The organism is Pseudomonas sp. S31, from assembly GCF_016648105.1.
In the GTDB taxonomy this organism is placed as follows: domain Bacteria; phylum Pseudomonadota; class Gammaproteobacteria; order Pseudomonadales; family Pseudomonadaceae; genus Aquipseudomonas.
Map to the genome: position 1 here is coordinate 1 of NZ_JACVVE010000005.1, position 115,343 is coordinate 115,343.

The 115,343-nt window shown below is 56.5% G+C and carries 91 protein-coding genes and 2 pseudogenes (1 of these 93 running past the window's edge); 59 read left to right on the top strand and 34 right to left on the bottom strand.

The window, feature by feature from the left end:
* The first annotated feature begins 318 nt into the window (after window positions 1–318).
* Window positions 319–1,095: a trans-aconitate 2-methyltransferase gene (gene tam / locus IAE37_RS05610; protein ID WP_201170701.1), complete on the top strand. Its 777-nt coding sequence runs from the start codon at window positions 319–321 to the stop codon at window positions 1,093–1,095.
* Here tam and IAE37_RS05615 read toward each other — a convergent pair.
* A complete protein-coding gene (locus IAE37_RS05615) occupies window positions 1,085–1,456 on the bottom strand; it encodes a DUF2784 domain-containing protein (RefSeq protein WP_201170702.1) in 372 nt (123 codons plus the stop codon). The two genes, tam and IAE37_RS05615, sit on opposite strands and share 11 nt — an antisense overlap.
* Before the next feature lie 171 nt (window positions 1,457–1,627).
* On the bottom strand, window positions 1,628–2,497 hold the full coding sequence (locus IAE37_RS05620) for a LysR substrate-binding domain-containing protein (RefSeq protein ID WP_201170703.1): 870 nt from the start codon (window positions 2,495–2,497) through the stop codon (window positions 1,628–1,630).
* Window positions 2,498–2,741: 244 nt separating this feature from the next.
* On the opposite strand from IAE37_RS05620, the gene IAE37_RS05625 reads away from it, so the two are divergent.
* The 5 genes from IAE37_RS05625 (at window position 2,742) to IAE37_RS05645 (ending at window position 8,976) form a co-directional block, all read left to right on the top strand.
* Window positions 2,742–4,052, top strand: a complete 1,311-nt coding sequence (locus IAE37_RS05625) for an MFS transporter (protein ID WP_201170704.1) — start codon at window positions 2,742–2,744, stop codon at window positions 4,050–4,052.
* A 15-nt stretch (window positions 4,053–4,067) separates the two neighbouring features.
* Window positions 4,068–5,459: an FAD-dependent oxidoreductase gene (locus tag IAE37_RS05630; protein WP_201170706.1), complete on the top strand. Its 1,392-nt coding sequence runs from the start codon at window positions 4,068–4,070 to the stop codon at window positions 5,457–5,459.
* A gap of 108 nt (window positions 5,460–5,567) precedes the next feature.
* Window positions 5,568–6,278 carry a YebC/PmpR family DNA-binding transcriptional regulator gene (locus IAE37_RS05635; protein WP_201170707.1) on the top strand — a complete coding sequence of 237 codons (711 nt, stop codon included), beginning with the start codon at window positions 5,568–5,570 and terminating at the stop codon, window positions 6,276–6,278.
* A gap of 139 nt (window positions 6,279–6,417) precedes the next feature.
* Complete coding sequence (locus IAE37_RS05640) at window positions 6,418–7,362, top strand: LysR family transcriptional regulator (RefSeq protein WP_201170709.1); 945 nt, start codon at window positions 6,418–6,420, stop codon at window positions 7,360–7,362.
* A gap of 201 nt (window positions 7,363–7,563) precedes the next feature.
* Window positions 7,564–8,976 (top strand): DOPA decarboxylase, encoded by a 1,413-nt coding sequence (locus IAE37_RS05645; protein WP_201170715.1) that lies wholly within the window; start codon window positions 7,564–7,566, stop codon window positions 8,974–8,976.
* 36 nt (window positions 8,977–9,012) lie between these two features.
* On the opposite strand, the gene IAE37_RS05650 is transcribed toward IAE37_RS05645, so the two are convergent.
* On the bottom strand, window positions 9,013–10,386 hold the full coding sequence (locus IAE37_RS05650; RefSeq protein WP_201170718.1) for an MFS transporter: 1,374 nt from the start codon (window positions 10,384–10,386) through the stop codon (window positions 9,013–9,015).
* A gap of 313 nt (window positions 10,387–10,699) precedes the next feature.
* Between IAE37_RS05650 and quiC the strand changes: the two genes are divergently transcribed.
* Window positions 10,700–12,604: a 3-dehydroshikimate dehydratase QuiC gene (gene quiC / locus IAE37_RS05655; protein ID WP_201170721.1), complete on the top strand. Its 1,905-nt coding sequence runs from the start codon at window positions 10,700–10,702 to the stop codon at window positions 12,602–12,604.
* A gap of 190 nt (window positions 12,605–12,794) precedes the next feature.
* Window positions 12,795–13,466 (top strand): TetR/AcrR family transcriptional regulator, encoded by a 672-nt coding sequence (locus IAE37_RS05660; protein WP_201170734.1) that lies wholly within the window; start codon window positions 12,795–12,797, stop codon window positions 13,464–13,466.
* Window positions 13,467–13,473: 7 nt separating this feature from the next.
* Here the strand turns inward: IAE37_RS05660 and IAE37_RS05665 are convergent, their stop codons facing one another.
* Complete coding sequence (locus IAE37_RS05665) at window positions 13,474–14,481, bottom strand: GlxA family transcriptional regulator (RefSeq protein ID WP_201170736.1); 1,008 nt, start codon at window positions 14,479–14,481, stop codon at window positions 13,474–13,476.
* Between the two features lie 121 nt (window positions 14,482–14,602).
* On the opposite strand from IAE37_RS05665, the gene IAE37_RS05670 reads away from it, so the two are divergent.
* A complete protein-coding gene (locus IAE37_RS05670; RefSeq protein WP_201170738.1) occupies window positions 14,603–14,815 on the top strand; it encodes a PLD nuclease N-terminal domain-containing protein in 213 nt (70 codons plus the stop codon).
* Between the two features lie 190 nt (window positions 14,816–15,005).
* On the top strand, window positions 15,006–17,060 hold the full coding sequence (locus tag IAE37_RS05675) for a sensor domain-containing protein (RefSeq protein ID WP_201170744.1): 2,055 nt from the start codon (window positions 15,006–15,008) through the stop codon (window positions 17,058–17,060).
* A gap of 63 nt (window positions 17,061–17,123) precedes the next feature.
* Here the strand turns inward: IAE37_RS05675 and IAE37_RS05680 are convergent, their stop codons facing one another.
* Window positions 17,124–17,948, bottom strand: coding sequence for an aldo/keto reductase (locus tag IAE37_RS05680; protein ID WP_201170747.1), 825 nt, complete (start codon window positions 17,946–17,948; stop codon window positions 17,124–17,126).
* Window positions 17,949–18,193: 245 nt separating this feature from the next.
* Here IAE37_RS05680 and IAE37_RS05685 point away from each other — a divergent pair, with 245 nt between their 5' ends.
* From IAE37_RS05685 to pssA, 3 genes are all read left to right on the top strand, one after another.
* Complete coding sequence (locus tag IAE37_RS05685; protein ID WP_201170750.1) at window positions 18,194–19,072, top strand: DMT family transporter; 879 nt, start codon at window positions 18,194–18,196, stop codon at window positions 19,070–19,072.
* A gap of 183 nt (window positions 19,073–19,255) precedes the next feature.
* A complete protein-coding gene (katG, locus tag IAE37_RS05690) occupies window positions 19,256–21,508 on the top strand; it encodes a catalase/peroxidase HPI (protein WP_201170761.1) in 2,253 nt (750 codons plus the stop codon).
* Between the two features lie 195 nt (window positions 21,509–21,703).
* Window positions 21,704–23,032 (top strand): CDP-diacylglycerol--serine O-phosphatidyltransferase, encoded by a 1,329-nt coding sequence (gene pssA / locus IAE37_RS05695; protein ID WP_201170774.1) that lies wholly within the window; start codon window positions 21,704–21,706, stop codon window positions 23,030–23,032.
* A 15-nt stretch (window positions 23,033–23,047) separates the two neighbouring features.
* On the opposite strand, the gene IAE37_RS05700 is transcribed toward pssA, so the two are convergent.
* Window positions 23,048–24,004, bottom strand: a complete 957-nt coding sequence (locus tag IAE37_RS05700; protein WP_201170776.1) for a DMT family transporter — start codon at window positions 24,002–24,004, stop codon at window positions 23,048–23,050.
* A gap of 140 nt (window positions 24,005–24,144) precedes the next feature.
* Here IAE37_RS05700 and IAE37_RS05705 point away from each other — a divergent pair, with 140 nt between their 5' ends.
* The gene (locus tag IAE37_RS05705) at window positions 24,145–25,311 is read left to right on the top strand and encodes a GGDEF domain-containing protein (protein ID WP_201170778.1); all 1,167 of its coding nucleotides are present in this window, start codon (window positions 24,145–24,147) and stop codon (window positions 25,309–25,311) included.
* A 43-nt stretch (window positions 25,312–25,354) separates the two neighbouring features.
* On the opposite strand, the gene ppnN is transcribed toward IAE37_RS05705, so the two are convergent.
* Window positions 25,355–26,728 carry a nucleotide 5'-monophosphate nucleosidase PpnN gene (ppnN, locus tag IAE37_RS05710; RefSeq protein ID WP_201170780.1) on the bottom strand — a complete coding sequence of 458 codons (1,374 nt, stop codon included), beginning with the start codon at window positions 26,726–26,728 and terminating at the stop codon, window positions 25,355–25,357.
* A gap of 183 nt (window positions 26,729–26,911) precedes the next feature.
* Window positions 26,912–27,973, bottom strand: a complete 1,062-nt coding sequence (locus tag IAE37_RS05715; protein WP_201170781.1) for a YeiH family protein — start codon at window positions 27,971–27,973, stop codon at window positions 26,912–26,914.
* Window positions 27,974–28,085: 112 nt separating this feature from the next.
* Between IAE37_RS05715 and IAE37_RS05720 the strand changes: the two genes are divergently transcribed.
* Window positions 28,086–28,976: a LysR family transcriptional regulator gene (locus IAE37_RS05720; RefSeq protein ID WP_201170782.1), complete on the top strand. Its 891-nt coding sequence runs from the start codon at window positions 28,086–28,088 to the stop codon at window positions 28,974–28,976.
* A 24-nt stretch (window positions 28,977–29,000) separates the two neighbouring features.
* Here IAE37_RS05720 and IAE37_RS05725 read toward each other — a convergent pair whose 3' ends face one another.
* Window positions 29,001–29,561: a LuxR C-terminal-related transcriptional regulator gene (locus IAE37_RS05725; RefSeq protein ID WP_201170783.1), complete on the bottom strand. Its 561-nt coding sequence runs from the start codon at window positions 29,559–29,561 to the stop codon at window positions 29,001–29,003.
* A gap of 350 nt (window positions 29,562–29,911) precedes the next feature.
* Between IAE37_RS05725 and IAE37_RS05730 the strand changes: the two genes are divergently transcribed.
* Complete coding sequence (locus IAE37_RS05730) at window positions 29,912–31,258, top strand: MFS transporter (protein WP_201170785.1); 1,347 nt, start codon at window positions 29,912–29,914, stop codon at window positions 31,256–31,258.
* Window positions 31,245–32,222: a dipeptidase gene (locus tag IAE37_RS05735; RefSeq protein WP_201170787.1), complete on the top strand. Its 978-nt coding sequence runs from the start codon at window positions 31,245–31,247 to the stop codon at window positions 32,220–32,222. The genes IAE37_RS05730 and IAE37_RS05735 overlap by 14 nt, the downstream gene beginning before the upstream one ends.
* Before the next feature lie 55 nt (window positions 32,223–32,277).
* Here the strand turns inward: IAE37_RS05735 and IAE37_RS05740 are convergent, their stop codons facing one another.
* Complete coding sequence (locus tag IAE37_RS05740; protein ID WP_201170789.1) at window positions 32,278–32,952, bottom strand: GntR family transcriptional regulator; 675 nt, start codon at window positions 32,950–32,952, stop codon at window positions 32,278–32,280.
* 285 nt (window positions 32,953–33,237) lie between these two features.
* Here IAE37_RS05740 and IAE37_RS05745 point away from each other — a divergent pair, with 285 nt between their 5' ends.
* The 3 genes from IAE37_RS05745 (at window position 33,238) to IAE37_RS05755 (ending at window position 35,658) form a co-directional block, all read left to right on the top strand.
* Window positions 33,238–34,560: an MFS transporter gene (locus tag IAE37_RS05745; protein ID WP_201170792.1), complete on the top strand. Its 1,323-nt coding sequence runs from the start codon at window positions 33,238–33,240 to the stop codon at window positions 34,558–34,560.
* Window positions 34,561–34,570: 10 nt separating this feature from the next.
* A complete protein-coding gene (locus tag IAE37_RS05750; protein ID WP_201170794.1) occupies window positions 34,571–35,308 on the top strand; it encodes an aldolase in 738 nt (245 codons plus the stop codon).
* A gap of 182 nt (window positions 35,309–35,490) precedes the next feature.
* Window positions 35,491–35,658 carry a DUF2986 domain-containing protein gene (locus IAE37_RS05755; RefSeq protein ID WP_201170798.1) on the top strand — a complete coding sequence of 56 codons (168 nt, stop codon included), beginning with the start codon at window positions 35,491–35,493 and terminating at the stop codon, window positions 35,656–35,658.
* A 9-nt stretch (window positions 35,659–35,667) separates the two neighbouring features.
* Here IAE37_RS05755 and IAE37_RS05760 read toward each other — a convergent pair whose 3' ends face one another.
* The 4 genes and pseudogenes from IAE37_RS05760 to IAE37_RS05780 all read right to left on the bottom strand — a co-directional run bounded on the left by IAE37_RS05760 (window position 35,668) and on the right by IAE37_RS05780 (window position 40,199).
* The gene (locus tag IAE37_RS05760) at window positions 35,668–35,922 is read right to left on the bottom strand and encodes a type B 50S ribosomal protein L31 (RefSeq protein WP_201170806.1); all 255 of its coding nucleotides are present in this window, start codon (window positions 35,920–35,922) and stop codon (window positions 35,668–35,670) included.
* Window positions 35,923–36,094: 172 nt separating this feature from the next.
* A complete protein-coding gene (gene pncB, locus IAE37_RS05765) occupies window positions 36,095–37,294 on the bottom strand; it encodes a nicotinate phosphoribosyltransferase (RefSeq protein ID WP_201170808.1) in 1,200 nt (399 codons plus the stop codon).
* Window positions 37,291–37,629 (bottom strand): annotated as a pseudogene (locus tag IAE37_RS05770) (isochorismatase family protein); the annotation flags it as partial. The gene pncB and the pseudogene IAE37_RS05770, both read right to left, overlap by 4 nt.
* A 335-nt stretch (window positions 37,630–37,964) precedes the next feature.
* Window positions 37,965–40,199 (bottom strand): restriction endonuclease, encoded by a 2,235-nt coding sequence (locus tag IAE37_RS05780; RefSeq protein ID WP_328822698.1) that lies wholly within the window; start codon window positions 40,197–40,199, stop codon window positions 37,965–37,967.
* Between the two features lie 363 nt (window positions 40,200–40,562).
* Between IAE37_RS05780 and IAE37_RS05785 the strand changes: the two genes are divergently transcribed.
* The 3 genes from IAE37_RS05785 to IAE37_RS05795 all read left to right on the top strand — a co-directional run bounded on the left by IAE37_RS05785 (window position 40,563) and on the right by IAE37_RS05795 (window position 44,096).
* Window positions 40,563–40,856 carry a DUF7693 family protein gene (locus IAE37_RS05785; protein WP_201170812.1) on the top strand — a complete coding sequence of 98 codons (294 nt, stop codon included), beginning with the start codon at window positions 40,563–40,565 and terminating at the stop codon, window positions 40,854–40,856.
* 208 nt (window positions 40,857–41,064) lie between these two features.
* Window positions 41,065–41,448, top strand: a complete 384-nt coding sequence (locus IAE37_RS05790; protein WP_201170815.1) for a hypothetical protein — start codon at window positions 41,065–41,067, stop codon at window positions 41,446–41,448.
* 890 nt (window positions 41,449–42,338) lie between these two features.
* Window positions 42,339–44,096, top strand: coding sequence for a terpene cyclase/mutase family protein (locus IAE37_RS05795; protein WP_201170817.1), 1,758 nt, complete (start codon window positions 42,339–42,341; stop codon window positions 44,094–44,096).
* A 211-nt stretch (window positions 44,097–44,307) separates the two neighbouring features.
* Here IAE37_RS05795 and IAE37_RS05800 read toward each other — a convergent pair whose 3' ends face one another.
* Window positions 44,308–44,994: a hypothetical protein gene (locus IAE37_RS05800; RefSeq protein WP_201170819.1), complete on the bottom strand. Its 687-nt coding sequence runs from the start codon at window positions 44,992–44,994 to the stop codon at window positions 44,308–44,310.
* 426 nt (window positions 44,995–45,420) lie between these two features.
* On the opposite strand from IAE37_RS05800, the gene IAE37_RS05805 reads away from it, so the two are divergent.
* The 5 genes from IAE37_RS05805 (at window position 45,421) to IAE37_RS05825 (ending at window position 54,589) form a co-directional block, all read left to right on the top strand.
* Entirely contained in the window at window positions 45,421–46,626 is a 1,206-nt protein-coding gene (locus tag IAE37_RS05805; RefSeq protein WP_201170821.1) for a hypothetical protein, read from the top strand.
* Window positions 46,627–46,895: 269 nt separating this feature from the next.
* Complete coding sequence (locus IAE37_RS05810) at window positions 46,896–51,362, top strand: AAA domain-containing protein (protein ID WP_201170824.1); 4,467 nt, start codon at window positions 46,896–46,898, stop codon at window positions 51,360–51,362.
* 59 nt (window positions 51,363–51,421) lie between these two features.
* Entirely contained in the window at window positions 51,422–52,303 is an 882-nt protein-coding gene (locus IAE37_RS05815; protein WP_201170826.1) for a hypothetical protein, read from the top strand.
* Window positions 52,294–53,076 (top strand): hypothetical protein, encoded by a 783-nt coding sequence (locus IAE37_RS05820; RefSeq protein WP_201170828.1) that lies wholly within the window; start codon window positions 52,294–52,296, stop codon window positions 53,074–53,076. Before IAE37_RS05815 ends, IAE37_RS05820 begins: the two co-directional genes overlap by 10 nt.
* Before the next feature lie 1,000 nt (window positions 53,077–54,076).
* Window positions 54,077–54,589: a hypothetical protein gene (locus IAE37_RS05825; RefSeq protein ID WP_201170830.1), complete on the top strand. Its 513-nt coding sequence runs from the start codon at window positions 54,077–54,079 to the stop codon at window positions 54,587–54,589.
* 1,005 nt (window positions 54,590–55,594) lie between these two features.
* On the opposite strand, the gene IAE37_RS05830 is transcribed toward IAE37_RS05825, so the two are convergent.
* Complete coding sequence (locus IAE37_RS05830) at window positions 55,595–55,786, bottom strand: MbcA/ParS/Xre antitoxin family protein (protein WP_201170832.1); 192 nt, start codon at window positions 55,784–55,786, stop codon at window positions 55,595–55,597.
* Between the two features lie 285 nt (window positions 55,787–56,071).
* Here IAE37_RS05830 and IAE37_RS05835 point away from each other — a divergent pair, with 285 nt between their 5' ends.
* Window positions 56,072–56,425 carry a hypothetical protein gene (locus IAE37_RS05835; protein ID WP_201170834.1) on the top strand — a complete coding sequence of 118 codons (354 nt, stop codon included), beginning with the start codon at window positions 56,072–56,074 and terminating at the stop codon, window positions 56,423–56,425.
* Between the two features lie 557 nt (window positions 56,426–56,982).
* On the opposite strand, the gene IAE37_RS05840 is transcribed toward IAE37_RS05835, so the two are convergent.
* The 9 genes from IAE37_RS05840 to IAE37_RS05880 form a co-directional block, all read right to left on the bottom strand.
* A complete protein-coding gene (locus tag IAE37_RS05840) occupies window positions 56,983–57,153 on the bottom strand; it encodes a hypothetical protein (protein ID WP_201170836.1) in 171 nt (56 codons plus the stop codon).
* A gap of 2 nt (window positions 57,154–57,155) precedes the next feature.
* Complete coding sequence (locus IAE37_RS05845; RefSeq protein ID WP_201170838.1) at window positions 57,156–58,541, bottom strand: GAF domain-containing protein; 1,386 nt, start codon at window positions 58,539–58,541, stop codon at window positions 57,156–57,158.
* A gap of 108 nt (window positions 58,542–58,649) precedes the next feature.
* Complete coding sequence (locus IAE37_RS05850; RefSeq protein ID WP_201170840.1) at window positions 58,650–58,934, bottom strand: hypothetical protein; 285 nt, start codon at window positions 58,932–58,934, stop codon at window positions 58,650–58,652.
* A 139-nt stretch (window positions 58,935–59,073) separates the two neighbouring features.
* On the bottom strand, window positions 59,074–60,099 hold the full coding sequence (locus IAE37_RS05855) for an AAA family ATPase (protein ID WP_201170842.1): 1,026 nt from the start codon (window positions 60,097–60,099) through the stop codon (window positions 59,074–59,076).
* Window positions 60,084–61,652, bottom strand: a complete 1,569-nt coding sequence (locus tag IAE37_RS05860) for an ATP-dependent nuclease (protein ID WP_201162868.1) — start codon at window positions 61,650–61,652, stop codon at window positions 60,084–60,086. Before IAE37_RS05860 ends, IAE37_RS05855 begins: the two co-directional genes overlap by 16 nt.
* 52 nt (window positions 61,653–61,704) lie before the next feature.
* The gene (locus IAE37_RS05865; RefSeq protein ID WP_201162869.1) at window positions 61,705–64,071 is read right to left on the bottom strand and encodes an RNaseH domain-containing protein; all 2,367 of its coding nucleotides are present in this window, start codon (window positions 64,069–64,071) and stop codon (window positions 61,705–61,707) included.
* Window positions 64,068–67,136, bottom strand: a complete 3,069-nt coding sequence (locus IAE37_RS05870) for a hypothetical protein (protein WP_201162870.1) — start codon at window positions 67,134–67,136, stop codon at window positions 64,068–64,070. Before IAE37_RS05870 ends, IAE37_RS05865 begins: the two co-directional genes overlap by 4 nt.
* Complete coding sequence (locus IAE37_RS05875; protein ID WP_236406192.1) at window positions 67,120–67,887, bottom strand: restriction endonuclease-related protein; 768 nt, start codon at window positions 67,885–67,887, stop codon at window positions 67,120–67,122. Before IAE37_RS05875 ends, IAE37_RS05870 begins: the two co-directional genes overlap by 17 nt.
* A gap of 682 nt (window positions 67,888–68,569) precedes the next feature.
* On the bottom strand, window positions 68,570–68,824 hold the full coding sequence (locus IAE37_RS05880; RefSeq protein ID WP_201162934.1) for a type B 50S ribosomal protein L31: 255 nt from the start codon (window positions 68,822–68,824) through the stop codon (window positions 68,570–68,572).
* 526 nt (window positions 68,825–69,350) lie between these two features.
* On the opposite strand from IAE37_RS05880, the gene IAE37_RS05885 reads away from it, so the two are divergent.
* From IAE37_RS05885 to IAE37_RS29140, 6 genes are all read left to right on the top strand, one after another.
* Window positions 69,351–70,091 carry a metal ABC transporter ATP-binding protein gene (locus tag IAE37_RS05885; RefSeq protein WP_201170845.1) on the top strand — a complete coding sequence of 247 codons (741 nt, stop codon included), beginning with the start codon at window positions 69,351–69,353 and terminating at the stop codon, window positions 70,089–70,091.
* Complete coding sequence (locus tag IAE37_RS05890; RefSeq protein ID WP_201170847.1) at window positions 70,088–70,960, top strand: metal ABC transporter permease; 873 nt, start codon at window positions 70,088–70,090, stop codon at window positions 70,958–70,960. The genes IAE37_RS05885 and IAE37_RS05890 overlap by 4 nt, the downstream gene beginning before the upstream one ends.
* 15 nt (window positions 70,961–70,975) lie before the next feature.
* The gene (locus IAE37_RS05895) at window positions 70,976–71,869 is read left to right on the top strand and encodes a metal ABC transporter solute-binding protein, Zn/Mn family (protein ID WP_201170851.1); all 894 of its coding nucleotides are present in this window, start codon (window positions 70,976–70,978) and stop codon (window positions 71,867–71,869) included.
* Window positions 71,870–72,786: 917 nt separating this feature from the next.
* Window positions 72,787–73,812: a LacI family DNA-binding transcriptional regulator gene (locus IAE37_RS05900; RefSeq protein ID WP_201162880.1), complete on the top strand. Its 1,026-nt coding sequence runs from the start codon at window positions 72,787–72,789 to the stop codon at window positions 73,810–73,812.
* A 407-nt stretch (window positions 73,813–74,219) separates the two neighbouring features.
* Window positions 74,220–76,622 carry a membrane-bound PQQ-dependent dehydrogenase, glucose/quinate/shikimate family gene (locus tag IAE37_RS05905; RefSeq protein ID WP_201170853.1) on the top strand — a complete coding sequence of 801 codons (2,403 nt, stop codon included), beginning with the start codon at window positions 74,220–74,222 and terminating at the stop codon, window positions 76,620–76,622.
* A gap of 89 nt (window positions 76,623–76,711) precedes the next feature.
* Complete coding sequence (locus tag IAE37_RS29140; protein WP_201170856.1) at window positions 76,712–77,056, top strand: winged helix-turn-helix domain-containing protein; 345 nt, start codon at window positions 76,712–76,714, stop codon at window positions 77,054–77,056.
* Window positions 77,057–77,126: 70 nt separating this feature from the next.
* Here IAE37_RS29140 and IAE37_RS05915 read toward each other — a convergent pair whose 3' ends face one another.
* Window positions 77,127–78,464 carry a carbohydrate porin gene (locus tag IAE37_RS05915; RefSeq protein WP_201170858.1) on the bottom strand — a complete coding sequence of 446 codons (1,338 nt, stop codon included), beginning with the start codon at window positions 78,462–78,464 and terminating at the stop codon, window positions 77,127–77,129.
* 329 nt (window positions 78,465–78,793) lie between these two features.
* Window positions 78,794–79,090, bottom strand: a complete 297-nt coding sequence (locus tag IAE37_RS05920; protein WP_201170861.1) for a hypothetical protein — start codon at window positions 79,088–79,090, stop codon at window positions 78,794–78,796.
* Between the two features lie 288 nt (window positions 79,091–79,378).
* On the opposite strand from IAE37_RS05920, the gene IAE37_RS05925 reads away from it, so the two are divergent.
* From IAE37_RS05925 to IAE37_RS05940, 4 genes are read left to right on the top strand one after another with little or no spacing between them, the layout of a single operon-like run.
* Window positions 79,379–81,535: a TonB-dependent receptor gene (locus IAE37_RS05925; RefSeq protein WP_442967771.1), complete on the top strand. Its 2,157-nt coding sequence runs from the start codon at window positions 79,379–79,381 to the stop codon at window positions 81,533–81,535.
* Between the two features lie 2 nt (window positions 81,536–81,537).
* Window positions 81,538–82,329, top strand: a complete 792-nt coding sequence (locus IAE37_RS05930) for an ABC transporter ATP-binding protein (protein ID WP_117139827.1) — start codon at window positions 81,538–81,540, stop codon at window positions 82,327–82,329.
* 26 nt (window positions 82,330–82,355) lie between these two features.
* On the top strand, window positions 82,356–83,279 hold the full coding sequence (locus IAE37_RS05935) for an ABC transporter substrate-binding protein (RefSeq protein WP_117139826.1): 924 nt from the start codon (window positions 82,356–82,358) through the stop codon (window positions 83,277–83,279).
* A 2-nt stretch (window positions 83,280–83,281) separates the two neighbouring features.
* Window positions 83,282–84,316 carry a FecCD family ABC transporter permease gene (locus IAE37_RS05940; RefSeq protein WP_117139873.1) on the top strand — a complete coding sequence of 345 codons (1,035 nt, stop codon included), beginning with the start codon at window positions 83,282–83,284 and terminating at the stop codon, window positions 84,314–84,316.
* Between the two features lie 148 nt (window positions 84,317–84,464).
* Here IAE37_RS05940 and IAE37_RS05945 read toward each other — a convergent pair whose 3' ends face one another.
* Window positions 84,465–85,202 (bottom strand): GntR family transcriptional regulator, encoded by a 738-nt coding sequence (locus IAE37_RS05945; RefSeq protein ID WP_117139825.1) that lies wholly within the window; start codon window positions 85,200–85,202, stop codon window positions 84,465–84,467.
* Between the two features lie 110 nt (window positions 85,203–85,312).
* Here IAE37_RS05945 and IAE37_RS05950 point away from each other — a divergent pair, with 110 nt between their 5' ends.
* Window positions 85,313–86,668: a class-II fumarase/aspartase family protein gene (locus IAE37_RS05950; RefSeq protein WP_117139824.1), complete on the top strand. Its 1,356-nt coding sequence runs from the start codon at window positions 85,313–85,315 to the stop codon at window positions 86,666–86,668.
* A 69-nt stretch (window positions 86,669–86,737) separates the two neighbouring features.
* The gene (locus tag IAE37_RS05955) at window positions 86,738–88,039 is read left to right on the top strand and encodes a cation:dicarboxylate symporter family transporter (protein WP_201170864.1); all 1,302 of its coding nucleotides are present in this window, start codon (window positions 86,738–86,740) and stop codon (window positions 88,037–88,039) included.
* 532 nt (window positions 88,040–88,571) lie between these two features.
* On the opposite strand, the gene IAE37_RS05960 is transcribed toward IAE37_RS05955, so the two are convergent.
* Window positions 88,572–89,573, bottom strand: coding sequence for a GlxA family transcriptional regulator (locus tag IAE37_RS05960; protein WP_117139822.1), 1,002 nt, complete (start codon window positions 89,571–89,573; stop codon window positions 88,572–88,574).
* Between the two features lie 129 nt (window positions 89,574–89,702).
* On the opposite strand from IAE37_RS05960, the gene IAE37_RS05965 reads away from it, so the two are divergent.
* Both IAE37_RS05965 and IAE37_RS05970 read left to right on the top strand, forming a co-directional pair.
* Window positions 89,703–90,908 (top strand): S-(hydroxymethyl)glutathione dehydrogenase/class III alcohol dehydrogenase, encoded by a 1,206-nt coding sequence (locus IAE37_RS05965; protein ID WP_201170867.1) that lies wholly within the window; start codon window positions 89,703–89,705, stop codon window positions 90,906–90,908.
* Window positions 90,909–91,773: 865 nt separating this feature from the next.
* Window positions 91,774–92,667, top strand: a complete 894-nt coding sequence (locus tag IAE37_RS05970) for a metal ABC transporter solute-binding protein, Zn/Mn family (protein ID WP_201170875.1) — start codon at window positions 91,774–91,776, stop codon at window positions 92,665–92,667.
* 86 nt (window positions 92,668–92,753) lie between these two features.
* On the opposite strand, the gene IAE37_RS05975 is transcribed toward IAE37_RS05970, so the two are convergent.
* Window positions 92,754–93,743, bottom strand: a complete 990-nt coding sequence (locus tag IAE37_RS05975) for a GlxA family transcriptional regulator (RefSeq protein WP_201170876.1) — start codon at window positions 93,741–93,743, stop codon at window positions 92,754–92,756.
* Between the two features lie 127 nt (window positions 93,744–93,870).
* Here IAE37_RS05975 and IAE37_RS05980 point away from each other — a divergent pair, with 127 nt between their 5' ends.
* Window positions 93,871–94,983, top strand: coding sequence for an S-(hydroxymethyl)glutathione dehydrogenase/class III alcohol dehydrogenase (locus IAE37_RS05980; RefSeq protein ID WP_201162890.1), 1,113 nt, complete (start codon window positions 93,871–93,873; stop codon window positions 94,981–94,983).
* Window positions 94,984–95,004: 21 nt separating this feature from the next.
* Complete coding sequence (locus IAE37_RS05985) at window positions 95,005–95,388, top strand: VOC family protein (RefSeq protein ID WP_201170880.1); 384 nt, start codon at window positions 95,005–95,007, stop codon at window positions 95,386–95,388.
* A gap of 93 nt (window positions 95,389–95,481) precedes the next feature.
* On the opposite strand, the gene IAE37_RS05990 is transcribed toward IAE37_RS05985, so the two are convergent.
* Complete coding sequence (locus IAE37_RS05990; RefSeq protein ID WP_201170882.1) at window positions 95,482–96,537, bottom strand: aromatic ring-hydroxylating oxygenase subunit alpha; 1,056 nt, start codon at window positions 96,535–96,537, stop codon at window positions 95,482–95,484.
* Between the two features lie 662 nt (window positions 96,538–97,199).
* On the opposite strand from IAE37_RS05990, the gene IAE37_RS05995 reads away from it, so the two are divergent.
* Entirely contained in the window at window positions 97,200–97,988 is a 789-nt protein-coding gene (locus IAE37_RS05995) for an outer membrane protein OmpK (protein ID WP_328822699.1), read from the top strand.
* 29 nt (window positions 97,989–98,017) lie between these two features.
* Here the strand turns inward: IAE37_RS05995 and IAE37_RS06000 are convergent, their stop codons facing one another.
* Complete coding sequence (locus tag IAE37_RS06000) at window positions 98,018–98,680, bottom strand: GntR family transcriptional regulator (protein ID WP_201162893.1); 663 nt, start codon at window positions 98,678–98,680, stop codon at window positions 98,018–98,020.
* 399 nt (window positions 98,681–99,079) lie between these two features.
* Between IAE37_RS06000 and IAE37_RS06005 the strand changes: the two genes are divergently transcribed.
* The 13 genes and pseudogenes from IAE37_RS06005 (at window position 99,080) to IAE37_RS06065 (ending at window position 112,475) form a co-directional block, all read left to right on the top strand.
* Window positions 99,080–100,147: a Rieske 2Fe-2S domain-containing protein gene (locus IAE37_RS06005; RefSeq protein WP_201162894.1), complete on the top strand. Its 1,068-nt coding sequence runs from the start codon at window positions 99,080–99,082 to the stop codon at window positions 100,145–100,147.
* Between the two features lie 100 nt (window positions 100,148–100,247).
* Window positions 100,248–101,591 (top strand): nucleobase:cation symporter-2 family protein, encoded by a 1,344-nt coding sequence (locus IAE37_RS06010; protein WP_201170884.1) that lies wholly within the window; start codon window positions 100,248–100,250, stop codon window positions 101,589–101,591.
* Window positions 101,592–101,620: 29 nt separating this feature from the next.
* A complete protein-coding gene (locus IAE37_RS06015; RefSeq protein ID WP_201170885.1) occupies window positions 101,621–102,706 on the top strand; it encodes a sugar phosphate isomerase/epimerase family protein in 1,086 nt (361 codons plus the stop codon).
* Between the two features lie 150 nt (window positions 102,707–102,856).
* Entirely contained in the window at window positions 102,857–103,711 is an 855-nt protein-coding gene (locus IAE37_RS06020) for an aromatic ring-hydroxylating oxygenase subunit alpha (RefSeq protein ID WP_117182413.1), read from the top strand.
* 30 nt (window positions 103,712–103,741) lie between these two features.
* Window positions 103,742–105,508, top strand: a complete 1,767-nt coding sequence (locus IAE37_RS06025; RefSeq protein WP_201170907.1) for a Rieske 2Fe-2S domain-containing protein — start codon at window positions 103,742–103,744, stop codon at window positions 105,506–105,508.
* Window positions 105,509–105,518: 10 nt separating this feature from the next.
* Window positions 105,519–106,187 (top strand): glutathione S-transferase family protein, encoded by a 669-nt coding sequence (locus tag IAE37_RS06030; protein WP_201170910.1) that lies wholly within the window; start codon window positions 105,519–105,521, stop codon window positions 106,185–106,187.
* Window positions 106,188–106,257: 70 nt separating this feature from the next.
* Complete coding sequence (fghA, locus tag IAE37_RS06035) at window positions 106,258–107,106, top strand: S-formylglutathione hydrolase (RefSeq protein ID WP_201170913.1); 849 nt, start codon at window positions 106,258–106,260, stop codon at window positions 107,104–107,106.
* 54 nt (window positions 107,107–107,160) lie between these two features.
* Window positions 107,161–107,877, top strand: coding sequence for a hypothetical protein (locus IAE37_RS06040; RefSeq protein ID WP_201170916.1), 717 nt, complete (start codon window positions 107,161–107,163; stop codon window positions 107,875–107,877).
* A 104-nt stretch (window positions 107,878–107,981) separates the two neighbouring features.
* Complete coding sequence (locus IAE37_RS06045) at window positions 107,982–109,103, top strand: Re/Si-specific NAD(P)(+) transhydrogenase subunit alpha (protein WP_201170920.1); 1,122 nt, start codon at window positions 107,982–107,984, stop codon at window positions 109,101–109,103.
* Between the two features lie 11 nt (window positions 109,104–109,114).
* Window positions 109,115–109,426 (top strand): NAD(P) transhydrogenase subunit alpha, encoded by a 312-nt coding sequence (locus IAE37_RS06050; RefSeq protein ID WP_117139633.1) that lies wholly within the window; start codon window positions 109,115–109,117, stop codon window positions 109,424–109,426.
* A gap of 5 nt (window positions 109,427–109,431) precedes the next feature.
* A complete protein-coding gene (locus IAE37_RS06055) occupies window positions 109,432–110,868 on the top strand; it encodes an NAD(P)(+) transhydrogenase (Re/Si-specific) subunit beta (protein ID WP_201170923.1) in 1,437 nt (478 codons plus the stop codon).
* A 166-nt stretch (window positions 110,869–111,034) separates the two neighbouring features.
* Window positions 111,035–112,003, top strand: a pseudogene (locus IAE37_RS06060) (GlxA family transcriptional regulator); the annotation flags it as partial.
* Between the two features lie 151 nt (window positions 112,004–112,154).
* Window positions 112,155–112,475, top strand: coding sequence for a methyltransferase domain-containing protein (locus IAE37_RS06065; protein ID WP_201170925.1), 321 nt, complete (start codon window positions 112,155–112,157; stop codon window positions 112,473–112,475).
* Window positions 112,476–112,771: 296 nt separating this feature from the next.
* Here IAE37_RS06065 and IAE37_RS06070 read toward each other — a convergent pair whose 3' ends face one another.
* The gene (locus tag IAE37_RS06070; RefSeq protein ID WP_201170928.1) at window positions 112,772–114,226 is read right to left on the bottom strand and encodes an efflux transporter outer membrane subunit; all 1,455 of its coding nucleotides are present in this window, start codon (window positions 114,224–114,226) and stop codon (window positions 112,772–112,774) included.
* Window positions 114,223–115,343, bottom strand: partial view of an efflux RND transporter permease subunit gene (locus IAE37_RS06075; protein WP_201170931.1) — the end only. It continues 2,008 nt past the right edge of the window; 1,121 of the gene's 3,129 nt are visible here — the last part of the coding sequence; its start codon lies beyond the right edge, outside the window; its stop codon occupies window positions 114,223–114,225. The genes IAE37_RS06070 and IAE37_RS06075 overlap by 4 nt, the downstream gene beginning before the upstream one ends.

The window sequence follows — 115,343 nt, forward strand, 5'->3', positions numbered from 1 at the left end:
GAAACAAGCGTAGGAGCGAGCGCAGCTCGCGATGCGCCGCGCGGGCGGCGCGCGATCTCATAGGCGCCCCATCACGACCGGCGAACCTTCCCAGGACAATCCGTGAAGCACCTTTTTTCCTAGGGCATGTGAAAACCCTGGTTCATCCAAGGCGAACCAAGCAGTGCGGCAGCGGCGATCAGGGCCACGATGGCGAGGGCGATGGAGGCTTTCATGGGCATGCGCATACAGTGACTGACTGAAAGCATAGGCGGTCGGTTCCGGCCCGATCGCCTTTTGGCTTATGCTCAGGCCACTGTCTGTCACAAGGAGTCGCCCATGAGCTGGTCCGCTACCCAGTATTCCCTGTTCGAAGACGAACGCACCCGCGCCGTGCGCGACCTGCTCGCCGCCGTGCCGCCACGGCCGGTGCGCCATGCTACCGACCTGGGTTGCGGCCCCGGCAACTCCACCGAGGTATTGCTGCAGCGCTGCCCGGATGCCCAGGTGACCGCCCTGGACAGCGACAAGGACATGATCGACAAGGCCCGCGAGCGCAAGCGCCTGCACATCCCGCGGGTGCGCTGTGAAATCGCCGATATCGCCACCTGGACCGCCCCTGAGGCGCAGGACCTGATCCTCGCCAATGCCTCGCTGCAATGGGTACCGGACCACGCCACGCTGTATCCGCACCTGGTGCGCCAGCTCAGCGAGGGGGCGAGCCTGGCGGTGCAGACCCCGGACAACCTCGAGGAACCAGCCCACCGCCAGCTGCGCGAGATCGCCAGCCGGGGGCCATGGGCCGAGCGCTTTGCCGGTTTCCAGCTGCCGCCGCGGCATGACGCGGCGTTCTACTACGACCTGCTCAGCCCGCTGTGCTCGCGGGTGGATGTGTGGCGCACTACCTACCATCACCCGTTGCCCGGTGGCGCCGAGGCGGTGGTGGAGTGGTTCAAGGGCTCGGCGCTGCGGCCGTACCTGGCGCAGCTGAACGAGCAGGAACAGGCCGGTTTCCTCGAGCAGTACCTGGAAGCGATGCGCGAGGCGTATCCGCCGGCCAGCGATGGCAAGGTGTTGCTGCCGTTCCCGCGATTGTTCCTGGTGGCTACCCGTTGAGGCGGCGCCAGCGCCAGACGACATAGGCGTAGACGGCAAGGTTGAGCAGTAGTGCGATGCTGCCCAGCAGCCACTGGGTCTGTGGCGTCAATTCGGCGGGATAGATCAGCGGCCATATGTAGTGCTCGATGAAGCCACCGGGGTAGCCGGCGTCGCCTGCGGCATGGCGTAGCTGGTTTTCCCAGTCGGTGAGCGGGCAGGGCAGGTGCAAGAACTCCACCGCCAGGCCCCAGGCCAGGGCTGGCAGGTGGATGAGCAGGGCTGTGCGCCACCTGAGCACCAGCAGGCCGCCGAACAGTACCAGCAGGATGAAGGCCAGGTGCAGCAGGACCAGGGTGTCGGCGGCTAGGCGCGGGAGCATGGCGGGAGGCCTGGGGTTGGGGTATAGCCAGCATAGTCGGGTTGTCTGTGCCGGCCTCTTCGCGGGGCAAGTCGCAGCGGCGAACCGCCGCTCCCACAGGATCACCGAAGGGCTTGAACTTGTGGAATACCTGTGGGAGCGGGCTTGCCCCGCGAAGAGGCCGGTACAGCCCTACATCTCTTCCTGAACCATCTGCAGGAAGGTCGCCACCACCCGTCGCGATCGCTGCTCGCTCAAACACACCAACGTCTCGGTCAGATGCCGCTGGCAATCGATGATCGGTAACGCGCATACCCGCGCATCGGCGCCGAACTCGGCCGCCGACACCACCCCCACGCCAATTCCCACCACCACCGCCTCGCGTGCGGCTTCGCGGCCTTCGACCTGGATCGCCGGGCGAATGCGCAGGCCAGCACGCTGCATTTCTTCCTCCAGCGTCTGCCGGGTCACCGAGCCTGGCTCGCGCAGCACCAGCGGCATGTCGTCCAGGTCGGCCAGGCTGATCGAGCCGCGGCTGGCCCACGGATGCTGGTGGGCGACGAACGCCACCATCGGGTCGCGCCGCAGCGGCACGCAGTGCAGGCGCTCGTCATCGACGTCGCGGCCCAGCAGCGCCAGGTCTGCCTGGTAACTGAACAGCCGGGCCAGGGACTCGTCGGTGTTGCCGGTCTCGACCTTGACCTGGATGCCCGGGTAACGCTGGCAGAAGCGAGCGATCTGCGGCAGTACGTGCACCGGCGCATCCACCGCCAGCACCAGGCTGCCGGTGTGCAGTGCTCGGGAGTCCTGCAACAGCTCGTGGGCCTCGGCTTCGCAGGCGAACAAGCGCTGGCTGATGCCCAGCAGGCGCTCGCCGAGATCGGTCAGGTGCACCGAGCGCTTGTTGCGGTGAAACAGCAGCACCCCGAAGCGTTCCTCGAGCTTGCGGACCTGGTCCGACACCGCCGGCTGGGTGAGGAACAGCTTCTGCGCGGCGCGGGTGAAGCTGCCGTGCACGGCCACCGCGTGAAAGGCCTTGAGTTGAGCGTGAGAGACCGACATGTGAACTCCAGTAAAAAGCTGGGCTTATGTGTGAAATACGATAAATCGATTTTATTTATCAGTCACCAGCTGTTTCCATACCGATCAACCCAGTGCGACCGCCTTGCGCGATCTCTGGGCCATGGCGCAGCTACCCGCGCCATCTGACCAGTGACGAGCCTTCGTCATGCAGTGCGCAACACAACAACAAAACAGGCGTTTCTTCACATTCTGCCGGCACACTCGAGCAAGAGGTCAGATTCACATGAACCAATCCCTAGCCACGATCAAGCGTTGGCGCATGCAGATTTTCGCCATTACCTGGTTGGCCTACGCGGCCTTCTACTTCACCCGCAAGGCCTTCTCGGTGGCCAAGCTGGGCATCGGTGAAGACCCGACATTCATGCTCGACAAGGCCGCCATGGCCAACCTCGACGCCATCTACCTGGCCGCCTACGCCGTGGGCCAGTTCACCTGGGGCATGCTCGCCGACCGGTTCGGCCCGCGCGTGGTGGTGCTCGGTGGCCTGCTGATCTCGGCTGTGGCGGCGGTGGTGATGGGTAGCTACGCGACCTTCCCGATCTTCGCCACCTGCATGCTGGTGCAGGGCCTGGCGCAGTCCACCGGCTGGGCCGGGCTGTGCAAGAACATCGGCAGTTTCTTCCCTGCCGCCCAACGTGGCCGTGTGCTGGGTCTGTGGAGTTCGTGCTATGCCTTCGGCGGCCTGGTGGCCTCGCCATTCGCCGGCTGGTGGGCCTACACCCTGGTCGGCACCTGGCATGCGGCGTTCTTTTCCAGCGCCGCGGTGGTGGCTGCGGTGGCCGTGCTGTTCTTCGTCCTGCAGCGCAACAAGCCCGAGGACGTCGGCCTGCCGGCGGTAGAGCCAGAGCCGCAGAGCATGGCCCCGGCCGGCAACCTGTGCAGCGTTTGGGCACCGTTGCGCGAGATCCTGCGCAACCGCACGGTACTGACCCTGGGCCTGGCGTACTTCCTGCTCAAGCCGGCGCGCTACGCCATCCTGCTGTGGGGGCCGGTGATCGTCTTCGAGCAGATGCCGTCGGTGGGCAAGGTCGGCGCGGCGATCATTCCCACTGCCTTCGAGCTGGCCGGGCTGCTCGGGCCGATCATCATCGGCCTGGCCTCGGACAAGCTGTTCGGCGCCCGGCGCATGCCGGCCTGCGTGATCAGCCTGATGCTGCTGACCCTGACTTTGGCGGCGTTCATGGCGGCCATGCACACCGGCAATGTGGTGCTGGTGGTGGGCCTGCTGTTCGTCATGGGTCTCACGCTGTATGGCCCGGACTCGATGATCAGCGGCGCCGCAGCCATCGATTTCGGCACTGCCAAGGCCGGTGCCACCGCGGCTGGCTTCGTCAACGGCTGCGGCTCGGTGGGGGCGGTGCTTGGTGGCCTGCTTCCGGGCTACTTCGACGGCGTGACGGTGTTCATCGTGTTCGCCGGCTGCGCATTGTTCTCGGCCCTGGTGTTGCTGCCGCACTGGAACAGCCGCCCGGCGACCGAGGCCAGCGATGTGGCGCCCAATACCGCGATGGCGATCAAGCCACTGCGCACCTGAGAGGAACTTGAAGCGATGAGACCCTTCTGGCTGCAACAGGCCCTGGACAGCGAGCAGCAGGCGGCTTGCCCGCCGCTGCAAGGCGATGTGCGTTGCGACGTGTGCATCGTCGGCGGTGGCTACACCGGCCTGTGGACGGCCTTGCTGCTCAAGGAGGCCCAGCCCTCGCTGGACGTGCTGCTGATCGAGGCCGACATCTGTGGCGCCGGCGCCAGCGGGCGCAACGGCGGCTGCGCGCTGTCGTGGTCGGCCAAGTACTTCACCCTGGAACGCCTGTTCGGGGTGGAGGAGGCGGTGCGCCTGGTGCGCGAGTCGGAAGCCAGTATCCATGCCATCGGCGCGTTCTGCGCCGCCAATGGCATCGACTGCGACTACCGCCTGGACGGCACATTGTACACCGCCACCAACCAGGCTCAGGTCGGCGCCACCGATGCGGTGATCGCGGCCTTGCAGCAGCGCGCCATCAACTCGTTCGAGCGCCTGCCGCTGGACCAGGTGCAGCGCCTGGCTGGCTCGGCCCGACACCTGGAAGGCTGGTTCTCGCCGGCCGCTGCCACGGTGCAGCCCGGGCGGCTGGTGCGCGGTCTGCGCCGGGTGGCCCTGGCGCGCGGCGTGCGCATCCACGAAGGCACGGCCATGACCGGGCTCGAACATGGGGCCCCGGTCACGCTACGCACGGCACAGGGCAGCATCCGCGCCGACCGCGTGGTGCTTGGCCTCAATGCCTGGATGGCGCGGGCCTTCCCGCAGTTCCAGCGCAGCGTGGCGATCGTGTCCAGCGACATGGTCATCACCGAGCCTTGCCCCGAGCTACTGGGTGAAACAGGCCTGGACACCGGCGTCAGCGTGCTCGACTCGCGGATCTTCGTGCACTACTACCACAACACCTCCGATGGCCGGCTGATGCTCGGCAAGGGCGGCAATACCTTTGCCTTCGGCGGGCGCATGTTGCCGGTGTTCGACCAGCCGTCGCCGTATCGGCCGCTGCTGGGCGAAACCCTTGGCGAATTCTTTCCGGCGCTGGCCAAGGTGCCTCTGGCGGCGAGCTGGAACGGGCCGTCGGATCGCTCGGTGACCGGCCTGCCGTTCTTTGGCCGGCTGGACGGGCAGGGCAACGTGTTCTACGGCTTCGGTTATTCCGGCAGCGGCGTCGGGCCGTGCCACATGGGCGGGCAGATCCTCGCCTCGCTGGCCCTCGGGCAGGACAACCCCTGGACCCGCTCGCCATTGGTCAACGGGCCGCTGGGGCTGTTTCCACCCGAGCCGATCCGCTACCTGGGGTCGTTGCTGGTACGCAATGCCATTCGCCGCAAGGAGCGCGCCGAGGACCGCGGTGCACGGCCACGGCGCCTGGACGTGCGCCTGGCGCGCTTCGCGGCGGCGGCGGGCAAGGCCGACAAGGCGTGAGCGGGGCGCACTATTTCTTGTCGATCCCATGGCCGAGGGCGTATAAACTGCTCCCACTTTTAAGGCCGGTCGCTTCCTGAACCGGCCGCTGAAACAAAGAGAGTCGACATGGGCGCACAGTGGAAAGCCAAACATAGAGAAACAGCTGCCAATGCCAAGGGCAAGATCATGGGCAAGCTGGCCAAGGAAATCCAGATCGCGGCCAAATCCGGCGCCGACCCGGACATGAACCCACGCCTGCGCCTGGCCATCGTCCAGGCCAAGAAAGCCTCGATGACCCGCGAAACCCTGGAGCGCGCGATCAAGAAAGGCGCTGGCCTGGATGGCGAGGCCGTGCAGTACCATGCCGTCAGCTACGAAGGCTTCGCACCGCACCAGGTGCCACTGATCGTCGAGTGCCTGACCGACAACGTCAACCGCACCGTGGCGCAGATCCGCGTGCTGTTCCGCAAGGGCCAGCTGGGTGCCAGCGGCTCGGTGACCTGGGACTTCAACCATGTCGGCCTGATCGAAGCCACCCCGGAAGGCGATGCCGACCCGGAAATGGCTGCCATCGAAGCCGGTGCCCAGGACTTCGAGGAAGGTGAAGAAGAGGGCTCGACCCTGTTCATCACCGACACTACCGACCTCGATGCCGTGCAAAAGGCCCTGCCGGAGCATGGCTTCACCGTGACCTCGGCGAAGATCGGCTACACCCCGAAGAACCCGGTGAGCGCCGCCAGCCTGAGCGCCGAGGCCCTGGCCGAGGTCGAAGCCTTCCTCGAGGCGATCGACGAGAACGATGACGTGCAGAACGTGTATGTCGGCCTGACTGAGTAAGTCTGTCCTTGGGGCCGCTTTGCGGCCCATCGCGGCGCAAGGCCGCTCCTACAGGCACCGTGCAATCCTCTCTGTAGGGGCGGCCTTGTGCCGCGAAACGAGGGCAAAGCCCTCGCCAGCGCGCTGGAGCCATGCCCCGATGAACCCCACCTTCGCCTCCCTCAGCATCGCCCACCTGCGCACCCTCGATCACCTGCTGCAGCTGAAGAACCTCAGCCATGCCGCCGAGCGCCTGGGTGTCAGCCAATCCGCCCTGAGCCGCCAACTCGCTCACCTGCGTGAAGCCTTCGATGACCCCTTGCTGGTGCGCCAGGGCCGTGGCTACGTGCTCAGCGAGCATGGCGAAGGCCTGGTCGAGCCCCTGCGCCAGGTGCTCGACGAACTCCAGGCCCTGCGCCAGCCGGCGGCCTTCGACCCGGCGCGCTGCGAGCGGCGCTTCTGTCTGGCCGCTTCCGACTACGTCGCCGAGCACATGCTGCCGTTGCTGGTGGCGGCGCTGGAGCGCGAGGCGCCGGGGGTAGGCATCGACTACCGCACCTGGCAGGCCGGCCAGTACGGTTTGCTCGCCAGCGGCGAGATCGACCTGGCGACCACCTTGTTCGATGAGTCCCCGCCGAACCTGCACGGTCGCCTGCTGGGCGAGGACCGTGCGGTGTGCCTGATGCGTGAGGATCACCCGCTGACTGCGGCGCAGGCGCTGACCCAGGATCACTACCTGGGCTACAAGCACGTGCGGATTTCCGGCGGGGGCGACAAGGACAGCTTCATCGACCGCCACCTGCGCGCCCAGGGCTTGCAACGACGGGTGAGCCTGGAGGTGCCGTTTTTCTCGGCCACCGTGCAGGTGATCGGCAACAGCCAGGCCCTGGCCACCGTGCCCGAGCACATCGCTCGCCAGTTGTGCCGGCTGCATCGGTTGGCCTGGCGGCCGCTGGGGTTCATCGAGCATACCCAACGCTACTGGGTGGTGTGGCACCAGCGCTTGCAGGCCTCGGCCGAACACCGCTGGTTGCGTAACCGGGTGTTCGAGTTGTGGCGCCAGTCGCAGTTCGGGGTTCAAGGGGGAGTGTCGGGTTCGCGATAGTAGGTATGCGGGAAGCGGGGTTCTTGGGGGGAGGCCGAGGGCCTAGACTGGGGGGCTTGTGTTCCCTGTGCCAGCCTATTCGCGGGTAAACCCGCTCCTACAGGTATGGCACAGCATCTGAATACTGTGGTGACCTGTAGGAGCGGGTTTACCCGCGAATAGGCCGGCACAGACACCGGATAACCCCCAGGAGCCCCCCACGTGACCCCAGAACAATTCCGCCAGTACGGCCACCAACTGATCGACCTGATCGCCGACTACCGCCGGGGCATCGCCGAGCGCCCGGTCATGGCCCAGGTCGAACCTGGTTACCTCAAGCAGGCCCTGCCAGGCGAGGCCCCTCAAAAAGGCGAGCCGTTCGAGGCGATCCTCGGCGATGTCGACAAACTGCTCATGCCCGGCCTGTCGCACTGGCAACACCCGGACTTCTACGGCTACTTCCCCTCCAACGGCACCCTGTCCTCGGTGCTGGGCGACTTCCTCAGCACCGGCCTCGGCGTGCTCGGCCTGTCGTGGCAGTCGAGCCCGGCGCTGAGCGAGCTGGAAGAAACCACCCTCGACTGGCTGCGCCAATTGCTCGGCCTCTCGAACCAGTGGAGCGGGGTGATCCAGGATACCGCCTCGACCAGCACCCTGGTGGCGCTGATCAGCGCCCGTGAGCGCGCCACCGATTACGCCCTGGTGCGCGGCGGCCTGCAGGCCGAGGCCAAGGCGCTGATCGTCTACGTCAGTGCCCATGCCCACAGCTCGGTGGACAAGGCCGCGCTGCTGGCCGGTTTCGGCCGTGACAACATTCGCCTGATCGCCACCGACGAGCGCTTCGCCATGGACCCACAAGCCCTGAGCGACGCCATCGAGCAGGACCTGGCAGCGGGCAACCAGCCCTGCGCGGTAGTGGCCACCACCGGCACTACCACCACCACAGCGCTCGACCCACTGCGAGCGATCGGCGAGGTGGCCCAGGCCCATGGCCTGTGGTTGCACGTGGATTCGGCCATGGCCGGTTCGGCGATGATTCTCCCAGAGTGCCGGTGGATGTGGGATGGCATCGAGCTGGCCGATTCGGTGGTGGTCAACGCGCACAAATGGCTGGGTGTGGCCTTCGACTGCTCGATCTACTACGTGCGTGACCCGCAGCACCTGATCCGGGTGATGAGTACCAACCCGAGCTACCTGCAATCGGCGGTCGATGGCGAGGTGAAGAACCTGCGCGATTGGGGGATTCCGCTGGGCCGTCGCTTCCGCGCCCTTAAGCTGTGGTTCATGCTGCGCAGCGAAGGGGTCGAGGCCCTGCAGCAACGCCTGCGCCGCGACCTCGACAACGCCCGTTGGCTGGCCGAGCAGGTCGAGGCGGCTGATGAATGGCAGGTGTTGGCCCCGGTGCAGTTGCAGACCTTGTGCATCCAGCATCGGCCGGCGGGGTTGGAAGGGGAGGCGCTGGATGCGCATACCAAGGCCTGGGCCGAGCGGCTCAATGCCTCGGGGGCGGCGTATGTGACGCCGGCGACCTTGAATGGGCGTTGGATGGTGCGGGTGTCGGTAGGCGCGCTGCCGACCGAGCGTGGGGATGTGCAGCGGTTGTGGGAGAACCTGCAGAAGGTGGTTCGGGCTTGAAATGGCAGGGGCTGCAAAGCAGCCCCTTTGAGCCGATCAGTGGCTCACCGCCTGAAAGCTGCCCTTGCGGCTAGCCTCGAACGCTTGCTTGTCCATCGGCTTGGCCTGCGGGTTGCCCAGGTCTTCCATCGCCAGACGATGGGTTTCCGGCGCGATATACGCCGCCAGTGCACACACACAGGTGATGAAGAACGCCAGGCCACCGACCACCATCGGGATATTGTCCGAACCGGGCGGCGCGACCAGGGCGAACAGTGCCGGCAGCATCGCGGTGAGCATGGTGCCGATGTTCTGCGCGATGGCCATGGCCGAGACGCGATAGCGGGTGTGGAACAGCTCCGGGTAGAAGCTCGGGAACACCGCGTTGTAGCCCTGGTACACCATGCCCCACATCACGATCGAGGCGGCGAAGGCCAGCGGCACGTTCTGGATGCTGATGGCGTACAGGTAGACGAACGCCAGCAGCCCCGAGCCGATGCAGCCGGTGATCATGGTCGGGCGCCGGCCAATCTTGTCGGACAGGTTGCCCACGAATGGAATCACCAATACCGCGACGATGTTGCCCACCACCGGGATCCACAGGTACACGCTCTTGTCGAAGCCGATGCCATAGGCCGGCTGTACCGCGTAGGCCGCGCCGAAGATGGTCGCCACTACCGGAATCACGTTCATCAGGGCCATGAACATCACCAGCACCATGTGCTTCCAGCTGTGGCGGAACGCCTCGCTGATCGGTGACTTGGCCACCTTGTCCTGCTTCTCCTCGTTGACGAAGGCCGGCGTTTCATGGACTTCCTTGCGGATGATGAAACCGGCGATCAGCACCATGGCGCTCATCAGGAACGGAATGCGCCAGCCCCATTCATTGAACGCGTCGCTGGGCATGAAGTATGCCAGTGGCAGGAACACCGCCGCCGCCAGCACCTGGCCAGCCTGCACGCCCTGCAGGGTGAAACTGGCGTAGTAGCCGCGTCGGCCGAACGGCGCGTGCTCCATGATCATCGAACTGGCGCCGGAAATCTCGCCGGCTACGGCGAAGCCCTGGATCAGGCGCAGCACCACCAGCAAGGCCGGGGCGAGGATACCGATGTCGTGGTAGGTCGGCAGCAGGCCGACGGCCATGGTCGACAGGCCCATGAGGAACATGCACAGCAGCAGCACGTTCTTGCGGCCACGGGTGTCACCCCAGTGGCCGAGCACGAAGGCACCCACCGGCCGCGCCAGGTAGCCGACGCCGTAGGTCGCCAAGGAAGCGATGATCGCCATCTTGGGATCAGTATTGGGGAAGAAGATCTGCGGGAAGATCAGCGCCGCAGCCTGGGCATAGATGAAAAAGTCGTAGTACTCGAGTGCCGAGCCGATCCAACCGCTGGCGGTCGCTTTCTTGGCTTGAGAGCTGGAGTGAGCCATCGTTGTCTCCGTAGTTCTTGTACTTATTATGTTCGTTTCTGGGTTAGTCAACGCAGCTTCCGCCGAACGACCCGCTAGGCAATGAGGCGTGCTCGGTTGGGCTGCATCTGGCAATCATGGTTGCCCACGGATTGGCATTGGAGCAATTCGCACAAGCCGGTTTTGTGCGGTAATCGAACAGAAAACTAACCGTTCCGTACAAAGTGATTGAAGGCCAGACTTTACCTGCGAATAATCGATCGTGCCAGAAACGGTTGCTTGCCGTTTTGTCCGTTCGGGCGCCGTCGTCCCCCCAATAACAAGGAACTCCACCATGCAGCGTTCGATAGCCACCGTGTCGTTGAGCGGCACCCTGCCAGAAAAGCTCGAAGCCATCGCCGCCGCCGGATTCGACGGCGTGGAAATCTTCGAGAACGACTTGCTGTACTACGCCGGCAGCCCGCGCGAGGTACGGCAGATGTGCGCCGACCTGGGGCTGGCGATCACCTTGTTCCAGCCGTTTCGCGATTTCGAAGGCTGCCGCCGCGACCGCCTGCAGAAGAACCTCGACCGCGCCGAGCGCAAGTTCGACCTGATGCAGGAGTTGGGCACCGACCTGGTGCTGGTGTGCAGCAACGTTCAGGCAGATGCCCTGGGCGATGAGCAGCTTCTGGTCGACGACCTGCGCCTGCTGGCCGAGCACGCCGGCCAGCGCGGCCTGCGCATCGGCTACGAGGCCTTGGCCTGGGGGCGCCACGTCAATACCTACCAGCAGGTGTGGAACCTGGTGCGCCAGGCCGACCACCCGGCTCTCGGGGTGATTCTCGACAGCTTCCACACCCTGTCGCTCAAGGGCGACCCCAGCGCGATTCGCGACATTCCAGGTGACAAGATCTTCTTCGTGCAGATGGCCGATGCGCCGATCCTGGCCATGGATGTGCTGGAGTGGAGCCGGCACTTCCGCTGCTTCCCCGGCCAAGGCGAGATGGACCTGGCAGGCTTCCTGGCGCCGATCCTGGCCACCGGCTACCGTGGGCCGCTGTCGCTGGAAATCTTCAACGACGGCTTCCGCGCCGCGCCGCCACGGCAGAATGCCGCCGACGGCCTGCGCTCGCTGCTGTACCTCGAAGAACAGACCGGCCTGCGCCTGCAGCAGCAGGGCATCGCCGTGGAGCCGGGCGTGCTGTTCACCCCGCCAGCGGCCAGTGCCTACGACGGTGTGGAGTTTCTCGAGTTCGCGGTCGACGAAGCGGTGGGCGCGCGCCTGGGCGGCTGGCTCAAGCGCCTGGGCTTTGCCGAGGCCGGCAAGCACCGCAGCAAGGATGTGCGCCTGCTGCGCCAGAACGATATCAACATCGTGCTCAATGCCGAGCCGTATTCGTTCGGCCACAACTTCTTCGAGGCCCACGGCCCGTCGCTGTGCGCGACCGCCCTGCGAGTGCGTGACGAGCACGCGGCGTTGCAGCGCGCCACCGACTTCCGTGGCCAGCCGTTCCGTGGCCTGGTCGGCCCCAACGAGTGCGAGGTGCCTGCGGTGCGTGCGCCGGATGGTAGCCTGATCTACCTGGTGGGGCAGGGCGGCGGCCCGAGCCTGTACGACACCGACTTCCGCCTCGACGCCACGGCGCAGGCCAGCGGCGGCCTGCGCCGCATCGACCACATGGCCCTGGCGCTGCCGGCCGAATCGCTCGACAGCTGGGTGTTGTTCTACAAGAGCCTGTTCGACTTCGCCGCCGACGACGAGGTGGTGCTGCCCGACCCTTATGGCCTGGTCAAGAGCCGTGCCTTGCGCAGCCAGTGCGGCAGCCTGCGCCTGCCGTTGAACATCTCGGAAAACCGCAACACCGCCATCGCCCACGCGCTGTCGAGCTATCGTGGCTCGGGGGTGCACCACATCGCCTTCGATTGCCAGGACATCTTCCAGGAAGTGGCGCGGGCCAAGGAGGCCGGCGTGCCGCTGCTGGAGATTCCGCTGAACTACTACGACGACCTGGCAGCGCGCTTCGACTTCGACGACGAGTTCCTCAGCGAGCTGGCGTACTACAACGTGCTGTATGACCGCGATGCCCAAGGTGGCGAGCTGTTCCACGTGTACACCGAGCCGTTCGAAGAGCGTTTCTTCTTCGAGATCATCCAGCGCAAGGGGGGGTATGCCGGCTACGGCGCGGCCAACGTGGCGGTGCGCCTGGCGGCCATGGCCAAGGCGCGCAGCGGGGTGCCGCGCAAGCCGGTGCTGTGATGTAGCCTGAGCCGGCCCTTTCGCGGGGCAAGCCCGCTCCTACACACCCCCTGTAGGAGCGGGTTTACCCGCGAAGAGGCCAGCACAGACCTCCGCCAATCCTGACCACCTGACCAACAGCGCCCTTCCCACTGCAGCCCGGCTCACGGATAATCCCCTACTTATTCCAATAAATAGCCTGTGAGTGGGTATGAGTGATTCGCTAGTCAGCCTCGGCCAGCCTGAGATCGGAGGGGGGCGCAAGTCGCGCAAGAACAACCCCGAGAAAACCCGTGAGGACATCCTCCAGGCCGCCATCAACGAGTTCGTCCAGCAAGGCCTGGCCGGCGCGCGTGTGGATGCCATCGCCGAGCGCACCGCCACCTCCAAGCGCATGATCTACTACTACTTCGGCAGCAAGGAGCAGCTGTACGTCGAGTGCCTGGTCAAGCTCTATGGTGACATCCGCAAGACCGAGCACAGCCTGGATCTGGAGTCGCTGCCGGCCGAGCAGGCGATTCGCCGCCTGGTCGAGTTCACCTTCGACCACCACGACCGCAACGTCGACTTCGTGCGCATCGTCTGCACCGAGAACATCCACTACGGCGAATTCGTCAAGCAGTCGCCGGTGATCCGCGAGATGAGCAGCCTGGTGCTCGAGGCCCTGGCCCGCACCCTGCGCCGTGGCGAGCAGGAGGGGGTGTTCCGCCCTGGCATCGAGGTCATCGACCTGCACATGCTGATGAGCTCGTTCTGCTTCTATCGGGTGTCCAACCGCCACACCTTCGGCGAGATCTTCCAGATCGATCTTTCCGATGAGGCGGTCAAGCAGCGCCACAAGGAGATGATCTGCGAGGCGGTGATGCGCTACATCCGCGCCTGACCCGCAGTCATTCGCCCAGCCGTTGCTCGCGTGACGGCGGGTAGCCGAAGTAGGCCGCGTAGCACTTGCTGAAGTGCGACACCGAGACGAAGCCGCAGGCCACCGCCACTTCCATCACCGACAGGTCGGAATACTGCAGCAGGCGCCGGCTCTTGGTGATGCGCAGCTCCATGTAGTAGCGCCGTGGCGAGGTGCCCAGCTGGGCCTGGAACAGTCGGTCGATCTGCCGTCGCGAGCGGCCGCTGTAGGCCGCCAGTTGGTCGAGGCTGAGGGTTTCCTCGAGGTTGTTCTCCATCAGCTCGACGATGGTGCGCAGGTGCAGACTCATGGATTTCTTCGCGCCCGGGCCGACCTGGCGATAGCGTGCGCCGGAGAACGAGAGGATTTCCTCCACGCCTTCGGCCAGGCCATCGCCATATAGCCGCCGCACCAGGCCCAGCATCAGCTCCATGGCGCCATTGGGGCTGGCGGCGGTGAGGCGGTCGCGGTCGAGGGTGAAACTGGCCGGGGTGATCCGGGTCTGCGGGCTGCGCTCGGACAGGCTGGCGCGCTGTTCGGGGTGGATGCTGCAGCCATAGTCATCGAGCACGCCGGCGCGGCCGAGGAACCAGGCGCCATTCCACAGTCCGCCCAGGGCCATGCCCTGGGCGGCGCAGTCGTCGAGCAGGCGGTCGAGCACCGGGTACTTGAGCGCGGTACGCAGGCCGCCGCAGACCACCAGCAGGTCCAGCTCGCGCAGCGCTTCGGGTGCCAGTTCGCTGGCTACCAGTTCCAGGCCCAGGTCACTGAGCACCCGGTCGCCGTCCAGCGACAGCGGGGTGAAGCGGAAACTGTCGGCGCGCAGCAGGTTGGCAGTGACCAGCACGTCCATCGCCACGGTGAAACTGGCCATGGAAAAGTGTTCGAGCAGCACGAAATCGACCCGGTAGGGGGCCGCCTCGCTGCCGGCGCCGGCCTTGAGCCGCAGCATGTTGCTGGTACTGGTCTTCTTGCTGAACTGACGTGGTGTAGGCACTCTGGACTCCGCTTCCTGGCTTGCCGGCAGAGTGTGGCGGGTGGCACGGGGAAAGACAATCCGAATGAACCCCTGGCGCATCATCTAACCTATAAGAGTACATGCCAATGGGAGAACATCTATGGAAGTCGGAACCCTGTGGATCATCGTCGCCGCCATCGTGATTTTGCTGGAGATCTGGGCGATCTGGCACATCATCGGTAGCGACCGACGGGCCGAGCGGAAAATGCTGTGGATCGTGTTCGTGGTCTATGCGCCGTTTCCTGGATTGCTTTTCTGGGCTTGGCGCGGGCCCAAGGCCGTCAAGGGTAGGGCGGTTTTGAACGAGAAATGAGGGTGCGGGTGTTCGGCTGGAGCGATGCAGCGGGGCACAAATCCCTCCAGCCCACCCTATCCAACAAATTTTGTGAACCACTTCACAAAAAATCAACCTGCGCGGCATAATGCCACTACCCATTCATCAGGCTCGCCCGCTCTAAGCCGGGGGTTCCTTTTCGTGCACACCGCAGGTTCAGGGAAAGCTCATGTCGTTAGTCGCAAGCCCCGACATCATGTACCGGCTGTTGTTCCAGAGCGTGGTGGACTATGCCATCTACATGCTCACCCCCGATGGAATCGTCGCCAATTGGAATCCGGGCGCCCAGCGGGCCAAGGGCTATTTCGCCGACGAGGTGGTCGGCCAGCACTATTCGCTGTTCTACAGCGAGGCCGAGCGGGCTGCCGGCCTGCCGGAGCAGAACCTTGAACAGGCGCGGACCACGGGCCGCTTCGAGGAAAAGGGCCTGCGGTTGCGCAAGGATGGCACGGCGTTCCATGCCCACGTGATCATCGATGCCGTACGTGACGAACGCGGCCAATTGCTGGGCTTCTCCAAGATCACCCGGGATATTTCCGAGCGCCGCCGCCAGGAGCAGGAAATGGCCACGGTGTCGCAGTTCCTCGATTCGGTGATTGCCAACATCCCAGCCAGCGTCATCGTCCAGGACCTGGCCAGCCAGCGTATCCTGCTGGCCAACCAGCAGGCCGAGGACCTGTTCGGTGGGCGTGACACGCCTATGATCGGCCGCTTGCCGTCGGAATGCCTGTCGCCAGCCGTGGCCGATTACCTGGAGCAGCAGTTGGCCCGTGGCGCGCGCAGCACCAAGGGCTATGCGGCGGAAACCCGCGTCGACACCGCCTGTGGCCCGCGTACGCTGCGCAGCCGTGTGCTGCTCAGCCAGAACCGCGAAGGCCAGGCCGACTATGTGCTGTTCGTGGCCGAGGATGCCACCGAGCAACTTGCCGCCCACGCGCAGATCCACCACATGGCGCACCACGACGCGCTCACCGGTCTGCCCAACCGCACCCTGTTCAACGAGCGCCTGAAGCAGGCCCTGGTGCGCGGCGAGGAGAGCGGCAAGTTGACCGCCGCGCTGTGCCTGGACCTGGACAACTTCAAGAACATCAATGATTCGCTCGGCCACGCGTTCGGCGACAAGTTGCTGCGCGCCCTGGGCAAGCGCCTGCGCCGCGAACTGCGCGAGCATGACACCCTGGCGCGTCTGGGCGGTGATGAATTCGCCGTGGTACTGACCCGCCTGGACAACCGCGAGGCTGCCTGCAACACCGCGCAGCGCCTGATCGACGCCATCTGCCCGCCGTTCCAGATCGAAGGCCACCAGTTCTCGGTGGGCGTGAGCATCGGGGTGGCCATCGCCCCGGACGACAACGACCAGGCCGAGCAACTGCTGGGCTACGCCGACATGGCCTTGTACGAGGCCAAGCGCAACGGCCGCAACCGCTACGAATGCTTCCACGTCGAACTGGATGTGGCCGCTCGCCAGCGCCGCCTGGTCGAGACCGACCTGCGCACCGCGCTGCACCTGGGCCAGCTGCATCTGCACTACCAGCCGGTGGTCGACCAACAGACCCGCAGCGTCACCGGTTACGAGGCACTGCTGCGCTGGGAGCATCCGACCCGGGGCATGGTCATGCCGATGGACTTCATCCCCATCGCCGAGGAAACCGGGCTGATCCACGAGCTGGGGGCGCGTGCGTTGAACCTGGCGTGCCAGGAGGCCGCCAGCTGGGGCACCGAGCAGACCGTGTCGGTGAACCTGTCGCCGGTGCAGTTCAAGAACGCCAACCTGGCGCATACCGTGGCCCTGGCCCTGGCCGACTCGGGCTTGGCGGCGCAACGCCTGGAGCTGGAAATCACCGAATCGGTGCTGCTGGGCAACAGCGACGAGAACGTGCGCATCCTGCGGGCGCTGAAAGACCTGGGCGTGTCCATCTCGCTGGATGACTTCGGCACCGGCTACTCGTCGCTGGGCTATCTGCGCTCGTTTCCCTTCGACCGGATCAAGATCGACAAGTCGTTCGTCCACGACATGTGCGAGAGCCGCGAGGCGATGTCGATCATCCGGGCCATCACCGAACTGTCCAACAGCCTGATGATCAAGACTACCGCCGAAGGGGTGGAGTCGCCGGAGCAGATGCGCCGCCTGGCGGCGGAAGGGTGTTCACATTTTCAGGGGTATTTGTATGGGCGGCCAGCGCCGGCCAGTGAGCGGTTGACGCAGGTAGCGGCGGTGGGATGAGGGCGTTTGGGGCTGCTTCGCCGCCCATCGCGCCGAACCGCCGCGATGAGGCCGTGTCAGGCCTCAGCTATTCCAATCGGGTGCGAAGGCTGGGCTGACTACGCGCTGGTCCTTTTTCAGGGTGGCGATCAGTGCGCGGTCTTCGTCGTCCAGGCGCAGGTCCTGGGCCGCCAGGTTGGCCAGCTGGTTTTCGCGGCTGCTGGCCTTGGGGATCACCGCCACGCCGTCCTGGCCGAGCAGCCAGCTCAGCGCCACCTGGCTGGGGAGCACGCCATGTTTGCGGGCGATGGCCTGGATCTCTGGTTGCGCGGCGGCCTGGCCACGTGCCAACGGGGTGTAGGCGGTCAGCAGCAGGTCGTGGCGACGGGCGTAGTCGAGCAGCGGTTGCTGGTCGAGCAGTACGTGGTATTCCACCTGGATCGCCGACAGCGGCGCACCGAGCTCCTCGACCACACGGCGCAGCAGGCCGAGCGGGAAGTTGGCCACGCCGATGTGGCGGGCCTTGCCTTCGTCGCGCAGGGCCACCAAGGTCTCGATGCTGCGGGCCAGGTCCATGTCCTTGGCCGGCCAATGGATGTGGAACAGTTCGACCTGTTCGGTACCCAGGGCGCGCAGGCTGTCTTCCAGCGATTGGCGCATGGCCTTGGGCTCAAGGCGGTCCCACCAGACTTTGGTGGTCAGGTGCACCTGTTCGCGGGGCACGTCGCTGTCGCGCAGGGCCTGGCCGACAGCGTCCTCGTTGCCGTAGGCGGTGGCGGTGTCGATATGCCGGTAGCCCAGTTCCAGGGCCTGGCGCACGGCCTGGGTACATTGTGCGCCGGTCATCGGCCAGGTGCCCATGCCAATGGCGGGCAGGTCCAGGCCGTTGCGGGTGGTGAGCCTATGCATGAAAACTCCTTGTCACGGGTAAGGTCAGCGCTCGATGGTGCCTGCTCGGGGAGGAGCGGGCCATGCGCCAGGACCGGAAAGTGGTCGATCAGCGAACAGAAAGCGCCAACGCTTGATGCAGCGTCTCAAGGAACTTCCTTAACTTGTCGTATCTCTTCTAGAATTCCTCCTGTTGCACCCGCCAGGCCTGCCCTGAGCGGCCTTCCCCGGGCCCGGCATCCAGCCGCGCCGCAGTCGAGAACGCCATGAGTTCCAGCACACCGTTGTCCGGAGTCAACCAACCGCTGCGTGGCATTGCCTTGGTGGTGGTGGCCACGTTCCTGTTCGCCAGCCACGACGCGCTGTCGAAGTTCCTTGGCGGCGTGTACCCGGTGGTGTTGGTGGTGTGGGCGCGCTATGTGGTGCACACCCTGCTGATGGCCGGCATCTTCCTGCCCAAGGCCGGCCTCAACGTGCTGCGTACCCGTCGCCCGGTGCTGCAGACCTTGCGAGCGCTGTGCCTGCTCAGCACCAGCCTGCTGTTCACCACCGGGCTGCAGTACCTGCCGCTGGCCGAGGCGACTTCGGTCAACTTCCTCGCCCCGGTGCTGGTCACCGCGCTGTCGGCACCGCTGCTGCGCGAGCGGGTCACGGTGGGGCAATGGGTGGCGGTGGTGTTGGGGTTCATCGGCGTGCTGGTGGTGGTGCACCCGGGGGGCGCGATGTTCACCCCGGCCATTCTCTATCCGTTCGGCTCGGCCATGGGCTTCTGCTTCTACCAGTTGCTCACCCGCCTGGTAGCTGCCCACGACAGCCCGACCACCAGCAACTTCTATGCAGGCCTGTGCAACACCTTGGTGATGAGCCTTCTGGTGCCGTTCTTCTGGGAGGTGCCGCGCTGGGACCATGCGCTGCTGATGCTGGCCCTGGGCGGCTTCGGCATGAGCGCGCATCTGCTGCTGACCCAGGCCTTCCGCCATGCAGCGCCAGCGCTGCTGGCGCCGTTCAGCTATTGCCAGATCGTCTTCGCCGGGCTGCTGGGCCTGCTGATCTATGGCCAGGTGCCGGACGATGCCAGCCTGTTGGGCATCGCCATCATCTGCCTGAGCGGCCTGGGCGCAGCGTGGATGCAGCGCAAGCGCTGAGAGAGCCAGGCTATTACCTTGCAACACTTGGTCTATTAGCTGTCTGCCTAGGGTCGGCTAATCTTTCCGGTGCTTCGTGTATTTGTTTGACCTGACGAGGGGCAGTTCGGGCGCACGCGCTCGGCTGAAGCACAAACTGGCATAGACCGGAAATCTGGATAATCGACCCAAAGGTAATAGCAGATGTCGAACGAATCGAAATGCCCGTTCCATCAAACCGCAGGTGGCGGCACCACCAACCGTGACTGGTGGCCTGACCAGCTCAACCTGAGGATTCTCCACCAACATTCCGCCAAGTCCGATCCGATGGACCCGGACTTCGACTACGCCAAGGCATTCAAGAGCCTCGACTTCCAGGCCTTGAAGCAAGACCTCACGGCCTTGATGACCGATTCGCAGGACTGGTGGCCGGCCGACTTCGGCCATTATGGCCCGCTGTTCATCCGCATGGCCTGGCACAGCGCCGGCACCTACCGCATCGGCGATGGCCGCGGTGGCGCGGGCTCCGGCCAACAGCGTTTCGCCCCGCTCAACAGCTGGCCCGACAACGTCAGCCTGGACAAGGCCCGGCGCCTGCTGTGGCCGATCAAGCAGAAGTACGGCAACAAGATCTCCTGGGCTGACCTGATCGTCCTCACCGGTAACGTCGCCCTCGAGTCGATGGGTTTCAAGACCTTCGGTTTTTCCGGTGGGCGCGCCGATGTCTGGGAGCCGGACGAGGACGTGTACTGGGGTTCGGAAAAGGTCTGGCTCGGTGGCGACACCCGCTATGGCAAGGCCCAGCCGCCGGGGCAGGGCGACCTGGTGGCCGAGCCGCAGAAGCACGGCGAGGAGTCCAGCCGCAGTCTGGGCGGCGAGCGCAACCTGGAAAACCCCCTGGCCGCGGTGCAGATGGGCCTGATCTACGTGAACCCGGAAGGTCCTGAAGGCAACCCCGACCCCGTGGCTTCGGGCAAGGATATCCGCGACACCTTCGGCCGCATGGCCATGAACGATGAAGAGACCGTTGCGCTGATCGCCGGTGGCCACGCCTTCGGCAAGACCCACGGCGCCGGCCCGGCCGACAACGTCGGGGCCGAGCCGGAAGCTGCCGGCCTCGAGCACCAGGGCCTGGGCTGGGCCAACAAGTTCGGCACCGGCAAGGGCGGCGACACCATCACCAGCGGCCTGGAGGTGACCTGGACCTCGACCCCGACGCGCTGGAGCAACGAATACCTGAACAACCTGTTCAACTTCGAGTGGGAGCTGACCAAGAGCCCGGCTGGCGCCAACCAGTGGCGGCCCAAGGATGGCAAGGGCGCGGGCAGCGTGCCGGACGCCCACGACCCGGGCAAGCGTCACGCCCCCTCGATGCTGACCTCCGACCTGGCCCTGCGCTTCGACCCGATCTACGAGCCGATCGCCCGCCGCTTCAAGGACAACCCCGACCAGTTGGCCGACGCCTTCGCCCGCGCCTGGTACAAGCTGATCCACCGCGACATGGGCCCGCTGGCGCGCTACCTGGGGCCGGAAAATCCGCAGGAAGAACTGCTCTGGCAAGACCCGCTGCCCAAGGCCGACCACCCGCTGGTGAGCGAGCAGGACATCGCCGCGCTCAAGGCCAAGGTGTTGGCCTCGGGCCTGAGCGTGGCCGAGCTGGTAGGCACCGCCTGGGCGGCTGCCTCGACCTTCCGGGGTTCGGACAAGCGTGGTGGCGCCAACGGCGCGCGTATTCGCCTGGCACCGCAGAAGTTCTGGGCGGCCAACCAGCCCGAACAGCTGGACAAAGTGCTGCAGGCCCTGGAAAAGATCCGCGGCGAGTTCAAGGCCGGCGGCCAGCAGATTTCCCTGGCTGACCTGATCGTGTTGGCCGGCAGCGCTGCGGTCGAGAAAGCAGCCAAGGACGCCGGGCACAGCATCAGCGTGCCGTTCCGCCCGGGCCGCACCGACGCATCCCAGGAGCAGACCGATGTCGAGTCGTTCGCAGTGCTCGAGCCGCTGGCCGATGGCTTTCGCAACTTCAGCAAGAGCAAGTACAGCGTCAAGGCCGAGAAGCTGTTGCTGGACAAGGCCCAGTTGCTGACCCTCACTGCGCCGGAGCTGACCGTGCTGATCGGCGGCCTGCGGGTGCTTGGGGCCAACCATGGCGGCAGCAAGGAGGGTGTGTTCACCGACCGGCCTGGCACCCTGACCAACGACTTCTTCCGCAACCTGCTGGACATGGGGGTGGAATGGAAGCCGACCTCGGCGGACAACGACAGCTTCGAAGGCCGAGATCGCAAGAGCGGCCAAGTGAAGTGGACCGGTAGCCGCGTGGACCTGGTGTTCGGCGCCCATGCCCAGTTGCGTGCATTGAGCGAGGTGTACGGCAGCTCGGACAGTGGCGACAAATTTGTTAAAGATTTTGTTGCCGCCTGGGTGAAGGTCATGGAGCTCGATCGTTTCGACCTAAAATAGAGCGAAACTCCATTGTAGGAGCGGCCTTGCGCCGCGAAGGGCCGCAACGCGGCCCCAGGGTACCGGTTCTGGGCCAATACTCCTGGGGCTGCTGTGCAGCCCTTCGCGGCACAAGGCCGCTCCTACAGCGCACTGGACCATCGCGCGCTTCCTGTGCAAGCTGGGCAGTATCCGCCCAGAACAGGTGAAACAACCTTGAGCCCCGAATCCCAGCTGGCCGCGCTGCCAGGTTTCGCCTTGCCCCCTGAGGCGATCGAAGTGCTCCCCGATGCCGCCGCCTATCGTACCTGCCTGTTGCAACGCATCCGCGAGGCCACCCGGCGCATCGTCATCGTCGCGTTGTACCTGCAGGAAGATGAAGCCGGCCAGGAAGTGCTCGATGCGCTGTACCAGGCCAAGGCCGCACGGCCGGGCCTGCAGGTGGTCGTGGTAGTCGACTGGTTCCGCGCTCGCCGTGGCCTGCTGGGCGCAGGGCGGCAGCCGGGCAATGCGGCCTGGTACCAGGCCCAGCGCCAGCTGCGTGGCCTGGATGTGGTGATCCATGGTGTACCGGTGCAAACCCGCGAACTGTTCGGCGTGCTCCACCTCAAGGGCAGCATCATCGACGACTGCGTGCTGTACACCGGGGCCAGCCTCAACAACGTCTACCTGCACCGCTTCGAGCGTTATCGCCTCGACCGCTACCACCTGTTCCATTCACAGGCCTTGGCCGATGCCATGGTCGGCCTGGTGCAGCAGTTGCTGCAGCACACGGCCACGCCGCGCCTGGACTTGCCCGCGGCGCCTTCCTCGCGCCGCCTGCGTGGCGACATTCGGCGTTTGCGCGCACGGCTGCGGCGCATGGCCTATGCCGCGCCGGCTCCGGTCCCGGGGGAGGGGCTGCGGGTGGTTCCGTTGCTTGGGGTTGGCCGTGGCAATCCGCTCAACCGTGCGGTGTGTGCGTTGCTGGCGGTGGCGCGGACGCGGATCGTGATCAGCACGCCTTACTTCAACCCGCCACGGGTGGTGATGCGCGAGATCGACCAGGCGCTCGAGCGCGGAGTGGAGTTGGAATTGATCGTCGGCGATCGTACTGCCAACGACTTCTATATCGCCCCCGGTGAACCGTTCAGTGCCAGTGGAGCGTTGCCTTACCTGTACGAGGACAACCTGCGGGCGTTCGTCCAACGGCGCCAGGCCGCCATCGCCAGTGGCCAGTTGCAGGTGCGCATCTGGAACGACCCTGGGCATACCTTCCATGCCAAGGGCGTGTGGGTCGACCAGCGCTATTGCCTGCTGACCGGCAACAACCTCAACCCACGAGGCTTCAGCCTCGACCTGGAGAACGGCCTGTTGATCGACGACCCCGCCGGGCAGTGGCTGGCGCCCAGGGACGCCGAGCTGCAGGGCATTCGCCGGCATGCACCGAAGATCGAATCGCCGGCCGAACTGGGCGAGAAGACCGAGCACCCCAAGGAGGTGCGCAAGTTTCTCCGCCGCTTGCGTTACAGCCGGCTGGAGCCGCTGATCAAGCGGGTGTTGTAGGCCAGGCCTGCGCCCTCAGGCCGGGGCTCGCTCCTCGTTGGCGGCCTTGGCCGGCTTGTGCCCGGGCTTGAGCCGCGACACCGCGAACAGAACCACCGCCAGCCCCAGTAGCTGGTAGATGGAAATGTCCTCGCTGAGGATCGCCCACGAGGCCAGCACTGTCAGCACCGGGCCCAGGTTGCCGACTGCGGCGGTCTGGGTCGGCCCCATGCGCTGGATCGCCAGCGCTACCCAGTAGATCGGCAGCACGGTGGAGAACACCGCCATCAGCCCGGCATTCAGCCACACCGCGCCGGGTAGCTGCCACAGCTGGGCGGCCGGTGCCACCAGCAGGTAATGCGCCAGCACCATCAGCGAGGACGCCACGCCGCACAACCCGGCCAGGCGCATCGAACCCATGCGCTTGAGCATCATCCCGGTACCGGAATAATACAGCGCGTAGGTGACGGCACTGGCGAACACCCACAGCGAACCCAGCAGCACCTGGTGGCCCATGCCGGACACGCTCAGGTCATGCACGAAGGCGATTCCCAAGCCGAGATAGCACAAGCCCATTGCCCCCAGCGTGCGGCTGCTCGGCCGTTCGCGCAGGGCGATGGCCTGCAGGATCAGGACCAGGGTGGGGTAGGTGAACAGGATCAGCCGTTCCAGGCCGGCGCTGATGTACTGCAGCCCGTAGAAGTCGAACAGGCTGGACAGGTAGTAGCCGAGCAACCCCAGCAGCGCCACGCGCAGGCCGTCGCCCAGGCTCAGCGGCGTGCTGGGCTGTCTGCGGCTGAGCCACACCAGCCAGGCGAACAGTGGCAGCGACAGACCCATGCGCAGGGCCAGCAGGCTGACGGCATCCACCGGGCCTGCGGCGTAGGCGAGCTTGACGAAGATGGCCTTGAAGCTGAAGCCCAGCGCGGCCAGCACGGCGTACAGCGCACCACTTTGCAGTTGACGGTGCAGCAGGCTGCGTAGAGCGTTCATGGGGTCTCCAGTTCTTGGGTGGTCGGGTGGTGGCCTTGTGGCATTATTCTGCAACTAAACCGCTGCACGGCGCTGCGAAAAATCATTGTAAGCGCATACAATCAGGCCTTTTCCGTTTAATCCAATAGGCCGCACTTTTTATGGCGCTTGATCCCATCACGATGCTGACCATCACCATCGCCCTGGCAGCCGCCGCTGCGCTGTACCTGGCGATCGAGTGGCGCAGCGTGCGTGAACCTTCCCTGCTGTTCTGGAGCGCCGGTTTCTCCACCATCACCATCGGCAGCACCCTGGCACTGCTGCGCGGTATCGGTTTGTTGCTGATCGGCATCTGGTTCGCCAATGGCCTGTTGGTCGTGGCCCATGCCTTCTTCCTGGTCGGCGTGGTGCGTTTTACCCAGACGCGCCTGTCGCGGGCCTGGCTGTCGATCGTGCTGGTGTGGTGCGCCTTGTTGCTGCTACCAGCCGGGCCGCAGTGGTCCAAGGTCATGCTCATGGTCAACTCGCTGCTGGTGGCGCTGCTGACCCTCAAGGCCAGCTCCCTGCTGCGCCCGCACGGCAAGTCGTTGAGCGTCGGCGCCGTACAGCTGCGCTACGTGTTGCTGTTGCACGGCCTGTTCTACGTGCTCAAGGCGGTCATCGCCGTGACCCCGGGCACCCTGATCGACCTGGCCACCTTCGGCGGCCTGATCATTCAGATTTCCCTGGTCGAGGGCGCGATGGCGATCATGCTGATCGCCCTGTCGATGACCGGCACCGTGCGCTACCGCCGTGAAGAACGCATCGCCCGCCTGGCGGCTCGGGACCCGCTGACCGCGCTGTACAACCGACGAGCGCTGGAAGTGCGGTCCACACACCTGTTCAAGGACGTCACGCCGGCGCGGCCGGGGGCCTTGCTGCTGATCGACATCGACAACTTCAAGCTGGTCAACGACCTGCACGGCCATGCCGCAGGTGACCGGCTGCTGGTGGCGTTGAGCGAAATGATCCGCGGCGTGCTGCCGGAGCGTTCGCTGGCGGCGCGGCTGGGCGGTGACGAGTTCGTCATCCTCTTGAGCGATGCCTCCAGCGAGCGCGTGGTGGAGCTGGGCAGCCGTTTGCGCGACGAGTTCCAGCGCCTGGCCGAGCAGGCGGTGCCGACCCCCGAGGCAGTGACCTTGAGCATCGGCGCCAGCCTGTTCGACCAGCCGCCGCCAAGCCTGGCGGCGTTGATCGAGCAGGGCGACGTGGCGTTGTACCAGTCCAAGCGCGGGGGGCGGAACAGCATTCGCCTGAACGACCGGACCGTGGCCAGCCCGGTCAGGTAGATCGCTACCCGCACGGCTGGCGACTGGGGCGGCCCCGGCGATATCAGGTCACGACCTGGTAGCACGGCACATAGGCCGTGCCACCCGGCAGCTTCATCCGGTGCTGGTCGACGAATGCCTGCAGCAACCGGCCCAGTGGTTCCAGCACCGCGCTGTCGCCGCGGATCTGGTACGGCCCGTGCTCTTCGATCAGGCGAATGCCTTTATCCTTCACGTTGCCCGCGACCACCCCGGAAAACGCCCGGCGCAGGTTGGCGGCCAGCTCGTGCGGCGGCTGCTCGCGGTGCAGGGCCAGCCCGGCCATGTTGGCGTGGGTCGGGTCGAAGGGGTGCTGGAAGCCTTCCTCGATCTTCAGCAGCCAGTTGAAGTGGAAGGCATCGTTGCGCTCGCGGCGGAACTGCTTCACCGCCTTGAGCCCCTCGACCATCTGCCGGGCGACCTCTGCGGGGTCGTCGATGATGATCTGGTAGTGGCGCTGGGCGGCATCGCCCAGAGTGGCACCGACGAAATCGTGCAGTTGCTGCAGGAACGGTTCGGCGCTGCGCGGGCCGGTGAGAATCACCGGGAAAGGCAGGTCTTGGTTGTCCGGGTGCATGAGGATGCCCAGCAGGTACAGGAACTCCTCGGCGGTGCCGGCGCCACCGGGGAAGATGATGATGCCGTGGCCGACACGCACGAAGGCTTCGAGGCGTTTTTCGATATCGGGCAGGATCACCAGTTCGTTGACGATCGGGTTGGGCGCCTCGGCGGCGATGATGCCCGGCTCGGTCAGGCCCAGGTAGCGGCTGCCATGCATGCGCTGCTTGGCATGGCCGATGGTCGCGCCCTTCATCGGGCCCTTCATCACACCAGGGCCGCAACCGGTGCAGACGTCCAGCTTGCGCAGGCCCAGTTCGTGGCCGACCTTCTTGGTGTACTGGTATTCCTCGGTGCTGATCGAGTGACCGCCCCAGCACACGACCATTTTCGGCTCTACGCCTGGACGCAGGGTGCGGGCGTTGCGCAGCAGGTGGAAGACGTAGTCGGTGATGCCCTGGGAGCTTTCCAGGTCGATGCGCTGGCTGGCCAGTTCGCTTTCGGTGTAGACGATATCGCGCAGGGCGCTGAACAGCATCTCGCGGGTGCTGGCGATCATCTCGCCGTCGACGAAGGCGTCGGCGGGGGCGTTCAACAGCTCGAGGCGCACGCCACGGTCTTGCTGATGGATACGTACTTCGAAGTCCTTGTAGGCTTCGAGGATGGTCTTGGCATTGTCGACATGGGCGCCGGTGTTGAGGATGGCCAGGGCGCACTGGCGGAACAGGGTATAGAGGCTACCGGTACCGACTTCGCTCAGTTGCTGGACTTCACGTTGCGACAGCGTTTCCAGGCTGCCTTTGGGGCTGACGGATGCATTGATGACATTGCGTTGAGGCATCTAAGTCTTTCCTGTGCAGGTAAAACATCCTTCTTTGACAACACCATACCGGAAAAACTTTATACCGTGTCGCCTGCTTCGCGGATGAATCCGCTCCTACAACAACGCCACCGTTTGCGTGTGCAGTGGGCCCCGTGTAGGAGCGGGTTCACCCGCGAAAAACACCCCGCCATGCAGGCAGGTTCACCCCAGCAACCGCTGTACCCCCAGGGTAATCGCCAGCCCACCCCCGACCAGCCACAGGTTGAGGATCGCCCCGGTCACCAATGCCCGTGGCCCGGCCTGGCGGATCTGGCTGAAGCGGGTTTCCATGCCCAGCGCGGTCATGGCCATGGTCAATGCGAAGGTATCGAACTGATTGACGGCCTGGGTCACGCTACCCGAAAGCACTTGCAGCGAATTCACCAGCACCAGCGCGAGGAAGCCAAAGGCGAACCAGGGCACGGCAATGCGCCCGTTGCCTGTGCCCTGGCCCGGCTGGCGCGAGCGGTTGATCCACAGCCCGACCACCAGCAGCACCGGGACCAGCAACATCACCCGGGTCATCTTGACAATGGTGGCGATATGCGTGGCCTCGGCGCTGACATTGCTCGCCGCACCGACCACCTGGGCCACCTCGTGCAGGGTGCCGCCGAAGAACAGCCCGGTGCCGAGGGTGTCCAGCGGCAGCCAGCCGAGGTTGAGCGCCAGTGGGTAGAGGAGCATCGACAAGGTGCCGAACAGCACCACGCTGCCCACCGCCATGGCGCTCTTGTGCGGCGCGCTGCGCAAGGCCGACTCGAACGCGAGTACCGCTGCTGCGCCGCAGATCGCGCTGCCGGCGGCGGTCAGCAGGGCGGTATCGCGGTCCAGCTTGAGCAGCCGGGTGCCACACCAGACCCCGATCACCAGGGTACTGGTCACCACCAGCACGGCCACCGTCAGCCCCGACCAGCCGACTTCGGCGATTTCCTGCAGGCTGACGCGTAGGCCGAACAGGGCCACGGCGATGCGCAGCAGCTTGCGCGCGGAAAAGTCGATGCCGCTGCCCCAACTGGCCGGCACGCTGTCGCGCAGGCCATTGCCATACAAGGCGCCGGCGACGATACCGACGATCAGTGGGCTGATGCCCAGGCTGGCCACCGCTGGCAATGCCGCCAATTCGGTCACTGCCGAGGCGAACAAGGCGACGAAGAGGATGCCGTTGAGCCGCCCGCGGGTGGCTTGGGTAGGCGCGAACGAGAAGTGGGAAGAGTGCGTGGCCATGGTGAGTCCTGCGCAATGGAGTTTCGACATGGCCTACGTTAATGCGGTTATAAGCTTATAAAAAATCGTCATTTACAATGCGAAATATCCGTTTAGCTGATATGTTGAATTCATGACCCCAGAACAGCTGATAACGTTCGCCACCGTTGCCGAGCATGGCAACATCAGCCATGCCGCACTGGCCCTGCACCTGTCGCAACCGGCGGTGTCCGGCCAGCTCAAGCTGTTGCAGGAAGCCTTTGGCGAGCCGTTGTACCAGCGTGCCGGGCGCGGTGTGCGGCTGACCCCGGCCGGCGAGCAGTTGCTGGCCCACGCCGAGCGCCTGCGCGACACCTTCCGCCAGGCCCAGGCGCTACGTGAAGCCATGCTCGGCCTGGAGCGCGGCACATTGCGCATCGGCGCCAGCACCACGCCGGCCAGCTACCTGCTGCCCTACCTGCTGGCCGATTTCCAGGCCCGCTACCCGGACGTGCTGGTGACCACCAGCAATGGCAACAGCGCCGAGATCGTCGCGGCACTGGACAGCGTCGATATCGCCCTGATCGAAGGGCCGCCCGGGCAGTCGTTGCCGTTGGGCACCGAGGTCACGCCCTGGCGTGAGGACGAAATCGTCGCCATCGTGCCCAGCGGCCACCCCTTGGCGGGGCAGGAGCGCCAGGTGCTGGAGGTACTGGGGGATTTTCCGCTGGTGCTGCGCGAAAGCGGCTCGGGGGTGCGGCAGATGGTCGAGCGGGCGTTTGCCCGCGAGGGCGTGGCGATGCGCGTGGCGCTGGAGATCGCCGGGGTGGAAGGGGTCAAGGAGGCGGTGCGGGCAGGCATGGGGATCGGCTTCGTCTCGGCCATGTCGATCCGCCATGAGGACGGCGCGCTGCATCGGCTGCGGATCGGGCCGCAGCCGTTGGTCCGGCGCTTTTCCATCCTCATGCCGCACGCCGCCACGCCTTCACGGGCGGCGGCGCAGTTTTTACGGATGTGTCTGGAGGGGAGCGAGGAGGGCAGTTGAAGCGTGTGCGATGGTGCTACTTACTCACTTCACCAACCGAGCAATCAACTCTGCGGTCGAATTCACGCTGTATTTCTTCAACAAGCTGCACCGATGGATATCCACGGTCCGCGGGCTGATGCCCAGCGTCTTGGCCGCTTCCTTGCTCGTCTGCCCATCGACGAGCAATGCCGCGACGTCGCGCTCGCGGGGCGTCAGGGTGATTCTGCTATGGGGCACTTGTGCCTGCACCGAGTCGGTGAACACCCAGGCAGCATGCTGATAGGGGTCCGCTTCATTGAACCCGTAGCCCCTGACAGTCACCCAGAAGTGCGTGCCGTCCATACGTCGCATGATCCGGTCGTCATTGAAGTGTTCGTGGCGGGATAACAACGGCGCGAAATGTTCGGCCGCATTCAGGAAGTCTTTCTGGGCAGGATAAAGCACCGCGAAAGAGGCCCCGATAATACGTTCGGGCGTGGTGCGAAACAGACTCAATGCCCGCTCGTTACAGTGGGTGATCTTACGATTCTCGGCAACGATCACGGCCACCGGCAAGTGGTGGAGTATTCCCAGGGCATCAGGCCCGTTGTCGTTACTGCTCACGCCTCGATCCCCTCATGAATGGCTTTCCAGAGCCCGAGCCGCCTTCCTTCCCGTAGTCGATCACCTAGGTGATCGTGATGCCTGGACCCTTCAGGTACGGCCGCCCTATGATGACATCAGCTTGGAATTGACGACAAGTTGCTCGCGCATTTCAAGCCCTGCCGCTGTTGCAGCGGCGAACTTCCGATTGCCCATTTCCAATAACAAGACGCTGTTCAATCTTCCTGCGATTTACGTGGCGAAAGACCACGCGTATCGCATCGCCTGGCCGATCGATTCCTTGCTTCATTGCTGCCCATCCTAGAAGCACGTATGTGCGACCAATTACAAGAAAACCAGGAGAGCAACGCATGAATGATAATGCGCCCGTGTCCCCCTCCATGCTACGCAAAGTGACCACCGCGGCGGCGGTCGGCAACTTTGTGGAGTGGTTCGATTTCGCCGTCTACGGCTTTCTCGCAACGGTGATCGCCAAGCAGTTCTTTTCCAGTGACGACCCCAATGCGGCGCTGTTGCAGACCTTTGCCGTGTTCGCCGTGGCATTCGCGTTCCGCCCCCTGGGCGGCGTCGTGTTCGGGTCGCTCGGCGACCGCTACGGGCGCAAACGGGTGCTGTCGATGACGGTACTGATGATGGCCGGGGCCACCACGGTCATCGGGCTGCTGCCGACCTACCAGAGCATCGGCTTGATGGCGCCGATCCTGCTGACGCTGACGCGCTGCATCCAGGGCTTCTCCGCTGGCGGGGAATACGCCGGGGCGTGCGCCTACCTCATGGAACACGCCCCTCGGCACAAGCGCGCCTGGTATGGCAGCTTCATTCCGGTGTCGACCTTTTCGGCCTTCGCCTCTGCGGCGGTGATCGCCTACCTGCTCGATGCCAGCTTGTCGCCAGAGGCCATGAGCAGTTGGGGCTGGCGAGTACCGTTCCTGGTCGCTGCGCCACTCGGCATCGTGGGCCTGTACCTGCGCTGGAAGATGGAAGAAACGCCGACCTTCAAGCAGGCCATGGCTGCGGAAGACGAGCACGCCCACTCGCCACTGAAGGAAACCTTCAAGCACCACAGCGGCACGATTCTTCGCCTTGGCGCGTTCATTTCGCTCACGGCGCTGTCGTTCTACATGTTCACCACTTACTTCGCCACCTATCTGCAGGTGGTCGGCCACCTGACCCGGGCGCAGGCACTGATGGTGTCGACCATCGCCTTGCTGTTCTCGGCTGGCGCGTGCCCTGTGGCCGGCGCCTTCGCCGACCGTTTCGGGCGGCGCAGGACCATCGGCTTCACCTGCCTGTGGGCCATTGTCTCGGTGTTCCCCGCGTACTGGCTGGCCAGTTCCGGGGACCTCTACGCGGCCGTGCTGGGCGTCATCCTGCTGGCGGTCGCCGCAGTGTTCTCGGGCGTGGTCACGGCGGCGCTGCTCTCCGAGGTATTCCCGACCCGCGCGCGCTATACCGCCTCGGCCATCACCTACAACGTCGCCTACACCTTGTTCGGCGGCACCGCGCCGCTGGTCGCCACCTGGCTGATTTCCCTGACGGGCAGCAGCCTGGCACCGGCCTTCTACCTGGTGCTGATCGCCTTGCTGGCGCTGGTGGGAGGGCTGGCGTTGCCCGAAACGTCGCGCATCTCGCTGCACGATGAGCAGGACGCGGTGCGCCCATCCAACCACCAGGAGGTAACCCATGAACCCACGTGAGATACACGACTCCAGCATCGTCATCGACGGCCTGATCATCGCCAAGTGGAGCCGCGAGCTGTTCGAGGACATGCGCAAGGGCGGGCTCACCGCAGCCAACTGCACGGTGTCGGTGTGGGAGGGCTTCAAGGCCACCGTCGACCAGATCGTCGCCAGCCAGAAGCTGATCCGCGACAACAGCGACCTGGTGATGCCGGTGCGCACCACCGCCGACATCCGCAAGGCCAAGGAGCTGGGCAAGACCGGCATCCTCTTCGGCTTCCAGAATGCCCACGCCTTCGAGGACCAGATCGCCTACGTCGATGTCTTCAAGCAGCTGGGCGTGGGCATCGTGCAGATGTGCTACAACACCCAGAATCTGGTTGGCACCGGCAGTTACGAGCGAGACGGCGGCCTGTCGGGCTTCGGTCGCGAGATCGTCGCCGAGATGAACCGTGTCGGCATCATGTGCGACCTGTCCCATGTTGGCTCCAGGACTTCGGAAGAGGTCATCCTCGAATCGAAGAAACCGGTGTGCTACTCCCACTGCCTGCCGTCCGGCCTCAAGGAACACCCGCGCAACAAGACCGATGCGGAACTCAGGTTCATCGCCGAGCATGGCGGCTTCGTTGGCGTGACCATGTTCACGCCGTTCCTGGCCAAGGGCATCGACGCGACCATCGACGACTACGCCGAGGCCATCGAGTACACCATGAACATCGTCGGTGAAGACGCCATCGGCATCGGCACCGACTTCACCCAGGGCCACGGCCAGGACTTCTTCGAGTACCTGACCCACGACAAGGGCTACGCCCGTCGCCTGACCAACTTCGGCCAGATCATCAACCCGCTGGGCATGCGTACTGTCGGCGAATTCCCCAACCTCACTGAGACTTTGCTCAAGCGCGGGCATCCAGAGCGCGTGGTGCGCAAGATCATGGGGGAGAATTGGGTGAATGTGCTCAAGGAGGTGTGGGGCGAGTGAGGTGAACGGTGGCTGATCGGCCCATCGCCGGCGTGCCGGCGATGGGCGCATGCGGTCATGCCAGTTCGCCGATCCACTGCGCCAGGCGATCGCCATCGCAGGCATTGTGCTGCCAGGCGAGCTCGCCGGCCTTGTCGCTTTCACCGGCGAGGATCGCCTGGACGAATGCGCGATGTTGCTCGAGGATGGTGTCGTTGGTCGGGTGCATGACCAGGTTGGTGGTGTTGATCACCCAGCGCACCTGCTGTTGCACCAGGGCATACTGGCGGATCAGGCGCTGGTGGCCGGTGCCCTCGATGATCGCTCGGTGCAGCGCGAAGTCGCACTGGTTGATGTTCTTTTTCCCACCTTTTTCGCAGGCTTTGCTCAGGTCGACGAACGCCGCTTCGATCGCCTGCAGCACCCGTGGATCCCGCTGCTTTGCCACCAGGGTGGCGGCAAGGCGCTCCAGGCTGCCGCGCAGCGTCCATATCTCCCAGACATCGTCGGCCGTGAGCTCGGCCACCTGCCAGCCGACGTAAGGGGTCTGCACGACGATACCTTCGGTCGCCAGGCGATTGAGCCCGGTTCGCAGGGTACCCCGGGCGATACCCAACTGGTCCGCCAGCGCAGTCTCGGTGATGCGTTCGCCGGGCTTCAGATGGCCGGAGAGAATCGACTCCCTGAGGCTGTCGGTGGCTTGCTGTTCGGCGGAGAGCTTCGAGACTGGACGAAGCTGGATGGATTTCATGAAAGCGGGTCCTGATGGCGACGCGCTGACATATAGCATTGCCGAGGGCTTTTTGTACACATCCGGCCCTGCTCAGGTCTGCCGGTCAAATACTGTAGATCACTTAAATCGACGATAACTCATTGATTGTAAATGTGTTTATTGTTGATTGTTGACAATCATCAATCTGCCGCATAGATTTTCATGCAGCAAGCCGCCCGGCGCGCCTGCGTAATAACAACAAGCAAAAAACAACAATTCATCGATGCCTACAAATAAAACAACGCGTGCAGCAAAGGTGATGAAATGAAAGCAGCGATAGATGTGTCTTCAGCGTGCGATTCCTCCCGGCAACTCGATGGCATCTACAAGAAGATGTCGGTTCGCCTGATCCCGTTTCTGTTTCTGTGTTACGTACTGGCGTACTTTGCAAGGATCAATGTCAGCTTCGCCAAGCTGGATATGCTGGCCGACCTAGGCATATCGGAAACGGCCTACGGCCTGGGCGCGGGGATCTTCTTTCTCGGGTACCTCATTTTTGCCGTGCCCAGCAACATCATCCTCGAACGCATGGGGGCTCGGCGCTGGATCTGCTGCATCATGGTGGTGTGGGGCGCGCTCACTTCGCTGATGATGCTGATCGAAAACGTGAGCACCTTCTACGTGCTACGGTTCCTGATCGGCGTCGCCGAAGCTGGGTTTTTCCCAGGCATCATCTACTACTTCACCCGCTGGTTTCCCAGTGAGCGCCGAGGCAGGGTGATTTCGCTGTTCATGGCGGCGATACCGCTGTCGGGCATCATTGGCGGGCCGTTGTCGGGCTGGATCATGTCGAGCATGCAGCATGCGCCGATGGGGCTTTCCAGCTGGCAGTGGCTGTTCCTCTTGTATGGCATTCCGACGATCGTGGTGGGCTTTTTCGTCAAACGCTGCCTGCCCAACAGTTTCGAGGAGGCCGAGTTCCTCACCGAAGAAGAGAAGCAACGGGTCAGGCTCGAACTGGCGCGTGATGCCGCTACCCAGGCACCCAACCAGCAACGCGCATCCTTGCTCAGCTTCCTGTTCTCGCCAGTGGTCTGGTATTTCAGCCTGGTCTATTTCCTGATCGAAATGGGTGAGTACGCCTTGGGCTTCTGGATGCCGACCATCATCAAGAACGCCGGCTTCGACGACATGCAATCGGTCGGCCTGTTGACCGCCGTTCCATACTTGGTCGCCAGCTTCGTGATGATCTACGTCGGCCGCTCGGCCGACCTGCGCAACGAGCGCAGGTGGCACCTGGCAATTCCACTGTTCATCGGCATGATCGGATTGGTGATGGCCGCGCACTTTTCCCATAACGGGCAACTGGCCATGCTGGGCTTGACGCTCGCGACCTGTGGGGTGATGGCCTCCTTCCCGATCTTCTGGACCGTACCCACCGCGATGTTGGGCATCAACGCGGCGGCCGGCGTGGCGCTGATCAACTCCGTGGGCAATCTCGCAGGATTCTTCAGCCCCTTCCTGGTGGGCTGGACAGTCGACCTGACCAAGAGCACCGACTTCTCGCTCTACGTGGTGGCAGGTTGTGCGTTCGCGGGTGCGGTGCTGTTCGTCCTGGTGCCCAAACGTTTCGCCAGCAGTAAGTGAGGAGATGAAAATGCAAGCTGTCAAAACCCTTGAGCAAGAACTGTATTACGACCCCCAGGTCGCCAAGCTGCGCGCGGACCTAGCCCTGGCGCTGCGCGCTGCGGCCTTTCACGGCCTTGCCGAAGGCGTCTGCAACCACTTCAGTGTCACGCTGCCAGGCAGGCCGGACCTGTTCCTGCTCAATCCCCGCGGCCTGATGTGGGAAGAGGTCCAAGCGGACGACATCGTGATGGTGGACGAAATGGGCAAGCGCCTGGCCGGTCGCCACGAAATCGAACCGACCGCTATGTTCATCCATGCCGCGATCCACCGCGTCGCCAAGAAGACTTGCGTGCTGCATACCCACATGCCGTACGCCACGGCGCTGACGTTGACCCAGGCCCGGGCACTGGACACGACCCTATCGCAGAACGCCATGCGCTTCCATGATCGTCTGGTGATCGACGACCGATACAACGGCTTTGCCCTCGATCACCGTGAAGGGGAGCGTATCGCCATGGCCATGAATGGCGCCGATATCGTCTTCCTTGGCAACCACGGCGTGGTCGTATGTGCAGAGCGCATCGACTATGCCTACGACGATCTCTACTACCTGGAGCGGGCGTGCAATGCCGAGGTACTCGCACGTTCCACCGGGCTGGCCCTGGTACCTGCCGACCCGGAGATGGCCAGCAAGGTAGCGGCGCAGGTCGACAGTGAGCGGTTGCAGTCGGAGTTGTTCTTCCAGGCCCTGGGGCGCAAGTTGTAATAGCCGGGCAGTACGAGACGAAGCCGGATGTGCATGCATGTCCGGCTTTTTGCTGCGGAGGCATCAATATCGCTGGCAGTGATGACTCGCGGCGAAGGGGAACAGGTTCCGGAGATTCAGGTTCGGTAATTCGCGCGGTGCTCGGTATGATGTGCGCAACGCTATTCCCGTCAGAGTGCACCATGAACCGCCAGAAAAAAATCAAGCAGCTGCTCAAGGCCCATGCCAAGAAGGCCAGTGCCAAGCTGGCGCCGCGCAGCAACAAGCCCAGGTACATCAGCAAGGCGGACCGTGAGAAGCTGGCGGCGCAGGCCGCGGTCGAGACCAACGTGGAGCCGAGCGCGGACTGAGCGGGCGGCTTACCTGCTGGTAAAGGCCGCGAAGCGCTTGTTGAAGCCCGCCACGCGACCTTCGGTCTTGGCCTTGCGCTCCTGGCCGGTGTAGACCGGATGCGAAGCGCTGGAGACGTCGAGGGTCACGTACGGATAGGTCTTGCCGTCGCTATGCGAGTAGGTCTTGTCCGTGTCGATGGTCGAGCCAATCAACCAGAAGGCGTTGGCGGAGACGTCGTGGAACAGGACAGGGCGGTAGTCGGGATGGATGTCGGGTTTCATGCGGCTTACCTATGGAATGATATAAAGTAACATTCTAGATAATGACTCTCATTCCCTGGGTTGTCCAGCCCTGAGCTTTTCAAGGAGGCTGCGGTTCTCACCTTAGTACGTGATGCCCCGTGAGTGGAGGCGGTTAGGTACACCCCCATCAGCTCCGAGCAAATCCAATTCCTCAACCCACCCGAAACACGTGCTTCATATACGCCACGAAATTCTCATCCCGACATTGCGTCTTCCCCGGGCTGTCTGAGATCTTCGCCACCGGCGCCCCATTGCACCCGGTCATCTTGATCACGATATTCATCGGCTCCACCCCAGGAATATCACAGGTCAGCCGCGTGCCGATGCCAAAGCTCACGTTGATCCGCGCGTGCAATGCCCGGTACAGCTCCAGCGCCTTGGCGAAGTCCAGGCCATCGGAGAAGATCAGCGTCTTGCCCTTCGGGTCGATGCCCAGCCGCTCATAGTGGGCGATGGCTTTCTCCGCCCAGGCCAGCGGGTCGCCGGAGTCGTGGCGCAGGCCGTCGAACAGCTTGGCGAAGTACAGGTCGAAATCGCCCATGAAGGCGTCCATGGTGATGCAGTCGGTCAGGGCGATCCCCAGTTGCCCGCGGTATTCGCGCACCCAGCATTCCAAGGCGGCCGCCTGGCTGTCGACCAGGCGTGGGCCGAGTTGCTGGTGGGCCATGAACCATTCGTGGGCCATGGTGCCGATGGGCTTGAGGTCGTACTCACGGGCCAGGTGCGCATTGCTGGTGCCGACGAAGCGGCCGGGGAAATCGCGCTTGAGGATGTGCACGACTTCTTCCTGTACCCGGTAGGAGAAGCGCCGCCGGGTGCCGAAGTCGGCCAACTGGAAGCCGGCCAGCTCCTCGGCGCTGGCCTCGGACTGCAGCCAGTCGAGTTTCTGGTACAGGCGCTCGCCAACCTGCTCGATCACCACGTCGCGGTAGCGATAGCGGTTGCGCACTTCGCTGATGATCGCCAGCAGCGGGATTTCATAGAGAATCACGTGCAGCCAGGGACCGCGCACGCGGATCGCCAGCTGGCCACTGTCGTCCAGGCCGATCTGCACGTAGCGCAGGTTGAAGCGGAACAGGCTGAGGAAGCGGATGAAGTCCGGCTTGATGAAGGGGATCTTCTCCAGGTACGCCAACTGGTCGTGGGTGAGGGTGACGTCGGCCAGTTGCTCGACCTGGTAGCGGATTTCCGCCAGGTAGGGCGCGAGGTCTTCGCCGTTGCGGCAGCGAAACTCCCACTCCACCTCGGCGTTGGGATAGTTGTGCAGCACCGCCTGCATCATGGTGATCTTGTAGAAATCGGTGTCCAGCAGGTTCTGGATGATCCGTGGGCCGAAAACGCTGTCGCTCATGGGCGGTCTTCCTTGATCAGAGAGAGCTGGTAGTCGAGCGCGGCCTCGTCGCCGCAGAGGATGACGCCCTCGGCGGCCAGTGCGCCGCAGGCGCTGATGGCGCCTTCCTGGGTGAGGGCGCGGCAGGCTGGGAGGTACAGCAGCACCTGGAAACCGGCCCGACGCAACTGCTGGGCGGTGGTCTTGACGCAGTAGTCCAGGGCCAGGCCGCCGACGATCACCGCGCCCACCTGGTGCACCTTGAGGTATTCGATGACCCCGGTCGAGCGGCGCTCGGCCAGGTCGTGGTAGCAGGCGCCATAGGGGTGCAGGTCGGGTTCGACGCCTTTCCAGACGTTTTGCGGATTGCACTAAAGTCAGCCATTTCTTGTCAACGTTACCCAGCCGCTCCATCCTACCCTGAAGCCCCTGATTCAAAAGGTCTCAGCCCTCTAAGCACCCACAAAGCACCACCGTCACCAAGCAGTTGGCTCCGCCAAGCCTAGCCAATCGACACGCCAGGTGCGCTCCAAATTCACACCCCCGGTAGGTGCCACAGGCTCGAACCTGCCCCCCAAAAATCCCTCACCCACCATCCCGTCCGACCTCCACGACTACCCTAAAACCACCCCAATCCCACGCCCCTACTTTCCCCAAAAAACACCAAACTCACACAGCGACACCCAGGCACTTAGCGATCCCTACTGAACAGATCATCAATGTCCAGGGCCTCCAGCCTGCTCTGATCGGGTCGGTGAGAAACGTAATTTTCATCTTCTTCCCGGAAGTAATTTCGCATGCGATATGGAACGTCATAGACGTCAACAATCTCATCGATCATTGCCCTGGTGGCAGAGACCTGCCAGCTTTTGAACTTATCATCTATCATAACGATTAGATTTTTGTTGGACGCGTCCAAGTCCTCGCCGTCGCTGAATACAACGCTTTCCTCAAACATCTCATCCAGTGAGTCCGTTATAAACTGGAGAGCTAGCTCTGTGAATGGCTCAGTTGCTTCATGGAAGTCGTTCATCTCAAGAAGACCTACCAAGTCGCCTAAAGCGGGCAGGTCTTTCTCGTCGATGCCGAAGTTAATTACATCTAGCACAAAGCTCCCAGCCGAGGAAGGCGTAATGATTTCCTCATTTATCGCATCTGCCAGCACCACCAAGCAATATTCGCAGTTTCTCGTAATCGGGTTGTTCAGTATGACATCAGTAACAAGCTTCATGCGTCGTCTTAATTCGGCTTCGTTAAGGCCTATCTGAGTGCTGATGTAGAGTTTGGCAAGGTATTCCGGAGGGCTACCCTCAAAACCCAGACTCTCCTCATGCTTGAAAAGTGATCTGAACAAACCCATTGTCACATTGCTAGGAGTGAGATTGTTGCCTGTCATGTCCTGAAGTTTTTTGATGGTGCTGAGACTACGTAAGCACTTATACAAAGACTCAAGCAGCGACGAATCTTTCGCGTATCTATGTAGTAGGAAGTCCCCAACTGAGGGGTTGAACAGCTTATAATAAACTTTATCGCCCATCATCACGCGAGTTAGCAGGGAGTTTGAAAGGTGTCGGGTTGCGACAGCGAATTCCCGCTTGCCTTTAAAGTTAGCATGCTCCGGCATACGTAAGCCCGTTGCGTAGGCTTTAGCCAGATCCTCTTCAAGGATGCTCTCCCCGTGGAACGCGACCAGAAGAACTAGGAATCGCCCAAAGTCATCAAGTTGCGCATCGTACGGATGTTCCCAGATTTTCTTGGGGTTGTTCAGGAGGTCAGTGATATGCTTCCAATAATCTTCCGCCGGTACATCCTTCAAGCGGTCTGGGTCAGTAATGAACTGGATGATTCGAGGATTGAAATTGTGATGTCGGATGATCTGGTGGTAACGCTTCTTTACATAGAACGACTCTTTATACTCATCCCCGAGGCCTGAATGCCATATATGGTTGTACAGGATGTGGGCTTTGTCGATGCTTGAAAGCGATTGGAGCTTGATCTCCATTTCGTTTTGATCGACCTTGCTGTTCTCAAATGCATCGCTCAGGATCCGCCCCTGATTTAATATCGTTGATCGAGACGTCAGTACGAATCTCTTTTTTGACCGGTCGCGATGAATTCTTTTGATGAAGTGAGCGATTTGACTGCCTTCGTTTCCCGCTAGCGCTTCCAGGTAGTTTTGACCTAAGAAATCGTCAAAATAGAAAAGCTGCTGTCTGTCAGGTACGTATGCCTGCTCAGCCTCATGTAAATTATGGCTGATGGAAAGAAATTCGAACCCTTTTTGGGCATAGAACAAGATGAGTTGCTCAGCCAATGTGGTTTTTCCGATGCCCGCCTGGCCGGTGATAATGACCGTGCCTTGCTTGTCCAGCTTGTCTAGAGCCTCGTTGAAACAACCTGTCTGGACGAAAATTTTTGATCTCTCAACGATTTCGCTCATCATCGCATCGCTGCGGCCCGCAATGGCATTGTTGAGCAGGCGGACTAACACGGTAGCGCTGCTGATCCAGAGCTTGAAGTGCCTTTGCTCCACCATAGGATGCCTGGCAAGCAAGTCGTTGAGATCCTCTTTGCCGTAAACGCTCACGGGGCAAGAGGCGCCAAGCGCAGTAATCAGCTCTTCCTTGTTTAAGCTCGAAAGCGGATGCGAGACCACCAGGATGTACCATTCGGGCTGAAGCACAGCGACCTTGGGTGCTTCCGATGAACGCAAGTGCGCCACAAGTTTGGAAAAAGGCGTAGCAGCCCAGTGCTTGGCCTGGAGGATCCACTCGCCACCGTTAGGGCTGTGATAACGGCCATCAACCCCACCGTCTCGACCGGCTTTGAAACGCTCAAAACGAACGCCTTCTTCGGCGCCGATCAGATCGGTACACAGCACCTCGAACTCTTTGTCGTTGAGGCGCGAAAAATCGTAATCGTTCACTCAGACACCCACTCTATGTCAGAGGGCTACGATAGCATTTAGCTAAGCGGGGAGAGGATGGAGACCGAGATCGCTTGGCATGGCAGACGGCATAGAAAATGACGGAGACGATCAAGCTGCGTCGCAACTGCGGCGCGGTCAAGATTTCTTGAGTTCGGTTCTAGATGACTCATTTCACTGGGTGGCCGGCGAAATGTCAGGGGCGCCATAGCGGGCGTTGAGCTTGGACTGGGCATCGGCTTTCATGAGTGTGCTCCAAAAGGGCCGGAGGCTACCAACACGCTCAACACGCAAGGTTTCATTTACCATTCGGTCAGCCCAGGTTGGGCACGGATAGGCCGACAACACCCAGGTACCGTTCTTTTGGAAGCAAAATCACTGACAGCCCGCGAGGCTCATCAAATCCTGTGGGACATCGCTCTCGGAGTTCGTAGCATGCGCCGGCTAGGTCAGCAATCGTGGGCTGAAATCTACTGCGGTTTGATGACCGTGGAGGCCGATGGCTGGGTGCTGACGTTCTATAACGACTGTGACACGCTCGACTACTGCGACAGCTGCTACAGCCCGGAGGGGCGTGCCTACATTTTCGACTCGCTGCAGTCGTACAGTACCGACCCTGTGGAGCTGCTCAGCACGTGGGAGCATGCGCAGCTGTAAAAGCTGTTGAGCGAGGCGTAGCCGACCATGAGAGACCGACTGGGGCTGGGTGAGCAGGGTGTTCTAGAAGCCTCGGCCTGAGCTTGAGAGCAATCCGACTCTTGCGTTTTGATAGTCGTCGCGGGGGTTTACAGGCTCCCGAGATGGCTAAGTCAAGTCGATACGCGATCCACCGAGGGTGGTTAATAAAATCAGGCAAGGGGCGTACATGTTTGAAACTGTAATGGTCGAATGCCACGGCGAGCGCCATTCTGACTTTGATCTTCAACGTATCGTGAGGGCGAAAAACCAAGCTTTCGCCAAGCCAGTTACGGCGTACCTCACGGGCGTAATCATCCAGGCGCGGGCTGCCGTTGGAGTGGTGTACGGCCATGTGAGGCAGGACTCGCTAGGTCGTTTTGCAGATGGCCACATCATTCGCACATCCGATGTGGTGGACGTAGAAAAGGAGGGGCGGTTCTGGGTGATTACGACTGAAAACAGCCGGTACGTTATCGCCACATTTCGTTCGGACGGCGGGCGTCAGAGTCTGCGGGATTTTCGACGCCTGGCGGTTAAGCTGACACACCTAACCGCCAATCATGTGCATTGAAGCGGATCGCCAATGATTAACGTATGCCAGATAATTCTTCGGTATTCATACGCCTTGAGCACCCACCGAGGATTGTATCCCAGCAGCCGGGAATCATGAGCGAGGGTTTTGAACTTCAAGGTTATTGGGGCCTGACGAGCCACGTCGTCGGAGCTGGCAGCTTCGCCGTTGGGGTACGCCCCCTCCCGTGAACCGATACAGGTGTGGCGAGACCGATTGTGCGGTATCGACAACCGGCTGCGGGCCCAAAGCACTGCCTGGAACAGACTATCTCCCTCGTCATCCAGGATAGGTTGAGCTTTCTTGATGATGTAGTTGCTTACGGCGGCGGGAAGTCCGACCAAAAGCTCGTCCTCTTCGAACGACGGTACTCGGCCTTCACGCAGATGCCTGCCGTGTTCCGAGACATACCCCCATGCTCTCGACACGGCTGATCGAGGGGCTGGCGGATCAGTGATCCGTGTTTCTTTAGGATATCGCCTGGATTTGCTTTTTCATCGCCGGAGTATCGGCAAAAGCTGGTATCCACTGATGCCCAGTTGGCCCGTGTTGACCTGACGGCCCGAGAGCGTCGTCATCTGGAACGTAACCGTGCCGAGTTGCCCGATCGCTACCACCTGGTCACCTCTCCTGACGACACATACAGGAGGTGAACACCGTAGCGGCGCTGCTCAAAGCCGGCGCGCATGCTCTCAAAAATCTGTTCCAATAATAGTTCAGACCGTCAGCAAACCGATCTGCCAACAAACATCGCGCCTGCCATCGGTGGGAGCCCCTACAGATACGGCATCCTTTCTGGCTGCTACTCCGGCTAGCCCTTAAAGCCGCGGCGCGCGGCTTTTCGTCCGTGCTACTCTTGCCGCCGTGTGCAGTCGCTCCGAGGAATAGGGATGTTCAACCTACTGGTAGCCGGTCATAGCGAGATGTGGGAGACCCAGCCGTATTCGATGGGCCTGGGCCGTTTCAAGGAATACAGCGGGCTTGAGGCTGCGGACATCAACCCGGCTAACCCTGAATCATTACGTCGGCTGGAAGAAGTCCCCGCTTTGCTGATGTATGAGGTGGGTGCCGGTGGCCCACATGCAAGGGTGGTTCGGCATGGACGCATACGCAATATAGTTCGGAGAGGAAACGAACTCGCCTTTGATTTTGAGCCCGACGAACAGCATGCCTACCTGGAAAGGGCAGGCGTTCTGAGCGTGTCCGATCAATTGGGCATGACTCAATTTGAGCAGCATCGAACTCACTGGGCGGTCAAAGATGGAGATCTTCCCGAAGAGTTAATTGTGACCGGAACTCCTGAACGCCTGGCCAGATCAGTCACTGTTGTTGCCGCTGAGTACACTGAAACGCAACGTGAACGCTCACGTATGGCCCCCGCACTCGTTGAGGAGCTGGCGGACTTTCCCGCTTCGCTTGAGAAGGCAATGGCCTTGCTCCCCGCACGGATGTTTCGTGACCCAACACCTGAACTTTTTCCGATTCTGGGCATTGAGCCTCGAACAGCGGAAGGACGGCGCGCTCTGGAGGCCGTCCTACAGCGCGACGCCGCAGGGCAAAACCTACCTGAAGATTGGCAATTTTCCCTCGCGTGGTTCTTAAGTCTTTACGGCAGTCCAACTGAGAAGGAGCGTCTTGATGAAGCGCTAAGCTGCTGCGCTCGCCGCCTAATAGAGCTTGGCGGGGAAGAGGATCAGGGAGGCCGAATCGAAGACATTGGCCATGCGCTCTGGCGTTGCAGCCAAAGCCGTATAGTCGTGGCGCGCCTGCGTAGGGAGACTGCGGTTCTTACCGACCGATTGATCCGTCGACAAGACTTGTCTGGCTGTTGGGGGGCTGAGCCGGATCAGCCCGGAAGCGTTCGCATCACTGCATACGCTACTGTTGCTTTGCAGCGATTGGGGGATGACCGGTATCACGAAGCTATTGGCAAGGCTGTCGCTTGGCTACTCACTCGTATCTTACCGGATAGTCATAGCTTCCCTAGAAATGATGGCGACGAAGAGCCTGATCTAGTCAGTACTGTCCTCGCGCTGGAGGCTATTCGAAGATCGGATCAGTCAGGCGACGTTCCGCACGTGCTTGAGGCTGGTGAGTCTTGGCTGCTCTCACAGCAGTCAGATTTGGGAGAGTGGGAAGCAGAACCGTGGACGACCGATTTCACTGTCAGCGTGATTTTGTCCTACCTGACCACCAAGACGCAGATGCTTGCCCAGGTTGACGGTTTCTTGCTGATGGCTAGGGACTTTTTCAGGAAGGCCGAAGAGCTGCAGTGGGAGGGTGGCGCAAACAATCGCAGGCTTGCCGCCATTGCTACCGTCCACGCTGTCGAAATGTTCCTCTACGGATTATTTGAGCGGCGAGAGGATTTGGCGCTCTCAGCATTTAAGGAGAATGGTACCGAAACGCTTGGCCCCAGGGAGGCGCTGAGGGCGTTGCAGGATGCGCTCCAGCGTATTGGCGTGATAACAGCCCCCCAGCGTTTGCCGCATCGCGATCAGCTCAGTTCTTTGGTCGGTCGACGAGATGGAATCATTCACCGCGCCCATGAGGTGAGCGCAGCTGAGCTATCTGATGGCATTCGAGATGCTCGAAAATTCATAGATCGCTTTTCCAAACAGTTGCTGAATTTGGATTTGCTTCAATAAGATTGGGGGCGGCGGCCCCCTATCTTCAATCTGAGCTCATAGGTGTCACGCTTGTTAAGAAAATAATCGAGTCCATGATTTTCTACGTATAGTGTCCGACTCCATCGCAAGTGAAAACACAAAAAATTCATATAGGTGGGGTATGACGGGTAGCTTCAATTGCTTTTCGTTCTCAAACTCCATCGCCTCATGAGCGATATAGCTTAAGGCGTCATACAGCGGCCTGATGAACTGGACGATTTCCCAGACTAGGTGCGGTTTTCTGTATTACATGCATTCTCCAACAATCGTCGAACAGTGTCATAGGGTGGCCGTCGAAATCGAACTTTGATGAGTAGCCTACTAATCCTGCTCGATCGAGCTGATGCATGACCTGTTCGGCTGATTTGTTGAGCTTCGAGTACCCTATCTTAGCTTCTGCGACTTCTATGCAGATGGAGTACCAGTCTCCGAGCGGGCCGCGATCTGCGGTCGTGTTGTTCAGCTCGCGGAGGTTGTAATAGCGTGCCTTGTTAGCAAATTTCTCCAGGAAATCGAGAATTTTCTCCTCAATGCTGTCGGTTGCTGGTGCCTCCACTTTTCCGTGCCCCCATTTGTTTCTCACGGATAGTGCGTGCAGGTAGGTAGATTTAATATTGTGCCCGTATTTCTTGCGTAGCTCATCGTCAGTTGGAGGATTGTAGTTATTTTCAAGCATGTGATTTGTAATCATCACGAGCTTTAAAGTTCGCTCTATACCAATAGTTAGCTGAAAAAATGCCGAATAAAAATTGCCTACTGTTCTCTCGTCTAGGTTGGCCTTTAGAAGCAGATCGATTCCTGAGAGGAGTGAGGCTCTAGCTAAATGGCCCTCTTGCTGCAACAGCGTAAACGTACGACTGAAACGTAAATCTCGCATGGAGTCCATCCCAGGTTGGCAGTGGTTGCACTTGAGGGTAGTAGGTCGCGAGGCAGAAAATCCAGTAACCGGATTGATCGATGTGCACGCCCGCTTGCTCCAGATGCGCCGCAGGATCTATCAGCCCTAGAAAGGGTTGAGCGACAGTCACATCACCACGCTGGCTGCATTTAGTTGAGTCGTCCCTCTGGCCCACTGAGGCTGTTGCGATTGAGAGGCTATTACTTTGTTTTCGCTGTAGAAGCTAGTGCCTTCTTGCCTTTCTTTGGTTGGGTAACCCGAATTGGTAGACGGCAACGTTTATCGCATTGCGGAGGCTCTAGATCGGGCGTTTTTGATGTAGGCTTGTCGGCTCTGCAGTACCAGCCCCCATGCACTGGAGCGGTTTCCCTCCTTGAGCATTTATCAACACGTTAGAGCGCACCAATGTCCAAGGAAATGGAATCTACACCCACCGAAGTCAGTGCTTGCGTAGAGCAGTGGTTAGACGGGCCGTATGGGAAGTACGCGCGGGCGAAGGTGCTGACGCCCGAATCACCTACGCCTGAGGCGATCTACAGCCCGAAGACGTTGAAATGCCAGCCAGAACTCGGCGTGCCATTTGATTGCAAAATCCAGCTGAGTAAGGGTCGCTGGCGTGTCGTTGAGCTCGCAGAAAGCGCCAAGCCGGTTGAGGTTAGGCTCACGGGATTCGTTGAGTCTGATTTGATGGTTAGCGGCCAACGATCCTGGCGGATCAAACTTATCCCAGGGCAACCTGGTGCAGCGCACGCTACCCTCGATTCCAAGGCGCTTCGAGCGGCAAGATTTGCTCATATAGAGCGTGGGCAGGAACTCACCTTTATGGCGCTGCCGAATGAAGCGGACTGGACGGTGACTGAAATCCTGGAGCCGACGCTAGCAACCGTTATCACTGATTCGCTGATCGCATTCCACGCATTCCCGCTGCGGGACTGGAGCACGAACGATTCCGTCAAAAGTGTGCCCTTCGCAGTCAGGCTGCCAGGCGTTTCGATCTGGCCTCTGGTAAACGTCTTCACTACATTACTGCGGCGTCAGTCTATTCCATCCCTTACGAGAGTTGACGTAAGTGACCCAAGCGCAGTGAGCCGGGCAGAGGACTACATCGAGCATGCCCAAACTGTCTTGCGGGAGGGCTCCCCTCAAGAAATCGACTGCCTGAGTATCGGGTGCATTGAGGTGACCCTGGTCTGGAATGCCCGAGGGTTCTGGAATACCCAAAAGCTAGTCGCCCCGATTCCGATGCGTGAGCCAACCCCCAAAGAGGCCATTGACTGGGTTGAGGGTACGGTCGTCGCTGTCGATAATATCGATGAAAGTGAGTCCATCGAGGTGGAAGCCGAGCCATTGGAAATTGACGAGATCGCCCCCCAGGATGCTCCACCTGGAAGCGACTCATCCAAGAAGAAGATTCAAAAAGTGAAAGTGACAATTGAGATCAAGGATCGAAGGGTAGGGCGGGGTAACGTCAACGGGTTCTTCAAACGTGAGGAGATTGTTTACGGCGGACTCACCAAAGGAACAACGGCCATCGTCCAGTTAGTCGGTAATCCACCCTACTGGAATGTCAGCCGTTTGCATCGATCCCTGCCTATGCGAGGTGAAGCATGAGGGCAGCGCTGAGTACGTTTCTAAAAAACTTGTCCGCTCTCTTTTCACTTCAAGCAACTGAGAGCACTCCACCGCTACGCGGTGCCACTCCAGTTGATGCTTCCGTTACGCTCGGTTCGCTTGCCAAAGCTCACTCAACAGCCAAGCTTCACTCACCAGCCCAGCCTCATTCGTCAGCCGAGCCTCATCCACTTGGCAATTCGGTGTCGGCTGTATCGCGCTCGCCTGTGCTTCCTCCAGAAGATGTTGCCGCCTACTGGAAGGGGGGCTTGGATTACGTCAACTTCAGCTCTTTCGGTGGCAAGTCTAAAGACGCGCCGGCGCACAAGATGATACTGGCGTTGGACGAGGTTGCTCAGGTCGCAACCCAGATTGAGGATGGATTGGTCGGCGAAGATGTGGCTGTCGTCTTCATGCTCTGTCAGCTGAACACTCGTGACAAGCGGCTTGTGAGCCGTCATCCGTTGCTTGCTGTTCCCGCGTTGCTGGTGGAAGAAAAATTCCTGGCACCCCGAACCTCCGCTGCACCTATTTTAAACCCTGCTTATCTGTCTCCTGATCAGAGGGGGGATGCCTTCGCGATCGCTGATGGTCAACTGGCCAATGAACGCATGTTCGATGCACTGGGGCAACTCTCCTCTGACAAGTCACTGCAGGTGGATTGGGCAACGTGGTGGTCGACGCCACTGAGTGTTGTGCGCGAGCTACTCAAGGTCGACCAGGATGAGGCATTGCTAGAGAAGCTGAGATCGCTTGCCAAGGAGACAGCGGCCTCAACCACCAGAGGCAAGACCGACTCCGCGAATTGGGTGCTTCGTGCTGTCGTGTTTCCCTCGCAAGGCTCTGCGGCAAAGGCGATGGTTGATGTGTACGCGAGCTTCCTCGATGCCAAAGAGCGCCCCAAGATCTCTTTGTTCGAACGGTTTTGTGGTGGGGAGCAGGCACTCCAAGCAGCGAGTATGCCGAGTGGGATTGCCAACCTGATCACCGGCCATATTGACGAGTACGACGACTCCAAAGGCAATCGCCCACTGTTCCCATTGGACGAGTCCCAGCGCAGAGCTGCATGCGCTGTTGCCAGTCTTCAAGACGGCGAAATCCAAGCGATTAATGGCCCTCCTGGAAGCGGTAAGACTTCGATGTTGCGTGCGGTAGTTGCCAGCCGATGGGTCAGTGCAGCTTTAAACCAAGAGGCATGTCCGATCGTCGTCGCCTGCGGGGCAACCAACCAATCAGTTACCAACGTTATCGAAGCTTTCGGCAAAGCGCCTCATCCAGACGACTCATTGCCTCACGCCCAGCGTTGGATCGCAGGTGTTCCCAGCTATGGGGCATATTTTGCTTCCAAGAGCATGCTGGGCAACACGGACAAACAAGCGGAGCTCGCTCGGTTCGTCTGTGTACAGAGCGATTGGGGCTCTACAGGCATGCTGTGGTCGTACAAGGATAAGCCATCTGTCTTGACGCCTAACAATGCCCTGGAGCTCGAGGAGGCCTATCTGGCACACGCCAGAAGGGTGTTCCCTCAGCACGCTCTGTCGAGCATGGAAGCTGCCGTTGAAGTTGTGCACCGAGAACTGCGTGTCACCGTTAAGCTGCGCGACACCTTTTTGGAGTACTTGGCGAAAGATGATCCAAGCTGGTTGACGCTGCTTGAAAATGCTCGGCCCACTCCGGCAACGATCTGGCACGCTGATCGCCATGAACAGTTGAATAGGCTGATTGGCAATCTCAAAAAGAACCGGGGGGATGCAGATGCAGCGCGAGGTGCAATCGACCTCACGTTTAGCAGCGACGCGTTTCACTGGGCGGCGCGGTATTGGGAAGGACGTTTTCTTCTCGCTCAACGTGAGCGGCTGTTCTCACGGCACCCTGCAAATGTCGAAGAGTCGCTGCGTCGTCTTTGCATGCTGACACCTTGTCTGGTTTCAACGCTGCATAACGTATCAACGCTTGGACAAATAAGCCCCTTGGTTGAGGGCGATAGCGCAATCAAACACTCCTTTTCCCTGTTTGACCTCTTGGTAATTGACGAGGCAGGACAGGCATCTCCGGAGCTTGCCGGCCCAGCGTTGCTGATGGCTAAGAGGGCAGCTGTCGTGGGGGATCTGAAGCAGCTTGAGCCTATTTGGAACCACAAGTCGCTCAGCGAGATCGCTGTCGCATCGGCTGCAGGCGTCTTCAATCGCCTCAATGATCTGAAGCAATCGCGCTTGTCCATTGCTGATGGCAGCGTGCTTGCTGCTGCCCGATTGGTATCGAAATGGCGAGAGGAAAAAGATCTTGGGATCACTCTGCGGTATCACTATCGCTGTAAGCCAAGCATCATCGGTTACTGCAATGCGCTGAGCTACAACAAGACGTTGGTACCCAGAACCTCTGAAGGCAGTGCTGGCCACGAACCCGCCATGTCGTGGGTTTCGATAGAGAACAAGCCTGTCCGAAAGGGCGGATCTCTATGCAATCCAATGGAGGTGGAGCACATCACCAGTTGGATTGGTGAACGCTGGCCTGCCTGGCAGACCGACCCTGCCACGAAGGGCAAATCCATTCAGGATATTGTCGCGCTGATCACGGCTTACCGCCCGCAAGCCAACCTCTTACGTGCTGAACTCGAGAAGGTATTCGATCAGTTGAGAGGTACCGGCTCGATCGCTTGGCCCACCGTTGATGACATCAAGAAAGTCACGGTCGGTACTGTCCATCAACTGCAAGGTGCAGAGCGACCCATCGTCTGCTTCAGTTTGGTTGAAGGCCCTGATGAAGCTGCAGGAAGCTTCATGGATCGGGATGCCTCTCTGTTGAACGTGGCTGTGTCGCGAGCGAAATCCTCCTTCATCGTCTTTGGGCATCCGAAGCGGCTGTTTCCTGCCCCTGAGGCAAATGAAGCGGGTCTTGCGCCAATCCATTTTCTCGGTGCTTATCTGCGCAAAACCCCTCAAGCTCGATTGCTGTACCCAAGACGCTTGGTAGTTATCGAGGCGGGCGGGAAGCAGCAGACCCTGGCTCGAATCCTAGGCAAAAGCTGCGCGGTGATCGCTACCCACGGAGCTCTCCAATATCTTCCTGTTCGAGGGGGCGTGGACGTTGCCGCGGGTCTTATTCCGATTCCTCGAAATGAGATGGGGGCTGGTGCGTTTCTTGGTGAAGTAAGCAAGATTATCGACGCGGTGGAGGATGTCGTCATTGCGACCGATGACGATCGCATGGGAGAGCTGATCGCGTGGCAAGTCCAGCGGTTGCTCAAGGAGCGCGCTTCAGGCAAGAGCCTGTTGCGCGTTCGTTTGGGAGCAATCAACGGCCCTGCAGTTAGAGCGGCTTTCAATGCTCCAGGTAGCATCGATGAACGCAAAGTGGCTGCCGAATCCGTACGAGAGATCGTCGACTTGTTAGTCACGCAGCGTTTTTGCCGCGAGGACTTGCGCCGACGTGACATCGACATGCGTGAGTTGAGCGATTTGGTCAGTTGTGGTGCTTGCACTAGCCTTCGTGAGCAATCCCCAAAATTTAAGCTGGTGGGACGAGTTCAGGGTGCGATTCTTCGCTTGATTCTTGACCATGCCCGGCGGGCCGTATCGCTTCAGGCGCATAGTCGGATACGCGTGAAGGTACGCGTGGGCAACGAACAACTGTCAGGTTATCTTTTTGACATCGGCGAGCAGCGCGACCTTACTCGCACCTCGCAGGTTGAGCAGATCATAAGAAAATTGGGGTCTGCAAAATTAGAGCTGCTGAGTCCACCGGAGATACTCCGGGAGCAAGTGCAGCCGCCTGTCGCTGGCACATTCTCTCTGCTCGCAGAGGCATGGCAGCGATTTGGCCACCTCCCATGGAAAAGCATGGAAGCGTTGCAGGCTTTGTATGACGGGTCGTGGGGAGAAAGCTTCGGTGACGAAGGTTTTGAGCCTGAAGATCCGATCATTCCCGCATTCCTTGCGAGCGGCCATCCTCCTGTTACGCCGCTGGATCGAGCCGCTCCACCCACTGTCCTGCAAGGCGCTTTCAATAGTCAGGTGTGTCGCGATATCTACCAGATCATCTGGGATCGCTTCAGTTTTGCCGAGTCTGTCGGGGAAGCAGGAGCACAGGTGACACGAGCCCGGCTCGATTACGTGTTTTCTGGCCAGAGTAGGCTAGGCGTCCGGTTTGAGGGCGTCACTGGGGAGAAGCTCACACAGGAGCAACTTCATCTTCTTGAACAAGCAGCGCCTGACAACGACGCCACGTTCCTGCAATACCACTTTTCGGAATTGTCTGATGCGCCCCTTGATCTTGAGGGGGAGTCGGCAGGGCGCTGGTTCATGCCAATTGATCGACTTATGCTTGAGATGGAAAAAATGAATATCGGTCGTCCGTCGACCTGCGCATCCGCCCTTGAAAAACTCGTCAGGAAAGGCCTCCTCGAGGCGCCCGTCCACAAGGGCCAGCTCCGTTTGACCCCTGCGGGGGTTCGAACTGCTTTAGCGTTGGAGGGGGCCGCGCCGGAATTATCCTCACCCCTGTTCTGCACGCGGCTTGTCGAGCTTCTTGAAGCTGTCGAGGAGCACAAGATCCAGGTGCGTGATGCTTTGATGCAACTGGTGCCGCTGTTGATATCAAATGAAAAAGACAGCTCAGAGATTGGAGAGAGAATCTGGACTTCGCTCGAAACCATCGAGAAAGCTCAACACCACCGTTTGGTTAGCAAGCGGGGTGGAGGCTTGATCTCTCCGCTCTCACAGGGGGCTAACCCATGAGTGGCGGTTTGACGTCTTATCCTCGTACGGGGGGTGGAGGAGGTGCTTACGGCGCTCAAATGGATTCACTTATCAAGCTTCTGTTGATTCCTGGAGGCCAATCACTGCAGGCAGAAGCCGATCGCTTGATTCAAATGCTGCAGCTGGCCGCTGGCACCATGCCCCCGCAGAGCATCGTTGTTTACGGAAAGCGCGCACGAGATGCTTTGTTTGTGGCCCGACTCAATGGATCACTGGCACTCGCGAGGCACTTGCAGGCGATGGAGCTCTGTGCGCAAGCTTGGAAGAGTATCTACCCGCTCCACAGTACAGCGCTCAAAGCCCGTTCCGATGCGGCGAAACAACAACTCGCATTGCACGTTGCTCAGGGCGGAACAATTCAAGAGCTGAGATCGATCAAAGAAGGGATTGGGCTGATTGCCTGGCTGTATGAAACGTCCGCTTTGCTGGGGGAGGATCTGGCTGGGGGGATCATTGCCCAGTCGAGTACCTATCCTGGAAGTCGTTATGTGGGTGCTACCGATACTTCTGGAGCGCTCGCGTACCTGGAATGTGCCGGTGCATACAATGTGAATGTCGTCGTGCGTGTGGCGATTCCTGGAGCATCGCAACCTTTGCTTGTCGTGGGTGAAGCGAAGGGTGGTAAAAGTGGTTTCGGGATCGTAAAAACCTCAAAGCTCATTCGGCAGATGGGGCACGTTGCTCCGACGGTGAGCCAAAATGAGCTCATGTACGCGCCCTCACGTGCGCTGTATATGCAAAAGGCTATGCGGAAGTGGAAGAAGGGCGGTGCTCCGGCCCATGTAGTCGCCCGGCATCAGGCGGGCAAATTGATCATGGACGCCTACCGTTCGCTGAGCCTTTGTTATGTGACGGCCAGAGGAGACGCAACGGTGAACAGTCCGATCAATACATCAAGGATAAATGCTGAATGCAGATGAATATGAGCGGGCCTTTCAAACACGCGGCAATGGCCAAGGAGCTGGCAGGGCAAGCCGTGCAGGACAATCAGGCTGCATTCTCGCAAATGGAGCGCAATTGGAACATCGCGCGTGCCAGCCAAGACATTACGGTAGCCCTTGCTGCGCGGGGAGGGCTATTTGAGTGGCTGGCTGCCAGGGCAATTCTTGGACAAGAAGCCGATTTTGACTCTGGTGCCAAGACTGTAATCCAGTGGGGATGCAAGATCGCAGAAGCGTTCAGGCCTGCGCCCGAACTGCTGCTTGTAGAGCTGAGCCTAGCGATCACATTCAAAGATCACGCTGCCCGGCGGCTGCTTGCGTCTGCCGTTCTCAAAAAAGCTCCCACCGATGATTTCTACAATCTGGAGCGCGGGCAATCGCAAGCCATGGCTGCCTTGGTCGACCTTGACTATGACGCCGCCCAGCGGCACGCGTTACGGCTGCATGATGCGTCTACCAGCGGAGAGTTTGATAAGGGCGACAGCCTTTTGGCTGCGGCTTGGGCAAGTGTTATGGGTAAGCTTGCCCAGCAGGACTTCCGAGGCTGTGTCGACGCGTTGTCGCTCGCTCACAAGGAGTTCTTGCGACAGGTTAATCAAGAGCTAGGGCGGTTGCAGCGGGGTAGCGATTCCGATATCACAACATTCGAAATGGTGGATTGGGCAGGAGGTGCGATCGCTCAGCTTGTGGTTGATTTCGGATACAAGCTTGACCATCACAACAAGAGAGATTCACAAGATTTCGAATTCTAAAAACAAGCCTGCAGTGGGGTAGAGCTAGCATGGGAACCATCGTCGAGTTTTACACTGCAGGGCAGGTTGACGACCTGTCAAAACCGGCTGGCAGCGGCACATGCACGCTTGTACAAAGCCTATCAATCAACTCTCTCATGGTAGAAGTCTTACTTGACGCTCTGACGGGCACGAGCCTTGATCCCCTCATAGGTGACGGCAGTGATTCAGAACGCTCAATATTCGTAGCTCCGGCAGACTTTCATCGACTTAGAGCACAATCCGTGCAGTGGTCTTTACAGCCTGGCGAAGTCTTGAGGGAAATTTACGAGGCTGTTGATAAGGGGGTCGATGAAGCGCAGTGGGCCAAGCGTGGTCTCTTGGTAGTGATCAGGTAAATCAAAGCACCGTAACGTTGTCGGTGGTGCTAAAAAATGCAGCAGGTGCATGACTTCTATGGTCATCATAGATATCCACGCAGCATAGCTTTCGTATCCGTTCACCCGTTAAGGCAGTGGCTTTATGTGTCCGCGGGGGAAGGCTGGTGCAAGGGTAATGATGCCCCTAGCGAAGTTCCAGCCAGCCTGAAGCTGAGCATGCGGCGCCGGAACTGATCTCAACGACGCATGTCGCCGTCACACCACAGTCGCTGCAAGCCAGCCCCGAACGCCCCTCATAGCATTAGAGTACAAAGGTACTCTTTGCCTCCAAACCCCTGCATTGGCGCTTGATTGAACGGATCACCCGGCACCGCCACTAAGGCATGATCAAGGCATTCTTAGCGCGCGGTGCTCCAGGGAGTAGATCTACAAGGCTTTCAGAACCGATGCTCATTTTTTCGCGCAAATGCGAGAGCGTTCTCGACTGGTGCAACAACGGGGAAGGGGTGAATAGTGCCGGTCGCTCTGCGTGTCTTGCTGTTTGCGTCGTCGCTTGCTCCACATGCATTCTAAAATAAGTAGCAGCTTCCCGTGAGGGAATAACGCGCCTAGAGATAATCTGCTAACAAGGAGGCATGAAAATGTCTGCCAACAATATACATGCTCTAACTACCAAAGCTCGAGCGGGCACGAATGTGTGGTTTATCAGAAGTCGTCTGTCCCCCGCCCAAAAACGGCTCGTAAGGCTCAGTCAATTCCAGGCGATAGGCTGGTTTTTCACGGTGGTAGACTCTATGGCCAAAGGTTCCTACCTAGACCAGTTAAATGCGATGTACGCTTTTAACAGAGAGGTCGAACAATTTAATTTAGGAAATTTTGCTGAGTTCCACCTTCTGACCTCCGCAACTTGGAATGATAGAGTAGTTGCAGCTTGGTGTTTAATCAGTGCGGAACAGCGAGCGATTGCCAAGCAATTTGTGGCAGACGAGGCCTGCAACTTTTGGGCTGACACGCAATTCTGTAGTCCTGGTTGGGACGAGTATGTTCAAGCGAGGGTCACCGCTATCAACGCAGGCGAGACGGGGCCTGCTCAGTTTGAAATCGTCAGTTTTGTTGGTCAGCCTGCCCTTGCCCGCCTTGCTTTTGCGCAGTAGAAAATGATGTCAGTGATGTTGCTGTGCACTCAGCCGGAACGCCCTCTTCACCTGCGGGCGATGAAGTCTCGTGATGGCGAACTGGCTCCCGCTGCAGTTTTCAATCCCGGACAGGATGATTGCCCAGGAAGCTGGCTATGCGGAGGGGCGGAGAATGCCGTCCGCTTTGGCTGGCCCACCGGGGATTGAGATAGACGCCAGATTGGGCGAACTGCTGCTAGGTTTTAGGCCTTAATAGCCCCGCCAGCATCCCCGTGCGCTTGCGAGGGCGATCAGGCAACCTAGCTCAGGCAGGATACCCGTAATGTCCGAGGCGAGGTAAGCAATGGGGGTCATACTCAGCTGAGAATTCATTGCCCGGATGTATCCGTAGTTCATCCCAGAGCGCTCAGTTTTTCAGGGGAGCAGGAGATGGGCATTTTAGATTGGCTATTCAACAAGCAAAAAGTATCCAGCAATGAAGCCACTCACCTAGCGTCACCACGACCGTTACGGCCCATGTCATTGCGTGTGCCTGGCTAGGAAGCATCGGGCAATGTGCTGCGCTCGCGTGACGACAGACCAGACCTGCGTGGGTGCCTTTCTGGAAGCGAGGGAGAGAGGCTGGCAAAAAATTTCGCCCCTCCATTTTGGTTCGCCATCGCTCGGAATATGAGTCAACCTGGTGGCCTTCTAAGCGCCAAAGGAGGCAAAGGTGAAAATCCTACGTGAGCTGTTCAGATACACTCAAACCCAACATGCCAAGGCGCTGGGTGCCTGGGTACTCATTCCCGGATGCCTGGCCATGGCAGGCAAGGGAATGTGGAAGCTTGCGGGGGCCACTCATGAGCTCATCCTCGGGATGACTCTCTGGGAGTCTTTCCCCTATGTTGCTGCGTGCGCCACAGTGTTTGTTGTCACAGGGTGCTTTAAGCAGGTTGCGAGTCAGCTGCGCCGAAAGCACCCAATCATCAAGCTTTAGGTTAATCGAGTTTAAGCCTCAAGCGCGTCTGGGGTTAGCTGGCACTAGCAGCCGTAACCATGCCCCAGGCGCTTCAGTTCTTCCATCACCTTCTGGTGTCCTGGCTGATCGCGCGCGAGCTCCAAGGCAGTCCTTCCGCCAAAAGCAGGACATGGCTTAGAAAGCCATACGGCAGCTTTTCGTTTGTCACCAAAAACGCTCTCGGCCTCAGCCAGTATGTGGTTCACATAGTCCATGTAGGCCCCCACTGTTATCCGCAGCTCCAGCCATGCCCATCTCGTACCAGTCGCGACATGGGTTGCTTATCTCCCTCATAGTGCGGCAAGCAGTTCAATGAGGGCAATAGGTATGCTTGGCCGAGGCGCAGGCTAGACTTTAGGGATGAACGCCGCCTTAACCCCACAAGCTCCATTGCACCGCTAAGCTTGTTTAGGTGAGAGCTCAACGATATTTTATAAGAACAATAATAAGGGGCAGACCATGTCGCAGCTCAAGATTTTTTTGAAATTTCCGATGGTAAGTTGAATATCAAGCACAGCATCGAAAGGCAAGAGAGCGAGGAGCTGTCGAAATTTCAAGCGCTAGGGCTCCTTTATCATATGCTGGTTTCAGCTATTCAGCTAAGTCAGGAATTAGGGCGATCTACTATTAACGTTGCGCAGGGGATTTTTGGCGGAGAAGGGTGGGCTAGTGAGGTTGTAGACCGATTGCTAGCCACTCAGAACTGGGAAGAACGGATGCGCGCGGCATGGGCGGCAGTGGACAATAAAGCTCGGGAGGTAGCTCTACGCCTGGACTACAACCTCTTCCAAAATTATTGGCCTAATCAAGATTTCTACAATTCCCGTTGGGTGGTTCTTCATTGCATTGACTGAAGGTTGCAGGCGGGTAAGAAATAGCCTGAACTCGGGCATTATCCGTAGATCATTTATTTGGCGCTGTTGTTGAGTGTGGTTGAACATTGTGGAGCCTGCGGCAGACACGCCGATCATCTGTCACCTCTTCAGGTAGTACGTGATGCGCTCAGGTACGGACATACTTGAAATTTTGCTCTAGCGCGAAGGCGCTTACATGGTTGGCGGGGAATCACCAGCCGGCAATCGGATGGTCAGAGGTAGCGGCCATTGATTCCCGCAGGCGGATTCAAAGCGCTCAGCGCGAATGCGTTCTACAGAGTCCATGAAGCCAATGCACAACGCCTTGTATTCTTCGTCGTGGAGGAATGAAGAGGATCAGTGGAACGGATGTATGCGCTCGTACCATGCTTCCGCGCACGGGAGATTCATGAGAGATGATTGAGGTTTCCATCGTTCGGGTTTTGACGGCTAGGGGGCAACGAGCTTTTAAGGTCTGGTGAGGATGCTCAAGCAAGCGGTACGGTTACCGGACACAAAAAAGCCGCCCTTAGGGCGGCTTTCCTGGAGCAGAAGGCTCAGTAGCTGTTTAGGTGCTTGGCATTTGACTCCAAGACTTCGCCTGCCAAAATTTTGCGTGCGCGACTGGAAAGCTCGCGGCTGATCTCATCGGCAGTTTTCGGGCGTTTCTTCGGGGCCGCTGCAGCGCAGGCTTTGCGAACCAGAGTAACGCGAAGCTCATTTGTCATGATCAACCTCCGGTAGGTGCGTCAGGAATGTCTGTGGTTTGTAGTAAAGCTAACATTTTGCCAAGGTGGTAGCAAACCGGAGCCATAAAGTGGGCAAATTGCTCCGCGCGGTCAGCGTTGAGAAGCATGTGCTCTGCGTTACGACTCACGTTGAGTACACCGATCAGCTCATCGTTATGCAGAATCGGCATGCTTAGAATGGATTTTGCGTGCTCAAGGTTCCGGTAGTACTGCATGATCTTCTGCTCATACCGGCCATTGAATTCGCGTACCTCGTCGCGTTGGCGGTTGACCCATTCCTTCACTACGGTCGACGTGCTGGAAATGTACTCAGGCTGGCCTGATGCAGCAACGCGAGGAGCTCCAGGAAGGTTGGGATGGTGGTAATCGTCATCGAAAATCAAGTCATCTGTGTAGGGCATGCACACCTGCTCCAATCCGCTTTTCGGAGCGTCGCAACCCATTGAGGCGGCAGTGAGTTCGTCCTCAAGGAAGAGGATGCCCGAGCAGCGCTCCAGAGCTACATCGTAATTCTGGTTATGCAAGAAAAAGTGATCGTGCATGAACCATACCTCTTTCGTGAAGCGCGAAGCCCTCCGTGGCCCGGCAGGCATCGGATTGCTCTGGACTTGATCTGCTGTCGTTTCCTCGCCAGCGGCAGACATAGGTTGCGATGCTGCGTCGCTCGCTGAAGGCTCGACTTCATCCGGAGCCTTTTCCTCCCTGCCTGGCAATTGCTGTGGTAGCACAAGGATATCCAAGGCGACTTCATCCCTGGAGAACACGCTCATGATATTCGCTTGGTATGCCACATGTTTATTGGTTCCGGAGACCCCGTCCCAGAGCCTGGTCAACGCGAGGATGCTGTCGAGCATGGACTGCATGCGTTCAACGATTTTGTCCCGCGTGATGTTGGTTTCTGTCTTGGACAACCTTCGAAGCTGCCCGATGTTGGCCTGAGTTTCCACATACTCATGAATAAATTGGCGTGGTGGAAGATGAGTCAAGCGCCCCTCCATCTCATGATTTTGGAGTCGTAGCCTTTCCTGGAGCACCTGACTTTGGCGGTGTAGCTCAGCTTCCTTCTCGTCTGTGACGGCACTTAAGGCTCGCTCACGTCGATAAACCATCCACAGCGCGACGATCGATAAGCCCAAGGCCCATAGAGAGTGCTTGTAACTCACTTCAAAGTTGCGTTCGGAGAGCGCTTCAAGTTGCGTAAGGATTGGTGTACTGCAGACGGAAATGAATGCAGCACTGAATACGCTCGCAAACGCGAGAAAGAATGAGCCCCATGCGGACGCAAAAAAACGCCGTTTTTTCTGAGGGGGCTCACTCGAGTTGTCGACCAAGGGGGAAGAGGGGGCGTTCGTGGCATCGGTACTCATGATCGAATTCCTTACGGCGTCCTGCTAGATCTGTCCATAACAACGGGCGTTTGCTTAAGACGCCGAACGAGCATTAGGGCGCTCCTGTAGGGGAGCGCTCCGGGATGCTTAAAGACGTGCGTTGATCCAGTCCCATACGGCTTTTTCAAGCCACCCTTGATGGGTGCCGGCAGTAATTTGAGTCACAAAAATACGGTCATTGGCATCGATCTTGGCTCTAAGGTCGGTACAGACCTGCTCCGCCGTCGCATTGAGGCTGATCCAGCGCACGGACTCCAATCCAGGATCTTTGACATTTTGGTAGCGTTCTAAATGTTGGATGAAAGCGGTTCGCGCCTGAGCATAATTGCTACGCTCTTTGTTCAGGTTCCATGTCACCATAAATACCGCCATCGATCGCTCCTTGGTCAGCTAATGATGGCATGATCGAGGTTAATCGATGGCATTTCAAGTTTCTGTTGCTCCTTCGTTGACCCCGCTCTCGCGCCCACTCTCGCGCCCGCTTTCGTTGCGATGTGCAGATGAATCCAGCTCATGATTTATAAGCCTTGAATAGCTTGTCCGGCGCAACATAAACCTCCCCCCTGGCTCGCGAGAACGCCACATAAAGCTTGTTTCGCGTCTGAGCCAAGGCCTCATGAAGCTTGCCATCCAGGTACTGTTTCCAAGCCTTGATGCCCAAGACAACGCAGACGTCCTCGTAGTGATCCTGGCCTTTACTGGCTCCCCAGTTCTGCGAGTAGCAGCCGTACTTGTAGTGCTGCTCCTGGAACAGCTTAACGATGCCGTGATCAGCATGCAGACGGTCTGCTAACTCCTGAGAATCGACCTTGATGATCTGGGTCACCCTGCCTTTGTGGGAGTCAATCTTGATCTGCAGGTGGGCGCTGATGAAATCGCAAACCGTCGTACCACAACGCCAGCTCTTGCTCAGGGTCTCCTTGTCCACCTTGATTTTAGCTTTGGCGAACCGCTTCTCGTATTTCGTGATGTCGTCGTGCAGGGTGATGTTCACCGAACCATCGCGACTGGTGTCGAAGGTGTGCTGGTAGAAATCACCTACGAACAGCATCTCGGTGTTAGCGGCTGATACCTGAAGCAGCAGGTTAAAGTCATGGCCGGCAAAATCCTGCACTTCGTCAACGTAGACTGAGTCGTAAAAGCGCTCGATCCGCTCCTTGACGCCAAGCAGCAATCCCTCGACCTCGATCAGCTTGGCCAGTCGGTTGTGGTAGAGCCGACCACTCGGATCACGGTACCGCTCTCTATCGGTCAGTGCGTAATTACGCTGTGGTGGCCTCCTGAAATTCAGACCTCTCGTGTTCATCTCGTTCTGCATGAATGGTCGGAAGCAGAAACCGTGTAGGAACGCAAAGTACGTCATGACGGTGATGTTCGACGGGATGGTGCCAAACTTTTTCATGATGCTGCTGCGCAGATGGCTGTAGTTGTTCTCCGTGTAGGTGATAATCAGGGCGCGCTTCTCAAGGCTGAGTTTGCTGATGAGGTGGGTCGTTTTGCCTGACCCAGCCACCGCAAAGATTACTCGTTTATCCATGCGATCGCATCCTTGATGTACTGAGGGGCCACGAGCGCGGCTGATTTCTTCCTGAGCAACTCAAACGCAGTGTCGGCCTTGTTCTTCAGCATGTACTCCTGGACGGTCAGCTTCTTACGTCCGGCTGCGAACAGCTCATCGCAAGCCGCCTTGTTGTCTTGATACAACCCGATCTCGAAGGTCGAACGTGCGTCATCCACATCAGCGAAGATCTGTGCGCCTTTGTACAGGCTGTCCTTGTAGTTTTCCACGCAGTGTTGCTGGTAATCGCCGTCGTTGTCACGGATCGCCGCGACGCGAATTCCCAACAGCTTTCCGAGTTCCAGGTAGCGTTTGAAACTGGTGCCTCCGATCGAGATGATGTGTACCTGATCCGCTTGTGGAGTGCGGCCATTGGCGTGCTTCTTGTACAGCTCCTCGATCAGGATGAATTCGGCATCACCCTCTACCAGGATGACTTTCTTCGAGAGGGCAAACTCCAAGACGTTGTTGTCTGGTGCCTTCATGAAGAAGCTCGCGGTCGGCTCGGTGAGCGCCTTCAGACGACCAGCCTGTTGATCGCTACCCAAGAGAAGTGCATGCCGGAGGTCGAGTCGAGAACAGATGTGGCTACTGTGAGTGGCGATGAAAAGCTGCGTTCCTGCCGTGGCGGCCAGTTGCTCAACCAGTAGCTTCATCTTGGTGTGGCTGAGGTGATTCTCAGGTTCTTCCAGGAGGAGGGCATGGAGTTCGCCCTTGGCTTCATGCCGGCTCAGTGCGAACTCGGTTTTGATGAAGCACTGCTCACCCTTACCTCGATTCTCGATTGGGATGCCATCCTTGGTTATGACAAGGTCGGTTTCGAGATTGGAGCGGATACTGGTTCTCACACCAAACTGGTAGGCACCCAGGTCGGCATTGAGTGCGGCCAATTCATTGTCGCGAAAAGATTCCTTGCCGCGGCGGTAGCGGTTTTCTAGGCTGTAACGTTCTGGCGGCTCAGCGTTGATGCTGAACACTGTGCGGGTGTACTCCCTCGCTGCGTATTCGCTGTCGATGCGAGAGCTGTCCAAGAGAAGGTGCTTCACTGGGCGGCGATAGCTGACATGGGGGGCACCAGAGAAGGTGTAGAACTTCACACCGTAGTATTCGTATGGGAAACCTTCCGGGTCGTCCTGAAGGAGCTGATGGATCGTTGCACCGAATTCTTCAATCAGCGGAGCAATCTTCATCCCAACGCCGTCAGTCATGGCTCCAGCCAGATTCTGTGTGCCGTAGTAGCCTTGATCATCGCCTTCCTCGAGAAATACCTCCACTACCAGTTCAGGCAATCGGTCGAGCGTACGTGGGCCCTGTTGAAAAGCCTTCACCGCAGATTGCGCCAACAGTGACTCGTACCCGATGCTTTCAACGTGACTACGACTGGCACTGAGCGCGAGATCGAGGCCAAGCAGTACGCTGCTTTTCCCCGTCTCGTTATCACCGATCAGTACGTTCACCCCGGCATCGAACTCAAGTGAGAGAGACTCGAATTTCTTGAAGTTTTGAAGCATCACTTTCTTGATGGCTGGCATTTCAGATCAGTCCCACAGTTGAGTTCAAGGTCGGCTAGCACGCATCGAGTGGTCAGGCTTTTTCGGCCAAGCGATTGGCTTCACTCTTTCGGCGCATTTCCATGATGGGATGGTCATTTGCGATCTGAGCCCCTAGGTGCATCGGACTTGGCAGCTTGAGCTGGCCATCCCACAAGGGCGCGTTTCGGCAGAGCATGGCGACTTGTTCCGCGACGGCGGTTGGTGACACGAAGGTGCCGGAGTCAATGATGGTAATCTCGGTAACGCCGAGTTGCTGCCAAGGATCCGCCAACAAGAAGTCATTGACCTGGTAGCGGGTGTTTTTACGCTGGCCTCCAGCCTTGCTGTAGATCTTCGAGGGCGATACGAAGTAATAGACGGCAGGGCTTCGAAGTGACTGGAAGACGCCGATTTTCTGTCCAATGTACTGTGGTTGGTCAGGGTGCTCGGATTGGTTTCCGGACATCTGAGCGATGTCGTTATCCACCCTGATCCGAACAACGGCTGCATTGGCTGGAACGGGAGGTAAACCGTTGTCTGGGCTGTCCTTGAGCCCCCGGTAGAATGTGCGCAAGTTGCTATCCAAGCAGACGATCAGCGGGGTATCCGCTTCGTCCGTGGCCACCAGCATTGACCACGTCACCAGCTTGTTGATGGCCTCGGGATTAATCAGCGAAGGCGTGGCATGAATCGCGGCCACACCTTCAGTGAAGGCGTACCACTGACCGCGGCTAGGGTCGTTATTAACGAACCAGTAGACCTCGCACTTTTGACTGCCCGCTACCGTCCTGGTGATGATCGGCAGGTAGATCATGTCACCCCTTTCTGTAATGCGATCCAGGCGAACAGACAAAATGGTCGTGCCTGCTGGGATAGTCTTAGCCTTGATGAAAGCGGTAGGGAAGTATCCCGTTAGGCGGATCGCTTCGGTGACAGTGTTAAGCGCCTTGAAGTCCCGTGACTCTTTTTTGGGCTTCGGTTTGGACGGGTCTGGTACATCATGCATGATGAACTGAGTCACGATGCCATGCTCGGCCAGTACCCTGCGGATGTAATGCTTTGGGTCTCTGTCTGAATCGAGTGCTGCAGCGACGGTGCTGGTTTCAACGATCAGGATTGATGTGCTGAGTTTCTTGATCTCGGGGACGACGCTTTTTCTAAGCCACTCATCTAGCTCAATGGTAGAAGCGCTACCCTCCAGCATGGAAGCGGCGCCTTCGACAGCCAGGCGCGTCAGTTGGATTTCTGGCGGGGCGTTCTTTTTGAAGAACGGCATGGTCGTGCCCAAGGTCTCGCTGGCTTTGACCAGTCGCAGCATGATCTCGGAGTGTGCTGCCAATACCGCAGCATACACCTTCACAGGCGTTGAACTCGTCACAACTTTTGCCACGCGAATACTGGAAACGGCCTTACGAGCCAAAAGTGGCTGCGAGCCCCGGAGACTGCGCAGCAGGTGGAAGCACGTTTGGTCGAGGAAGAGGGGGCCCGGGCCAGAGCCGATGGCGGGCATGAGTGGTGGTGTGACGTAGATTGGCTTCACAAGACTGTCGACAGGTATATCGCCTTCAATCAGATCGGGAAGGGGTTGAACACCCATGAAGGCGAGCAGCTTGTTGGTCGGGAAGTCGTAAACAGTCTGCCAACCCGTGTCGGTCTTTTTGCTTCGAATACCTGCTTTCACAATCGATTTGCCAGTATGCACCCAAGCGTGCCGCTTACGCCCGACCGAGTTGGGCATGATCTGGCTGAGCTTCACGCGCAGTTGGATGAAGGGCTCTGTGCAGTCGCGAAGTAGTTTCAGGCTGGGTTCGATGACATGCAGGGCGCTGGCATTACGATCGCCTGAGGGCATTATCGGATCGTTCCAGGCAATCAGCGAACCATCGGAGGCTTGCTGCAAGGGAATGAGTTTTGGTAGGGGATCGGGATTACCGTTCTGGGTCGACTCAAGAGGTGTCGAGCACATTGCTTGGCCAACCAGCCACGGAACAACGTGGTAGGCCAAAGGTGAGACTCCGTCGGGGTTGATCAGGTCGCCTGGAAGCAGGGGGAGGAGTTCTATGACCGCGAGCTTGGTTTCCAGTCCCTCTACCTGCTCGTCCCACATGCGCATCACTTCGAGTGACCAGAGATACAGAATCTGATTGATCGTATCGACGGGCAGAGGCTTGAGCATGAGGATTGCTGAGGCGCCTTTGTCTCTGTAGGGGTACAGGTTGATTTCAACGGGCCCACCCGAGACCGCAGCTAGCATTTCTTTCAGCGCATTCGTGGGCAGTCCAGGGTGATGCTTTTTCCCCAGGTTCTGCAGGACTTGCCAGGCCGCCAGATAGTGTTCGCCGATCTGGGCGCGATAGGCATGCGCGAGTGCTTGCGGGTCGAAACTGAAGAGGCTGGTGCGCAGGTCAAGGTTCTTCATCGAGCTTCCTTAGCTGATCGATCAATGTAGTGCGTGATAGCACTCGCGATGCCGTTGTGGTGCAGGAAAAATTGATTCCAGCTGCCTTCATTTTTTAGTCTTTGGACGGACTCCGAGAGCAGTTTTGCCCACGGCGTCCGGCCATTGGTGAACGCTGCATCTGCGAAATAGCAGGTCACCGGGGTGCCGCCGCGCCGACCACGCCCGATCAATTGCGTGAGGGTCACCAGTATGTTCATCACGGTGTAATGGCGTATGTTGGCGGGCTGCTGGCCAAAAGCTGGCGGAGCGGTGCGAATGTCATTGAGGATTGAGTTCGCAATACCACGTTCTTTGTGCAACACATGCTGGAGGCTGGGCTCGGGACGCATCCGGTGCCAGGTTTCGTAGCTGATGTGCGCAAGGTTGTTTTCGGGGCTATCAGAGGCCGGTAATGGGCGCACGCAGATCACCACGCCACCGATCGCTGAGAGGCCATCTTTGTTTACGATATTGTGGCCCCGAGCCATGGGGTGGAGGGCGCTGACCAGAATCGTTTTGTCCCGGTGCGCACCCTCAATGAACTGCGCTAGATCGTCGTACACCAGCGTGTGTTCAGCGTTTAGCAATGTGGGCTTGTACTCGCTAGCTCGACCTCGCACCCAGCCAACGGTTGGGCTTGGAGATAAGCCAGCAAGCGTGATTGCCAGTAGCTCAGCATCGGCGTCGCTGCTGGCGACCAGGAGCAATCGAGCACGATCCGCGGTGACCGGATCCTTGGCCAATGCTTTCAGCCGCTTTTCAATCCAAGGCCATAGCTCCGCGGCAAGTTGCTTGATCCGATCCTTTCGCTCGAAGAAAGGTGCACCTGAAACCGTCGTGGTGAGTCCTACATTCTCGAATGCAACCTGGCCAGCTGCGTCGGGCACATCAATGAAGTCCTTGGCCTTGAGGTCGTATGCACTGGCACCAGGGAAGTAAGCAGTGGCCGAGAAACCCATGAACATGCGCCTGACGCCGGCATACCCAAGCGACGCGAGCTCGGGAAGAGCCAGAAGGGTGCCGTGGGGATCACCTCGCATTGCCACGACGTTCAGTGATGATGTCGCCTCGCTGGCCGGCTTGCGTTTGAATCCAAAGACGGTGCGATGCAGTGGGCCGATGGGACTGAACGAGAGTGGCTCGCGACCCTTCAGATTTCTGTAGACCTCTTGGGCATAAGGGACTTCAGCATTGGCAAAGCTGGGCAGTTCGATCTGCAGATTCCGTAAGGCGACTTCAAGGTTGTCCAGGATGCCGCGCAGAATCAGTGCTGCTTTAAGGCGCTGCAGGTCTTTCGAGTTCAGTTTTGCCTTCAGGTGGCCGCTACCGGCGAGCGTTGTGAGCAATCGCCCCAGCTCCATCGCCTGATTCTCCGGCCTGCTGGCCATCTCATTCGTTTGCCAGTAGATCAGGTTTTCTCGCAAGCTACGCAGGTGTTCCGGAACGCTGGCATTGCCGCTGCTGTAGAGCGCCTTAAGTGTTTCGAAGTCAATCTCCAGCTTGGTCATGATGTAGCCGTCTTCTGCTTCTGCCCAGGTTGTCTCCTTCTTGGGCCAGTCGAAGTACTTGCGTTGTTGAAGGTTCATCAACTGATCGACGTTGGTACAGCAGAAGCCGAGGGCTAGGGACAAGCGAATTCGGCTGCTTTCTTCGATGCCTGGAATATTCAGTCGGCTGAAAATCGCAGTGAAGAGCTGAACGAGCGGGCTTGCCTCGCCCGTGTTACCCAACTGGAGGCTGAAGGCGCTTGTGTCGATCGCGGTTTTGAGCAGCCCGTCGATCTCATCGATCAAGAACACAGGCGAGATACGTAGCAAAAGCTCGATGAAGCTACGAGGGCCCGGGAACTGTTCTGAATCATTGAGCGGTATGCGCGATGTGCCGGACAGCAAGGCATGGTGATTGATGACGATCACGTCAGCATCCAGCGCTTGCGACAGCATCTTTGTTCGACCGCAAGAGAAGAGGAAAGGGCAATGACTTAAGCGCTTTGTCTCTTCCTTCGCATTGCCTTTGGAGGACACGACGTGAAGCTTGAAGCAAGGCTCCGAACCTGCCGGCATAGCTTCCAGCTCGCTCGAGTAGGCGTTTAGCAAGCAAGCGTAATCGTAGGGGTGATCCTCATTGCGCTGCTTGAAATGCACGCCCGCGCGCTCATGGGTTCGAGAAAGTGAATGTAACGGCGCAACCCTCAGATTTGACGCTACGACTGATGCTGCCAGTCGCATGATCCTCACGGTATTGTCCAGCTCCACATAGCCAGGCACTGCGATAACGACTTTGCGGCCGCGGCTAGCTGCGTCGAGTGCCATCAATGACATGACCACCGTCTTGCCAGTACCGGTGGCGGCATTCACACGATAGAAGTTGCCCGAGTTTGCCGATCGCTGGCTGCTGTTGCCCCAAATGTTGTTAAGGGACGCGCAGTGTTGCGTATGGGGTGTATCGGCGGCATCGAGTCGCTCGGCGAGCGAGCGGAGATTTTCGTAGTCCCAACTAATGTCAGGGATCGCTGGCGTATCGGAAATCTCTAGACATTGACCAGAGGAAGGTAATCGCTTCCTCTCGCTCGCCGGGATGCTGAAGATACGGGTGCGTTCCGCGGTGATGTACTTGAAGACCAGGTTGCCTGATTCAGGCAGCTTTGCGATGGCTGGGGGCTGATGCCAACGCTTCAACGCATCCAGGCTTTCCTGGATAACTTGGTCGACGTCCAAAATCACTTTGATGCGGTAGTGATCACCCTCGGCCAGCTTAGGGCGCAAGGTTTCCGGTTCACTCAGTTCAAAAGGGCATAGCTCGTCTGCAAGAACGATCGCTGCAACCTCGACGAACCGCGCCGGCTGCGCGAGCGATGAGGGTCTGAGCCGGAGCCCCATCGCGATCGTGATCTGCTGTGCATCAGTGAGGCTGTCCCACGTGCTCCATTTGTGGGTGCGGCCTGCAATGAGCGCTGCTGCATCTGCCAAACAAGGCGTGCCTTCAGTGTGGCGTGCCGCCAGAGCCATGAACAGCGTGGTTGCGACGTCAGAAAGGGTTCGCACGAGTGGTCAGCTCCTTGATGCATTCGCTTTGGGTGAATATCTGGGAGCCCTGGCATTCGCTTCTGAGCCATGGGATATGCGCCTGCTGGTAATCTGGAATGACGAACCAGCGCATGGTTGATGGCCGCATTGATTCCAGGTAGGCCCCCAGTGCGCGCGGCGATACCCAGACTTTCGCATCGATATCGAGCGTCATGCCGCCGTATTTGATTCGCAGATCTGAGCGGTCAACGTTAGGCCATAAGGTGACATCGAGCCCATGCTTGGTGAGCTTCTCGGCCAGTTGAAGCTCCAGCAGTCCGGGCAGCAATGTGTACTTCCAAAGTGCGCTCTTAAGCATGTGGCGCTTGCCAGCGGTTTCGCCTTCCAGCTCTTGGTCGGTGACCACATTGACCAGTCGTCCATGCATCCACCGGTACAAGCTGCTTTTTTCTCTGCACCATGCAGAGTCGCACTGAACCTCTCGTCTCTGTGGGTTCAGGGGCCATCGACATTCTGGGCATTGATAGAGCTTTCCGTTGTGAGCGAGATGCTCCGGGATAGGCTCATAAAACTCATCGAGATCCCTGCCAAGTGGAATGAAAACGCTCGCCGCTCGGACAGGGTCGATCACGGCGTTCTCGATCAGGAACCGCCTGAAACGCCTGTAGATTTCATCCCCTTTGGAAATCACCTGGCACAGGTCACGTACCTCTCGGACGATCGACTGAATTTCTTCCCAGAGCTGATGAACGTCCAGTTCGAGGAGCATCTCGTTGCAGATCTGAGTGGAAAGACCTGAGGCGAGGAGGGGGCCGGTGTAATCAAGCCGTACGGATTCTGGCAGCCACGACTCTAAAGGAAGGGACAGCTGACGCTCCAGCTGCAGCGCTGAACTGACGGGGTCGGTGGGAGAGAGCCGCCATAGATGTGCCTGAGCTTCTCGGAGTAACGCTAGAGCGGCGCCTCGATCTGACTCACACAAGGACGCTGCCTTTGACAGCAGTCTCAGAAGGTACTCTGATCGTTGGGTATCCACGTGTACGCTCCCTGCGCCTGATGCCGTTCAGAACCAGAAGGCCAGGCTGTTGTGCAATCGAGCGAAGCCTGGCATTGGCAAACACCAAATGAACGAGGATGAGCTCTGCACGTGGCAGGTTTACGACATCCCGGGCCTTGGCTTGCTTAAGCCGATGATCAATCAATTGATTTTAGATTGCCACTACTCAATCTGTGACGTTTTGTGTGGGATTGGGGAGCTTGCGCAGATCCAACTCAGTTAGATGGCTGTCGTTGTGATGATCTATTCGAGGGGGTGGTGCTTTAGAGCTATATGTGGAGTGAAGTAGGAGCACTTGCCAACAGCCCGACGTGGTCAAGCGGGGAGAGCTTGCACATCGGGCTGCGGAACAAATACCAGATGGGGCGGGCGCAGAGCTGCTAGACGATGCGCTTTACTTACTGGTGAAGGCTGCGAACCGCTTATTGAAGCCGGCCACACGGCCTTCGGTCTTCGCTTTGCGTTCTTGGCCGGTGTAGACCGGGTGCGAGGCGCTGGAAACGTCGAGGGTCACATAGGGATAGGTTTTCCCGTCGGTGTGCTCGTAGGTTTTCTCCGTGTCAATGGTGGAACCAATCAGCCAGAACGCATTGGCAGATACGTCGTGAAAAAGGACGGGGCGGTAGTCGGGATGAATGCCGGGCTTCATAATGGATCCTGCGTAATGATATAAAATAACATTGCAGATAATGACTTTCATTTCGCAGCTTGTCTAGGTCTGGGTCAGGCGTTGATGTTGATCACTGAGGACTTTTTCACCCACAGAATCACGCTAACAGGGCCCTCAGTACCCTTATTCCTTCTAGCCGCGCAGCGTCGCTACTGGCGGTAAGCAGCATGCAGGCTGGCTTGAGGTGCTGAAACCTTATCTTTCTGAGGTGAGTCGTCGAGTGGGCCCTGTCTATCATTTTGCTAACCCCAAGCAACCTATTGTTCCGTATCGGTTTTCTCTTCCGTTCTGGGCACGATGTTTCATCTAAGCAAAAATCCAAGATGCACTGAGAATCGGCAAGTGGTACGTTATAACGTATCAATAAAATCCGAGGATGCCTTCTGATTATGCGAAAAACCTCGTTCAACTCGCTGCTAGCCATGCCGGCGTGGCACCGCCTGGTAGGGGTGGCTGCAGCCTTGGTTCCACTGTGGCTTGCGATAAGCTGGGCGGTGGCTTTGCCATGAATAGAGCAGCGATTCGCGTCGATAAGCTCTCGGTTTCGTACGGAACTGCACCTGCTATTCGCGAGGTCACTGGGGTGTTTGAGCCCGGTAGCCTGACTGCGATTGCGGGCCCGAATGGAGCTGGTAAGTCAACGCTATTGAAGGCATTGATGGGCGAGATTGCTACCACAGGCTCCGTTGATCTCGGTGTTGTGCGGGCGCCTGACATTGGCTATCTACCCCAGGCATCTGCAATCGATCGAAGCTTCCCAATCACGGTCGCAGATGCGGTCTGTTTGGGTGCCTGGAAACACATCGGCGTGTTCGGCGGGCTCTCAATGAAGGGCACCGTTGCCATGCGTCAGGCACTCCAGGATGTCGGACTGGCTGGTATGGAAAGCCGGCCAATCAGTGATCTATCAGTGGGGCAGTTTCAGCGCGTTTTGTTTGCTCGATTACTGGTTCAGGATGCGCGCGTTATCGTGCTTGATGAGCCGTTCACTGCGGTCGATTCGCGCACCATTCATGACCTGACGCAGATAATTTTAAGATGGAAGCAGGATGGCAGAACCGTCATAGCGGTATTGCATGACTTTGATCAGATCAGATCGACCTTCCCACAAACGCTACTGCTATCCCACAGGGTTGTCGCGTGGGGGAGCACTGAGGATGTGCTCACAGAAAACAACTTGAGCAAGGCTCGAGCCCTGGCCGAAGGCTGGGATGTTTCCACTGATCAAGAGCGGCGGGTAGCATGACGGTTATCTCTTTGCTCATATCGCCATTCACTGAATACGGCTTTATGCGACGCGCGTTAGTAGCAACCCTCGCTATCGGTTTGAGCTCGGGCCCTGTGGGCGTCTTGTTAATGCTCAGGCGTATGAGTCTCGTAGGGGATGCCATGAGCCACGCCGTGCTACCTGGCGCTGCAATTGGCTTCATGATTGCTGGCGGACTTTCGCTACCGGCAATGGGGCTGGGCGGCTTGATAGCAGGGTTGAGCGTCGCTCTGCTCTCGGGACTGGTAAGCCGGATTACCTCTCTTCGAGAGGATGCAAGCTTTGCCAGTTTCTACCTCACATCCTTGGCCCTGGGCGTCATGATTGTGTCCTTGCGTGGGTCAAATATTGATCTACTGCATGTCTTGTTTGGCACTATTTTGGCCATTGATAGTCAGGCGCTGTTTCTAGTGGGAGGGATTACATCATGTACATTGCTTGTGCTCGCTCTCGTATACAGACCACTGATTGTAGAATGCATTGATCCTGGATTTTTGCGAGCTGTTGGAGGGCGAGGTGCCCTGTATCACTTCATCTTCCTGCTTCTCGTAGTACTCAATTTGGTTGCTGGCTTTCAGACCCTGGGTACATTGATGGCGGTTGGGATGATGATGCTTCCAGCTGCCACAGCTCAACTGTTGTCTCAACGCTTGCCGTCAATGTTGATGATCGCGGCGGCGAGCGCGGCCATTTCCGGCTACGTGGGGTTACTGATTTCTTACTATTTGAGCGTTGCATCAGGGCCTACCATAATTTTAGTGAATAGCCTGATCTACGTGCTGGCACTCCTATTCGGCCCTCATGGTTTCATATGGCGAATTGTCCGCCCTATTTCGCGTACCCGGTAATAATAAGGAGACAAAATGCGATTTTCCCGGTCTTTGTTGGCGTTGATCAGCTCTATTGGGCTGCTGGCTGTCACGTTACCAGCCTCCGCCAAAACACTGAACGTTGTTGCCAGTTTCACCGTATTGGCCGATGTCGTGAAGAATGTGGGTGGCGGTGGTGTGAATGTCACAAGCCTGGTGCCGCCCAATGGGGATCCTCATGATTTCGAGCCATCGCCGAGGGATGCCAGGGCTCTCAAAGAGGCTGATGTCACTTTCCTCAGTGGCTTAGGTTTGGAGAGCTGGTTCGAGAGACTGGCTCGCGCATCAGGTAGCCAGAAGAGCCCGGTAGTGGTTTCGGATGGGATTGAAACTCTCACATTTGTTGAGGATGAGAAAACGATCACTGATCCACATGTCTGGAACAGTGCTTCGAACGTAAAGGTGTGGGTAGCTCGCATTGAGTCCGAGCTGAGTAAAGCTGACCCGTCGCAGGCAGAGGTGTTTCATGCCAATGCGCAGCGCTACGTGGGGAAGCTCAATGCTCTGAATCAGCGTATCAGCATGCACCTTGCTGAGGTTCCTTTGGATCAGCGTAAGGTACTCACCAGTCATGATGCCTTCGGATACTATGCCAAAGAGTATGGTGTGACGTTCTTGTCCCCACTCGGCTTGTCGACAGAAACTGAAGCTTCTGCAGCAGACGTAGCACAGCTCATCGATCAGATCAAAAGTGAAGATATCAAGGTTTACTTCTTCGAAAATTCGAATGACTCCCGGCTAGTTAAGCAGATTGCTAGCGCAACGGGCGCTGTTGCCGGCGGAGAGCTCTACCCTGAGTCGCTTTCTGATGATAAAGGGCCGGTACCTACTTATCTGAAAATGATGGAGTACAACACGCAGCAAATGGTGAAAGCTTTCAAAAAGTGAGTAGCAGCTGATTAGCGTCCACCTAGGTGTGCGGTACGCGAAGCGTCGCTCAGATTAGGGGCTAGGGGGATAGCCCCCGACTGTTTAGTTGGGAGGCGTGTCGTTTTCCTTCACTTGCTGCAGAGGTTGAAGTCACTCAAACGGGCAATGGATTTGCCCCTGCGCTTGGTAAAGCTATCGTCGCCTGACCCCGGGCGATCTTGTACTGCGCAACCTCGTTGCGCGCGAGTGGCTTGAGCAGGAGTTGAAAAAGCCGTTTCCAGGTAAAACAGTGGTCATTACTCATCACTGTCCTGTCAGCAAGGTCGCTGGTGACAAGCTTGTTAGCCATCTGACGGCGGCATACACCAACGAATGGGGTGATTTAGTAGACATGGCAGACCTTTGGGTCTTCGGTCATAGGCATCGCCGGATCGATACGGTTGGTCGAGCTTCGTGGCGCAGATTGAGTTCGTCTGGCAAAACCCCACTCTGGTAAAAAAATGTTGGAAGGTGGCAGGCCCTCTGGTTTGAGATGGAGATCGTCAATGGCCTTGCATTGGCCGAGTGGGAGGAGGAAGGATCCCCTAAGCATTGGTCGCACCGTTGGTGTGAAGGGTATGAACAGGATGCGCGAGAGTTGGTTTCGGAACTGCTGCTTATCTGCCCTGAGCCTTCGGCGTAATCCGGTGCAATCAACGGATGTTGGAATCCATCGGCGCGGCAGCCAGCCTGATCGCATCAATGCGGATCATTGAGCGACAGCTCGAACAAATTCCTAGCAGTACCCAAGATCATAGGTCGGCCATTTCACCGTGACCTGCGTTACGTTTCCGTGAATGAGCTCATCCAAAGAGTCGCCGGCACCTGGCTGCGACTTGCTGTAGGAAAGGGCGCTCATACACGGCTTTTAGAAAGCCATCACCAGAGAGTCGTTAGTGCGTAAGAAGGTAACCATCGTTGAAATAGCAGCCGCTGCAGGCGTAAGCGTGAGCACGGCTGGTCGCGTGTTGAATGGCGCGTCCGGCGTGTCGCTGCAGAGACGGCGAAAGGTGCTTGAGGCCGTTCGTGAGCTGGGGGCAAGCCGGCTTCCTGTGCTGCCGGAAGGGCATAGTCTCAAGGTCTTGGTGATCCGCATGGGGCTGGACGATGATCCGTACTTCAAGCGTATGGACATGGCGTTGGATCAAGCTGCAGAGTCGCTTCCCAGCCAGATTGAGCTGGTGCGCCTGACAAACCTCTCGCCATTTGAGCTAAGCGAGCGGCTTAGAAATTTAGATTTTCGTCCGCACGGCGCAATCGTCCTTGCCTTCGACACCCTGGAAGTACGCTACGCCCTTGAACGACTGGGTCGTCAAAAAATTCCTATCGTTACCTTAACCACGGACATCAGGCTCAAGACACCGAGAAGCTTCGTCGGCATTGATAACGAGGCGGCGGGGCGGACGGCTGCTTTGATGATCAGCCGCTTTGTGCACAATCGTGGGAGGGTTCTCATGATTACAGGCTCGCAGGATTATGAGGTTCACCGGCAAAGAACCAAGGGGTTTGAGGACGCTCTGGCGGAGTATGCACCTCACTTGCAGCTTGTGGGGCCGATCGATGTTGCAGACATGAATGATCGAGCTCTTACAGCCACGCGCCAGGCGTTTTCTCGCCAAGTGGCTACTGTGGCTATTTACAACAGCGGCGGTGCGAATGAGGGCATCCGACAGGCCTTAGAGACGATCGATAGGGTGAGCAATCCTATCTGGATTACGCATGAAGCGAGCCCACGGCATGTGAAGCTGCTTCGCAGCGGACAAGTTGCGCTGTTGATCGATCAGGATCCTTCTGCCCAAGCGCTAACTGGTCTCCAGCTGATACTGCATGCACACGGTGAGATTGCCGCGGCTCCTCGAGCTCGAGTGCCGTTTCGCCTTGTTAGCGCAGAAAACTGGAGCGATCTGCCCTTGGTCGACTAAGTGACTAGGCCTTTCCCCAGTAAACGCCAGCGCGCTTGCCCCCGCGCCTTTTATCTGCAGCGTTCGCCCCTTCTGTCTGTGATCACGTAATTCACGTGCGGGTAGTCCATGCCGGAGCTGACAAGGCCAGTACTTCAGTAAATTTTTTTTACAATGCCGCTTGGTTTTTGACCGAAATCGGTCAAAAACGCCTTGTCTTTGGGCTGTCTTCTGAAGCGACAGGCTTACCATCTGCATCGCGCCTGCTTCAACTTGTCGCACTCTCGCGATGGGTTTAGCGCGACCCTAATTTAGGAGCTTGATATCGCTAATTCTCTGCTTTTTGCGGCGGATAGCGTCTGCTCGAGCTCTAATCGGCGCTAATACCTTACACCGGATGTACTGCCGGTTTGTGGATAGGAAAAGAAATGCAGAAATGGTTGATACTGCTGATCCGAGTGGTCGGCGTTTTGCTAGGGCTGGCGGGAGCTGCTTTGGCGGGAGGAGGCTTTTATCTCATCACACTGGGAGGTTCGTGGTTCTACCTTCCTATTGGTCTGCTCATGCTATGCATAGGGTGGCTGACATTGAAGCGTCGGCCGGGAGCATTCTGGCTCGCTTGGCTCATGTTCGTGATCGTTGCTATTTGGGCTTACTGGGAAGTGGGTAGCGATTTCTGGCAGCTTGTTTCTCGCGTCATGATTTTCGGTGTGATTTGCTTGGTGTTGACCGCTCTGGCGCCTCAGCTCAATGCAAGCGAGCGAGGTGGCATCAAGCGTGCGCCGGCCACTATTTTGAGCGTAATAGTTGCCGTTGGTTTGATCTCGACCTTCGCATCCATGTTCCGCCCACACGCACAGGTAGAAGCTCAAGCTGACGCCAAATTCCCGATTGTTCATCCTGAAGCAGGTGACGCAGAGGGTAAAGACTGGCCGGCGTGGGGTCGGAACTTGGCAGGCGATAAGTTTGCCCAGTTCGATCAGGTAAACAAGCAGAACGTGAAGGATCTGAAGGTCGCCTGGACGTACAGAACAGGCGATCTGTCGGTCGACGGTTCTGAATACCAGGTAACTCCAATCAAAATCGATGACACCTTGTACCTATGCACTCCCTTGAACAAGGTGATTGCTCTTGATCCGGTGACCGGTGCTGAGCGTTGGCGCTTCGATCCGAAGATGGAAGTCACTCGTGGCAATAAGGGTTGGAAACGATGCCGTGGTGTCAGCTACATCGACCTGGCCCCATCTGCAGCTGCCGACGGCAATTCTCAGCCCACCACTCCACAGCCTGCGGCTTGTGAGAAGCGCGTCGTTAGCACAACGAACGATGCTCGACTCTTCGAAGTGGACGCCAAGAGTGGTAAGGCGTGCACCGATTTTGGTGACAACGGGTTCGTGAATTTGCTGGACGGTCTGGGTGACACTGCAGCCGGCTCTTACTACCTCACCTCTGCGCCGCTGGTTGCTGATGGAGTGATCATGGTGGGGGGCAAGCTCAACGACAACATGACCGTTGGTGAGGCTTCGGGTGTAGTCCGTGGTTACGACGCGGTCACTGGCAAGCTGTTGTGGGCGTGGGATCCTTCCCGCGGTGCCGAGGACAGCAGCCCGCTGCCAGCGGGTGAGGTTTATGCCAAGGAGTCGCCGAACTTCTGGGGTACCGCTTCGTACGATCCGAAGCTGGGCCTGGCATACTTCCCGACCGGCAACCAGACTCCGGACTTCTGGACTGGCAACCGTCACAGCTACTCGGATGAATACAACGACTCGATCGTTGCCATTGAGCTGAAAACAGGCAAAGAACGCTGGCATTTCCGTACGGCTAACACCGACCAGTTTGACTACGATGTATCGTCGCAACCGATCCTGTATGACCTCCCGCTGCCAGATGGCACCGTGCGTCCAGTGGTCATTCAGCTGACCAAGCGTGGTCAGATCTTCGTCTTGGATCGCGCAACAGGCGAGCCAGTTGTACCCGTTACGTACAAGAAAGTACCTACGGATGCTATGCCAGGCATGAAGGTGGCTGACCACCAGCCATACTCCGCACTTTCAGTGGGCGTTGAGCCACTGAAGGAAAAGGACATGTGGGGTGCAACACTGTTCGATCAGATGCTCTGCCGTATCGATTTCCTGAAGATGCGCTGGGAAGGTGAATGGACTCCGCTTTCCGACCAGAAACGAACGCTCATCTGGCCAGGCTACTACGGTGGCTTTAACTGGGGTGGCGGTGCTCTGGATGCACGTACTGGTACCTTGATCGTCAACGATATTCGTATGGCGATGTGGGGCAAATTCATCAAGCGTGAAGAGGCCAACAAAGCCGGCCTGGTGCCGTCAACCGAAGGTGAATACTCCGAGCAGTTGGGCACTCCGTGGGGTGTTGAGCGCTCGATGTTCCTATCGCCTCTGGGAACGCCGTGCTTCAAGCCTCCGTTTGGCTCGATGACTGCCATCGATCTCGCGACCCAGAAGGTCAAGTGGCAGGTGCCGATGGGTAGCATTCAAGATGCGCCTATAAAGGGCATCGCCCCGGGCGTGTATCTGCCGATCGGCATGCCAACCCTGGGTGGCCCACTCGTCACGAAAGGTGGCCTGACGTTCTTCCACGGTTCGCTCGACTACTATGTGCGTGCACTGGACAACGATACTGGTGAAGAGCTGTGGCGTGACCGTCTGCCGGTTGGCGGCCAGGGTGTCCCGATGACCTACGTAGGCAATGACGACCAGCAGTATGTCGTGGTTGTTGCTGGGGGGGCCACTCGTACTGGTACCAACAAGAATCGCGGCGACTACGTGATTGCTTACTCCCTGAAGTCGAAAGCTAAATAAGCCCCCAAATACCAAGGTGTTGCAGTCTTTGCACTGTGATGCCTTGGTTACTTTCCGCAGCTCCATGAATGCCACCCCTAGGTTCGAAGATGAACCAGGGCTTGTGGCTGTCTTTGCCAATCACGGGGGAGACATTTGTGCAGTTTCAGGTTTTGGATTTGAATGTCGATCTTGATAAGCGAGAGATTAGCTGTGGGGGCGGCCGTGTGAGGCTCTCCTCCAGACCGTTCGGTGTATTGGTTTTGCTAGCAAAGAATTGTGAAAGCATCGTGTCTAGAGAAAAACTTCTGGATGAGGTCTGGGGACTTAAATTTGACCCTGGAACAAAAGTAGTAGATGTCCAATTGACTAGGTTGAGGCGGGAGCTCAAGGATATCGGATGCAGTGCAAAAATTATGAACTTGAGGAGCGCGGGTTTCAAGCTCTGCACATGAGTAGACAAATTCTGCTATCGAGGCTCGCTGCGCGAGCGACTCGCGCAGCGAAGGGAAGCTGGGAGGAAAGTTAGAAGCTTGATCCTACCTGTAGGCCGATCACTACCGCGTTTTCTACTTTCCTGACGTTTCCAGGGTTACGGATGTACTGGATGTTAGGCATCAAGTGAAACCAGTTAGTAGCTTGGATTCGATAGTTTAGCTCGGCTTGGTAACTGGTATGCTGCTCTGGGATGAACGAAGGGCTGTCAAAATACACACCGTTGGCCTGGTTCTTGAATTGGGCGTTTTCCAGGTATCGATCGCTAGCGTGTACGCGCGACAGACCAAGCCCTAGCTGATCAAGCGGGCGGAAATCAAAAGGCCCTTTATACACCAAGCTGATATGCATATAGCTATCGACGGGAGTAGTTGCTTGGTCTTGAAAACTAAGGCTTGCTGCAAGCACTAGACCTCGGCTTTGATCGTTGTTCTTGCTGCTGATCTGTTGCTTTGCATTAAGCCACCAGCCGCTGCGACCATCATGGACTCTGTGCTGATTCTGAGTGAGCGCTGCTGGTTGACCGTTGACGTCATTGAGTACGTCAGGACGGTTGACCGTATTCTTGAAATATCCAACACGGTACTCACCAGGTAATTTCCCGATACGTGGCGTCCAGACAAGCTCCACCGGCAGCATGGTGCCACTTGTTCCGTGTGTTCGAAGCTTTAAGCCGTTGTCGTTGTCCAGACTCGAGGGATCAACGTTGTAGGCAGCGATTTTGGCGACAAGGTCATCTGCCAATGCATACTGAAGACGAACTGCCCACGAACTGATAGGGCTGTTGTAGATGTCATTGACGTAGTTGCCAGGCTGCGAACCACAAAACGATAAATTTTGGAATGCGCAATCTGCAGTGGCGAACTCATCGCCTACTGTGAAACGCCCGATCTTTACGTTCAGTTTGTTGTCGATCCAGCCTTTCGACAGCCAGAATTGGCTTAGCCGTGTAACACTTCCTCTGCCGTGGATTTCTTGAGTCGCTCCGAAACCACCGACGCGAGGGTCGTTAAGAGCATCCTCATCCAGGCCACGACCATTGCGATTTGATAGACGGATTTCCGCTTCCGCATTTTTCCAGGACAGCAATTCCGAAAGATCTAGCTTTGCACCTGCTGACCACTGATCTGCATAACGGGCGGTATGGTGGGAGGCGCCCCCATGGACATTCGCTGCAATTTCACTCAGGTAGCTGAATTCTAGATCAACACCCTGATCAGCAAGTTCTCCCCGGGAGCCGTTCCAGTCACCGAGCATCCAAGGCGAAGAGGGCGAGAGTGGTTCATGCGCAAGCGCCTGAGGAGTGTAAAGATTTATTAGGGCAAGAATGCTTAAGGTGGAGGTGGTGAAGGTATGGCGGAGGTACATCCATAGTTCCTATGTTTGGTTTCTGTACGTACACCTAAAGCTTAGAGGACTGCCATGGTGTTCTGCGATTTTACCAACTGGCGTACTGGAGAAAGGTTAATTTTCTCTGGTTCGTCCTGCGAGAACGTCGGCTAACAAAAAATTTCGAGTAAATTGTTATTGCAAATAAATTTGGTACGGGTAACGCTATTCAGGCGTTGCCCCCAAAATCTATTAGTCGGGAGCCTCTGTTTCCCGCTGGTTAAGCTGGTGAAATGCTCGATAAAATTATTGATTGCAATAGCCTCCGCGATACAGGCTAAGGTCGCTGGGGAAGTTAAAAAGCTTGGTCAGTGTTGGAGTGCTTTCGGCGTAGCAATCACTGATGCCAAGACGTATGCATCCTGCATTGGGTGCAGGCTCTTAATCGTTTTGGAGTAAGGCGCTGCTGGATTCGAACACGTACCGAATCGGACGCCTTGCTGCTGTAATAGCTTCACCACTAGCAGTTCGTCCTCGTAAACCTCCATTTCATCAATCTTGACACGTAGTGCTGATTCGATCTCGGCTAGGCGATCAGGCTCGATGCTGATGCGAAATAAATCTGCTGCGCGCTTGAGGTCAAGCTTGCGAGTCATAATGTTCACGAGTCATCTGGCCTGGGACGTCGTCTTTGCAGAGCACCTTTCTTCAGCAGTTGGCGAAAAGGATGCGTGCGAGAGATCACCCACATGAGGGAGCGAACGGCGTCGAATAGGATTGAAACGGCCATTAATGATTCCGGTTTAAGGAGGCTTGCGAAGAGCCTTTGAGCTTCTTTCAGTCCAGCGTGGAGGAGGGCTCAAGCGGTGATCGCCCGCATTTCGATTAAGGATATGTTATAACGTGTCTTTTAGGCCTGTGCGTTCTGACGCTCGGGTTAACCATGAACTCGAATGACATCCATGAACTCCTTAGCATCCACTCCGTTTCTCGTATCTGCGCTATGGCTTGCAATTGCTGACTCAAGCGCTTGCGCCGCAGAACCAACCTCAATTTCCCTACCCGCTAGCACCATTGCTGCTGACCTCATTGCTGATGAGACGAGGCTCGGGCTTGATGTGCCTACCACTGCCGGAAGCCGCTTGGGGCTAAGCGCGTTGGAGACGCCCGCGAGCACAACAGTTCTGACGGGAGAGAGCATTAGAGGCCACGGCGACACCACGGTGCAGGATGCTGTCGCGCGTAGTCCTGGCATTACGAATATTGGTGCTCCTGGTGATGGGGGGACTGCGCTGTCTGCTCGTGGGTTTACCGGGCAGGGCTCAGTGATGCAGCTTTTCGACGGTACTCGTCTCTATTCGGGCATGGGCTCGTCGACGTTTCCCGTGGATACCTGGTCAGTTGATCGTATTGACGTGCTTCGAGGCCCAGCCTCGGTGCTTTATGGAGAAGGCGCGACAGGGGCAGTGGTGAATGTCATCCCGAAAAAGCCATTTGAGGGAGAAATCCGCAATCGGCTCCGCCTGGGTTACGGTTCGAACGACAGCAAGCAGAGGGCTTTAGACAGTGGCGGCTCACTGAGCGATGCATTTACATATCGATTGAACCTGAATCAGCTGCGTAGCAATGGATGGGTCGATCACGGCGATTCTCAAGGCAAATTCATTAGTGGCTCGCTTCGCTGGCAGGTAAACGAGGCGTTATCGCTTCAGCTGTCGCATGACTCCGGTGACCATACCCCGATGAATTACTTCGGTGTGCCACTCATTGATGGTCACTACAAGAGCAGTTTGCGGTACAAGAACTACAACATTGGTGGGGCTAAGCAGCATTACGATGACCAGTGGACGCGGCTTACCGCTAACTGGCAGATTTCCGATGCGGTCAGTTCAACCAACGAGCTGTATTACCTGAAGTCAAGGCGTCGATGGGCTAACGCGGAAAACTACAATTGGGACGCCGATGACCAAAAGCTACTGCGTAGCGGATTCTATGGTATCAAGCATAATCAGGAGCAGGTGGGCGACCGACAGACTTTCACGATCCAACACTCCTTATTCGGGCTGAACAGTCAGAGTCTTGTAGGGTTTGATGTCAATCGTATTCGCTTCAAACTGACCAATAACTCACCTTACGACGATGTGGTGACGGCTGGCGAGCCGATCGATCTGCACCACCCGAACCGGAACGGATTTCAAAGCGCTTCTGAATACCTACCGCTGTCTAAAAGCGTTACCCGTCAAGCTTCGTTCTTTGCAGAAAACAGGACTGAGCTTAGCGATCGCCTCTCAGTTATCACTGGCGTGCGCCGAGATTACGTAGACATTGATCGCGACGACCTAAGGGATGGATCAAGCTCCGGAAAGGATCTCATCGGAAACAACTGGAAGGTCGGCGTCGTCTATGAGTTAACGCCTGAGATGTCCATCTATGGTCAGCAGTCGACCAGCACGGACGGGGTAGGGGGGCTAATAAGCCTGAGCCCGAGTCAGCAGCAGTTTGACCTCGCCACCGCCCGGCAGACTGAAGTAGGCTTCAAGCAGATGTTTTGGGATCAAAAGGGCTCCTGGACACTGGCGGCCTATCACATTGTCAAAAAGAAACTCCTGACTGCAGATCCTCAATCGCCCGGGTCGTCTTTGCAGGTTGGGCAGCAATCCTCGAACGGGATCGAAGCCAGTCTGGATCTCCAATTGCCCTATGACTGGAAGCTCCAGGCAAATGCCGCTTTGGTCAAGGCGAAGTACGATGACTTTGATCAGGCGGTGTATGGCGTTGCGGTGTCACGCAGCGGCAACCGACCGGTGAACGTACCGCGCCGCACCGCCAATGTCTGGCTGGATAAGGCGTTTTCGCAGGATTTGAATGCTGGGGCGGGCCTGCGCTATGTCGATGCTCGCTATGCCGACATCGCGAACACGAACAAGCTTCCATCGTACACCGTCGTCGATGCTGCCGTTTCCTGGAAAGCCATGAAGAATACAACATTGGGCCTGCAGCTTAGGAATGTCTTCGACCGAGAGTATGCGAGCACGCAATACAACCAAGGGCAGCAGTGGATTCTGGGCGAACCTCGCTCCTTCTACCTGACTGGCGACATCGATTTCTGAATATGACAGGCGCCCTATTAACCATCAGAGACGTGGGCTGGACTTCGCCGAGGAGTGGTTCTGGCGTAGAGCCATTCATGCTCAAGAGCATCTACATGCGCATCGAGTCAGGCGAGTTCGTGGGGCTCATAGGGCCTAATGGAGGTGGAAAGACCAGCCTACTGCGCTGCGCCATGCGCTACAGCAAGCCTGAAAGTGGGCTGGTAGGTCTGGCAGGAAATGACCTGTGGGCGCAGTCGGCGCGATGGAGTGCCCAGCGAATTGCTGTCGTTGGGCAGGAGTTTCCTTCGGCGTTCGGCTTGAGCGTGCGGGAGCTGGTGGCAATGGGGCGCATTCCGTACCAACGGGGATTTCAGAGCGAAAGCGTCAAAGATCGGCAAAGGATTGATGATGCACTCGAAACCATGGACATCGTCCACCTTCAGCATCACGAGTTTGGGCTGCTCTCTGGTGGAGAAAAGCAGCGGACGTTGCTCGCCCGGGCGGTGACGCAAGATCCACAGGTACTCATCCTGGATGAACCTACCAACCACCTGGATCCGAAGCATCAGGTTGAGTTGCTGGCTCACGTCAAGAAGCTAGGCGTGGCGGTGATCGCGAGCCTTCACGACCTCAATCTAGCCGCAGTGTTTTGCGACCGACTGTACGTTATTAAGGATGGGCGGATCGCTGCCCAAGGACGCCCGTGGGATGTCCTCACGCCGGATAATTTGCTCGAGATCTACGGCGTTGAAGCTTTAGTCGATGCGCACCCTCAAACCGGGACGCCCCGTATTACTTGGAAAATCGCGTGAAACCTATCTTTAGGCTGGCAGTTTTGATGGTCAGCTTGTCGGCTTCGATCAATGGCCAGGCGAGTTCATATCCAGTCACCGTGAAAAGCTGCAACCGCAGTGTCGTTTTCACTCACCCACCTATGCGCGCGGTTAGCCAGGACGTGAATCTGACAGAGATGATGGTCGCCCTAGGGCTGCAGCCGCAGATGGTCGGCTATAGCGGCGTCACGGGCTGGAATAAACCCACCGCGGGATTGATGACAGCCCTCAAGGGATTGCCGGAGGTAGCCACGCATTATCCAACCGTCGAAACACTGCTGAACGTGAACGCAGATTTCTTCTTCGCTGGCTGGAACTACGGCATGAAGGTCGGAGGTGATGTCACGCCTCAGGCGCTGCAGCCTTTAGGTATCCAGGTTTATGAGCTGACTGAGTCTTGCTCGCTCATTGGGTCAAGTGCTGCGGCTAGCTTGGAGCAGGTCTACATCGACGTGGCTAACCTCGGCAAAATCTTTGATGTCGAAGATCGGGCGCAACTGCTGATCACTGGCCTACGCAAGCGTCAGCAGGAGGTTGTTAATCGGGTGGCCGGAAAGAAGAAGCCTCGGGTGTTTGTATATGACAGTGGGGAGGATCGTGCCTTCACCGCGGGCCGACAGGCTATTCCTCAAGCTTTGATTGAGACCGCTGGAGGGCAGAACGTTATGGAAGACCTCAGTGCCAGTTGGACGCAGGTCGGATGGGAGAGCGTGGTGGAAGCAGACCCGCAGTACATCGTCATTGTCGACTACGGTGAGCGAAGCTCGGCGGAGAAGATCCAATTCCTAAGCGAGAACCTCGCGTTGCAGTCTGTTGAGGCGATTCGAAACAAGCGATTCGCGGTGCTTCCCTACAGTGCCATGACGCCGGGAATTCAGAACGTCGATGCAATCGAAGCCTTGGCAACCGCGTTTGATGAGGTGCGATGATCATGACGCCGATCAAGACCCCGACTGCTTACGCTTGCCTCCTTGTGTTGCTCGCAAGCCTAATTGCGTTTGCTTGCTTATCTGCGCTCGCTATCGGAGCAGCACCGGTACCGCTCAAGGTCGCGTGGCAGGTCGTTCAAAGTCACCTATTTGGGGCTGAGCTGCTGGATGCCACATCTGGGCAGGATCACATCATCTGGTTGATCCGAGCGCCGAGAGTTGTCCTCGCTGTTCTCGTCGGAGCGGGACTCGCAATAGTTGGCGCTGCTCTCCAAGCTGTTACACGAAACCACTTGGCGGATCCGCATCTCTTGGGAGCGACTTCCGGTGCAACTCTTGGAGCCGTCGTTGTTGTTATGTATGTGGGGGAGCTGTTGGGCCAATTCACTTTGCCGCTCGCCGCTTTTTTGGGGGCTTCAGCTTCTCTATTGCTTGTAATGGCAATCGCTCGGAAGCATGGCACTTTCACGAGTAATCGGCTGCTGCTGAGCGGTGTAGCGGTGTCGTTTGTGTTGATGGCTGCGGCTAATCTCGTGTTGTTTCTTGGCGATCATCGTGCGAGTTCATCAATTTTGTTCTGGATGATGGGTGGGCTTGGCGCGGCTCGCTGGGAGCTACTGTGGCTGCCGCTCTGTGTGATTGTGCTGGGAGGTCTCGCGCTTTGGGCGTGTGGGCGTTCACTGAATGCGCTTATGACGGGCGAACAGACGGCTGTCAGCTTAGGCGTGGACGTGCATAGTATGCGGGTCGGCGCATTTGTCATGACGTCGTGCATGACGGGTGTGATGGTCGCGCTAAGCGGGTCGATCGGCTTTGTGGGACTCATGGTTCCCCACATGGCACGCCGGCTGGTGGGTGCCGAGCATCGTCGTCTAATACCCGTTTGCGGATTGCTCGGTGCTTTACTTGTGGTGTGTCTGGATATGGCCGCCAGGACTTTGATTGCGCCTCAGGATCTGCCCATCGGTGTCGTCTCTGCAGCTATAGGGGGGGCCTTCTTCATTGTCATGATCTATCAGAGTAGAGCTGAAGCCTGATTTCCTAGGCAGGTGCGTAATAACGCTCGCAACGGTAGCTAAGAAATCGCCTTGTCTTGAACTCGTCTCCAATCGGAGCAATCGAATAGCGAAAAATTGGCGCTTTGGCCTACCTCTTGGCCATTCGCCCTGCTAGCTGACGTTCGTATCATACACCGGTGCGATCTCGCCGCATCTGTGTGACGAGGATGAAACGGTCATCTGGGTGCACAGTCTCAGAAACTGTCATCAATTGTCCATCACTGTCCCGGTACTGGCGAAGGATTTTGAGACCTGGAGATCCGGCATCTGCATCAAGTGATTGAGCCATCTCAGGAGAAAGTAAAACTGCCCGGACTTGCTGATCCACGACCGCAATCGCACGACCATAATGCTGCTCAATTAGGCTTGCGATTAGCTGCTCCGGATGCTCTCGGGCCAACTCGATTACGGTGGAGTAATCACGCTGTGCATACACGTCCGTCCAGCACATTGGGGCAGCGCCATGCAGACGGTCAACCCGAATACTGGACACGCAAAAATAATGCTCGCCCGGCACCAAGCCCAATCGAGCAGCTTCACTAATGTCCGCGACAAAATGGCGGACATTCTGTATTTCGCGCTGCTGCGTTTCAGCCAAGTAGGCTAGATCTGCTACGGACGCCAGCGAATGCGAGTATCCACCTTGTGGGCTGCTGGCCTCAACACGGGTACCCACACGCTTTCTGCGAGACACCAATCCTTGACTTAACAACTGATTGATAGCCGCTCGCACGGTGTGTCGGCTGACCTCATACATGTCACAGAGCTCGAACTCCGTGGGAAGCAAGCTGCCCACCGGGTAGCGGCCCTTCGCGATCCCATCCATGAGATCCCTCGCTACTGCAGCGTAACGCGTTTCGTTCATACCCTTCGTCAGCCTTCACGATTTCTGCGGTTGACAGTGTACCAGCATGGGCGCAAGAATTATGTCCGTACATAAACATTATGTTCGTCCAATAACAACAGGATCCTCCCATGTCCACCACCGTCTTCGATTCCACCCTTTTCCGTGACATGTTCGGTACTGCCGAGATGCGAGAAGTCTTCTCCGACAAGGCACTCATCGAGCGATACATCGAGGTTGAAGTTGCTTTGGCAAAAGCTGAAGCACGTTGTGGGGTGATCCCCGTAGATGCGGCTGCGCAGATCGCGGAGCTGTCACGCTACGAATCCCTGGATCTGACTCTTATGCAGCATGAAACTGAGATCGTTGGCTATCCGATCCTGCCGCTTGTCGAGCAGCTGTCCAAGCTCTGTGGGGAGGCCGGGCGCTACGTCCATTGGGGAGCCACTACCCAAGACATCATGGACACTGCAGTTGTCCTACAGGTACGCGCTGCATTAGCCATCGTTGAGCGTGACGTAAAAGCGGTGCGAGGCTTGTTGGCGGATCTTGCCCAGCGCTACCGTGATACCCCGATGGCAGGTCGTACACATCTGCAGCACGCATTGCCAATCACATTCGGCTACAAATGCGCCGTCTGGCTCAGCATGTTCGATCGCCACGCGGAACGCTTAGTTGAATTGCGTCCACGCGTCGAAGTTGGCCAGTTCGCCGGCGCTGCCGGTACCTTGGCCTCTCTTGGCGAAAAGGGCTTGGAAGTGCAATCCGCACTGATGGCCGAGCTGAATTTGGGTGTGCCGCAGGCTACTTGGCATGTCGCTCGTGATGGTTTGGCTGAGACGCTCAACTTCTTAGGCTTGGTGACTGCATCGCTTGGTAAGGTGGCGCTGGACATCATGATGATGATGACTAGCGAGCTGGGCGAAGCCTACGAGCCCTTCGTTAAGGGCCGGGGTGCCAGCAGTACGATGCCGCAGAAGCGCAATCCCATCTCTTGTGAGCTGATGTATGCGGCTGCTAAAGGCGTTCGTCAACAAGCGGGGCTCATGCTTGATGCAATGATCCAGGACTTTGAGCGCTCGACTGGGCCATGGCAAGCCGAGTGGATCGCTATTCCAGAAGCATTCGCTCTGACAGCGGCGTCTCTTGGGCAGGCGCGATTCATGCTGGCAGGCCTGGATGTTCGCACCGAGCGTATGCGTAGAAATCTCGATATGACTCAAGGTTTAATCGTCGCGGAAGCCGTCATGATGGGGCTCGCACCAGCGCTTGGTCGTCAGGTAGCTCACGATGTTGTCTACACGGCTTGCCGCATGGCCAATGATCAAGGGATCAGCCTCCTTGAAGCACTGAAGGCTCAAGGGGAAGCTACTGCGGAGCTCGACGTCAACACCCTCGAGCGTCTTTGCGACCCTGCCAACTACTTGGGTCAAGCTCCCCAAATGGTTGACCGTGCGCTGTCGCAACCAGGATCAGTTTCTCGCTGACTTGCCTAGGGTCGGGCACCGCCCGGCCATCGCATTTGCTTTCTTTACAATAAAAATGAGAACGCAGCCATGTCCCCAACATTGAAAAAGCCGCTGTATAAAGATCTCACCTTCCAGGTGGTAGCAGCGATGCTGATAGGCATTGCATTCGGCTTCATCGCTCCAGAACTTGCTGCTAAGTTCAAGATTCTAGGTGATATTTTTCTAAAACTCATCAAGACTGCCGTCGCGCCATTGGTGTTCTTCACCGTAGTGCATGGCATAGCCTCGGCTGGCGATATCAAACGGGTCGGGAAGGTGGGCTGGCGCGCCTTGGTCTATTTCGAAGTACTGTCCACGTTAGCGTTGGCGATTGGGCTCGTGTGGGGCAACCTGATTGGTATCGGTTCCGGCATGCATGGCGCTCATGCGAGTGGCGCAACCGCCGCTGCTGCGGACGCTGCAGTTGCGAAAGGCCACGCACCAACGTCGACCATGGACTTTATCTACGGCATATTCCCAGACAATTTTGTCGGTGCGTTCGCAGGTGGACAGCTGCTTCAGGTGCTGGTGATCGCTGTGCTGTTTGGTTTCGCCTTGTTAGCACTCAAGCATGAGCGTCGCGAGGTGATTGAGGACGGCCTGAACCGTGTTTCGGAATGTTTCTTCGAGTTTATCAATCTGATCATGAAATTTGCACCCTTGGGAGCATTTGGATCAGTTGCCTATGCAGTAGGAAGTAACGGTGCGGCTGTTCTAATGTCGCTGGCTAACCTGGTAATCATGTTCTACTTGGCGGTTGCTTTTTTCCTTTTCGTTGTTTTAGGCGCAGTCTGCCGTCTCGCTGGTTTTAGTTTTTGGCGTTTCTTGATCTACATTAAAGATGAGATTTTCATCGTGCTGGGTACCGCGTCGTCGGAAAGTGCTCTACCGCGCCTACTTCAGAAGCTCGAGCGATTCGGGTGCTCTAAGCAAAGTGTAGGGCTGGTGCTGCCTACTGGCTACGCCTTCAACCTTGACGGAACATCAATCTACATGTCTTTGTGTGTTTTGTTCATTGCTAACGCTTACGGGGTGCCTTTGGGGTGGGAGCAGCAACTAGGTATCCTGGCCATCATGCTGGTGACTTCTAAAGGTGCGGCTGCAGTTTCAGGAGGAAGCTTTGTAGTATTTGCAGCTACAGTGACTGCCATAGGATCTTTGCCGGTGGAGGGCCTTGCATTGCTGTTCGGTGTGTATAGGTTTATGTCCATGGCAATCGCGACTTGTAACACTATTGGTAATAGCGTAGCTACTGTGGTGGTAGCAAAGTGGGCAGGCGAGTTCCGCGAAGAGCAAGCCCGAGGTGAGTATGCTCGCGTGCTGGGTCGCAATCCCAGTGCTGCGCTGTAGTTCAACGTATTAGGGCTGAAAACTGTTGTTGGTTTTATTGTGTCGCGGCTACCTTGGATCAGTTCTAGAACGAACTATTTAAGGAGGGTCGCGGCACAATCGTTGGTTTCGAGATTTGCTGAGTACTAGTCCAGTATATAGAACAGCTGGCCGGAAAACTAATGTGGGTGTTCAATCGCGACTTTATCGGCGAGTAGATATTGAAGATTGAGAGTTAGGCCAAGTCAGTTTTTATTTTTAACTAGAACAAGAAAAGTCCGGCTGAGAAAATTTACAACTCCTGGATCCGGCGCTTTTCCTTTGCTGAGTTATGTGCCGGATTTCATTCTGGCTGCCGTTTTTATTGGAAGCTGCTTGCGCTGTCGTTGGACGAGATTTTCCCCTTGATATTTTGTTACTGGATCGAACTGCTGTTTTTCAGCTAACTGACCAGAGAGCAGAAGTCAGCTAGCTGGGCCTTGGACTTGAGCGGCGGATTACGCCCTGATGTATTGGGCGCGTATGCTGTCCTAGCATTATTTTATATGACGACCTAACTAGGCCTATAGTGCGCTTCGTACTGATTGCGATATGCCTTAGGTGTGACCCCTAGGTGACGTTGAAATACTCTTCTCATGTGTTCTTCTGAACCGAAGCCACATTGTGCGGCGATACGCTTCAAAGCTACGTCTTCATCAGCTAGCAAACGTCGTGCGCGCTCGAGCCTCGCGCGCTCTATGAATTCAGAGGGTGAGCTTTCGGTTTGACGTTGAAAGACCCGCCGCAGGTTGCGAGTGCTCATGTTCGCCTGGGAAGCAAGTGTTTCTAGAGTAAGATCCCGGCTAAGGTTTTGAAGAATCCAGATCTGTAATTCTCTTATTCCGGAATGCGGAGTCATCTGGCTACCGAGATGCTGGCTAAACTGAGACTGCCCGCCGGGACGCTTTAGATAGACGACTAGCTCTCGCGCTATGGTTAATGCCAGATCCTGTCCGAGATCCTGCTCTACTAAAGCTAGGCTCAAATCTATAGCCGCCGATACGCCGGCACACGTCCAAATCCGTCCGTTTTGAATGAAAATGGCATCAGCGTTGACATTGATTTCCGGAAATTCGGTAGCGAGTCGGGTAGCAACGCTCCAGTGAGTGGTTGCGTCAAGGCCATCCAGGACACCCGCTTGCGCGAGAAAAAAAGCCCCAGAGCAGACGCCCACGAGCCGATCAATCCGGGATGCTGCGTGTCTGCACCAATCTACGATAGGGCGATGCTGATGTACTGCTGTTGTAATGTCACGGGCGCCAACAATCAGCGCGGTGTTAGGCAGGATTCTGCTCCGCAGAGATTCCGCATCGAGTCTGGCTAACGTGTCGGATTGAATCGAGCCCGCCTTTGGCGCGACTAAATGGAGGTCGTAAAGCGGAGGCTCGCCGCTCGCTGTCAGATGCGCATTGGCGTAGTCAAACACCGTGAGCGCACCTACAGCTTCGAGGGACTTGAAGCCGGGATAAATGACAATGTGTACGGTGTGGAGGGCCGGTGCATCGGTTAGCCTCATTGGATAGGTTCCTTGGCTGTGGCAATCGGACAGACTTCAAGCGAATGTGGCCAACCTGAGGCGGGTGGTCTTGCAGACGCAATCAGCTGTTGTATCTTTTGATACGTTATAACCTAACGGAGTACAACAATGAAAACACGTGCCGCTATCGCTTGGGGGCCTAATCAGCCACTAGAATTTGAAGAAGTTGACCTTGAGGGCCCAAAAGACGGGGAAGTGCTTGTCCGGATCGTCACGACCAGCCTTTGTCACACGGACGTCTTCACTTTGTCCGGGCGAGATCCTGAAGGGAAATTTCCTTGCATCCTCGGTCACGAGGGGGTGGGTATCGTTGAGGACGTAGGCCGCGGCGTTACGTCCGTGAAGCCAGGCGATCATGTCATTCCGCTGTATACGCCAGAAGATCCAAACTGCCCCTTCATCAAATCTGGTAAGACCAACCTTAGCCAGTCTATTCGAAAGACCCAGGGCGAAGGACTAATGCCTGATGGCACAAGTCGTTTTTCCTATAAGGGACGGACAATTTTCCACTACATGGGTACATCCACATTCAGTGAGTACACCGTTTTGCCCGAAATTGCCGTTGCTAAAATCGATCCTGCAGCCCCGCTGGCCAAGGCTTCGATTATGGGTTGTGCGATTCCGACGGGCATTGGTGCTGTCCGGAACACTGCCAAGGTTCGTACGGGTGATACCGTTGCTGTATTCGGCCTGGGCGCTGTCGGAATGGCAGTTATCCAAGGAGCTGTTCTCCAAGGGGCGAAACGTATCATCGGCATTGACGTCAACCCCAACAAGTTCCCATTAGCCATGTCCCTTGGAGCGACTGAGTGCGTAAATCCTAGGGACTACAACGAGCCACTTCAAAACGTCATCATTGACATGACGAATGGTGGTGTAGATTTCTCGTTTGAATGCGTGGGTAATGTCGAACTCATGCGAGCCGCGCTTGAATGCTGCCACAAAGGATGGGGAGAAAGTATCATCATCGGCGTGGCCGGCGCTGGAGAAGAAATCGCTACCCGACCGTTCCAGTTAGTGACTGGTCGAGTGTGGAAGGGGAGCGCTTTTGGCGGGGTATTGGGTCGGTCTGAGCTTCCAGGCATGGTTGATGAATGGCTTCGTGGTGAGATTAACGTTGATCCATACATCACTCACAATATGGATCATGAAACACTGAACCATGCATTTGACCTTCTGAAGCGTGGGGAGGCGATTCGTTCGGTAATCCATTACCAAGAGCGTGAGACACTTAGCCATGATTTGCCTGGAGTGATTATTGATCGTAACGGGCGCGTGATTCCAAAGCCGGAACTGAAGCATACACCTGCTTGAATATAGAGCGGCCCTGTCGAAGGCAGGGCCGTTCTCGTTGGGTTAGAGTCGCTTGTTGTGATGTCTTAATTCTATATATATTAATAATAATGTAAGTCTACCGTATGGACTGAGTCGGTGAGGGTAATGCAATGAAGGAAATAACAAAAGAGAAGTGTAGCTTGAGACTGACCTCCTTGAATAATCGCCAGTTAGTGGGCGCGGGAATTTTTTTGGGAGGGTGGTTTCTTATCATAGGCTATCTAGTTATCCACCAATCGGGTTAAAAAGCGACCGCCACCGAGTCAGTGAAAGAAAAGGGATTGAAGCGGCGCGTAAAAACTTTAGTAGCCCGCCGCCGCTACCTCTAACCCGCAAGGGTGTTCACACTAGAGGTGCGGCAGGAAGGCTGAAGGGCAGCGCCATCTCCAAGGTGAATACGCTCATCTCGAACACTCATAAAAAATAAAGGGGTGATGTTTTTTCTATTTGTCCCTGTGTGAGTATGTTGTACATACAATTTGAATTTCAGGTCATTCCATTGATACGATATGTTGTCTGGCAATATGTCGTCATATGAAAATAAGCTGGAGCTTGCTGTGGGTAGACGCTGGTTTATATAGCTTCTATCTCGGCGCTTTAGTCTGATGTTTAACGATTGCGTGCGTGCTTTAATACAATATTGTTTTGCTTCGTCTTCTCTCAAGTGATTGTGGTGGCTGATAATGGCGGGAAGTTTTGGGTTTTTTGTCGTTGGTTCTGCTCAAAGTTAAGGAGTGTAACGGCGTGTAAGCGTGCTTGCATGAAATGTATATTGATGGGTATGTGTGGGGATGTGGTTGGTAAGTAAATCTCTACTAGCATGATGTGGATAGAAGGAAATGAAATGAGACTGTCTAGTGCTGTGGTTGCGCTAATGAGCTCAATTAGTTGGTTGTTCGGTGGTTCAGTGGCATGCGCGAATACGCTTAACGTTGTATCAAGCTTTACAGTACTTGCCGATGTTATCAAAAACGTAGGTGGTGATGGTGTCAAGGTGAGGAGTATTGTCCCTCCAAATGGCGATCCCCACAAATTTGAGCCCTCACCAGCTGACGCAAAATCGCTGAAGGAGGCTGATATCACATTCATTAGCGGCTTGGGATTAGAAAGTTGGTTTGAACGGCTAGCTCTGGCCTCAGGAAATGAAAATCCACCGGTCGTTGTGTCTGAGGGAATTAAGCCAATCACTTTTTCTGAAGGCAGAAAAACGAAAATAGATCCTCATGTATGGAACAGTGTGGCAAATGTTAAACTCTGGGTGACTAAGATTGAGGCGGAGTTAACCAAGGCAGATCCTAATCAAGCGAAGAATTTTAGTGATAATGCGGACTCTTACATAGCTAAGCTTGATGCTTTAAATCAGCTCATTATCATACAGCTCGCTGAGGTACCACTTGCGCAACGAAGAGTGTTAACGAGTCATGATGCGTTTGGATATTATGCAATGGAATACGGAGTGAGTTTCCTCTCACCACTGGGCCTTTCCACTGAGATAGAAGCATCCGCGGCTGATATAGCTACGTTAATTGACCAAATTCGACGAGAGGGGGTTAGGGTATATTTCACTGAGAACTCAAATGACTCTCGGCTTGTGTCTCAGATTGCGAATGCCACTGGAGCTAAGACAGGTGGTGTTCTTTACCCGGAATCTCTTTCAGATGAGAATGGCCCCGCATCAAACTATATTAAGCTGATGGAATACAATACGCGACAAATAGTGCGGGCGACTATGCTGTGATTTAGGCACACGGAGTTCTCTCGGCTAATGAGATCTCCGCGTGCGACACAGCGAGCGTTTCTGATGTAAATGGCGCACTGCTTAGGTCACGTTTTTGTAAACCGGTCGCGGTATTCTTTGGGCGTTACTGATAGAAACTTTTTAAAAGCAAGACGCATATGGTCAGCGCTAGTAAAGCCGCTCATGAACGATACTGTTTTGATGGGCAGGCTTCCACCGCTTAGCAACCGCCTGGCATGATCAATTCTGGCTTGGTCTAGGAACTGGGATGGGCACATGCCCACTTCTTTGCTGAATGTTCTGGTGAAATGTCTTGTGCTCATAGCCGAGCGCTCAGCCATAGAGGCTACGGACATTTTGCTATTGAGATTCTCAATTACCCAATTTTGGATTTCACGCATGCTTGTGTTCTGCGTTCTTTGTGAAACTAAATTTGCACTGAACTGTGATTGTCCACCAGGCCGCTTAAGGAAGATTACTAGATCCTGAGCCACTTCAAGTGCTAGCCGATGACCATGATCCTCCTCTACAAACGCTAACGCTAAATCAATCGATGCACTGACCCCTGCAGATGTCCAGAAGTTCGCGTCTCTGATATAGATGGAATCAATATCTAGCTTCACTTCCGGATATTTCTTCGCAAAAGCATCATTCATCCTCCAGTGTGTGGTGGCTCGTCGACCATTCAATAATCCTGTAGCTGCAAGGAAAAATGCGCCAGAACATAGTGCGGCGAAGCGTGGAGTGCTGGGTGCGGCTCGATGGATCCACTCGATAATCGATGGATTTTCGATTACTGCATTCTCGATGTAGTGAGCACCCACGACGAGAATTGAGTGGGCATCGGTAGACATTTCTAGGTCAATTGTCGCATCCAGGGTCATGATTGTATCTGATGGTACAGGGCCGATTTTGCTTGAACGGATAGCGACCCTATAGCCCGGCGGATAACCGTAAGACCCCAAAATCCTATTGGCATAGCTGAATACGGTCATTGGGCCGATTGCTTCAAAGGCTTTGAAACCTCGGTAGATAACCAGCTCAATTGACCTGGTCTGGTAGTCGTCTAAGAGCATTTCGTTTTTCTCCCATGTCCCAAATCGACGGCAGTTTGGCCGACATCGACGGAGCTTGTGGTCTCAAGATTGTGGGGGAGGGCGTAAGCTGCGATCACAACCTCCCCCGTAACCAAAGGTGATGACAATGATAAAATCACGAGCAGCTGTAGCATTTGGGCCCAAGCAGCCACTGGAAATTGTTGAGGTTGACGTCCAGCCTCCGAAAGCCGGTGAGGTGTTGATCCGTGTGGTAGCGACCGGGGTATGTCATACAGATGCGTACACGCTCTCCGGGCAAGATTCCGAAGGGGTCTTCCCTTGCATCCTTGGGCACGAAGGAGGCGGCATCGTCGAGGCTGTGGGCGAAGGCGTGAAAGGCTTGGCCGTGGGCGATCATGTAATTCCCCTTTACACGGCAGAGTGCGGGGAATGTAAGTTCTGCAAATCTGGTAAGACAAACCTCTGCCAAGCGGTACGTGCTACTCAAGGCAAAGGATTGATGCCAGATGGAACCACTCGATTCAGCTACAAAGGAGAGCCGATCTATCATTACATGGGCTGCTCGACCTTTTCTGAATATACCGTTCTGCCCGAAATCAGTCTGGCCAAGATCCCGAAAGACGCGCCGCTCGAGAAGGTTTGTTTGCTTGGTTGTGGAGTGACTACAGGTATCGGGGCCGTTCTCAACACTGCGAAAGTCGAGAAGGGCGCAACTGTCGCTATCTTCGGGTTGGGCGGAATCGGGTTGGCTGCGGTAATCGGGGCCAAAATGGCAGGTGCTGGTCGTATTATTGCTGTGGATATCAACCCTGCAAAATTTGAAATTGCCCAAGAGCTTGGCGCAACTGACTTCATCAACCCGAAAGAATACGATCGCCCAATCCAAGACGTCATCGTTGAACTTACAGATGGCGGTGTTGACTACTCTTTTGAGTGCATCGGCAATGTTAATCTGATGCGCGCCGCTCTCGAGTGTTGCCATAAGGGTTGGGGCGAGTCGGTTATCATCGGTGTTGCGCCTTCTGGCGCGGAGATTTCGACCAGACCGTTCCAGCTCGTCACCGGTCGTGTATGGCGCGGTTCCGCCTTTGGGGGAGTAAAAGGAAGAACTGAGCTTCCCTCGTACGTCACCAGATCGCAAGCTGGCGACATCCCGCTCGATAAGTTTATTACCCACAATATGGGGCTTGAAAAAATCAATGAAGCATTCGATCTCATGCACGAAGGTAAAAGTATAAGAACAGTGATTCACTTCTAAACAGCAATTTATGAGGTAAGTATGAGCGTGTTTACACATGTGACCGTTGGCACTAACTCTCTTGATAAGGCTAGAGCTTTTTACGATGAGGTTCTGAGCGAGATTGGCCTCCACCGTTTGGCTGATCTCGGAGACAATGGGTCGATTTGGGGCGTAGATAATCCTTCGTTTTTTGTGCTTAAACCCGCGAATGGTCAGCCGGCGACTGTTGGCAACGGAGTGACTATAAGCTTCGAAGCTCCAAGTCGAGCGGCGATCGATGCCTTCCATGCTAGAGCTCTAGAGTTAGGTGGCAAGGATGAAGGCAAGCCAGGTGAGCGCGGTTGGGCTGAAAATGCTTATGCCGCTTACGTACGCGACCTAGACGGCAATAAACTGGCTGTGTACTCATTTAAGAAGCCTTAAAGATTTGGACGTAGCGAGTTTTACGGCCTCTTAGGAGGCCGTCTTTTTTTGCAAAAAATAAGGTGGCGCTATGCGCCACCTTATTTTAGCCAGCTATGTGTAACTACGATCACTTTCGATTACTGGATCTAGAAGAGCGTTTCGGAAGGCTTGAGCCCCTTCCTTGTGAGCTTCCTTCAGCTCGCGAAGCCATTTCCTGTATTGGATAGACACCTTATCAGCTACTACTGAGACTTCGTCAGCAGGAGCATCCTTGGGCCATTGAGACTCAATCACTGGTTTGTCTTCGGCGAAGACCAGGTCATTAAAGGCAATGTGCAGATAATCAGAATCGTCAGCTTGCTCCCTCGCAAATAACAGGAAGTTCTTGGTCGTAGTATCGTCTATAGGACACGAAACGTTAAACAGGACATGCAGTGATTTACTTGAGTATTTCGCTACTTCCAGGTTGATAGCGAATGGCATGCTGCAGGTATAGGAAAACGAGCCGATGGGCGCCTGGTTTGGGACGGCCATGTCCTCAGGTGTATCATAAATGAAGCGGAACTGACCGTTGAATCTGTCCATTGGGACGATTGGAGGCTCGGCATTATTTGGGTCAAACAGCGTGCCTGGATGAATAAAAGCGAAGTGTGAGAAGTCAGTGAAATTTTCCCAGCGGCGCTCCGCTGTTGCGTTCCACCAATAAGGTTCTTGGATAACGATTCGCAACCTGGGATCACTTGCAGCACTGAAATAAGGAATTTCAGTGCATGCGTAGCTTGAGTCTAATCTGACCCAAATCAGACCATAGCGCTCTTCACAATCGAATCGCTGCACTTTTGCTCGGTTTGGAATTGGGCTATTGGGACAAGCCGGCACCAGTTTGCAAGCGCCCTCGCTGTCGTACTGCCATCCATGATACGGGCATTGAAGGCGGTCGTTCGCGATTGTACCCAACGAGAGCTTCGCGGATCGATGCGCACACCGATCGTGCATAGCAACATACTCACCACCTAGCTTTGCCACTACCAACTGTTCACTGAGAAGCGTAACGGCCATTGGCCCAAGACTCGAGGGGTGAGCTTTCTCCAGTTCCGTTACGGTACAAACGGGATGCCAAAAGTGGCGGAGATATTCACGGTCATTATTAATGATTGCCTGTTCCATGTATGTAGCCTTTGTGGATGACGTTATTTTGTTAGCAGCTCCCCACGATCGGGTTGCCATGTCTCCTACTTCTACTCACAGAAAGGTTAAACACACTCTATTTATGTGTTGACACCATTCGTATAGCTGGTACGTCAGATTTAAAATCTGGTACACCAGAAAAGGTAGAGCATTTTTTGGAATGCTGTCAACTCCCAGCAGTGCTGGCGGGGAGAATGCTCTTGATAAGCAGATCTGAATTAGAGCTTTAACTAAGTATTTGCCTCGACTAGTAGTAATCTGGAGCTCATAAAAGGTAGGGGAAGGAAACATTGAGACGTTTACGTTGCACCAATACGTTACGTTTAGTACGAAGCGTGCACATTTTTCGGGCATTCATAGCCCCTTATTAAAAAGCATTGTGGAATATAAAGTTCCAAAGCCATCCTTTTTAATGACTTTTCTGTAGGTGTAATTGATCAAATAGCGCCGTAAGTAACGACGCTAAGTATCAAAATTCAAATTTTATTCGCTAATGCAGGGAATTGTGTTCCCCTGAGTAACAGAATTAAGATGTATACAATTTTAGATGTATAGCTAACAAATCTGGACGAAAGCGTTTGGCGTAATTTTTGCTCTCAGCTGAACCTGACTCGTAGGTCAGGTGATGAGGAGTTCGTCGAGTGAAATCAACAAAAAAATGTTTTGGAATTTTAGCTGCGACCGTGTTGACACCCTCAGCTTACGCTGGAGATATGCTGCTTTGGCATCAAGAGAGCGTGAGCTATCAGTATGGGAAGGATTTCAAGGTAGATCCGAGGCGAATGCAAATCATTACATTCGAGCATACCAGTGGCTGGGCGTGGGGGGACTTCTTTTTCTTCATTGATAATTACTGGTATCCCGGCTCACAAACTGACTATGACGGTCATCACGGAATTTATTCCGAATACTCTCCCCGGTTCTCTCTATCCAAAATGACGGGCAACTCATTTAGTTGGGGTATTGTGAAGGATGTCTTAATTGCGACGACGATTGAATGGGATAATAATCGAAGCAAAGGTCGTGATGATCAAGTTAACTATCTTATAGGGCCAGGCTTCGACTTATCTATCCCTGGGTTTGATTATTTCATGCTGAATTTCTACTACCGGAAGCCGGAAGGCGGGGAGGGGATGGGCGGTTGGCAGGTCACACCCGTTTGGTCGTATACGATACCTGTAGGAAGAAGCGATATTTTAGTCGATGGTTATATTGACTGGGTGATGGGTGATAAGTACGGGCTTAAGCACAACTTTCACTTCAATCCTCAAGTCAAATACGATATCGGGAAGTTGCTGTGGGGGGCGCCGAAGAAGCTCTACGTCGGAGTGGAGTATGACTACTGGTCTAACAAGTATGGGATAGAGAACACGGCGCAGTATGAAACTGACCAGAGCGTCACCAGCGCAATGATCAAGTATCACTTTTAATGTGCTTATGCGGGGGCGTAGCCCCCGCATTAGATCTGAAGTGCAAACTTAAGATTTACGTCAGGCGAGCGCGCGGCGTCGAACTTATACCCTTTGATTACAAGGTTATAATGAGATGCTAGTAGTTCTTTAGCCGCAACAGCATCTTTACGCTCTAAACAGCCAACAAGCTCGGCATGCTCATTACGCAGTTTGCAGTAGTCAAAACCTACCCGGTATAGAGCATTGATCAATGCTTCCCGCCGGCGCAGCTGCGCATGAATCTGATCGATTGTGTTATTACCCAGAAAGGAAATCAGCAACGAGTGAAATCCTCGGCCTAGCTTGTCTCCTTCATCAGCAAGCCCGCATTGGTGCGCGGTGTGCTCTTTATGCGTATGGACACGCAGCTCGTCGAGCTGCTGACTTGTAATGCATTGGATGAGCTGATCGATGACACCACTCTCTAGCACAAGCAGCATTTGATAAAGCTCAAAGGCATCATCGAAGGTTGGGCACCAAACGCTGGTCGAGCGCTTAGGCGAAATTTCGACAAGCTTGTCCTGGGATAGGCGGATCAACGCTTGGCGCACAACGGTGCGGCTTACGTTAAAAAGCTCAGCGATCTCACGCTCGTTCAGCTTTGTCCCTGGGGGCAGTCGGCGGTGATAAATGGCGTCTGAAATAGCGGCGACAATTGTCTGGGTCAGCATGATCTACCTTAGCCCTCTCGTTCGTTGGGCGTGCACGGGTTGCGAACATAGCACCAAAATGTAACACGACACCAACTGTGTCACCGTTTGAAACACGCACCGTACACAAAAATAGAGCGAACTGTATACAGATTGGTGAGTGATTTCTGACCTTTAGGTCAGAAAAATGCATGATTAAACAATAGGATAACAGAGTAAGCACACCTCCGATGGATCGATCTGGCACGGAAACTGCTCTGTTTTTGGCTCAACCACGTACCTGCAAGCGGATACAAAAAAAACTATCCGTCGTGAAAAACTGGCTAAACTGGTATACCAGATAGGCGATCTGGGAAGCCTGACAGGTTTTTTGGCACACAAAAATAACATTGGCAATCGCTAGCCCTGAGGACTCCACACGTGAACCAACAACTCAAGCCTCTCTTGGACGACAAAACCTACCTCCGTCACTTCTGGCATCCCGTATGCACCCTGAACGAGTTCGAGCGTGCTAACCCTAGCGGGCATGGCCCTATGGGCGTTACCTTGCTGGGAGAACGGTTGGTGATCGCCAGGCTGAACTCGAATATTGTTGCTGCGGCTGACCGATGTGCACATAGATCGGCCCAGCTATCTATAGGGCGAGTCTGTAGCCATGCTGGGACAGATTATTTGGAGTGCCCTTATCACGGCTGGCGTTATGATCAAGAGGGCGCTTGTAAGCTCATTCCTGCTTGCCCAGATAAGAGTATTTCTCCTCGTGCCAAAATATCTTCCTACGATTGTGAAGTAAGATACGGCATTGTCTGGGTTCGACTAGACAATAGCTTTGACTGTACTCAGATTCCCTATCTGAGTGACTACGAAAACCCTGATATGCAAGTGATAGTTGCTGATTCTTACATTTGGAATACTGTTGCTGAGCGACGTTGGGAGAACTTTACAGACTTTTCCCATTTTGCGTTTGTTCATCCAGGTACTCTGTACGATCCATTTTTCGCTAGTCATCCTACGGTATATGTAAACCGGGTTGGTGGGGAAATGCAGTTCAATCTCGCGCCACCCCGAGAAATGAAAGGTATTCCCCCTGAAGCGCCTATGGGGGATTTCACCTACCGCTGCACCATGCCTTATTCCGTAAATCTCGAAATCAAATTGTGGAAAGACGACTCGCGTTTCATCTTGTGGACTACCGCCAGCCCGGTTGATGCCACAACCTGCCGCAATTTCATGATCATAGTTCGTGAGAAAGACAATCAGCCAGATCACATGCACCTGGCTTTCCAGAAGCGGGTGCTGGATGAGGATCAGCCGGTAATTGAGTCTCAATGGCCGCTGGAGATTCAAACGTCTGAGGTCTCTGTGGCTACTGATAAGGTTTCTATCCAGTTCCGCAAATGGCATAAGGAATTGTCTGTTGCTGCAGTTGAAGGGCGTGAAGCGTTTCGCAGCTCGGTTTTGACAACGGTGATTGAAGAAGAGCAGTAATACAAAGTCTTACGTGTCGCGCCTATGGTGCGACACTTTCCTCGTGCATAGGCAGAAGCCAGAACGCGAGACATTATAATTACTAGCTTGGGTGATGCTCATGCAATCTCTTGCCCTGCGGAAAAAAACAAACGTTTATAAGGTCATGTTCATGGGGTGGCAACATGTGCTTGTGATGTATGCAGGTGCTGTCGCTGTACCGCTGATTTTGGGCGCGGCACTTAAGTTGCCTAAAGACCAAGTGGCCTTCTTGATTAATGCTGATCTATTCGCGTGCGGTATTGCAACGCTGATTCAGTGCATCGGGTTTGGGAATGTTGGCATCCGACTACCTGTAATGATGGGTGTTACCTTTACAGCTATCGGGCCCTTGGTTGCAATTGGTACCGATCCCCAGGCAGGTCTGCTGCAAATCTTTGGGGCGACCATAGCTGCCGGTCTATTTGGGTTCCTGGTAGCACCCTTTATTGGAAAATTAATCCGATTTTTTCCACCTGTTGTGACAGGAACGGAGATCTTAGCTGTAGGTTTGTCGCTGATGGTGGTGGCGGCCAGTTGGTCTGCGGGTGGATATGGGAATCCAGATTTCGGAAATCCTTTATACTTGTCGATAGCTGCTGCAGTCTTAGTAGCAATTTTAATCATTGTTAGATTCGCTAGAGGGTTCTTATCCAACATTTCGATTCTACTTGGTATGATGTTCGGCTTTCTTTTGGCCCTAAGTGCTGGACAGATCGATTTTAGCGACGTAAGTCGGGCTCCATGGTTCGGGATCGTTGTGCCTTTCCACTTCGGTGTCCCGCAGTTTAGCCTGTGGCCTATTGTTGCAATGTGCATCGTTATGTTGGTCACATTTATCGAATCTACCGGCATGTTCCTGGCGCTAGGAGAGGTCGTCGATAAGCCGGTAGGGGAAAAGGAACTCGTTAGGGGCTTCAGAGCAGATGGTGTTGGTACAATGCTGGGGGGTGTATTTAATACATTTCCCTACACCTCATATGCTCAGAACATTGGCTTAATCAGTATAACTGGCGTGAAAAGCAGGTGGGTGTGTGCCCTGGCTGGACTATTTTTAGTGCTTCTGGCGCTGTTTCCTAAGGTTGCGATGATAATTGCATCCATTCCGCCGTACGTACTCGGGGGTGCAGGTTTAGTAATGTTTGGCATGGTAGCTGCTAGTGGTATAAAGGTTCTTTCGCGGGTTAGCTTCGCTGATAATAAAAACCTATATGTTGTAGCAATCAGTGTGGCGATAGGAATGATTCCTGTGGTTTCGCCCCAGTTCTTTGCCAAGCTGCCTAAAGATATGGCTCCCATTCTTGAAAGCCCAGTGCTTCTGACAGCCATCTGCGCTGTTGTTTTGAATGTCTTCTTCAATGGTTTCGGTAGTGCGGAGGAGACAAAGAACTCACTGTTAACTGCTGCGAAAGAAGCTGAAGTTTGATTTCACACCAACCCTAAGAGAGAAGAATAATGAAAAAGATGTTCTTGCTTGGCTGTGCAGGTCGTGGGGTTCAACCTTCGTCCATTCATAAGCCTGTATCTGACAAAGAGCTTCCAATCATGGAGCAGTTCCGGCTCCAGAAGGAGTCGGGGCTCTGGGACTTCGTAGATCGGATTCCAGTGGGTACTTCTGAATTAGACGAGTATATTAAAGCAAGCCAGACTTACTCGCTGCCAGTCTACAGCGGTAGCTGGACGTATACCTTGGGTGCAGATGAGCAACGAATCCGCGAGAATATTGATCAGACAATCGCAGTTGGAGCGAAATATCATAATTTGATGGTCTGGGCGAAACACGCAGATGGGCATTATATTACTGATGAAGAGGTAGCGATCTCTTATCTGAATGCGTATGAATACGCTGAAAAAAGAGGAGTAATCATTACTTTTGAGAATCATGTCGATATGTGGTCTGAAGACCCGCGGCGAGTCGCAAAAGTTGCGGACATGGTCGAGCGTCATGGAATACCATTCAATATCTGTATGGACTATAGCCATTGCATTTTTAAGGTTGAGAATGAGGTGGAGATCGCCGTTGCCCAGTTACGCGGTGATCAGGAGGGTACCCGTAGACTTGATCCATTTAATGACGACAGCTACGCGGACGAATGGCTTGCTCGTAATACTGTGCATTGGGCACAAGTGCGGCCAGCAGCGCCAAATGGGCCACGTAACTGGTGGGCAGGTGAAACTGGCCCATGGGATGGCCTAGGCTATGATCGACCAGGTCGCTCAATCCAATACCCGTTCAGCAATCCAAAATCAGGCGAATGGCACACAGATTTTTGGCACGCTCATAAACTTGCTCCAACCAAAGAGTTGATTCGGAAAGTCATAGATAGCTATATTGCCGAGGAAAACTCTAGTCTCCGTTTGATGACTGTCGACAATATCAACCTTGCGGCTTACGGCACTGGCTGGAAGTACGATATGTATGCTGACAGCTGCTTAGTCGCTCAGTTTGTTCGAGAGCTCTATGCGGAGCGCATGGCTATCCACCTTGCCAAAAACGAACAGGGTAACGATTTCGTAAACCAATATCGGAGTCAGGTTTGATAACCCCCTTGTATTTTGCCAAGGGCGAAATCATCACTGTTTAGTCTACTTGCTCGGGAATTGTAGAGATCCTGGATCTCGTTTCCAGTCAATTCTCGAGCTATAACCTGGTATACCAGATGAGCAATGTGAAAAACCAAAGGTGCCAAAATGTCTTCCGATGAAGTAATCTTTAATGATTGGCATCCAGTCGCTGCTTTGGATGATGTGGCACTGGAAAAGCGCTACCGTTGCCGATTGCTCGGGCGAACTGTCAGCTACGTAAAAAGCGTTGAGGGTGTGAACGCCTTATGGGAGCAAAGTGCAGAATCCGTGTCCCGCATCCACGCCAGGGAAATTTATGGAGTTCTCTGGTTGTCATTTGCCGAGCAGCCCACGGAAATGTTTGACATTCCGGAATTCAACGAGGCGGATCGCCGTATTGTTAGTGCGGGTTCTGTACGTGTCAATGTTTCCGGTCTGCGTGCCATCGAGAATTTTCTGGATATGGCGCACTTCCCATTTGTGCATACCGATATTCTGGGAGCTGAGCCGTTGACCGAGGTTGAACCTTACAAGGTTCACCACGATGAAGAGAAAGATGAGATATTCGCGACAGAATGTCGATTTCCTCAGCCCAAGGGTTCTGCTACAGCGGTAGAGCCTATTGACATGCAGTACATTTACAGAGTTACTCGGCCATATTCAGCAATTCTCTATAAAACTTGTCCCCCACAGCCGGATCGTTGGGATGCTTTGGGGCTCTTTATCCAGCCTGTCGATGAAGATTGGTGCATAGCTCACACCATCATGTGTTACGTCGATGAGGTTAACTCGGATCAGCAGCTTCGACACTTCCAACAAACGATTTTTGGCCAAGACCTGATGATCCTGATTAACCAGGTACCCAAGCGTCTCCCTTTGGCTGCTAGTCGGGAAAGTCCAGTTCGCGCTGACGTTTTAGCGACCGCTTATCGTCGATGGATGCGTGAGAAAGGCGTGCAGTACGGAACCCTGCGGGACTGAATAACAAGAATCAATAAAGAGGTAAGCGCCGTGAATAAAATTGACTTGAACCAGTGGTTCCCCATCGCTACTCCTGAAGATCTACCCATGCGTCACGTGTATCATGCGACACTCTTGGGACAAGAGATGGCGGTTTGGCGAGACGACAACGGAAATATCAACGTTTGGGAAAACCGTTGTCCTCACCGGGGCCTTCGACTGACTTTGGGAGCAAATACTGGCACCGAAGTCCGCTGCCAGTATCACGGTTGGACTTATGAAACTGGTACAGGTGGGTGTACATTTGTTCCAGCTCATCGAGATGCCACTGAGCCAAGCAAAGCTCGTGTGAATACATTTCCTGCGCGCGAGAAGCATGGGCTGGTTTGGACGTCATTAGGCCAGCCTGAGGGAGAGCCAATCTCCATCCTCGATGATGCGCAATTGGTCAATGCTGTAAAAACTAATCTTCACACTACCGTTATTGGCTCCGACAGTGATTATCTGATCAGTGTCTTGCGAGCTAACTTGTCAGCATTCGCTGATGTTTTTGGTGTGACTGATGTCGATGATTTGCATCTCAAAACCATGCATCACGACCGAGCGATAATCGTCACGAAGGTTGGCGCGCTTGCAATCCACCTCTATCTGCAACGGGCAACCGTCACCAAGACTCTCGTTCATGCTCAAGCATTAACAGCAGGTCGTTCAGGTTATGAGCTCCAGAAGAATTTCGCATTCGCTATGAGCGCGATCCGTCGACTATCAGAGGCGACGACTTCGGATTTGATTCACATCAATGATATTAGTGATCAGACTGTCGACAACGTTGAGTTAGTGACAGAAAATCTTACTAAAGCACCACCTGCCGAATATATTTGCGAAGTCGTAACCCGATCGCAGGAAACGAGTGACATCTGCTCGTATTGGCTCAAACCTATTGGGCATCCGTTACCCACGTTCACTGCTGGTATGCACATCAGCATCACCACGCCTGAAGGATGTATCCGGCAGTACTCATTGGTGAATGCACCTTGGGAGCAAGAATCTTTCATCATTGGCATTAAAAAAGAACTACAGTCGCGTGGTGGTTCGAAGTCGATGCATGAACAGGTAAAGGTCGGTACCCAGTTGAAGGTAACGCTGCCTCGTAATGGCTTCCCTTTCGTAGAGACGGGTAAGCGTCCTATCCTTGTGGCGGGCGGCATTGGTATTACTCCAATCCTCTGTATGGCTCAAGCGCTCGATGAGCAAGGTACGCCATTTGAGATCCATTATTTCGCCCGAGGTGAAGAGTACGTACCTTTCCTGGAGCGACTGAACGCATTGGGCGAGAATTTGAACCTGCACTTTGGTCTTGGGCCTGAGGAGACCAAAGAAAAACTTGCTGATATCATGTGGGAGCATGAGCCTCATAGCATTGATATCTACACTTGTGGCCCGCAACCTATGATAGAAACTGTGTCGTCGGTGGCAATTGCCCATGGTGTAAGTGAAGAATCAATTAGATTCGAGTTCTTCAGTAAGAAGAATGACGCTCCTGTTTCAGGCGAAGAGTACGAAGTTGAGTTGAGTAAGTCTGGTCAAAGTTTCATTGTGCCTGCTGGCTCGACGCTGCTACAGGCGTGCTTGGAAAATAACGTGCAGATTGAGGCTTCTTGCGAGCAGGGTGTCTGCGGCACCTGCATAACTGCGGTTCTTTCTGGCGATCTCGAACACCACGATACCTATCTTTCCAAAAAAGAAAGGGAAAGTGGCAAGTGGATAATGCCGTGTGTTTCGCGCTGCAAATCCAAGAAAATTGTTCTCGACCTGTGAGGCCTCAATCGTGATCACACTCTATGACTATGAGCTTTCCGGAAACTGCTACAAGGTGAGACTTTTTTTGTCGATCCTCAAGCTGGAGTACAAGATTGAACCGGTGGAATTTTATCCTTCCCGTGAGCATAAGTCGGAGAAATTTCTCAAAATAAATCCACTTGGCCAACTTCCGGCGCTTACTGACGGTGATTTAGTCCTGCGTGATGCCCAAGCTATCTTGGTTTATTTAGCTACTCAATATGACAAGACTGGATACTGGTACCCGATCGCTCGCTCTGATCTCATGGCCGAGGTGCAAATGTGGATCGCCTTTGCTGACAGTCTAACCAGCACTATTTCAGCAGCTCGACTTCATGATCTTTTTTTCTTCGAGTTCGATGTTCAGTCCTGCCGCGATCGCGCTCATCAACTGCTCAAAATTTTAGATGAACATCTCTGGTTCCGCGATCTGAAGGGGCTACAGTACATCTGCAGTTCGTTGCATCCGACGATTGCCGATATCGCATGCTTTCCTTATATCGTATTGGCTGATGAGGGGGGGGTATCACTTGAGGACTACCCGGCGATCCGTCGCTGGGTAGATCGTGTCAAGCGTCTTCCAGGGTTCACTGTTATGTCAGGTGTCTTCCCCACCTCGTCAGCATCTGAAAGCTCAGAGAAGCGAGTCAGCGCTTAGCCTAAAGGGTGTTTGAGAATTCTACTCAGACACCCGACTTTACTCATTAACTACTAATAGGACTACGATGATGAGCATTACCAAGATTTCGTCACAGAGAAGTTTTGATGGTTCGTATAACCGGTTCAAGCATCAATCCCAAGTGCTTGGTTGCGAAATGACCTTTGGTATTTACCTGCCCCCCAATATGGAATCGAGGCCAAGCGTTCCGGTACTTTATTGGCTTTCCGGCCTGACGTGCACTGACGAGAATTTCATGCAAAAAGCTGGCGCACATCGACTGGCGGCTGAGTTAGGCATGGCTATTGTTGCACCGGATACCAGCCCTCGGGGAGAGCATGTACCCGATGATGTAGATAAGTCTTGGGATTTTGGGCATGGTGCCGGTTTTTACATCAATGCTACTGAAGAGCCTTGGGCAAAAAACTATCAGATGCATGACTATATTGTAGAGGAGCTACCTGCGCTTATCGAAGCCAATTTCCTTGTGTCAGATAAGCGGGGCATCAGCGGACATTCCATGGGCGGTCACGGCGCTCTGATTTGCGCGCTGCGAAATCCTGGTCGTTATCTTTCGGTTTCCGCATTTTCGCCCATAACTAATCCTGTTAAAACGTCCTGGGGGCATAAGGCTTTTAGTCAGATGTTGGGTGACAATATCCAGAAGTGGCGGGAATGGGATACCTGCGAACTGATATCAAGTGCTCAAGAACGGTTGCCTTTGTTGATAGATCAGGGAGCTGAGGACGAGTTTTTGCATAGCCAGCTTAAACCCGGATCGTTATCTTCTATAGCGTCGCGTTCTGGCCATGTGGCTAATATTCGTATCCATCATGGCTATGATCACAGTTATTATTTCGTCGCGTCGTTTATTGAGGATCATCTGCGCCATCACGCCAGCGCGTTGATTGAAGGCTAAATATTAAAGTTCATAATTAATTTCTATATGGAACCTTGTAGCACGGAGGGGGGTATGAATAGTTTCGAGTGTCAAATATTTCCGGGGGATGCCTTTAGAAATCTCAGGAGTTCCTCTTTATTACAGGGTAAGAAATTGCTGGGTAGTGGAAGCTTCAGTCTCGTTTTTGAGGGCAGTGAAGCAGATACCGTATTCCATCTTTCCATAGACAATGCAGGACATGATTTTTCGGTTAAAGCGAAGCAGCACTCAATAGATGGAGTGGCTAAAATACATAGGGATTTCGGTGCTGTTGCGCTGTATCAAGATGACGCTTTTTATCCTGACTACCTTTGGCTGGCTGAGTTGGAACTATTGCATCCGCTTTCGACTTCCCCTGCAGCCTTTCGTGAAGTTCAAGATCTACTGCGTATTCTCACTGGCGTTACAGAAGGGGTGATTTACTCTACCTTTAGCGAGAAATGTAAGTTGCTAGCGAGACTCAACCATGTTCCGATCTATCCTCGGACGATGCGATGCACCCAGGCGTTGAGAAAGCTTTTATTTAAGTATGTAACGACAACTTCTTGTGATGTTGATGTTCGGATATCTAATTTTATGATTCGACCATACACTGGAGAGGTGGTTTTAAATGGCCCCGTAAATTGGCTGTGTGATATCTCACCGGAGCGCCAAGCTCAGTTAGCCCATTCGGAAATTATCCTTGACGGCACTCTTGCTCCGCAGGAATCAGCTCAGATCCTTCCATTTCAGCGTGTCGGGCAAGCCTAAGCCTGAGACACTGCAGTGTCTCAGCATACGCCTGAACTTCAAATATAAGAGTGCGCTATGATGTGAGATTGATACGTAGCGCCATCGAGTGTGAGGATATTGCCTTGCGAATTGGTATCCCGAAAGAAACCCTGGCGGGCGAAACCCGCGTTTCTGCAACTGTTGATACGATAAAAAAATATTTGCTCCAGGGGCATCAGGTAATTGTTGAGTCAGGAGCTGGGCTAAGTGCTGCAATTCCAGATTCAGCGTACAAGGAATGCGGGGCATCGATAGGCACTATGAGCGATGCATACGGCTGTGAAATCATACTAAAAGTACATCCGCCAACGGATGAGGAGCAGAGTTTTATAAGTGAGGGAAGCTTACTCGTGGGTATGCTCAATCCTTTCAATGACCTCATGATCGGAAAAATGGCAGTACGCGGCATCACCGCCTTCGCCCTGGAAGCCGCGCCGCGCACCTCGCGGGCGCAAAGCCTTGACGTACTGTCGTCGCAGGCCAACATCGCTGGCTACAAGGCTGTGTTGCTGGCCGCCCATCACTACCCACACTTCATGCCCATGCTGATGACCGCCGCCGGTACCGTTAAGGCCGCGCGCGTGTTGATCCTGGGTGCAGGCGTTGCCGGCCTGCAGGCGATTGCCACGGCCAAGCGCCTGGGCGCGGTGATCGAGGCGTCCGATGTACGCCCGGCGGTGAAGGAGCAGATCGAGTCGCTGGGCGCCAAGTTCATCGATGTGCCGTACGAGACCGATGAAGAGCGTGAATGCGCCCAAGGCGTAGGCGGCTATGCTCGGCCAATGCCGGCCAGCTGGATGCAGCGCCAAGCCCAAGCCGTACATGAGCGGGCCAAACAGGCCGATATCGTCATTACCACCGCTCTGATCCCCGGGCGCAAGGCGCCGACCCTGCTCAGCGCAGAAACCGTGGCACAGATGAAGCCCGGCTCGGTGGTCATCGACCTCGCCGCAGCCCAGGGCGGCAACTGCCCGCTGACGGTCGCCGACCAGGTGGTGCAGGCAAACGGCGTGACCATCGTCGGCCCGACCAACCTGCCGGCCCAGCTGGGCGCCGATGCCTCGGCGCTGTATGCACGCAACCTGCTGGACTTCATGAAGCTGCTGTTCGACAAGGACGGCGCACTGGTCATCAACCTCGAAGACGACATCGTCGCGGCCTGCCTGATGTGCCGCGACGGCCAGGTCGTCCGCAAGAACGGCTAAGGAGCACGACAATGGAAGACATGCTGATTTCGCACGGCATCTACAACCTGATCATCTTCGTGCTGGCCATCTATGTGGGCTACCACGTGGTGTGGAACGTCACCCCGGCACTGCACACGCCGCTGATGGCGGTGACCAACGCCATTTCGGCGATCGTCATCGTCGGCGCCATGCTGGCTGCGGCCCTGACCGTGACCACCGCGGGCAAGCTGATGGGCACCCTGGCGGTGGCCCTGGCAGCGGTCAACGTGTTCGGCGGCTTCCTGGTCACACGCCGCATGCTTGAGATGTTCAAAAAGAAAACCAAGAGCGAGGCGCAATAATTAGCATGAGCATGAATCTGGTAACGCTCCTCTACCTCGTCGCCTCGATGTGTTTCATCCAGGCGCTCAAAGGCCTGTCGCACCCGACCACTTCGCGGCGCGGCAACCTGTTTGGCATGATCGGCATGGGGATCGCCATCCTCACCACGGTCGGCCTCATTTATAAGCTTGGCGCTGAGCTAGCCACCGCTGGCATCGGCTACGTGATCGTCGGCCTGCTGGTCGGCGGTACCGCCGGCTCGATCATGGCCAAGCGCGTCGAGATGACCAAGATGCCGGAGCTGGTGGCGTTCATGCATAGCATGATCGGCCTGGCGGCGGTGTTCATCGCGATCGCCGCGGTGCTCGAACCGCAATCGATGGGCATCGTCGCCGCCATCAGCGACCCGATCCCCACCGGCAACCGCCTGGAACTGTTCCTTGGCGCGGCGATCGGTGCCATCACCTTCTCCGGTTCCGTGATCGCCTTCGGAAAACTGTCGAGCAAGTACAAGTTCCGCCTGTTCCAAGGCGCACCGGTACAGTTCGCCGGCCAGCACAAGCTGAACCTGATCCTGGGCCTGACCACCATTGCCTTGGGCCTGCTGTTCACCTTCACCGGCCATTACAGTGCCTTCACCTTGATGCTGGTTCTGGCCTTCATCATGGGCGTGCTGATAATTATCCCGATCGGCGGCGCTGACATGCCGGTGGTGGTATCGATGCTCAACAGCTACTCGGGCTGGGCCGCAGCCGGTATCGGCTTCTCGCTGAACAACTCGATGCTGATCATCGCCGGCTCGCTGGTGGGTTCGTCGGGTGCGATCCTCTCGTACATCATGTGCAAGGCCATGAACCGGTCGTTCTTCAACGTCATCCTTGGCGGTTTCGGCGGCGATACCGGTGCCGGCGCGGCGCAAGGCTCGCAAGAGCAGCGCTCGGTGAAGTCCGGCTCGGCAGATGACGCGACCTTCCTGCTGAGCAACGCAGACAGCGTGATCATAGTCCCGGGCTACGGCCTGGCAGTAGCTCGCGCCCAGCATGCGCTGAAGGAGCTGACCGAGAAGCTGACTCACAACGGTGTGACCGTTAAGTACGCGATCCACCCGGTGGCGGGGCGTATGCCCGGGCACATGAACGTGCTGCTGGCCGAGGCCGAAGTACCGTACGACCAGGTGTTCGAGATGGAAGACATCAACGCCGAATTCGGCCAGGCCGACGTGGTGCTGGTGCTGGGCGCCAACGACGTGGTCAACCCGGCGGCGAAGAATGATCCGAAGTCACCGATCGCCGGCATGCCGATCCTCGAGGCGTTCAAGGCCAAGACCATCATCGTCAACAAACGCTCGATGGCCAGCGGTTATGCCGGTCTGGACAACGAGTTGTTCCACCTGGATAAGACCATGATGGTGTTCGGTGATGCGAAGAAAGTTATCGAAGACATGGTGAAAGCGGTAGCTTGACCGAAATTGACTATCAACGGCGCTGGCTATCGCCCATGATTAGTTTTGTTGCGCAGTCATATTTTGCCAGTGATGCGGATTGGTTTTAGAGCGCTTAGTACTCTAGCAGAGATAATAAATAGAACAGTGTCTAAGCTGGTAACACTTGACGTAGTGAGGTACTAGTATGTCATCCACTGGCTATCGAGAATATACGCATTCCGAACCTATGCAGTCCGTCGGTTTTCTCTTGCTTGATAATTTTACTCTGATATCTCTTGCGTCTGCTGTTGAGCCTCTGCGTATGGCGAATCAACTATCTGGTAGGGAATTGTATCGTTGGAGTACCCTTAGTGCCGATGGTGAACAAGTATGGGCCAGTGATGGACTTCAAATTACTCCAGACACTGGCGTCAGCAATGCGCCGATGATGGATACGGTGATAGTATGCGGGGGAGTTGGGATACAGAGTACTATTACGAGAGATCATATCATGTGGCTCCGTTCGCAAACTCGCAGATCCCAGCGTATCGGTGCGGTATGCACGGGTAGCTGGGCTTTAGCGTGTGCAGGGTTGCTGGATGGTTTTGATTGCAGCGTGCATTGGGAATGCTTAGCTGGTATGCAAGAAGCTTTTCCTCATGTTAATTTGAGTACCAAACTTTTTACCCTGGATCGAAATAGAATAACTTGCTCTGGTGGTACTGCACCTTTAGATGTGATGTTGCACTTAATAACCCGTGATCATGGTCGTGAACTTTCCGCTGCGATTTCCGAGATGTTCGTCTATGAGCGGATTCGGAATGAACATGATCATCAACGTGTTCCATTGAAGCATATACTTGATGCTAATCAGCCTAAGCTGCAAGAAATAGTTGCGTTGATGGAGGCTAATACAGAGGAGCTAATTGATTTAGATGAGTTAGCTGAATATGTATCAGTGTCTCGCCGTCAGCTGTAGCGGATTTTTCAGAAATACTTGGGTTGCTCTCCATCTCGTTACTATCTAAGACTACGATTGATTCGTGCTCGCCAATTATTGAGGCAAACAAATATATCAATAGTTGAGGTTGCTTCGGTTGTCGGTTTTGTCTCCACGCCACACTTTACAAAGTGTTATCGTGAGTGCTTCGGTTATCCTCCACGAAACGAGCGCGTCATCTCTGATAATAAACGTGTGGGGGAGGTCGTAGTGGGTGTGCCTTCCCGGAGAGACGTATATTTGAAGTTAGGTGAAGGTGGCGGTGAGTCAACGCTTGGTAGTGTAAAGTAATAAGCTGAGATATTCGTTGCGTTGATTGATGTGCTTGCTTCAATATTTGCAGGAAATTCAAGGGGCAAAACGAATAACGACTGCTAGAATTGATTTTAAAACTCAGCTTCTCATTGACGCAGGCGTTGCTGGCGGGATGCGTGTATTAGATACCGGCTGCGCGTCGGGTGACGTCGCCTTTCTCCTGAGTGGCATAGTTGGGATGACTGGTGAAGTCGTAGGGATCGACCATGATAAGGATGCGCTTGGTAGGGCGCGCAATCGCTCAAATATTGATCACCTGCGGATTCCCAAATTCTTCGAATATGAGCTTCTCGACATGCCCGAATCGCTTGGGTCGTTCGAAGCCGCGTGACATGGCATACTCGGCAAAATGTCGATAGAAACGCTGCTAAACACCAATGGCACCGGCAACTATCAGATTGCCCTTGGCAACGGTGCTCGCGTAATAACGGTACGCCGTGAGAGGATAGCCGTCGAGAACGCGCTCTTTCAATATTCGCAACCAATTGCTGCCCCAGCGCCAAAGCCTCTTACTCATCACTTTGAAGCTATCTTCCAGTGGACACGAAGATCTATTTGTACGGAGACTACTCGGCGGTTCGAAGCGTATAGGCAAAGAGGGAGGCGGGTTGCCACCTCCCTCGGTCATTAATGGTTTGCAGCGACTCCAGATGCGAGCGGTGCGTCCCATTCACCGCCTAAGGCCTTAAACAAGGTCACCTGATTTTCGAATTTTTGCAGGCGCAGTGCGATCAGGCTTTGTTGAGCGGTGTACAGTGTTCGCTGTGTGTCGAGCACATCTAGATAGCGCGATATTCCGGTGTCGTAGCGCTGCTGAACCAGGGTAAAGGCGTTTTCTGCTGCTTGAAGTCGAACGGTCTGGGTTTCCAGACGATCATCAATATTGGCACGGATAGCTAACGCGTCTTTAACCTCTCTGAACGCTACCTGAATCGTTTTTTGATACTGCGCAACAGCCAACTCTCTATTAGTTTCTGCGACCTTCAGGGAGGCGTCGAGTGCACCCCCGGTGAATATCGGCACGTTGATTTGGGGTATGAACGACCACGATCGGTTGGAGCCCGAGAATAAAGTGCCTAAGGAATCGCTAGCTCTCCCCACGCCAGCTGTAAGGCTGATGCTTGGGAAGTAGGCAGCTCGAGCTGCTCCGATATTCGCATTCGCACCTTTAAGGGAGTGCTCCGCTGCGATTATGTCAGGACGATGCTGCAGTAGATCCGATGGTAAGCCCTCATTTATGAGGCTGCCCGCCATTATTGATTCTATGTTAGTTGTTGGTAATAGGGATGCCGGCAGAGGATGGCCTAGCAACTGCTCCAGCATGTTCTCATCGGCGGAAATAGCGGTGTGCCAAGCTAGCTCGTCGTCGCGTGCGGTTTCGAGCTCTGCCAGGGCTTGGTGTGTTTCCAGCTGTGAGGAGGAGCCAGTCTGTTCGAGATCCGTTTGAAGTTGGTATCCATCCTGACGACTGCGTACGGTATCTTGGGCTACCTGCAATTGCTCTAGATCTGCCGCAAGGCGGAGGTACGTATGAATGACCTCTGAGGTTAATGCGAGCTCCGCGCTTCGACGAGCGGCGACAGTTGACAAGTAATCCTGGATAGCCTGGTTTTCAAGGCTGCGAATTTTTCCGAAGAAGTCCAGCTCCCATGACGTAATCCCGACCCCGAGTTGGTACACGCGGCTAGTTTCTGCCTCGCCGGTGCTCGAAACAGATGCTGGGGTTCGGCCTGTCGTGCCATTGAAGCCCGCTCCCATCGTAGGTACTAATTCAGAGCGTTGAATGCGGTATTGAGCTCTTGCTCGTTCTACATTTAAAGCGGCAATCACCAGATCTTGGTTGTTGTCGAGCGCAATTTTAACGACGCGGCGAAGCTTCTGATCAGTTATTAAGTCTCTCCACTGAGTTACGGTTGCCATAGATTTTTGGTTTGGCTTATTCAGAGATTGTTCAATATTCCAGCTGTCACTGATCTTCGCGGATGGCTTTTCGTAATTCGGTGCAAGGGTTCCGGTACAACCGCCCACTATCAAGCTTGAGACCACCAAGCCCAATCGGAAAATCGTATTAACGTTGCTCATTTAGCGTGCTCCTCATCCCGACTAGCCACTCGTTTTTTGTTTTTACTGAAGGCCGTTGAGACGACGACATAAAACAATGGAATGAAGAAAATCGCGAGGAACGTAGCAGTTAACATGCCGCCGATCACACCGGTACCAATAGCATGCTTACTACCTGCGCTTGCTCCGTGCGAGATTGCAAGCGGGATGACGCCCATTGTGAACGCCAACGATGTCATGACTATCGGGCGCAAACGTAGGCGTGATGCTTCGATCGCTGCCTCGCGGATGCTACGACCGCCTTTCTCATAGAGCTCCTTGGCAAATTCAACGATAAGAATTGCGTTCTTCGCGCAAAGGCCAACTGTAGTGAGGAGCCCGATTTGGAAAAAGGCATCATTTTCGAGCCCTCGAGCGAGCGTGGCAAGCACTGTCCCAATTACGCCTAGTGGTATGACAAGCATCACAGCAAACGGTACTGACCAGCTTTCATACAGTGCTGCCAGACACAAGAATACAGCGATAACCGAGAGTACATAGAGAGCGACAGACTGAGAGCCTGATAGGCGCTCTTCGTATGACAAACCTGTCCATTCGATACTGAAGCTCTTAGGGAGCGTCGCTGCTACTTCTTCGATAGCTTTCATCGCCTCACCTGAGCTGTAACCAGGGGCAGGTTGGCCCATCATTTCGATAGCGGGTGCCCCATTGTACCTTTCAAGCTTAGGTGATCCATAAGTCCAGTAGCCTTTCGCAAAAGAGGCAAACGAGACCATCTCTCCGGCCTTGTTTCGAACGTACCATTTGGCAAAGTCGTCAGGAGTGATTCGTGACGTCGGTACCCCCTGAACATATACGCGTTTGACGCGTTCACGGTCGATGAAATCGTTGACGTAGGACGAACCCCACGCGGCACTCATGGTGGTGTTTACATCCGCGAGCGTAACTCCGAAAGCCCTGGCTTTTTGGTCGTCAATGGTTATCTGATACTGAGGCTCATCTCCTTTACCATTTGGCCTTACTAGTGCGAGTTCAGGCCGCTTTGAGGCCGCCTCCAATAGCGTTGCCCTGGCCTTCATCAAATGTTCATGGCCTTGCCCGCTAAAGTCTTGCAGAAAGAAGTTGAAACCGGTTGCAT

Coding starts and splice junctions, on each gene's coding strand:
- tam (WP_201170701.1), top strand. CDS start 319: ATGAGCTGGTCCGCTACCCAGTATTCCCTGTTCGAAGACGAACGCACC.
- IAE37_RS05615 (WP_201170702.1), bottom strand. CDS start 1,456: ATGCTCCCGCGCCTAGCCGCCGACACCCTGGTCCTGCTGCACCTGGCC.
- IAE37_RS05620 (WP_201170703.1), bottom strand. CDS start 2,497: ATGTCGGTCTCTCACGCTCAACTCAAGGCCTTTCACGCGGTGGCCGTG.
- IAE37_RS05625 (WP_201170704.1), top strand. CDS start 2,742: ATGAACCAATCCCTAGCCACGATCAAGCGTTGGCGCATGCAGATTTTC.
- IAE37_RS05630 (WP_201170706.1), top strand. CDS start 4,068: ATGAGACCCTTCTGGCTGCAACAGGCCCTGGACAGCGAGCAGCAGGCG.
- IAE37_RS05635 (WP_201170707.1), top strand. CDS start 5,568: ATGGGCGCACAGTGGAAAGCCAAACATAGAGAAACAGCTGCCAATGCC.
- IAE37_RS05640 (WP_201170709.1), top strand. CDS start 6,418: ATGAACCCCACCTTCGCCTCCCTCAGCATCGCCCACCTGCGCACCCTC.
- IAE37_RS05650 (WP_201170718.1), bottom strand. CDS start 10,386: ATGGCTCACTCCAGCTCTCAAGCCAAGAAAGCGACCGCCAGCGGTTGG.
- quiC (WP_201170721.1), top strand. CDS start 10,700: ATGCAGCGTTCGATAGCCACCGTGTCGTTGAGCGGCACCCTGCCAGAA.
- IAE37_RS05660 (WP_201170734.1), top strand. CDS start 12,795: ATGAGTGATTCGCTAGTCAGCCTCGGCCAGCCTGAGATCGGAGGGGGG.
- IAE37_RS05670 (WP_201170738.1), top strand. CDS start 14,603: ATGGAAGTCGGAACCCTGTGGATCATCGTCGCCGCCATCGTGATTTTG.
- IAE37_RS05675 (WP_201170744.1), top strand. CDS start 15,006: ATGTCGTTAGTCGCAAGCCCCGACATCATGTACCGGCTGTTGTTCCAG.
- IAE37_RS05680 (WP_201170747.1), bottom strand. CDS start 17,948: ATGCATAGGCTCACCACCCGCAACGGCCTGGACCTGCCCGCCATTGGC.
- IAE37_RS05685 (WP_201170750.1), top strand. CDS start 18,194: ATGAGTTCCAGCACACCGTTGTCCGGAGTCAACCAACCGCTGCGTGGC.
- katG (WP_201170761.1), top strand. CDS start 19,256: ATGTCGAACGAATCGAAATGCCCGTTCCATCAAACCGCAGGTGGCGGC.
- IAE37_RS05700 (WP_201170776.1), bottom strand. CDS start 24,004: ATGAACGCTCTACGCAGCCTGCTGCACCGTCAACTGCAAAGTGGTGCG.
- IAE37_RS05705 (WP_201170778.1), top strand. CDS start 24,145: ATGGCGCTTGATCCCATCACGATGCTGACCATCACCATCGCCCTGGCA.
- ppnN (WP_201170780.1), bottom strand. CDS start 26,728: ATGCCTCAACGCAATGTCATCAATGCATCCGTCAGCCCCAAAGGCAGC.
- IAE37_RS05715 (WP_201170781.1), bottom strand. CDS start 27,973: ATGGCCACGCACTCTTCCCACTTCTCGTTCGCGCCTACCCAAGCCACC.
- IAE37_RS05720 (WP_201170782.1), top strand. CDS start 28,086: ATGACCCCAGAACAGCTGATAACGTTCGCCACCGTTGCCGAGCATGGC.
- IAE37_RS05730 (WP_201170785.1), top strand. CDS start 29,912: ATGAATGATAATGCGCCCGTGTCCCCCTCCATGCTACGCAAAGTGACC.
- IAE37_RS05735 (WP_201170787.1), top strand. CDS start 31,245: ATGAACCCACGTGAGATACACGACTCCAGCATCGTCATCGACGGCCTG.
- IAE37_RS05740 (WP_201170789.1), bottom strand. CDS start 32,952: ATGAAATCCATCCAGCTTCGTCCAGTCTCGAAGCTCTCCGCCGAACAG.
- IAE37_RS05745 (WP_201170792.1), top strand. CDS start 33,238: ATGAAAGCAGCGATAGATGTGTCTTCAGCGTGCGATTCCTCCCGGCAA.
- IAE37_RS05750 (WP_201170794.1), top strand. CDS start 34,571: ATGCAAGCTGTCAAAACCCTTGAGCAAGAACTGTATTACGACCCCCAG.
- IAE37_RS05755 (WP_201170798.1), top strand. CDS start 35,491: ATGAACCGCCAGAAAAAAATCAAGCAGCTGCTCAAGGCCCATGCCAAG.
- IAE37_RS05760 (WP_201170806.1), bottom strand. CDS start 35,922: ATGAAACCCGACATCCATCCCGACTACCGCCCTGTCCTGTTCCACGAC.
- pncB (WP_201170808.1), bottom strand. CDS start 37,294: ATGAGCGACAGCGTTTTCGGCCCACGGATCATCCAGAACCTGCTGGAC.
- IAE37_RS05790 (WP_201170815.1), top strand. CDS start 41,065: ATGTTTGAAACTGTAATGGTCGAATGCCACGGCGAGCGCCATTCTGAC.
- IAE37_RS05795 (WP_201170817.1), top strand. CDS start 42,339: ATGTTCAACCTACTGGTAGCCGGTCATAGCGAGATGTGGGAGACCCAG.
- IAE37_RS05800 (WP_201170819.1), bottom strand. CDS start 44,994: ATGCGAGATTTACGTTTCAGTCGTACGTTTACGCTGTTGCAGCAAGAG.
- IAE37_RS05805 (WP_201170821.1), top strand. CDS start 45,421: ATGTCCAAGGAAATGGAATCTACACCCACCGAAGTCAGTGCTTGCGTA.
- IAE37_RS05815 (WP_201170826.1), top strand. CDS start 51,422: ATGGATTCACTTATCAAGCTTCTGTTGATTCCTGGAGGCCAATCACTG.
- IAE37_RS05820 (WP_201170828.1), top strand. CDS start 52,294: ATGCAGATGAATATGAGCGGGCCTTTCAAACACGCGGCAATGGCCAAG.
- IAE37_RS05825 (WP_201170830.1), top strand. CDS start 54,077: ATGTCTGCCAACAATATACATGCTCTAACTACCAAAGCTCGAGCGGGC.
- IAE37_RS05830 (WP_201170832.1), bottom strand. CDS start 55,786: ATGGACTATGTGAACCACATACTGGCTGAGGCCGAGAGCGTTTTTGGT.
- IAE37_RS05840 (WP_201170836.1), bottom strand. CDS start 57,153: ATGACAAATGAGCTTCGCGTTACTCTGGTTCGCAAAGCCTGCGCTGCA.
- IAE37_RS05845 (WP_201170838.1), bottom strand. CDS start 58,541: ATGAGTACCGATGCCACGAACGCCCCCTCTTCCCCCTTGGTCGACAAC.
- IAE37_RS05850 (WP_201170840.1), bottom strand. CDS start 58,934: ATGGCGGTATTTATGGTGACATGGAACCTGAACAAAGAGCGTAGCAAT.
- IAE37_RS05855 (WP_201170842.1), bottom strand. CDS start 60,099: ATGGATAAACGAGTAATCTTTGCGGTGGCTGGGTCAGGCAAAACGACC.
- IAE37_RS05860 (WP_201162868.1), bottom strand. CDS start 61,652: ATGCCAGCCATCAAGAAAGTGATGCTTCAAAACTTCAAGAAATTCGAG.
- IAE37_RS05865 (WP_201162869.1), bottom strand. CDS start 64,071: ATGAAGAACCTTGACCTGCGCACCAGCCTCTTCAGTTTCGACCCGCAA.
- IAE37_RS05875 (WP_236406192.1), bottom strand. CDS start 67,887: ATGCTCCTCGAACTGGACGTTCATCAGCTCTGGGAAGAAATTCAGTCG.
- IAE37_RS05880 (WP_201162934.1), bottom strand. CDS start 68,824: ATGAAGCCCGGCATTCATCCCGACTACCGCCCCGTCCTTTTTCACGAC.
- IAE37_RS05885 (WP_201170845.1), top strand. CDS start 69,351: ATGAATAGAGCAGCGATTCGCGTCGATAAGCTCTCGGTTTCGTACGGA.
- IAE37_RS05890 (WP_201170847.1), top strand. CDS start 70,088: ATGACGGTTATCTCTTTGCTCATATCGCCATTCACTGAATACGGCTTT.
- IAE37_RS05895 (WP_201170851.1), top strand. CDS start 70,976: ATGCGATTTTCCCGGTCTTTGTTGGCGTTGATCAGCTCTATTGGGCTG.
- IAE37_RS05905 (WP_201170853.1), top strand. CDS start 74,220: ATGCAGAAATGGTTGATACTGCTGATCCGAGTGGTCGGCGTTTTGCTA.
- IAE37_RS29140 (WP_201170856.1), top strand. CDS start 76,712: ATGAACCAGGGCTTGTGGCTGTCTTTGCCAATCACGGGGGAGACATTT.
- IAE37_RS05915 (WP_201170858.1), bottom strand. CDS start 78,464: ATGTACCTCCGCCATACCTTCACCACCTCCACCTTAAGCATTCTTGCC.
- IAE37_RS05925 (WP_442967771.1), top strand. CDS start 79,379: ATGACATCCATGAACTCCTTAGCATCCACTCCGTTTCTCGTATCTGCG.
- IAE37_RS05930 (WP_117139827.1), top strand. CDS start 81,538: ATGACAGGCGCCCTATTAACCATCAGAGACGTGGGCTGGACTTCGCCG.
- IAE37_RS05935 (WP_117139826.1), top strand. CDS start 82,356: ATGGTCAGCTTGTCGGCTTCGATCAATGGCCAGGCGAGTTCATATCCA.
- IAE37_RS05940 (WP_117139873.1), top strand. CDS start 83,282: ATGACGCCGATCAAGACCCCGACTGCTTACGCTTGCCTCCTTGTGTTG.
- IAE37_RS05945 (WP_117139825.1), bottom strand. CDS start 85,202: ATGAACGAAACGCGTTACGCTGCAGTAGCGAGGGATCTCATGGATGGG.
- IAE37_RS05950 (WP_117139824.1), top strand. CDS start 85,313: ATGTCCACCACCGTCTTCGATTCCACCCTTTTCCGTGACATGTTCGGT.
- IAE37_RS05955 (WP_201170864.1), top strand. CDS start 86,738: ATGTCCCCAACATTGAAAAAGCCGCTGTATAAAGATCTCACCTTCCAG.
- IAE37_RS05960 (WP_117139822.1), bottom strand. CDS start 89,573: ATGAGGCTAACCGATGCACCGGCCCTCCACACCGTACACATTGTCATT.
- IAE37_RS05965 (WP_201170867.1), top strand. CDS start 89,703: ATGAAAACACGTGCCGCTATCGCTTGGGGGCCTAATCAGCCACTAGAA.
- IAE37_RS05970 (WP_201170875.1), top strand. CDS start 91,774: ATGAGACTGTCTAGTGCTGTGGTTGCGCTAATGAGCTCAATTAGTTGG.
- IAE37_RS05975 (WP_201170876.1), bottom strand. CDS start 93,743: ATGCTCTTAGACGACTACCAGACCAGGTCAATTGAGCTGGTTATCTAC.
- IAE37_RS05980 (WP_201162890.1), top strand. CDS start 93,871: ATGATAAAATCACGAGCAGCTGTAGCATTTGGGCCCAAGCAGCCACTG.
- IAE37_RS05985 (WP_201170880.1), top strand. CDS start 95,005: ATGAGCGTGTTTACACATGTGACCGTTGGCACTAACTCTCTTGATAAG.
- IAE37_RS05990 (WP_201170882.1), bottom strand. CDS start 96,537: ATGGAACAGGCAATCATTAATAATGACCGTGAATATCTCCGCCACTTT.
- IAE37_RS06000 (WP_201162893.1), bottom strand. CDS start 98,680: ATGCTGACCCAGACAATTGTCGCCGCTATTTCAGACGCCATTTATCAC.
- IAE37_RS06010 (WP_201170884.1), top strand. CDS start 100,248: ATGCAATCTCTTGCCCTGCGGAAAAAAACAAACGTTTATAAGGTCATG.
- IAE37_RS06015 (WP_201170885.1), top strand. CDS start 101,621: ATGAAAAAGATGTTCTTGCTTGGCTGTGCAGGTCGTGGGGTTCAACCT.
- IAE37_RS06020 (WP_117182413.1), top strand. CDS start 102,857: ATGTCTTCCGATGAAGTAATCTTTAATGATTGGCATCCAGTCGCTGCT.
- fghA (WP_201170913.1), top strand. CDS start 106,258: ATGAGCATTACCAAGATTTCGTCACAGAGAAGTTTTGATGGTTCGTAT.
- IAE37_RS06040 (WP_201170916.1), top strand. CDS start 107,161: ATGAATAGTTTCGAGTGTCAAATATTTCCGGGGGATGCCTTTAGAAAT.
- IAE37_RS06050 (WP_117139633.1), top strand. CDS start 109,115: ATGGAAGACATGCTGATTTCGCACGGCATCTACAACCTGATCATCTTC.
- IAE37_RS06055 (WP_201170923.1), top strand. CDS start 109,432: ATGAGCATGAATCTGGTAACGCTCCTCTACCTCGTCGCCTCGATGTGT.
- IAE37_RS06070 (WP_201170928.1), bottom strand. CDS start 114,226: ATGAGCAACGTTAATACGATTTTCCGATTGGGCTTGGTGGTCTCAAGC.